Below are 104,390 nucleotides of genomic sequence, written 5' to 3'. Positions count from 1 at the left end.
TCCGCCGAGCGGGCCGGCTCGGAGCGCAAGCTCAGCCGGGCCAGGGCCGCGCTCGCGACGGCCGAGAAGGTGCAGGCCACGGCACGGGAGATGCGGCTGCTGGCGGGCGACCCGGCCAGCGCGGTGCGCAGCAAGGACGGCAAGCCGCTCGCGCTGCGGTTCGTGCTGCCGAGCGGCAAGGGCTCGGCGCAGCTGCGGGCCACCGGCAAGCGCATCGCCCGGATGCTGAACGAGGTCGGCATCCGCACCCAGATCAAGGAAGTGCCCGGCGAGAGCTACTTCAAGGACCACATCGCGGCGGGCGACTACGACCTGGCGCTGTTCTCCTGGCCCGCGACGGCCTTCCCCGCCACCGAGGCGCGGCCGATCTTCGCCAAGCCGCGCGCGGCGTCCGACGGCTCGCTGGTGGTGGAGCAGAACTACGCGCGCGTCGGCACCGACCGGATCGACCAGCTCTTCGAGCAGGCGGCGGGTGAGCTCGACGACGGGCGCCGCAAGGAGCTGATGGAGAAGGCCGACCGGCGGATCTGGGCGGTGGCCGGTTCGCTGCCGCTCTACCAGCGCCCGCAGCTCGTGGCGGTCAAACGGGACCTGGCCAACGTCGGCGCCTCCGGTTTCACCTCTCCCGCGTACCAGGACATGGGCCGCCGGAAGAGCTGAGCGAAGGGCCCCGGAGGCCCGCTACCACGGCCCCGTCCGGCACTCCGCGGACGGGGCCGTACCATGGTTGACGAGGCCGCGGCGAGCCGTGCCCGGCGTCAGGGACCGCGGCCGGCCGCACAGGGCCGGGCACCACCGGCCGGGAGGCCGGGGAAGCGCGGCCCGATCCGTCAACCCGGGAGACACCCCCCAGTGCCCACGCGCCACGACATCCGCAACGTCGCTATCGTCGCCCACGTCGACCACGGCAAGACAACCCTGGTCGACGCCATGCTCAAGCAGGCCGGGGCCTTCGCGGCCCACCAGCTCGAATCCGTCGACGACCGGGTGATGGACTCGAACGACCTGGAGCGCGAGAAGGGGATCACCATTCTCGCCAAGAACACCGCGGTCCGCTACCACCCCAAGGACGGCGGCGACCCGGTCACCATCAACATCATCGACACTCCCGGTCACGCCGACTTCGGTGGCGAGGTCGAGCGCGGGCTGTCGATGGTGGACGCGGTCGTCCTGCTGGTCGACGCCTCCGAGGGCCCGCTGCCGCAGACCCGCTTCGTGCTCCGCAAGGCGCTCCAGGCGCGGCTCCCCGTGATCCTCTGCGTGAACAAGACGGACCGCCCCGACGCCCGGATCTCCGAGATCGTGGACGAGACCTACGACCTCTTCCTGGACCTGGACGCGGACGAGGAGCAGATCGAGTTCCCCATCGTCTACGCCTGCGCCCGCGACGGTGTCGCCTCGCTGACCCAGCCCGCCGACGGTGCGGTGCCCGAGGACAGCAGCAACCTGGAGCCGTTCTTCACCACCCTGCTGGAGACGGTGCCCGCGCCCGTGTACGAGGAGGGCGCGCCGCTGCAGGCCCACGTCACCAACCTGGACGCGGACAACTTCCTGGGCCGGATCGCGCTGCTGCGGGTCAAGGAGGGGTCGCTGAAGAAGGGCCAGACGGTGGCCTGGATGAAGCGGGACGGCACGGTGCACAACGTGCGGATCACCGAGCTGCTGATGACCGAGGCGCTGACCCGCAAGCCCGCCAGCGAGGCGGGGCCGGGGGACATCTGCGCGGTCGCCGGCATCCCGGACATCATGATCGGCGAGACGCTGGCGGACGCCGAGAGCCCGGTGGCGCTGCCGCTGATCACCGTCGACGAGCCCGCCATCTCGATGACGATCGGCACCAACAACTCCCCGCTGGTCGGCAAGGGCGGCAAGGGCCACAAGGTCACGGCCCGGCTGGTCAAGGACCGGCTGGACCGGGAGCTGATCGGCAATGTCTCGCTGCGGGTGCTGCCCACCGAGCGTCCCGACACCTGGGAGGTGCAGGGCCGCGGCGAGCTGGCGCTGGCCATCCTGGTGGAGACGATGCGGCGGGAGGGCTTCGAGCTGACCGTGGGCAAGCCGGAGGTCGTCACCCGCGAGATCGAGGGCAAGCTGCACGAACCGGTCGAGCGGATGACCATCGACGCCCCCGAGGAGCACCTGGGTGCCATCACCCAGCTCATGGCGTCCCGCAAGGGCCGGATGGAGACGATGACCAACCACGGCTCCGGCTGGGTGCGCATGGAGTGGCTGGTCCCCTCGCGCGGGCTGATCGGTTTCCGTACGGAGTTCCTGACCGAGACCCGCGGTACCGGTATCGCGCACTCGATCTTCGAGGGGCACGAGCCGTGGTTCGGCGAGCTGCGCACGCGGCGCAGCGGGTCGCTGGTCGCGGACCGCTCCGGGACGGCGACGCCGTTCGCCATGATGAACCTGCAGGAGCGCGGCACGATCTTCATCGAGCCCGGCACCGAGGTGTACGAGGGCATGCTCGTCGGGGAGAACTCCCGGGCCGACGACATGGACGTCAACATCACCAAGGAGAAGAAGCTCACCAACATGCGGGCGGCCTCCGCGGACACGACGGAGAACCTGGTGCCCCCGCGGCGGCTCTCGCTGGAGCAGGCGCTGGAGTTCTGCCGTGAGGACGAGTGCATCGAGGTGACGCCGGAGACGGTGCGGATCCGGAAGGTGAACCTCGACATGAAGGAGCGCGCGCGGGCTGCGGCCCGCGCCAAGCGCTGACCGCGGGAGCGTTTCCGGTGCGGCGACGGCGCCGCTCGGCTTCGGCGTCCGGTCGCGCTGCGTAGCGGTCCGATCGCACGGACAGGGGCCCCACCTCTCGGGTGGGGCCCCTTCGTGCATCCTGGACTTCGCGCCGCGCTTCACTCGTGTCCGTTGAGCAGAGAATCCCCGCAGGGGATTGTCCGTTTGATCCGCATTGGTGCACCAGCACTCTCCGGATAACGGATAAGAAGTTGCATGTGTAACCAAAATGAGACTCGTTGACTCTGGTTCAACAGGGGGGTGAAGGCGGATAGTGAAGTCATTGAGCTCGGGTTAGAGAGTCACGCACCGTCATGTGGGCGCCGACTCCGCGAGCGTGGGGGCGTGTTGTGTAGATCCGGCAGAACTGTCGGATCCGGGCACCGCCCCTCTTTTCTTGGCGAAAACTCTGAGGAGGACGCCCCATGCGCGGCGCGAAGACGATGCAGTGGTCCGCTCTCGCGGCGGCGGTGGCCCTGGCGGCCACGGCCTGCGGCGGTTCGGACGGCGGCGGCTCGGCCGCCGGGAAGCCCGCCGGGTACGTCTCTATGTTCAACGGCGAGCCCCAGCACCCGCTGATGCCGTCCAACACGAACGAGAAGTTCGGCGGCTACGTCATCGACGCGCTGTTCACCGGGCTGGTCGGGTACGACGCCAAGGGCGGCCTGATCGACATGAACGCCGAGTCGGTCGACACCAAGGACAACAAGACCTGGACCGTCAAGCTCAAGAAGGGCTGGAAGTTCCACGACGGCACGGACGTGACCGCCGAGTCCTACGTCAAGGCGTGGAACTGGATGGCCAACGTCAAGAACAAGCAGGCCAACAGCTACTGGTTCGGCGACATCAAGGGCTACGAGGACGTCCACCCGGAGAAGGGCGACCCGAAGAAGGACGAGATGTCGGGGCTGAAGGTCGTCGACGACCAGACCTTCACCATCGAGCTGTCCGAGCCGGTCCCGTACTTCGAGTACAAGCTGGGCTACAAGACCTTCACCCCGCTGCCCGAGTCGTTCTACAAGGACCCCAAGGGCTTCGGCCAGAAGCCGGTGGGCAACGGCCCCTACGAGTTCCAGAAGTGGACCCACAACAAGCTGATCCAGGTCAAGGCCGCGGACGGCTACAAGGGGTCCAACAAGGCCAAGAACAAGGGCATCCAGTTCAAGAACTACTCCAAGCTGGAGTCCGCCTACCAGGACGCCCTCTCCGGCAACCTGGACCTGGTCGACGGCGTCGGCCCCAAGGACCTGCCCAAGCGCAAGGCCGACTTCGGCGACCGCGCCCTGGACGTGCCCTACGCCGGCACCCAGAGCATCGTCCCGGCCCTCTACTCCAAGCCGTTCAAGGACATCGACCCCAAGGTGCTCCAGGGCCTGTCGATGGCCATCGACCGCAAGACGATCACCAAGACGGTGCTCCAGGGCACCCGCATACCCTCCAAGAGCTTCACCCCGCCCCAGGTCAAGGGCTACCAGAAGCTCGACACCGATGTGCTGTCCTACAACCCGAAGAAGGCCAAGCAGTACGTCGAGGACGGCGGCGGCGTCCCGGGCAACAAGATCTGGATCCAGTACAACGCCGACGGCGGCCACAAGGAATGGGTGACCGCGGTCTGCAACAGCATCACCAAGGCCACCGGGGTCAAGTGCGTCGGTGACTCCAAGCCCGACTTCCAGACCGACCTCGAGGCGCGCCAGGCCAACAAGGTCAAGGGCACCTACCGCGGCGGCTGGCTCGCGGACTACCCGCTGAACATCAACTTCATGCAGGACCTGTACAAGACCGGCGCCTCCACCAACTACGGCCGGTTCTCCGACAAGAAGGTCGACGAGCTCTTCACCAAGGGCGACCACGCCGACTCCCTGGACGCCTCCGTCAAGGACTACCAGGCGGCGGAGAAGGAACTGCTGAAGAAGATGCCGGCCATCCCGCTGTGGGACTACGCGGCCAACATCGTGCACGGCGAGGACATCGACGGCGTCAAGGTCGGCTTCGACGGCAACGTCCTCATCACCGACATCACCGTCAAGTAGCAGCACGTCGCTGACGCCGGGGCTGCCCGCACGGACGCGGGCGGCCCCGGCCGTCGCCTGAATCCTCTTTCCGTTACGGAGGCACTATGGGGCGCTATGTCGCGCGGCGACTGCTCCAGATGATCCCGGTCTTCATCGGGTCGACTCTGCTGATCTTCAGCATGATGTACGCGCTGCCCGGCGACCCCGTGGCGGCGCTCTACGGTGAAAAGAAGCCGGACCCCGCACAGATCGCGGCCATCAAGCATCAGCTCGGGATGGACCTGCCCCTGTGGCACCAGTACTGGAACTACCTCACCGGTCTGTTCCAGGGGGACTTCGGTACCCAGATAGCCACCCAGCGGCCGGTGGCCGAGGTGATCGAGCAGGCGTTCCCGGTGACGATCCGGCTCACGCTCTTCGCGTTCGTCTTCACCGTCGTGGTGGGTGTGCTGCTCGGCATGGTCTCCGGCCTGTTCGCCGACAAGGCTTTCGACCGGATCGTCCTGATCTTCACGCTGCTGCTGATCTCGATCCCCAGCTTCGTGCTCGGATACCTCTTCCAGTACCTCTTCGCCTTCCAGCTCGACTGGCTCACCCCCACTGTGCAGGACTCCCGGGACATCGGGCAGTTGATGCTGCCGGCCATCGTGCTGGCCGCGCTCTCGCTGGCGTATGTCACCCGGCTCACCCGCACCTCGGTGGCGGAGAACCTGCGGGCCGACTACATACGCACCGCCATCGCCAAGGGGCTGCCGCGCCGCCGGGTGGTCGGAGTCCACCTGCTGCGCAACTCGCTCATCCCGGTGGTGACCTTCCTCGGTACCGACATCGGCGCGCTGATGGCCGGTGCGGTCGTCACCGAGGGCATCTTCAACGTGCACGGTGTCGGCAACACCATCTTCGAAGCGCTCAACCGGCGCGAGGGCTCCACGGTCGTCGGCATCGCCACGCTGATCGTCATCGTCTATCTCGTCGCCAGCCTGCTCGTCGACCTGCTTTACGCGGTCCTGGACCCGAGGATCCGTTATGACTGAGACCCTGAACGTGCCCGCATCGGCGTCCACGGATCCGCAGCCCGACCCCTCGGGCGCGGACGCCAAGCCGGCCAAGGGCCGCAGTCTGTGGACAGATGCCTGGCAGGACCTTCGGCGCAACCCGATGTTCGTCATCTCGGCCGTGCTGATCGTGCTGCTGCTCACGATGGTCGCCTTTCCCGGCTGGTTCACCTCCGCCTCTCCGACGGTGGGTGACCTGACGCACCACTACCAGGGCGAGCCCCGCTACACCCACTTCTTCGGCGAGGACTGGTTCGGGTACGACACCCAGGGCCGTTCCGTGTGGGCTCGCATGGTCCACGGCGCCCGGGCCTCCGTGCTCGTCGGTGTACTGGTGACGCTGTCGGTGACGCTGGTCGGTGGCATCGTCGGCCTGGTCGCCGGGTACTTCGGCGGCTGGCTGGACAGCGTGCTCTCCCGGATCACCGACATCTTCCAGGGCATCCCCTTCCTGCTCGGTGCCATGGTCGTGCTCACCACTTTCACCAAGAGCAACCTGTGGGTCGTCATCGCCGCCCTGCTCTTCCTGGGCTGGACGCAGATCGCCAGGGTGGCCCGGGGTTCGGTGATCACGGTCAAGCAGAGCGACTACGTGCATGCGGCGAAGTCACTGGGCGCGAGCACGGTACGGATCATGTTCCGGCACATCGTGCCCAACGCGTTGGCGCCGGTCGTGGTGGTCGCCACCACGGCCCTCGGCGGCTACATCGCGGCCGAAGCGACACTCTCCTACCTGGGCATCGGCCTGGCCGCACCCGCGGTCTCCTGGGGTGTGGACGTCTCCAACGGCAAGGACGCGCTGCGTACCGCGCCGCACATTCTGATTTCCCCCGCCGTCATGGTGTCCCTCACCGTGCTGGCGTTCATCATGCTCGGCGATGCGGTCCGCAACGCCCTCGATCCGAAGAGCCGTTGAGGGAGGCGGGAGAAGACATGACCCTCCTCGAAGTGCGCGACCTGCACGTCGATTTCCAGACCCGGGACGGTGTCGTCAAGGCCGTCAACGGCGTCAACTACAGCGTCGAGGCCGGTGAGACGCTGGCGGTGCTGGGCGAGTCCGGTTCGGGCAAGTCGGTGACCGCGCAGGCGGTCATGGGCATCCTCGACATGCCGCCGGGGCGCATACCCAAGGGCGAGATCCTCTTCCACGGCGAGAACATGCTCACCATGTCCAAGGAGGAGCGGCGCAAGATCCGCGGCGCCCGGATCGCGATGATCTTCCAGGACGCGCTCTCGTCGCTGAACCCGGTGCTGACCGTGGGGTACCAGCTGGCCGAGATGTTCCGCGTCCACCAGGGGCTGGGCCGCAAGGAGGCCAAGGCCCGGTCGATCGAGCTGATGGAGCGGGTGAAGATCCCCGCGGCCAAGGCCCGGGTGAACGACTATCCGCATCAGTTCAGCGGGGGTATGCGGCAACGGATCATGATCGCGATGGCGCTGGCGCTGGAGCCGGACCTGATCATCGCGGACGAGCCGACGACGGCGCTGGACGTCACGGTGCAGGCCCAGGTGATGGCCCTGCTCGCCGACCTGCAGCGCGAGTACAACATGGGGCTCATCCTGATCACGCACGACCTGGGCGTGGTGGCGGACGTGGCCGACAAGATCGCGGTGATGTACGCGGGCCGGATCGTGGAGACGGCGCCGGTCAAGGAGCTCTACCGGGCCCCGGCGCACCCCTACACCAAGGGCCTGCTCGAATCCATCCCGCGGCTCGACCGCAAGGGCCAGGAGCTGTACGCCATCCAGGGGCTGCCGCCCAACATGGCCAAGGTGCCGGAGGGCTGCGCCTTCCATCCGCGCTGCCCGGCGGCGCGGGACATCTGCCGCACCGAGCTCCCCCCGCTCGCCGAGGTCGACGACGCCCGCGGCAGCGCGTGCCACTTCTGGAAGGAGACGATCGATGCCTGAGCGGCGCGAGAATTCCGAGCCGATCCTGGAGGTGCGGGATCTGGCCAAGCACTTCCCGCTGACGCAGGGCATCCTCTTCAAGCGGCAGATCGGTGCGGTCAAGGCCGTCGACGGTATCTCCTTCGACCTGTACCCGGGCGAGACGCTGGGCATCGTGGGGGAGTCGGGCTGCGGCAAGTCGACGGTGGCCAAGCTGCTGATGAACCTGGAGCGGCCGACCTCCGGGAGCATCCGGTACAAGGGCGAGGACATCTCGAAGCTGTCGGGGCGGGCTTTGAAGGCGGTGCGGCGGAACATTCAGATGGTGTTCCAGGATCCGTACACGTCGTTGAATCCGCGGATGACGGTGGGGGACATCGTCGGGGAGCCGTTCGACATCCATCCCGAGGTGGCGCCGAAGGGGGATCGGCGGCGGCGGGTGCAGGAGCTGTTGGATGTGGTCGGGCTGAATCCCGAGTACATCAACCGGTATCCGCATCAGTTCAGTGGTGGTCAGCGGCAGCGGATCGGGATCGCGCGGGGGCTGGCGCTGCGTCCGGAGATCATCGTGGCGGACGAGCCGGTCTCGGCGCTGGATGTGTCGGTGCAGGCGCAGGTGGTGAATCTGATGGAGCAGCTCCAGGACGAGTTCGGGCTCTCCTACATGTTCATCGCGCACGACCTGTCCATCGTCCGGCACATCTCCGACCGCGTCGGCGTGATGTACCTCGGCAGGATGGCCGAGATCGGGACGGACGAGCAGATCTACGAGCACCCCACCCACCCCTACACCCAGGCGCTGCTGTCGGCCGTGCCGGTGCCCGACCCGGAGGCTGAGGGGAAGCGGGAGCGGATCGTGCTGGAGGGCGATGTGCCCTCACCGGCCAACCCGCCCTCCGGATGCCGGTTCCGCACCCGCTGCTGGAAGGCCACGGACAGGTGCGCGGAGGAGGTGCCGCTGCTGGCGGTGCCCTCGGTGTTCGACGGGACCGGGTCCGGTGCGGAGCACCCCTCGGCCTGCCACTTCGCGAAGGAGGACGCCGCGGTGGTCGCCGCCTGACACCGCGCTCTCCACCCGCTCGGAGGGGATCGGAGGGGCTCGGAGGGGAGAGGACACCGCCGGCACCGGCCGGCGGTGTCCTCCGAACGGGTTCCAGCCCGTTCCGCCGTGGGCAGGGCAGCCAGGCATATGGTGTCAAAAGGTGTTATGTGGATCTGAGGCGTACTCGGACCCCAGCGCACCAGGAGGCACCATGCGTGCAGCCACCCGCACCACCGTGATCCGGCGGGCGCTCGCCGCCGCAGGGGCCGTCGCTCTGACGGCGACAGCGTGTGCCAGCAGCTCGGACGGCGGCGGAGGCGGTTCTGCGGACGGGGTCGTACGCGCGTTCTGGACCGATCCGCAGCACCCCGTGGAGCCCGCCAACACCAACGAGGTGCAGGGCGGCAAGGTCCTGGACATGATTTCCCGGGGTCTGAAGAAGTACAACCCGACCACGGGCGCGGCCGAGAACGCCGTGGCCGAGTCCATCGAGAGCGACGACCAGCAGAACTTCACCGTCAAGCTGAAGAAGGGCTGGAAGTTCTCCGACGGCACCGCCGTGACGGCCAAGTCCTTCGTGGACGCCTGGAACTACGGCGCGCTCGTCACCAACAAGCAGATCAACTCGTACTTCTTCCAGTACATCGAGGGCTATCAGGACGTCCACCCGGAAAAGGGCAAGCCGACGGCGAAGACCCTCTCCGGGCTCGAGGTGAAGGACGCCCGCACCTTCACCGTGAAGCTCAACCAGAAGTTCTCGCTCTGGCCGCAGACCCTCGGGTACAGCGCCTATGCGCCGCTGCCGAAGTCCTTCTTCAGCGACCACGGCGGCTGGCTGGAGAAGCCCGTCGGAAACGGCCCGTACAAGGTGGACTCCTACACCAAGGGCCAGTCGATGAAGCTGTCCCGGAACACCCACTACGCCGGGGACGACAAACCCCGCAACAAGGGCGTCGAGCTGAAGGTCTACACCGACCAGAACACCGGCTACACCGACCTCCAGGCGGGAAACCTGGACGTCGTCGACGAACTTCCGGCCGGGCAGCTCAAGAACGCGAAGCGGGATCTGGACGGGCGCTACATCAACCAGCCCGCGGGCATCATCCAGACCATCTCGTTCCCCATGTACGACAAGGCGTGGCAGAGCGCGAAGGCCGTCAAGGTGCGCCGCGGACTCTCCATGGCGATCAACCGCAAGCAGGTGACCGAGAAGATCTACCACGGCACCCGGGAGCCGGCGACCGACCTCACCTCGCCCGTGCTCAAGGCCGCCGGCGGCTACAAGCCGGGTCTCTGCGGCGACGTGTGCGATTACGACCCGAAGCAGGCCAAGAAGCTCATCGAGGAGGGCGGCGGGCTGCCCGGCGGGAAGATCACCCTGACCTCCAACGTCGACACCGGCTCGCACCGGCAGTGGATGGAGGCCGTCTGCAACAGCATCAACCGCACGCTGGGCCGGAACAGCGCCTGCACCGTCAACCCGGTGCCCACCTTCAGCGAGTTCCGCTCCGACATCACCGACCGGAAGATCACGGGGATGTTCCGGACCGGCTGGCAGATGGACTACCCGCTCATCCAGAACTTCCTCCAGCCCATCTTCTACACGGACGCCTCCTCCAACGACTCGGGCTTCTCCGACCCCCAGGTCGACAAGCTGATGGACAAGGCGAACTCCGCCACCGACGAGAAGGCCGCCATCGGTCTGTTCCAGCAGGCCGAGAAGCGCATCCTGGACACCCTCCCCGCGATCCCGCTGTGGTACCAGAACGGGAACGCCGGCTATTCCAGCCGGGTCAGCGACGTCAAACTCAACCCGTTCTCCGTCCCGGTCTTCACCGACATCAAGGTCAAGTGAGCCGCCGTGGGGCGCTACGTCGTCAGACGACTGCTCCAGATGATCCCGGTGTTCATCGGGACGACCTTTCTCATCTTCGTGATGGTGTACGCCGTCGGGGACCCGGTCAACGCGATGTTCGGGGAACGGGCTCCCGACCCGGCAACCGCCGAGCAACTGCGCGAGGAATTCAACCTCGACAAGCCCATCTGGCAGCAGTACGTGCTCTACATGGGCAACATCTTCACCGGTGACTTCGGAAACGCCTTCAACGGCCAGCCGGTGACCGAACTGATGGGGACGGCCTTCCCCATCACGATCCGGCTCGCGGTGCTCGCGATCGTCTTCGAGATCCTCGTCGGCATCACCCTGGGAGTGCTGACCGGGCTCCGCCGCGGGCGGCCCATCGACAGCGGGGTGCTGATGCTGACCCTCGTCGTCATCTCCGTCCCCACGTTCGTGACCGGCAGCCTCGCGCAGTACCTGCTCGGCGTGAAGTGGGGCTGGATCTCCCCGGCCGTCTCGCCCGCGGCGCCGGCCCGCGAACTGCTGCTGCCCGCGCTGGTCCTCGCTCTCGTCTCACTGGCCTACGTCACCCGGCTCACCCGGACCTCGATCGCGGAGAACGCCCGCGCCGACTATGTGCGCACTGCCGTGGCCAAGGGGCTCTCCCGGCGCCGGGTGACCGTGCGGCATCTGCTGCGCAACTCGTTGATCCCCGTCGTCACCTTCCTCGGGACGGACGTCGGCAACCTGATGGCCGGGGCGCTGGTCACCGAGCGGATCTTCAACATCCACGGAGTCGGCTTCCAGCTGTGGCAGGGCATCGTCCGGCAGAACTCGCCCACCGTCGTCGGCTTCGTGACCGTCCTCGTCATCGTCTTCCTCCTCGCGAACCTGCTCGTCGACCTCCTGTACGCGGTGCTTGACCCGAGGATCCGCTATGCCTGACCCGCCCCGCCTTGGCAGGGCAGACGCCTCCGACACCGCCGGGGACGGCCCGGCCCACGCCGCGGCGCCCGCGGCAGCCAGCGGTGCGGCCGCGGGAAGAGAGGGGAGCGCATGACCGGGACGCCGGCCATCGAGGGGCCCGGCGGGGCCATGGAGGAACTGGCCGAGGAAGGGGGAGGAGGACTCCGGGGCAAGCCCCCGTCCGGGCGCGGACGGCCCGCGCGGGGGCGGAGCATGTGGTCGGACGCCTGGCACGAGCTGCGGCGCAACCCGGTGTTCGTGATCGCCGGACTGATCATCGCCTTTCTCGTGCTGATCTCGCTGTGGCCGGGGCTGATCGCCACCCGGGATCCGCTCTCCTGCCGGCTCGGCCGCTCGCTGGACCCGTCCTCGGCCGGGCACTGGTTCGGGTTCGACACCCAGGGCTGCGACGTCTACACCAGGGTCGTCTACGGCGCCCGCACCTCCGTGACGGTCGGTGTCTGCGCCACCGCCGGAGTGGCGGTGCTGGGCAGCCTGCTGGGCGGACTCGCCGGGTTCTTCGGCGGGGTGTGGGACGCGCTGCTCTCCCGCCTCACCGACATCTTCTTCGGTATCCCCATCGTCCTGGGCGGCCTGGTCTTCCTCTCGATGACCGGCAGCCGGTCCGTGTGGACGGTGGTCACCTTCATCGTGCTGCTCGGCTGGCCGCAGGTCGCCCGGATCGCGCGCGGCTCGGTCATCACCGTCAAGCAGAACGACTACGTACAGGCCGCCCGGGCGCTGGGCGCGGGCAACGCCCGGATGATGGTGCGGCACATCCTGCCCAACGCCGTCGCGCCGGTCATCGTGACCGCGACCATCGCGCTGGGCACCTACATCTCGCTGGAGGCCACGCTCAGCTACCTCGGCGTCGGGCTCCAGCCGCCCACGGTCTCCTGGGGGGCGGACATCTCCGCGGCCTCCCAGGGCATGCAGTTCCGCAACGCGCCGCACATCCTGCTGTACCCGGCCGCCGCGCTCAGCCTCACCGTGCTGGCCTTCATCATGCTCGGCGACGCCGTCCGCGACGCCCTCGACCCGAAGCTGAGGTGAGTGCGGTGAGTCTGCTCGAAGTCCGCGACCTGTTCGTCGAGTTCCGCACCCGGGACGGGGTGGCGCGGGCCGTCAACGGAGTGAGCTACACCGTCGAGGCCGGTGAGACGCTGGCGGTGCTGGGCGAGTCCGGTTCGGGCAAGTCGGTGACCGCGCAGGCGGTCATGGGCATCCTCGACATGCCGCCGGGCCGGATCACCGGGGGCGAGATCCTCTTCCAGGGGCGGGACCTGCTGAGCCTGCCCGAGGAGGAGCGGCGGCGGATCCGCGGCTCGAAGATGGCGATGATCTTCCAGGACGCGCTCTCGTCGCTGAACCCGGTGCTGACCGTGGGTTTCCAACTGGCCGAGATGTTCCGCGTCCACCAGGGCCTGGGCCGCAAGGAGTCCAGAGCGCGGGCCGTCGAGCTGATGGAGCGGGTCCGCATCCCGGCGGCGCGGCAGCGGGTCGGGGACTTCCCGCATCAGTTCAGCGGGGGTATGCGGCAACGGATCATGATCGCGATGGCGCTGGCGCTGGAGCCGGATCTGATCATCGCGGACGAGCCGACGACGGCGCTGGACGTCACGGTGCAGGCCCAGGTGATGGAGCTGCTGGCGGAGCTCCAGCGGGAGTTCACGATGGGGCTCATCCTGATCACCCACGACCTGGGCGTGGTGGCGGACGTGGCCGACAAGATCGCGGTGATGTACGCGGGCCGGATCGTGGAGACGGCGCCGGTCAAGGAGCTCTACCAGGCGCCCGCGCACCCCTACACCAAGGGCCTGCTCGACTCCATCCCGCGCCTGGACCAGAAGGGGCAGCAGCTCAACGTCATCCGCGGGATGCCGCCCAGCCTGCTGGACATCCCGCCGGGCTGCGCCTACAACCCGCGCTGCCCGATGGCACGCGCGGTCTGCCGCACGGACGAGCCGCCGCTGTACGAGGTGTCGGCACAGCGGCACAGCGCCTGCCACTTCTGGAGGGAGATGTTCGATGGACGCTGACCGCTCGGGGCACGGCTCGTCCCGGGAGGCGCGGAATCCGGCGACGGGACCGCACCAGGGCACCGGAGACCCGGCGGGCGAGCCGATCCTGGAGGTGCGGGATCTGGCCAAGCACTTCCCGCTGACGCAGGGCATCCTCTTCAAGCGGCAGATCGGTGCGGTCAAGGCCGTCGACGGCGTCTCCTTCGATCTGCACAAGGGCGAGACGCTGGGCATCGTGGGGGAGTCGGGCTGCGGCAAGTCCACGGTGGCCAAGCTGATCACCCACCTCGAACAGCCCACCTCGGGGACCATCCGGTACCGGGGTGAGGACATCTCGAAGCTGTCGGGGCGGGCTTTGAAGGCGGTGCGGCGGAACATTCAGATGGTGTTCCAGGATCCGTACACGTCGTTGAATCCGCGGATGACGGTGGGGGACATCGTCGGGGAGCCGTTCGACATCCATCCCGAGGTGGCGCCGAAGGGGGACCGGGGGCGGCGGGTGCAGGAGCTGTTGGATGTGGTCGGGTTGAATCCCGAGTACATCAACCGGTATCCGCATCAGTTCAGTGGTGGTCAGCGGCAGCGGATCGGGATCGCGCGGGGGCTGGCGCTGCGTCCGGAGATCATCGTGGCGGACGAGCCGGTCTCGGCGCTGGATGTGTCGGTGCAGGCGCAGGTGGTCAACCTGATGGAGCAGCTCCAGCAGGAGTTCGGGCTCTCCTACATGTTCATCGCGCACGACCTGTCCATCGTCCGGCACATCTCCGACCGCGTCGGCGTGATGTACCTCGGCAAGATCGTGGAGATCGGCACCGAGACCGAGATCTACGAGCACCCCACCCACCCCTACACCCAGGCGCTGCTGTCGGCCGTGCCGGTGCCCGACCCGGAGACGGAGGACGCCCGCGAGCGGATCGTGCTGGAGGGCGATGTGCCCTCACCGGCCAACCCGCCCTCCGGATGCCACTTCCGCACCCGCTGTTGGAAGGCCCAGGAGCGCTGTGCCGTCGAGGAACCGGCGCTGGCACTGCCGGAGAACTTCGCCGGCACCCTGCCCGGCCAGCCCGTGCACCACCCGTCCGCGTGCCACTTCGCGGCCGAGCGCACCGCGGTGATCCCGCCGTCGAACCGCTGAGCGCACGCGCGCTCCGGGCGGCCGCCTCCGGTGCGCGGCCGGCCGGGCGGCGGTGCCGTCGCCGCCGCGCGGAGGGGGCGCCCGGTCGGGTCAGGAGGTGGTCAGGCGCCGGTCCGGGGTGGCGGAGGCAGCGGGGGAGTCGCGGACCGTGCCCTTGGTGAGGGCCAGCAGCACGGCGAGCCCGGCGGCCGCCTCGAACACGTTCGTCAGCACGTGGAGCCGGCTCTCGATACCGAGGTCGTCGAGGTGCCGGAAGAAGTCCAGCTTTAGGCTGAAGGCCGTCCCGAAGACCCCGAGGGCGAGCAGCGGGGCGGCGGAGATCAGGCCGAGCGGGCGGGAGAAGGGCGCACCGCCGAGGGCCGCCGTCGCCGTCACCAGGCTGAGCACGACGACGGCCCACAGCGTCCAGCCGGTCGGTGCGTCCAGCAGCCGGACCATCCCGCGCTCGCCGGTGAGCGTGTGCGCGTAGCGCTCCCAGCCGTACTGCTGCCAGGTGCGTATCTCCCACGCGGCGAGCACCACACCGCAGGTGCCCAGCAGCAGGAAGGCGGCGACGGCTCCGCTCCGGGTGGGCCCCGCCGGGGGGCCGTCGGCGGGATCGGGTTCGTCCCGCCCGCCGAGGCCGTACGTTCCGGGGCCGTACCCGTCGAAGCCGCCGTGGGCGGGGCGGCGGCCCGCTGTCGCCGTGACGACCAGAACGGCCCCGATGACGACCGCGGCGATGGTGCTGAAGAGCACCTTGCTCAGCAGCCGGTCCGGGACGCCCTGCATCCAGTCGGCGTTGAGGTTCCACAGGCCCGGCACCCGCACGGCCACGGTCAGCAGTCCGGTGCAGGTGAGTATCGCCGCGGACGAGGAGGACCGGAACGCGGTCACGGCGGCGACGGAGTACAGCAGCACGAGCGTCGGTTCGAGGAACGAGGTGACCCACACGCCGTCCTCGGCACGGGCGGGGAGCCCGGCCCAGTTCCACCAGACGTCGACGACCTCGTTGGCCTCGGTGAAGTCCCGGGCGATCCATCCGAGACTGATCAGCGCGAGCACGGCCGTCAACAGGGCCCCGAAGGCGCGCGCCCCGCGCGAGAGTGTCCTGTCCTGGCCCATGGCTCGGCCCCCCGTGTGTGCGGTGTCGCGATGTCCCCGGATCCGTCCGTGTCTACCCGTGATCGCCGTCCGGCTACAAGCTCCCCCTGGCGCCGCGCCGCACGGCACTCCGACCGCCTCTCCATCTTCGCACGATGTGCACCGCTCGCGCGCGGGAACTCCAAGTGATCATCCATTCGGAGGAGTTGGATTCCGTACGCACTTCAGGGCGGCTGCTTCGGATATCGGTGAGAAGACGGCCGTGTTGCGGAACCGTTAAGGCGATTCCTGGCGGCCTGGACTGCTTTGCCCGGCGGCGCGATGTGATGTCAAGCACGTTGCCACCTCGATCTGCGCAACGTTCGCTCAAGAAAGCGGTGGACAGCATCGAGCCTGCCCAACACCCCTTGACTGGCACGTAACCGGCTTGCCAAAGTCCGGCTCAACCCACCCGCATCACGCCCAACGATTCGGGTTTCGGCGAGATTTGAGCGCGGGAGCACACACGCGATGACGAGTACTTCCCAGGCTGCGGCGGCCGGGGCCGACACCCCTGGCCCCGAGGACGCCGGTCTGAGTTCTACGCGAGTTGCCAAGAAGGACGAACTCGCGGGCCGGTCCCCCGGCCGGCTCATGTGGACGCGCTTCAAGCGCGACCGCACGGGCGTGATCTCGGCGTGCATCGTGCTCGCCTTCTTCCTGATCGCGGCTCTGGCGCCGGTGATCGCCAAGCTGTACGGCAAGGATCCCTACACCCGCTACGGGCAGTTGCGGCCGGATCTGCTGAACGAGAACTTCTACCCGGTCAAGCCCAACGGCGGCATGGACGGGGAGTTCTGGTTCGGCCTGGAGCCGGGGCTGGGCCGGGACGTCTTCACCCAGCTCCTCTACGGGATCCGCACCTCGCTCTCGCTCGCGGTCATCATCACCCTGCTGTCGGTGGTCACCGCCATCGTGATCGGGGTCGTGGGCGGCTACTTCGGCGGCAAGGTCGACTACTTCCTCGGCCGGTTCACCGACCTGATGATGTCCTTCCCCAACCAGCTCTTCTTCGTGGCCTTCACCCCGGTCGTGGCGGCGCTGCTGGTGGACCCCCGGGACGAGATGCCCACCTGGCTGCGCGCGTGCGTGCTGATCTACGTGATGTGGCTGCTGGGCTGGATGACACTGGCGCGACTGCTGCGCGGTCAGACGCTGTCCCTGCGGGAGCGGGAGTTCATCGAGGCCGCGAGGGTCGCCGGGACCCCGCCGGGCCGCATCGTCCGCAAGGAGCTGCTGCCGAACCTCGTCACGCCGATCCTGGTGCAGGCCACCTACATGCTGCCGAACAGCGTGACCGCCATCGCGGGACTCTCCTTCCTCGGCGTCGGCCTGCAGGAACCCACCCCGGACTGGGGCCGGATGTTCGCGACGGGCGCCGAGATCTACCAGAGCGACATCACCTACATGTTCTTCCCGGGCGGCGCGATGGTGATCTTCATCCTCGCATTCAACCTGCTCGGAGACTCGGTCAGGGACGCGTTCGACCCGAAGTCCGGCCGATGAGGGCCAGGCGCGACCGAGTGGTGGGGGGTGCTGCCACCCCGTACGGCATCAGTCAGGCAGCGACGGACAACCGACAGGCAGGTGCAGACACCACCATGAGCAGAGTGAGCATACGCACGGCGCGTGCCTCCCTCGCGGCGGTCGCCGCCGGGGCGCTGTTCCTCACCGGCTGCAGCAGCGGCGGCGGGGGCGACAGCAAGGACAAGGACGAGAAGGCCAAGCAGCAGGGCTCGGACGTCTCCTACACCTTCGCGGACGCGGCCGGTTCCAAGGGCCCGGCGAAGGAGGTCGACGGCGGCCGCAAGGGCGGCACCATCAAGGTGCTGCAGCGCGACAGCTACGCCCACCTCGACCCCGCGCAGATCTACGTCAGCGACGAGGGCGCCCTCGCCACGCTGATCCACCGCGGTCTGACCACCTACAAGCGGGTCAGCGGCGACGAGTACGCGGTCGTGGGCGACCTGGCCACCGACAGCGGCCAGAAGTCCGACGGCGGCAAGACCTGGACCTACAAGCTCAAGGACGGGGTCAAGTTCGAGGACGGCTCGGCCATCACTTCGAAGGACATCCGGCACACCATCGAGCGGACGTTCGCCCCCTTCATCACCGAGGGGCCGACCTTCATCCAGCAGTGGCTGGCCGACACCGGTGGCGCCAAGTACCGCGACATGCTCAAGGACGGCCCCTACAAGGGCAAGCACCTGCCCGATGACGTCCTGGAGACCCCGGACGACAAGACGATCATCTTCCACTTCAAGAAGCCGCAGGCCGAGCTGCCCTACGCGCTGGCCATGGCGGGCTACGCGGCGGTGTCCGAGGAGAAGGACACCAAGGAGAAGTACGACAAGAAGCCGCTGTGCAGCGGCCCGTACAAGATCGCGTCGTTCAAGTCCGGCAAGAGCATGAAGCTGGTCCGCAACAAGGAGTGGGACCCCAAGACGGACCCCGCGCGGCACCAGTACCCGGACGCGTTCAACATCCAGTTCGGTGTCTCCTTCGAGGACTCCACCAAGCGGCTGATGTCGGACGCCGGTGAGAACCGGACCGCCACCAGCTTCACCAACCAGGTCGACGCCTCCAGCCTGCAGAAGGTGCGCACCGACCCGGAGATCAAGAAGCGCTCGGTCTCCGGCTACCAGTCCTACGTGAGCTACCTGAACATCAACATGGACCGGATCAAGAACAAGAAGGTCCGGCAGGCCATCGCCTACGCGATCCCCAACCAGTCGATCGTCTCGGCCTTCGGCGGCGCCGGCGGCGGCGAGATGGCGGGCAACTACATCAGCCCGACCCTGGTGGGCCACAAGAAGACCGACCCCTTCGACAAGCTCAAGAACCCGCAGGGTGACGTCAAGAAGGCGGCCAAGCTGCTCAAGGAGTCCGGCAAGAAGGGCATGAAGCTCACCTTCGCCTACCAGAACTCCCCCGAGTGGCAGGACTTCGCCGTCGCCGCGACGCAGAACCTGGAGAAGGCCGGCTTCGACGTCCAGAAGAAGGACATCATCCAGGACACGTACTACGACCAGATCGGCAAGGTCAAGAACGGCTACGACATCTACCACAACTCGTGGGGTGCCGACTGGCCGAGCTCCTCGACCGTCATCCCGAACCTGTTCGACGGGCGCCAGGTGCAGGACGGCTCCGCCAACTACTCGCACCACAAGAACCCGAAGTTCGAGAAGGAGATGGACCGCATCCGGTCCCTGTCCGACGCGGACAAGGCGGCCGAGGAGTGGCAGAAGCTCGCGGACAAGATCCTCACCGAGGACGTGCCCGCCGTGCCGATGCACTACTACAAGGCCGTCCAGCTCTCCGGTTCCAACATCGGCGGCATGTACTACGACGAGCAGCTGCACGACATCCAGCCCACGTCGCTGTACGTGAAGAAGTAGCACTCGCCCGGCGCCGGTAGGCGCCGCCTCCGCCGCCCGGCCCGCAGGGCCGGGCGGCGGAGCCCGGAGTCCGCTCCTCCGGACTCCGCTGTCCCGCACGTCTCGATTCCGCTGTCGCACGAGAGCTGCGTTCCGTCATGCTGCGATTCCTCATCCGCCGGTCGCTCGGCGCCGTGGTGATCCTGCTGATCATCAGCGCCGTCACCTTCTTCCTCTTCTATGCCGTCCCACGGGACCCGGCGATGCTGGCCTGCGGCAAGAACTGCACGCCGGACGCGCTGGAGGTCATCCGCAAGAACATGGGCATCGACGAACCGATCCCCATGCAGTACTGGCACTTCATGGTCGGCATCGTCGCCGGCCGTCAGTTCAACGTCGGGGACTGCCCGGCACCGTGCTTCGGCTACTCCTTCGCCAACCAGGACCCGGTCTGGCAGACCATCCTGGACCGCTTCCCCACCACCGTCTCCCTGACCCTCGGCGGGGCCGTGGTCTTCCTGCTGATCGGGCTGGGCGCGGGCATGATCGCCGCCTGGCAGAAGGGCACGCTCATCGACAAGGCGTTCAGCTCGATGTCGCTGCTGCTCTCCTCGATGCAGATCTACTTCATCGGTCCGCTCGTGCTCGCGCTGGTGGTCTACAACCTGGAACTGCTCGACCAGCCCAAGTACGTGCCGCTGACGCAGGATCCGGTCGGCTGGTTCCTGGGACTGCTGCTCCCCTGGCTGGTCATCCAGATCATCTTCACCGCGAACTACACCCGTCTGTCCCGCTCCTCGATGATCGAGCAGCTGCAGGAGGACCACGTCAAAGCCGCGCGGGCCAAGGGCATGTCGGGGAAGTACGTCTTCTTCCGCTACGCCTGGCGCGGCTCGCTCATCCCCATCGTCACCATCTTCGGCGTCGACATGGGCTCGCTGTTCGGCGGCGCGATGATCACGGAGTGGACGTTCTCGCTGCCCGGACTCGGCACCCTCGCGGTGAACTCGGTGCAGAACACCGACCTGCCCATGGTGATGGGCGTGATGCTCTTCGCGGCCACCTTCATCATCCTCTTCAACATCATCGTGGACGCCGCCTACGCGTTCATCGACCCGCGCGTGCGGCTGTCCTAGGAGAACCGGCACATGACCACCCTGACCAAGGAAGCCGACGTACCGGGCCCGCGCGGCGCCGGCGACGGGGACGCCTTCCTCTCGGTGCGCGATCTGTACGTGCACTTCGACACCGAGGACGGCACCGTCAAGGCAGTCGACGGGCTCTCCTTCGCCGTGGAACGCGGTCGCACCCTCGGCATCGTGGGTGAGTCCGGCTCCGGCAAGTCGGTCACCAACCTGTCCATCCTCGGACTGCACAACCCCCGCACCACCGCGGTCTCCGGCGAGATCATGCTGGACGGCCAGGAGCTGACCGGCGCGCGGGAGAAGACCCTGGAGTCGCTGCGCGGCAACAAGATGGCGATGATCTTCCAGGACGCGCTCACCGCGCTCTCGCCCTACTACACGATCGGCCGGCAGATCGCCGAGCCCTACCGCAAGCACACGGGCTGCTCCAAGCGGGAGGCCCAGCTGCGCGCCGTCGAGATGCTCGACAAGGTCGGCATCCCGAACGCGAAGCTGCGGGTCAACGACTACCCGCACCAGTTCTCCGGCGGTATGCGGCAGCGCGCGATGATCGCCATGGCGCTGGTGTGCAATCCGGACCTGCTGATCGCCGACGAGCCCACCACCGCGCTCGACGTCACGGTGCAGGCGCAGATCCTGGACCTGCTCAAGGACCTCCAGCAGGAGTTCGGCTCCGCGATCATCTTCATCACCCACGACCTCGGCGTCATCGCCAACGTCGCGGACGACATCCTGGTGATGTACGGCGGCCGGGCCGTCGAGCGGGGCTCCGTCGCGGAGGTGCTGCGGGCGCCGCAGCACCCCTACACCTGGGGCCTGCTCACCTCGATGCCCCGGCTGACCGGCGACGTGAACGAGGAGCTCTCACCGATCCTCGGCACCCCGCCCAGCCTGCTCGCACCCCCGCCCGGCTGTCCCTTCCACCCCCGCTGCGACTTCGTGGACGAGGTCGCCGGTGCCTCCTGCACCGCCGACCGGCCGCAGCTTCCGGACGGCCGGGGCGCCGCCTGCCACCTGACGGCGGAGCAGAAGCGGACGTTCTTCGTCGAGCAGATCAAGCCCAGGCTGAGCTAGGCCGGGCAGAGGGAGACCCAGACCAATGAGCGATGACGGCACCCTGACCGAGCCGGGCGGGGGCGAACCGCGGGAGCAGCGGCCCGCGCGCACGGGCGAGCCGCTGCTGAAGGCCGAGAACCTGGCCAAGCACTTCCCGATCATGGGCGGCTTCCCCTTCAAGCGGAAAGTGGGCGAGGTCCAGGCCGTCTCCGGGGTCGACCTCGCCGTGCACGCGGGCGAGAGCTTCGGGCTCGTCGGCGAGTCGGGCTGCGGCAAGTCCACGACGGGACGGCTGCTGACCCGGCTGCTGGAGCCCACCGCGGGCTCCCTCAGCTACGCCGGGCAGGACATCACCCACGCGACGCGCAAGCAGCTGGCACCGGTCCGCTCCGAGATCCAGATGATCTTCCAGGACCCGTACTCGTCGCTGAACCCGCGGCACACCGTGGGCGCCATCATCGGTGGGCCCATGGAGGTCAACGGCATCAACCCGCCCGGCGGCCGGGAGAAGCGCATCCGCGAGCTGCTGGAGACCGTCGGTCTCAACCCCGAGCACTACAACCGGTTCCCGCACGAGTTCTCCGGCGGCCAGCGCCAGCGGATCGGCGTCGCCCGCGCCCTGGCCCTGGAGCCGAAGCTGATCGTGGCCGACGAGCCGGTCTCGGCGCTGGACGTCTCCATCCAGGCCCAGGTCGTCAACCTGCTCCAGCAGGTCCAGCGGGACCTGGGGATCGCCTTCGTCTTCATCGCCCACGACCTGGCGATCGTGCGGCACTTCTCGGAGCGGGTCGCGGTGATGTACCTCGGCAAGATCGTCGAGGTGGGCGAGCGCGAGGCCATCTACAACCGGCCCCGCCACCCCTATACGCACGCGCTGCTCTCGGCGGTGCCGGAGGCCGTGCTGCACGACGAGGACGGCGGGGACGACGGGGACACGACAGGAGACGCGGCCAGGGAGCGCATCCGGCTGGTGGGGGACGTGCCGTCGCCGGTCAACCCGCCCTCCGGCTGCCGCTTCCGCACCCGCTGCTGGAAGGCCCAGGACAAGTGCGCCACGGACGAGCCGCCGCTGGTCCAGATCCCCGGGAACACCGGCGGCCACCTGACCGCCTGCCACTTCCCCGAGGAGCCGACGACCGCGGCCCGTGCGCAGGACGCCGCCGTGGAGGCCGGCCGGTAGTCCGGCAGTCCGCCAGCAGGGAGGGTTCCGGGCCGGTCCCGGAACCCTCCGCCGTGGCCTTTCCCACCCGGTCCGCGGCCCTGGCCGCCGGCTGCCGTGGTCGGCCCGAGCCGCCCGCGGCAGCCGGCGGCGGGGGTCAGCCGCCGGTCCCCAGCGACCGCTTCAGGAAGTCCACCTGGAGCAGCAGCAGGTTCTCCGCCACCTCGGCGCCACCGGCCATGTGCGTGACGCCCGACAGCGGCAGCACCTCGTGCGCACGCCCGGCGGCCAGCAGGGCGGAGGAGAGCCGCAGCGCGTGCCCGACCACGACGTTGTCGTCGGCCAGCCCGTGGATGATCATCATCGGCCGGTGCGGGGCGTCCCGGTCCACCCCGGCCAGTCCCGCGTCGGTGATCAGCGACGACTCGGCGTAGACCTCGGGGTCGTCCTGCGGGGTGCCGCAGTACCGCTCCGTGTAGTGGGTGTCGTACAGCCGCCAGTCGGTCACCGGGGCACCGGCGACCGCGGCGTGGAACACGTCGGGCCGTCGCAGCACCGCGAGCGCCGCGAGATATCCGCCGTAGGACCAGCCGCGGATGCCGACCCGGGAGGTGTCCAGCGGGTACTCCTCGGCCAGCGACTCCAGCGCCGCCACCTGGTCGTCCAGCGTGACGGCGGCCAGCCGGCGCGAGACGGCCTTCTCCCAGCCGGGGCTGTGCCCGGGGGTGCCGCGGCCGTCGGCCGTGACCACCGCGAACCCCTGGTCGGCGAACCACTGGGCCGTCAGATGCGCGTTGTGCGCGGCCACCACCCGCTGCCCGTGCGGCCCGCCGTAGGGATCCATCAGCACCGGCAGCGGTCCGTCCGCCGCCCGGTATCCGGTGGGCAGGACGACGGCCGCCGGGATGCGCCGCTGCCCGGTGTGCACCAGGCGCGGTGCGGTGCGGAGCACCGGCTCCTCGGCGAACGACGCGACGGCGGCGGGCTCGCCGCCCACGGGCCCGGTGCCGTCCCCGCGCAGCAGGACGGCACGGGAACCCGGCCGGGACAGGTTCGCGGTCGAGAGCACCAGCGTCCCGCCGCCGCGCACCGCGGACGCCACGTGCGGCTCGTCCCCGTCGGTGATCCGCACCGGCTCGCCCCCGGCCAGCGGCACCCGGTAGACCCCGATGTCGCCGGGGCGGGACCGGGGTGCGCCGTCGCCCTCGGAGGCGGAGAAGAGGACGTCCTCGTCGCCGATGTCGAGCACGGCCCGGACATGCAGGGTGGCAGGGGTCAGCGGCCGTGCGCCCGCCATGAGCACCCGTGCGCCCGACGAGGCGCCGGCCGCCCCGTCCGGTCGACCGGCGTCGTCCGTGATCCGCACCAGGCTGCCGTCCGGCGCCCAGGCCGGGACCCCGCCGAAGAGTTCCAGCCAGATTGGATCATTCTCGGTGAGTGTGACGGACGTCGCACCCGTCTCGGTGTCCACGCTCAGACACGCCGCCTCGCGCTGGTCCCTGCTCTGTACGAGCAGCAGCGGCGGCCCGCCGGACGACCAGTGCACCCGGGCCAGGTAGGGATGGCGTTCGCGGTCCCAGACCACCTCGCACCGGGTCCCGTCCAGATCGAGCAGATACAGCGTGACCTCGGCGTTCTCGGTTCCGGCCGCGGGGTAGGCGATCCGTGTCGGCTCCTCGTGCGGGTTCGCCGGGTCGGCGATGGTCCAGCGGCGCACGGGCGCGTCGTCGGCCCGCGCGACCAGCAGCCGGTCCGAGTCCGGCGACCACCAGTGGCCGCGGGTCCTCGACATCTCCTCGGCGGCGACGAATTCGGCCAGGCCCCAGGTGACGGTCGCGGCCTCGGGCTCGGCCAGCGCCCGGTCGTCCGTGCCCGCCGCCGTCACCACCCGCAGCGCCCCGCCGCTGGCATAGGCCACGTGCCGGCCGTCGGGGGAGGGGCGCGGGTCGACCACCGGCGTCGGCACCGGCAGCTCCCGCGCCTGCCCGGAGAGCAGGTCCACGGTGAAGAGCCGACCCGAAAGAGCGAAAGCGGCGCTGTTCACGGACGTGTCGGTGGCATATCCCACGACACCCGCGGTGCCCTCGCGACTCCGCTCGCGCCGGGCCCGCTCCTCCGCCGACAGTTCTTCGGCCGCGCCGCCGAGCAGCGCTTCGGGGTCGGCCGCGATCCGCTCGGCGCCGCTCGCCACATCCCGCACCCAGAGCAGGTGAGCCAGGTCAGAGCCGCCACGGGAGCGAAGGAAGACGACTCGTGAGCCGTCCGGGGCGACAGTGAAGGACCTCGGAGCCCCGAGTGTGAACCTGTGGGTACGGGCGTGCTGCCGCGGGAAAGTCGTAGCCATGCGGCCGACCGTACTGCGCACGCGCCGGGCCGCGGTCCGCTCCGGAGGTACGGCCCGGAACGATCGTCCGGTGGTGTGCAGTTGGCTGGAACTGAATATGCGCCCCTCGTCTGCACCTGTGCACCGAGCCGTGCGGTCACCCGGATAATTATGATCCGTTGCGCATGGTGAGGGCTGGGTATGAAGCCGGTGGCTCCTCCATGCCGGAGGCGTGCTGCCGTGTCCGTGCGACCCGTACCGAGATCCCCCGAACCGACCGTGCGACTTGGAGGTGAACCGCCGTGGCACTCTCGATTTCGGCGGTGGTGCTGCTGGCGATCATCGTCATCCTGCTCGTCAGGAAATCCGGGCTCAAAGCCGGACACGCGGTGATCTGCGTGCTGTTGGGCTTCTATCTGGCAAGTTCCTCGATGGCGCCCACCATCAACGATCTGACCTCCAACGTCGCCGGCATGATCGGGGAGCTGAAATTCTGACCGGACCCTCCTCGGCACCCCGGCCGCCTGCTCCGCGGGAGCGCCCCGGGCCGTGACGCGCCCTGGGCGGGGCCCCTGCGGTGCCGGTGCTGTGACGTCGCCGGGCCGGGACGGTGCCCGCACCCGCTCCGGGTGCGGTGCCCGTCGTAGGCTCGGGGCATGACCGCTGCGTTTCCCCCGGGGGCGGCCCCCGGCACTCCGGCCGCCTCCGAGCGCCGGCTGCTGCTGGTGCACGCGCACCCCGACGACGAGTCGATCACCACGGGCGCCACCATGGCCAGATACGCGGCGGAGGGCGCCCACGTCACCCTCGTCACCTGCACCCTGGGCGAGGAGGGCGAGGTCGTCCCGGACGGGCTGGCCCACCTCGCGCCGGACCAGGACGACACCCTCGGCCCGCACCGCATCGGGGAACTCGCCGCCGCCATGCGCGCGTTGGGCGTGACCGACCACCGCTTCCTGGGCGGGCCGGGGCGCTACCGGGACTCCGGGATGATGGGAGCGGCCACCAACGACCGCCCCGGCTGCTTCTGGCAGGCCGGCCTGGACGAGGCCGCGCGGCTGCTCGCGGCCGTGCTGCGCGAGGTGCGCCCCCAGGTGCTCGTCACCTACGGGCCCGACGGGGGCTACGGCCACCCCGACCACATCAAGGCCCACCGCGTCGCCATGCGCGCGGTCGAACTCGCCGGGCGGGAAGCCGGGCGCACCGGCGGCGCACCGCACCAGGTGCAGCGCGTCTACTGGAACGTGGTGCCCCGGCCGGTCCTGGAGGAGGGCTTCGCGTCGCTGCACGCGGCCGACGCGGACGGTGAGATCTTCCCCTTCCCCGGCTTCCAGGGCAGAACGGGCTTCGCACAGCCGGACGACGTGCCGGGGGTGGTGGAGAGCGCGGCCGAGGTCGATGTCACCGTGGACGCCGGCGCGTACACCGAGGCGAAGGCGGCGGCGATGGCGGCACACGAGACCCAGGTGTCGGTGCGCCGTACCTCCCGCGGGGCCTTCTTCGCCCTTTCCAACGGACTGGCCCAGCCGCTGACCGGGACCGAGTTCTTCCAGCGCGCCCACCGTGGCGACGCGGCCCCGGCCGGCGCGGACGACCTGTTCGCCGAGGTGCGGGCGTGAGCGCGGGCGTGCCCGGTGAGCGGAGCGCGTACCCGCACGCGTACGGGCCCCGGGTCGCGGTCTATGCGGCACTGGTGCTTCTCGGCCTGCTGACCGGAGTGGCCGGCACCCTCGTCCAGGGCGGCTGGTTCCCGCTGGGACTGCTGCTCGCGCTGGCCGCGGCGGCCGGGCTCTTCTGGGGCGGCGCCACGCTGTGCCGCACGAAGGTGGGAGCCGCGGCTCCGGCGGCAGGGTGGGTGCTCGCGGTGCTGCTGACGACCTCCTCCCGGCCGGAGGGCGACTTCCTGTACGCCGCCGGAATCGGCAGTTATGTCTATCTGTTCGGCGGCATGCTGGTGGCTGTGATGTGTACCACCATCGCGCTGCCCGCGCCACCGGTATCGCTCGACAAGAACCGCTGAGAGGGCCGTCGTCGGGGCGATCAGGTGGTCGCGGGGCCGGTGCCCCGTGCCCCAAGTACAGTGGTGCGCGCCGGCGAGCCGCCTTCGGGCCGACAGGAAGACGGCGAATCCATCCGGGAGTACCTGCTTTGAGTCGTGAAACTGACAGTTCGTCCTCCGGGCCCAAGGGGCGCGGCGGTTCGTCGTACCCCTCGGGGACCGAGCCGTACGGCACCCCGGACTCCGGCGCGGACCGGGACGACCGGGGTGCCGAACCTTCGGCCGGGTCCAAGCCGGACGAGCCCCGGACCGAGACGACGCTCACCACCCGCATCCGCATCAACATCCCCGGTTCGCGGCCCATTCCGCCCGTGGTGATGCGGACCCCGGTGACGGACGAGAACGCGGACGACACGTCCGGGAGAGCGGACCCCGCCGTCGGCGGCCGGGACGCCAAGGGCGCCCCGGACCTCGGGGCGGGCCAGCGTGCCACCGGCGGGGGCTCCGCAGCCGCCGTTCCCCCGCCCGCGCCGCAGGCGTCGCCGCCCGGCAGCCCCGGCAGCCCCGGCAGCCCCGGCAGCCCCGGGGGCCGTGCCGAGGCCGCGCCGGGCGCCGAGGAGCAGTTCACCCAGGAGACCAGCGACTGGTTCGCGCCCCGCAAGTCGCCCAGGAACTCCGCCCCGCCGCCCAGCCCGGCGGCCGGCGGCGGGCCGGGCGGCGGCGTACCCGGCGGTGCCGGTGGCCCGGACCGCGGCGAGTCGCCCTACCCCACCGGCGGCCCGGACCCGGAGCCGACGGGTTCGCACGGAATTCCGGAGCCGACCGGTTCGCACGGGATCCCGGAGCCGACCGGTTCGCACGGGATCCCCGGAACGCCCGGTGCGGGACCGTCGTTCCCCGGCGGAACCGGCCCGGCGGACACGCCTCCCGACGGGGTGCCGCACCTCGGTACGGATCCTCTGGGCTGGCCGGCCGGGCCCACCACCGGGCCCGCCAGCGGTGACATGCCCGTGCCGCCCGCCCGCGGCGTTCCCGGCCCGGGCCCCGGCCCGTTGGCCGCGCCGGGTGCGGGCCAGGGCACGGACGAGGGGCCCGGCTTCGACGCGGGCCGGCCCGCGGGCCCCGGCGTGCCCGGGCAGGGTGGTTCCGGGCCGGACGCGTTCGGCCGCGGCCCCGCGGGCCTCGCCGACGGCCCCGGGGGCACGCCCCCCGCGGGCACGCCACGGTTCCCCGGCGGCCCCGAGGCGGACCGCGCCGGTGCGCCGGGCGCGGGACCCGGCGCGGCGGCTCCCGGGATGCGCGGCGGCGACGCGCGGCTGTCGAGCGACACCATGGTCAGCGGCCCACCGCGGGCAGCCGGCGGTGAGTCCGACGGCGCGGACCCGGCGCCCGGCGCCGGTGTCCCCGGGCCGGATGACGCCCCCGTCCCACCGCCGCCGCAGAGCGCTGGGGGGACCCGTGCACCGGCCAAGAAGCGCGGCCGTTCCAAGCTGGTGCTGGCGGGCGTGGCCGTGGTCGGCGTCGTCGGGGTCGCCTACGGCACCGGACTGCTGCTCGACCACGCGGACGTACCCAGGGGCACCACCGTGCTCGGCGTGGAGATCGGCGGCCTGAGCAAGCACGAGGCGGTCAACAAGCTGGACGCCGAGCTGGGTGACCGGACGAAGGAACCGTTCAAGATCGAGACGAGCGGGGGCCGGACCGAGCTGAAGCCCGGCGTCGCCGGGGTCACCCTGGACACCGAGGCCACCGTGCGCGCCGCGGCCGGGCGCGACTACAACCCGGTCTCCGTCATCGGCTCCCTCATGGGCGGCACCCGCCAGGCGGACCCGGCCATCACGGTGGACGAGGCCAAGGTGCGGGCCGCGCTCAAGCCCGTCATGGCCGAGGCGGAGGCGGAGTCCCCGTCCGAGGGCATGGTCAAGTTCACCGGCGGCAAGGCGGTGGCCGTCAAGGGCAGTCCGCACAAGGTCATCGATGTCGACAAGGCCCCGGCCGCGCTGGAGAAGGCGTTCCGGGAGCGTGCCGTCTCCGGCGAGAACGAGCCGGTGGCGCTCCCCGGCACGGTGCGCAAGCCCAAGGTGACCGAGGCCGAGCTGAACAAGGCGGTCAAGGGCTTCGGCAGCACCGCGATGTCCGGCTGGGTGTGGCTCCGGGCGGGCGACGTCGAGGTGCCGTTCAGCCAGGAGACCATGGGCAAGTTCCTCACTATGCGGGCGGGCGGCAGCGGCAGGCTCCAGCCGACCATCGACCCGGCGAAGCTCAAGAAGACCTACGGGTCGGCGTTCGACGACGTGGTGATCGACGGCGGCGCCGGAACGGTGCGGATGACCCCGAAGCACGCGGCCGTCGCCATGGTGGAGGCCCTGCGCAAGAAGGCGCCGCCGGAGCCGGGGCGGCGCTACGCCACGGTCCCCGGATCCCGCTCGCGCTGAGCCGCGTCCGGCCGGACGGCCCGTTCCGCACGGCACCGTCCGGGCGGCGCACGGACGTTCCCGAGGGGTGCCCCGCAGCTGCGGGGCACCCCTCGGGCCGTGTCCGGGCCGCGCGAGGCCGGTGCCGCTCCCGGGCGCCGTGCTCACCCCCGCGGCCATGACATCTGTCAGCCCCAGGTCACGACCGTCGGCACTGCCACCGGCACCCCGCGCCGGGCGAACCTGGGGGCATGACATCGACGCACGCCACGGCACCGGCCGTGGAGTTCCTCTCCGCAGGCAAGACCTACGGTTCCGTCCGGGCCCTGGACGGGCTGGAGGTGGCCCTGCACCCCGGCGAGACCGTCGCCCTCCTCGGCCCCAACGGAGCGGGCAAGTCCACCACGCTCGATCTGCTCCTGGGGCTGCGCACCCCGGATCCGGGCGGCCGGGTCCGGCTGTTCGGGAGGACACCCCGGCAGGCGGTCACCGACGGCCGGGTGGGCGCCATGCTCCAGTCCGGCGGCCTGATGGACGGCGTACGGGTCAGGGAACTCGTGGCACTCGCCTGCGACCTGCACCCGCGCGGTCACCCGGTCGAGCAGGTGCTGCTGGACGCCGGCCTCACCGAGCTGGCCGACCGGATGGTGGGCAAGCTCTCCGGCGGCCAGGAACAGCGCGTGCGGTTCGCACTGGCGATCGCGGGGGACAGCGATCTGATCGTGCTGGACGAGCCCACCACCGGCATGGACGTCACCGCGCGCCGCTCCTTCTGGTCCGCCATGCGGAACCAGGCCGCCGGGGGCCGCACGGTGCTGTTCGCCACGCACTACCTGGAGGAGGCCGACGAGGTGGCCGACCGGGTGCTGGTGCTGCACCGGGGACGGCTGCTCGCCGACGGCAGCGCGGCCGAGATCAAGGCGATGGCGGGCGTGCGGCGGGTCGGCTTCACGCTGGAGATGGTGCCCGACGGGGTGCTGGAGGCGCAGTTGCGCGCTCTCCCGGGGGTCGCCGAACTGCGGCTGGCCGGGGCCGCCGTCCGGCTGCGCTCGACCGACGCGGACGCCACCGTGCACGCGCTCTACGCGCTGGGGATCCGTCCGCACGGCCTGGAGGTCACCGGCCTCGGGCTGGAGGAGGCGTTCGTCGCCCTCACCTCCCGCGCGGAACAGGTCCGCGCCTCCACCTCCCGGAACCACGCCCGAAAGGCGGCAGCACGGTGAAGACCCTCGTCAGGCTGGAGATCACCCGCTCACTGCGCAACAAGAAGTTCCTGTTCTTCTCGGTGCTCTACCCACCGGTGCTCTACGTGATCATCGCGGGCCGGGACGTCCCGGGGAACATGTCGGGCCTCCGCGTCGACATGAAGCTCTACTACATGGTCGCGATGGCCGCGTTCGCCGCCATGACGGCCGTGCTGATGGGCAACAGCGAACGCATCGCCAGGGAACGCGAGGCCGGCTGGGTGCGGCAGCTGCGGCTGACGGCGCTGCCGGGCCGCGGCTACGTCACCGCCAAGATCGCCTCGGCCGCCACCGTCAGCCTGCCGTCCATCCTGCTGGTCCTGCTCACCGGCGCGCTCGTCATGGGCGTCCGGCTGCAGGCATGGCAGTGGGCCGCTGTCGCGGTGTGCTCGTGGGCGGGCAGCTTCGTCTTCGCGGCGCTGGGCGTGGCCCTCGGCTACCTGGCGACGGGCGACGCGGTGCGGCCGATCACCATGCTCTGCTACTTCGGGCTGGCCTTCATGGGCGGGCTGTGGCTGCCCATGTCGACCCTCCCGGGATGGGTCCAGGACATCGGGGAGTGGCTGCCCACCCACGCCTACACCGGACTGGGCCGGGCGGTGGAGGCCGGCGAGGCCCCGCACCCCGGCGACGCGGCGCTGCTGCTGTGCTACCTCCTGCTCTTCGCCGGGGCGGCCGCCTGGCTCTACCGCAAGGACACCCGCACGGCATGATGCTCCGGTGCACGAGATGACACGCCGCGCCCCCGCCGGGACGGGCGGCACCGCGACCCGGCGGCAGCAGCGGAACCGGGCGCTGATGGTCGCCGTCTGGCTGGTGTTCCTCAGCGGAGCGGTACGCGACCTGTGGGCGGGCGGACACGGCGGCCCCGCCGTCGCCGGAGCGGCCGCCGGGCTGGCCGCCTTCCTCGCCGGCTACGTCGCGCTGGTCTACCGGCACACCCGGACGCCGCTCCCGCCGCGGACCGTGTACGCGCTGCTCGCCGCCCTGTTCGCCCTGGCGCTGGTGCTCGCGCTCACCGCGGGCGAGCCCTGGCTGGTGCTGTTCGTCTACGTCACCGTGGCGGCCGGCGCCGCACTGCCCTGGCGGCGGGCGGTGCCGGCGGTGGCGGCGTGCGTGGCGGCGCTGGCGCTGGTCGGCACCGACTTCGGGGCCCGGCCGCTGTGGGGCGGCTGGACGTCCTTCGTCATCCCCTGTGTGCTGGCCGGACTGGCGCTGATGTCGGCGCGGAAGACCGTTCTCACGCTGCGGGAGCTGCGGGAGGCCCGCGCGGTGGTGGCGGAGCTCGCCGCCAACGAGGAGCGGTTGCGGCTCGCCCGCGATCTGCACGACCTGCTGGGGCACTCGCTCTCCCTCATCACGCTCAAGAGCGAGCTGGCCGGACGGATGCTGCCCGCGCGGCCGGCGGAGGCGGCCGCGCAGGTCGCCGACATCGAACAGGTCAGCAGGCAGGCCCTGGTCGACGTCCGGGAGGCGATCGGCGGATACCGCCGTCCCACCCTGGCCGTCGAGCTGGCCGGTGCCCGCACCGCGCTGGACACCGCCGGTGTCGAGGCCGGGTTGCCGCCCCGGCCGCCGTCCGTACCGCTGGCACCCGAGCAGGAGGGCGCCCTGGCGTGGGCACTGCGGGAGGCGGTCACCAACGTCGTACGGCACAGCGGCGCGGCCCGCTGCACGGTGAGCTTCCAGGTGCCGGAAGCGGCCGGTGAGCCGCTGCGGCTCACCGTCGCCGACGACGGCAAGGGCCCCACCGGCGCCGCCGAGGGCAACGGACTGAGCGGACTGCGGGAGCGGCTGGCCCTGGCCGACGGCTCGCTGTCCACCTCGGCGGGCCTGAGCGGGGGCTTCACGCTGTGCGCCGCGGTGCCGTCAGTACCCTGAGGCGGTGATCAGACTGCTGCTCGCCGAGGACCAGGCGATGGTCCGCGAGGCGCTCGCCGCGCTGCTCGGGCTGGAACCGGACATCGAGATCGCCGTCCAGGTCGGCAGAGGCGACGAGGTACTGGACGCGGTCGCCGCGCACCAGCCGGACGTGGCGCTGCTGGACATCGAGATGCCCGGGCTGACCGGACTCGACGCCCTCGAGGGGCTGCGCGCCCGGCATCCGGCGCTGAAGGTCGTCATCCTCACCACCTTCGGCCGACCCGGCTATCTGCGCCGGGCCATGGAATCGGGCGCCGACGCCTTCCTGGTCAAGGACGCACCGGCGGCCCGGCTCGCGGACGCGGTACGCCGGGTGCGGGCCGGCGAGCGGGTCATCGACCCGGGGCTGGCCGCCGCCGCGCTCGCCGAGGGCGCCAGTCCGCTCACCGACCGGGAGCGCGACGTGCTCGCCGCGGCCCGCGAGGGTGCGGGCAACGCCGAGATCGCCGGGGCGCTGCACCTCTCGCACGGCACGGTCCGCAACTACCTGTCGACCGCCATCCAGAAGACCGGGGCCCGCAACCGCGCCGAGGCCGTCCGGATCGCCCGGGACAAGGGCTGGCTGTAGGCTCCGCGGCTTCCTGGGCCGGACCGGCACCGTGCCGGTCCGGCTCTGGCACCGGGAGCGGCTCCGGCACCGGCCCGGCACCGCAGGGCCCGCCGTCCGGCTCCCGGCCCCGCCGCGGCGCGGCCGGGAGCGGATGCGGGGCTGCTCAGTTCAGCCGGGCCCGGGCGGCCCGGGCGGCTCTGCGTACGTTCTCCGCGGCGTTCGGCTCCATCGCCGCGACGACATCCGCGTACTCCTCCATCTCGCGCGCGCCGCGCAGGAAATGGCCCCGTTCCACCAGCAGTTGCGCCCGCTCGAACCGGAGCCTGCCCGGATGGTGCGGCAGCAGCAGCGACAGCTCGACCGCCCACAGCCGCACTCCGGACCGCTCGGGCCGGGGCGCGGCCCAGGCCCGGATGTTGTTGAGGATCCGCAGCACCGTCTCCAGCGGCCCGGCGGGCCGCAGCGCGGCGGCCGACAGCGGTGAACCCCCGGTGGCACCGGCCACCATGACGGCCAGCTCCTCCTCGCCCAGCTGGGTGCCGCCGCCGAACGGATCGGCCAGCACATGCGCGCCGGCCGGGTCGCCGAAGCCGACGGCGAAGTGCCCCGGCAGCGCCACCCCGTAGACCGGGGCGCCCGCACGCCGGGCCACCTCCGTCCAGACCACCGACAGCAGGATGGGCAGTCCCCGCCGCCGGTGCAGCACCTCGGGCAGCAGCGAGGACTCCAGCCTGCGGTAGTCCGGCGCCGAGCCGCCGAACCCCAGCTCCCGGCCCAAGGTCCGCTCCAGCGCCGCAGCCCACTCCGCGGGCGCGCGTCCGCGCCGGAACGGCAACAGCCCCGCCAGCCGGTCGAGTTCGGCCTGGCCCTCGTCCACCAGCCGGTCCACGGCGGCCTCCTCGTCCACCGGGTCCGGCCCCGCGCCGCGGGCCGCGCCTGCTGCGTTCCCGGTGCCTTCCGTGCCCCTGGTGCCCCCGGTCTCCCTGGTGCCCCCGGTCTCCCCGGTGGTGCCCCCGATGTCCCGTCCGCGCCGCAGGCTGCCGCGGGTCGTCGCCTCGGCGCCGATCAGCAGGCACAGCAGCGCCAGATCGGGCCGGTCCTCGCGGGCCGCCTCGGCGAACCGCCGCCGCGCCGCGCCACTGCGCTCCTCGCCCGTACCGTCTCCGCCGCCCATGTCAGTCCCGCGGGGCGCGCAGGTAGTGGTACGCGTGGTGGTCGGCGAAGCCGAGCCGCTCGTAGAGCGCGCGGGCCGCCGTGTTGCCCCGCTCCACCTGGAGGTAGGCGGCCGAGGCGCCCTCGGCCAGTGCGGCTCCGGCCAGTTCGCCCGTGACCGCCCGGGCCAGCCCCCGCCGGCGCCACTCGGGCGCGACCTCTAGGGCCGCGAACCCGGCCCAGCGGCCGTCCACCGCGCACCGTCCGATCGCCACGGCCGCGCCGTCCGGATCCGCCACCGTCGCGAACCACACCGAAGGCCCGCCCGCCAGCACCTGCCGCGCGGCGTCGGACAGGCCCGCGCCGCCCGCCCTGTTGTAGAGCGAGGCCCACCGGTCGTCCGGTGTGCGGTGCAGCAGCACCCGCGCATCGGGCTCCCGGTCGGCCAGCGGGGCGAGCGCGCCCACCTGTATCAGCCCGTGCCGCTCTGCCGTCCAGCCCAGCTCCCGCAGCCGCGCGTCGAGCACGGCGTCCTGGGCCACGCAGATCTGTATCCGCGCGGGCAGGCCCCGCTCGGCGTACCAGCCGGTGACCCGCGCCAGCGCCTCGGGCAGCGGCGGCCCGGGGTCGCCCTGCGGGAGTACGGAGTTCGCGCGGGAGGTGAAGCCGCCGGCGGCGCGCAGGGTCCAGCCGCCGAGCGCCTGCGACTCGGCCGGGGGCCAGCCCCTGGCGGCCACCGCCACGAGTTCGGCCGCGTCGGCGGACGGCAGCCCCCGGCGGCGCGCGGGCGTGGCCGGCACGGTCTTTCCAGCCACCATCGACGCTTCCTCGATCTCGACCTGCTCACCATCGCGTCGGGTGACTGTGAGCACGCCCTTGGTCCACGATGTGAGAATGCCGAGCGTGTCCGTGAACCGCCCATGCCGCTCCCCGGCAGTCGTCAGCGACCGCACCGAGACACGTCTGCCCACGTCGGAAGGGGTGATGCGGACCTCCAAGCGTCCGCCCGTGGTGAATTCCACAGTCCTAACCGCCCCTCCTGTTCGTGTTGTGTCCGGGAACGGAGATACTAGGTGTGGGCATCGCCGCCGTCCGAAGCGAAAGAGCGCTCCCGCGCGCCCGCGGCGGAGCCGGACACCGGCCCGCCAGCCCTAACGAGGAGGAACGACAGCGTGACTTACGTCATCGCGGAGCCTTGTGTCGACCTGAAGGACAAGGCTTGCATCGAGGAGTGCCCGGTCGACTGCATCTACGAGGGCCAGCGGTCCTTGTACATCCACCCGGACGAGTGCGTCGACTGCGGTGCCTGCGAGCCCGTCTGCCCGGTCGAGGCCATCTTCTACGAGGATGACACCCCCGAGGAGTGGAAGGACTACTACAAGGCCAACGTCGAGTTCTTCGACGACCTCGGGTCGCCCGGTGGCGCCAGCAAGCTCGGTCTGATCGAGAAGGACCACCCGCTCATCTCCGCGCTCCCGCCGCAGGAGCACGACGAGTGACCCAGGGGTGACACCCGAGCGGTGAGCCGCCCCGTGCGGCTTGCGCGACAGTCCCGTACGGCGGTCCCAGCGTCCTGCCGTACGGGACTGCGGTGTTTTCCGCGCCGTACCGCCCGCCCCTTCGCGGCGCGCCCCCCTTCCCGCCCCGCGCCGCCCGCCGGGACAGCCGAAGAAAGTGAGCACCATGCCCTCCGTCTCCGACCGCCTCCCCACCTTCCCCTGGGACCGGCTCGAGCCGTACAAGACCACCGCCGCCGGGCATCCCGACGGCCTCGTCGACCTGTCGGTCGGCACTCCCGTCGACCCGGTCCCCGCGCAGGTGCGGCAGGCGCTCGCCGAGGCGGCCGACAGCCCCGGCTACCCCACGGTGTGGGGGACCCGGGAGCTGCGCGACGCGCTCACCGGATGGTGCGGGCGCCGGCTGGGCGCGCGCGGCATCACGGAGCACCATGTGCTGCCCGTCGTCGGCTCCAAGGAGCTGGTGGCCTGGCTGCCGACCCAGCTCGGACTCGGCCCCGGCGACCGAGTGGCCTTCCCCCGGCTCGCCTATCCCACCTACGAGGTCGGCGCCCGGCTCGCCGGTGCCGACCACGTCGCCTACGACGACCCGCTGGAGCTCGACCCGGCCGGGCTCAAGCTGCTGTGGCTCAACTCGCCCTCCAACCCCACCGGTCAGGTGCTGCCCGCCGAGCGGCTCCGCGCCGTCGTCGACTGGGCGCGCGAGCACGGTGTGCTCGTCCTCAGCGACGAGTGCTACCTGGAGCTCGGCTGGGAGGCCGACCCGGTCTCCGTGCTGCACCCGGACGTGTGCGGCGGCTCCACCGCGGGCCTGGTGGCCGTCCACTCGCTCTCCAAGCGCTCCAACCTCGCCGGATACCGGGCCGCGTTCATCGCGGGGGACAGCGAGGTGCTGGGCGAGCTGCTGCAGATCCGCAAGCACGGCGGGATGATGACGCCCGCGCCGGTGCAGGCGGCGACGGTCGCGGCGCTGGCCGACGACACCCACGTGGCCGAGCAGCGGGAGCGCTACCGGGCGCGGCGCACCGCGCTGCGGGGCGCGCTGGAGGCCGCGGGCTTCCGGATCGAGCACAGCGAGGCGTCGCTGTACCTGTGGGCGACCCGGGACGAGTCCTGCTGGGACACCGTCGCCGAGCTGGCCGCGCGGGGCGTCCTGGTGGCGCCCGGCGAGTTCTACGGACCCGCGGGGGAGCGGTACGTCCGGGTCGCGCTCACGGCCACGGACGAGCGGATCGCCGCCGCGGTGCGCAGGCTGTCCGCGTAGCGGCCCACGGGTGCCGGGCCGCTCGCGCGGACCTGGCCGCCTTCGGTGTGCGCACCCGGGGCGGCCGCGAGCGTGCACCGGGGGGCAGCGGGCCGGGCGCGCACACGGCGAAGGGCCGCCCGGACCGTGCGGTCCGGGCGGCCCGATCGGGTCACCGGCTGCGGGCGCTCAGGAACGGAGTACCCGAGCGCTGTCCGGCCGGGGAGCGTGCCTCCGGGAGGCGGGGCCGGACAGTGGGGGCGCCCCGCAGCGGTGACCGGGGAGCCCTCAACCGAGGGGAAGGCCACCGAGGTTGCCGACGGACGGAAGGCCGGTGTCCGCCGCCGAGGAGGCGGTGTCGCCCAGCAGGCCGCCGGCCTCGCCCGCCGCGTTCCCGGCGAGGTTCTGCGCGGCGGGTGCCGCGGTCCGGCCGGCCGTGCCCACGGCCTTGCCGGTGGTCGGCACGGCCTTCTTGACGGCGCTGCCGCCGGTCTCCCCGGCGACGGCGGTGGTGTCCTGGGCGGTCCTGTCCAGCGTGTTGCCGAGGCCCTCGCCGTCCAGGTTGCTGACCCCGCCCACCGGGCTCGCGGGCAGTTCCACGGCGCTCGCGGCTCCGGCGGCGCCGACGACGGTGGCGGCACCGGCCGCCGTCAGCAGCGCGGTGCGGGCGATCCGGCGCGTGAGGGGGTTGGACATGGTGCTCCTTTGACGGAGAAGGGGTTCTTGGTCTGTCAGCCGGGATCCCCCGGTCGGACGCAGTGCCTATCGCCCCGAACGGCACGGAGGTTGCGGGGAAGCCGGGTAAAGGATTGGCAATCCAGGTTTGCCGCGTGGGCCCTCAAACTGGGCATTCCTCGCAGCGAATTGACCTGTACCCGAGGAGCCGAACCGGCTGCGGCCAGGCACGACCGGCCGAGCCGGTTCACTCCTGGCGGCGACCGTCGAGCGGGGGAAGAAACGTCCACCCCGGTGGACCGGGTTAGCTCCACCGAGTGAGTGGACGGACTAGTGACCGGTGGCCAGCCGGAGCTCCACCGTGCCGCCCGCGGCACCCCCGCCGCCGTCCGCCGCGTCGCCCTCCTCGGCGCCGCCGCGGTCCCTCGCGCCGTCGTCCTTCGCGCCGCGGTCCTTCGTGCCGCTGCCGTCCCGGGGCCGGCCGCCGTCCGCCGCCGCGGCGTCGTCCGTCCGGCGCCAGCCGTCCGCCGAGCGCTCCGCCGACCACCGGAAGCCGCCGTAGGAGATCCGCTCGATGCGCAGCCGCTCCGCGTTCGCGACCGCCCAGTGGGCCAGCTCCCAGCCCTGGCGCCGGCCGTGCGCGGGCACCGGGACGACGGGCGCGGCCTCGGGCCGCGCCGCCGAGCGCGCCTTCGGGTACCCGGCCGTCCGCGGTGCCGGAGCCGCGAGGGTGCCGAGGCCGTCGGCCAGCACATCCCGGCCGAACTCCCGCACCAGGTGCTTGCGCACCTGCGCGGGATCGCCCGGCCCGCCGGGGGCCCGGCCGCCGGTCGTGCAGCTCAGCGTGGCGGGCCGGCGGCCGGTGAGCGCGCCGGTCAGCAGCGTCGCGTCGGTCTCGTGCTTGGCGTACGCCTGCGGATAGCCGCTGCGCTGCACGCGCTGGGCGGCCACGGTCAGCGGGAGCCGGGAGTAGCCGGGCACCTCGGCGAGATGGTCGTAGAACCGGCCCGCCGAGTAGACCGGGTCCTGGATCTGCTCGAACGTCCCCCAGCCCTGCGAGGGGCGCTGCTGGAAGAGGCCGACCGAATCCCGGTCCCCGTGCCCGATGTTGCGCAGCTGGGACTCCTGCATGGCGGTGGCCAGGGCTATCGTCACCGCCCGCTCGGGCAGCCCGCGGCGCGCGGCGACGGCGGCGATGGTCGCCGCGTTCTGGGCCTGCACGGGGGTGAGTTCGTAGTCGTGCGGAGTGCCGGGGCCGTCCGCGGCCGCGGACGCGTTCTTGCCGTCCGCGCCGTCCGCCGCCCGGACGGTGCACATCGGGCCGTCCTGGCCCGACAGTCCGCGCACCGCGACATACGCGGCGACGGCGAGCAGCACGGCGCAGGCCACGGCGATCCTGAAGGGTCTGCCGCGGCCCTCGGTCCGGGACGGACGCTCGGGCCCGTGGGGCGAGCGGGCCGGTCGTGAGAGACGCACGCGCACCAAGGTAGCCGCTGGGGGCGACTGCGCCCGAGCCCCGGGGCGCGCCGGGCCGCGCGGGGCACCCGCCGTAGGCTGTGGCCATGCCTCACAGCGCACTCGACCTGCAGCAGGACGCCGCCCGGCTCACCGCGCAACTGGTGGACCTCCCCTCCGAGAGCGGGGACGAGGCGGCGCTCGCCGACGCCGTCGAGGAGGCGCTGCGCGCGCTGCCCCACCTGGGCGTCGACCGGTACGGCAACAACGTGGTGGCCCGCACCCGCCTGGGCCGGGCCGAGCGGATCGTCCTCGCGGGGCATCTCGACACCGTGCCGATCGCCGGGAACCTGCCCTCCCGGCTCGACGAGGACGGGCTGCTGTGGGGCTGCGGCACCAGCGACATGAAGGCGGGGGTCGCCGTGCAGCTGCGGATCGCCGCCACGGTCCCCGAGCCCAACCGCGACCTGACGTTCGTCTTCTACGACAACGAGGAGGTCGCCGCCCACCTCAACGGCCTCGGCAAGGTCGCCGAGGCCCGTCCCGAGTGGCTGGCCGGCGACTTCGCCGTGCTGCTCGAACCCTCCGAGGGCCAGGTCGAGGGCGGCTGCCAGGGCACCCTGCGGGTGCGGCTGCACCTGCGCGGCACCCGGGCGCACTCGGCGCGCGGCTGGATGGGCGCCAACGCCGTCCACGCGGCCGGGCCGGTGCTCGACCGGCTGGCCGGATACCGGCCGCGGTGGCCGGTGATCGACGGGCTGGAGTACCGGGAGGGCCTGAACGCCGTCGGCGTCGAGGGCGGCGTCGCCGGCAACGTCATCCCGGACCTGTGCATCGTCACGGTCAACTTCCGCTACGCGCCCGACCGCGGCGAGCAGGACGCGCTGGACCATGTGCGCGAGGTGTTCGCCGGATGCGGGGTCGAGGAGTTCGAGGTCGACGACAGCTCCCCCGGCGCGCTGCCCGGCCTCTCGCACCCGGCGGCCCGCGCCTTCCTCGCCGCGGTGGGCGGCGAGCCGCGGCCCAAGTACGGCTGGACGGACGTCTCCCGGTTCAGCGCGCTGGGGGTGCCGGCCGTCAACTACGGTCCCGGCGATCCCAACCTCGCCCACAAGCGGGACGAGCGGGTCGAGACCGCGCTCATCACCCGGTGCGAGGAGCGGCTGCGGCGCTGGCTGACGGCCTGAGCCGGGTCCGCCGGCGCTCCCGGGCCACCTGCCGGTAAGCCGATCGACGGCTGTCGGCCGTCCGGATTCCCGACGGCACCCGCCGGCGTCCGCATACCCTGAAGCGGAAAGATCGCAGGCGGAAGGAGTGCCGTAGATGACCGACGAGACCGGCGGAGGGCCCAAGGAGCAGCGACTGGGGCCTGTCGTGCGCCGCCGCGACCAGGTGCAGTCGGGGACCACCGATCAGCGCCTGCTGGACACCGCGGGCCCCTCCGACTTCATCCACCAGGATCCCTGGCGGGTGATGCGCATCCAGTCCGAGTTCGTCGAGGGCTTCGGAGCCCTGGCCGAACTGGGCCCCGCCATCAGCGTCTTCGGCTCGGCGCGCACCCCCGCGGAGGCACCCGAGTACGAGCAGGGCGTGCGGATCGGCCGGGCGCTGGCCGAGGCCGGGTTCGCCGTCATCACCGGCGGCGGCCCCGGGGCGATGGAGGCGGCCAACAAGGGGGCGCTGGAGGCGGACGGCACCTCGGTCGGGCTCGGTATCGAGCTGCCCTTCGAGCAGGGCATGAACAAGTACGTCGACATCGGCGTGAACTTCCGCTACTTCTTCGTCCGCAAGACGATGTTCGTGAAGTACGCGAGCGGGTTCGTCGTACTCCCCGGCGGGCTCGGCACGCTGGACGAACTGTTCGAGGCGCTGACCCTGGTGCAGACCGGGAAGGTCACCCGCTTCCCGATCGTGCTCTTCGGCACGGACTACTGGCAGGGGCTCGCCGACTGGCTGCGGCACTCCGTCGTCGGCGGCGGCAAGGCCTCCGAGCGGGACCTGGAGCTCTTCCACGTCACCGACGACATCGACGAGGCGGTCGCGCTGGTCACCAAGGAGGTCGGCGGCCAGGTCCCGGCCGCCCAGCACCCCGGACCGCCCGGCCGCCGGTAGCTCGTCCCCGGAGCCCCGGCCGCCCGTCGGGCGGACGCGGCTCCTTCGCAGGGCCTAGGCCAGCCCCCGGCGGGCCACCGCGGGCTGACGGTGGCCCGCGATCGCGGACACCATGTCGAGGACCTGCTTGGTCTCGGCCACCTCGTGCACCCGGTAGACCCGCGCACCCAGCCAGGCGGAGACGGCGGTGGTGGCCAGGGTGCCGGTCAGCCGCTCCTTGACGGGGCGGTCCAGGGTCTCGCCCACGAAGTCCTTGTTGGACAGCGAGACCAGCACCGGCCAGCCCGTCGCGGTCATCCGGCCCAGCTCCCGGGTCGCCTCCAGCGAGTGCCGGGTGGACTTGCCGAAGTCGTGCCCGGGGTCGATGAGGATCCCGTCCCGGCGCACCCCGAGCTCCGCGGCGCGTTCGGCCAGCCCGAGCGTCACCCGCAGGATGTCGTCGACGACCCCGCTGCCGCCCCCGGCGCCGGCCGGGTCGGGCTCGTAGGCGACCCGGTGCGGGCGGGTCCGCGGGCGGGCACCGCCCGCGTGGGTGCACACCAGGCCGGCGCCGTACCGCGCCGCGACCTCCGCCAGCCGGGGGTCGACCCCGCCCCAGGCGTCGTTGAGCAGATCGGCCCCGGCCTCGCACACGGCCTCGCCCACCTCGTGCCGCCAGGTGTCGACGCTGATCACCACGTCCGGCCAGCGCCGCCGCACCTCCGCGACGAAGCCCACCGTGCGCCGGGCCTCCTCCTCGGCCGTGACCTCGTCCCCGGGCCCCGCCTTCACTCCTCCTATGTCGATGACGGCGGCGCCCTCGGCGACGGCCTGCTCGACCCGGTCCAGCGCGGGCTCGTCCCGGAAGGTGGCGCCGCGGTCGTAGAAGGAATCCGGCGTCCGGTTCACGATCGCCATGATCACCGGTTCGTGTTCACCGAACTCGCGCGTGCCCAGGCGCAGCATCAGCCATCCTCTTCCTCTCGACGGTGCCCGCCTGCTGCCCGCACCCGCGTGGCCCGTGCACCGGTCTCCGCCGCCGACCATAGCTGTCACCGGGCCATGGCACGATCAGGGTCTGCCCGCAATCGGCAACCACTCGGGGAGTCCATCCGTGTTCGTGTTCCTGCTGCTCTCGCTGGTCGTGGTGGTCGCCGCGGTGACGCTCGCCGTGGTCGGCAGCGGCGCCCGGCCCGGCGAGGAGCTCCGCGGCGCGGTGGGCGGGCTCGCCGACGCGCCGCCCGATCTGCTGGACGAGCCGCTGCCGCCGGAGCGCCCCGTCACCCACGGGGACGTGGCGGGGCTGCGGCTGGCCGTCGGCGTGCGCGGATACCGGATGGAGCAGGTCGACGACGTCCTCGACCGGCTCGGGGCCGAGCTCGCGGAGCGCGACGCGCGGATCGCCGAGCTGGAGTCCGCGCTGGCCGGTGCCCAGGCCGTCGCGATGGGCCGGGCCGAGGAGAGGCGTCCGGAGCCGGGCCCGGTTCCGGACCCGGCGCACGACCCGAGCCCGGAGGCCCCGGGGGAGCAGGACGGCCCCCGCAGCGCTTCCCTGACACACCCGGAGGAGGAGAGCCGATGACCACCGGACCCGAAGCCGCCGCACCCGGGCCCCCGGCCGGCGCCGCGGTGCCCGGCCCCGACGGCCGCGCCCGCTGCCCCTGGGGCACGACCGCGGAGGACTATGCGGCCTACCACGACACCGAGTGGGGCCGTCCGGTGCACGGCGACGACGCGCTCTACGAGCGGCTGTGCCTGGAGGGCTTCCAGTCCGGCCTCTCGTGGCTGACGATCCTGCGCAAGCGCGAGGCGTTCCGCGCCGCGTTCGCGGACTTCCGCATCGGCGCCGTCGCACGGTTCACCGAGGACGACGAGCGGCGGCTGCTCGCCGACAGCGGCATCGTGCGCAACCGGGCCAAGATCGGTGCGGCCCTCGGCAACGCGCGGGTCGCGGCCGGCTGGGAGCCGGGCGAGCTGGACCGGCTGGTGTGGTCCTACGCCCCCGATCCGGCCGCCCGGCCCGCGCCCCGCACGACGGCGGAGGTGCCCGGCAGCACCCCCGAGTCCACGGCTCTGGCCAAGGAGCTCAAGCGGCGCGGCTTCCGCTTCGTGGGCCCCACCACCGTCTACGCGCTGATGCAGGCGTGCGGGCTGGTCGACGACCATCTGGCGGACTGCTGGTGCCGCGGCTCCGCCGCCGGCTGACGCAGCGCGGGGCGCACCCGGTGCGGCGGCCGGCGGGCGGCTGCAGTGCGGCGGCGGTCAGCGACCGGTGAAGCGGGGCTGCTGCTTGTGCACGAAGGCCTCCACGGCGATCCGGTGGTCGGCGGAGTCGCCGAGCCGCAGTTGGAGCTCGGACTCCTTGCCGAGCGTCTCGGCCAGCGAGTGCGAGGCGCCGTAGGCCAGGGACTCCTTGAGCGCCGCGTAGGCGGCGGTCGGCCCCTGCGCGAGCTGCCGGGCGACCGCCTCGGCCTCCGCGGCGAGCTCGGCTGCGGGTACCACCCGGTTGGCCAGCCCCAGCTCCAGCGCCTCGTCGGCCTTGACGCTGCGCGGGAAGAGCAGCAGGTCGGCGGCCCGGCCCGGGCCCACCAGGCGCGGCAGCGTCCAGGAGACGCCGGAGTCCGCGGTCAGCGCCACTCCCGCGAAGGAGGTGTTGAACGCCGCGGTGTCCGCCAGGATCCGGTAGTCGCAGGCGAGGGCGAAGCCCGCGCCGGCCCCGGCGGCGACCCCGTTGACGCCCGCCACCACCGGCTTCGGCATCCCGGCGAGGGCCAGGGTGATCGGGTTGTAGTGCTCCTCGACGGTGTTCAGGGCGCTTCCGCCGCTCTGTTCGAGCGAGCCGGTGTGCTCCTTGAGGTCCTGGCCCACGCAGAAGGCGCGGCCGCTGCCGGTGAGCAGCACCGCGCGTACCCCGTCGTCGGCGGCGGCCCGCTGCAGGGTGTCGCGCAGGGCGGTCTTGGTCTCGTTGTCGAGGGCGTTCATCGCGTCGGGGCGGTCGAGCACGACCTTCGCGAGTCCCTCGGTCACTTCGTAGCGCACGGTGTCGGACATGCACTCAGCATGACCCGGATCATCGGGCGCTGACAGGGCACCGCGCACGCTCCGCAGCTCCGGCGGATGTGACCTGCGTCAAACCGAGGGACACCGGTGACGGAGGGGAATTCCGGGCCGTACCGCGGGGCGGACGCCGCATTGGGTGGGTTTGCGTGTGGTCCAGGAAGAAGAGATGCCGACCGATGTTGGTCATCGGGTCCTGCCATGCGGGATAATGGCGAAGAAGCAATGTGTTCGATGCCGGTGAAACTGTGCCCGCTTACGGGACCCCCGGCGCGATCGGCTGGTTTCAGGAAGGGGAACGAGCATGGCGGCCATGAAGCCGCGGACGGGTGACGGCCCGCTCGAGGTGACCAAAGAGGGGCGGGGCATCGTCATGCGCGTTCCGCTCGAAGGCGGTGGGCGACTCGTCGTCGAGCTGACACCGGATGAGGCGACAGCGCTCGGCGAGGAGCTGAAGAAGGTCTGCGGCTGAGCGCTCCGCGGACCGCCGCCCCGGGACGCACGCCACGCGTGTGCGCCGGGGCGGTTTCGTCTCTCCGGGCGCGGCTCTGCCGCCTCCGGTGCGGCCGTGCGGACGGCCCCGTGCCGGGGCCGGTTCCCGGGGCCGGGACCGCGCCGTTCCCGGAGGCCCGGCGGCAGTGCGGACGCACCGCGCGACGGCTCCGTCACTCTCCGCGTTTGACCGCGCACAGCAACCCGTCGCCCACCGGCAGCAGCGAGGGCACCAGCAGCGTGCTCTCCCGGACGGTGCGCAACAGCTCGCGCAGCCGCAGTACTTCGTGGGACTGGTCCGCGGCCTCGCCCGTCCGCCCGTCGGCGAAGACCCCGGCGAAGCAGATCAGCCCGCCGTCCCGCAGCAGCCGCAGCGATTCGGCGAGATAGTCCAGGCACTCCGTCCGGTCGCCGTCGCAGAAGACGAGGTCGTAACCGCCGTCCGCCAGCCGCGGCAGCACGTCCAGGGCCCGGCCGGGGATGAACCGCACCCTGTTGCCCCCGCTGCCGACGAACCCGGCGGCACGGAACGCCTCGCGGGCGAACTGCTGCCGCTCCGGTTCGGTGTCGACCGTCGTGAGCACCCCGTCGGATCGCATCCCGTGCAGCAGGTGCAGTCCGGAGACGCCGGTCCCCGTGCCGATCTCCGCGACCGCCTTGGCCTCGGCGGCCGCCGCCAGCAGCCGCAGTGCCGCTCCGGTGGCGGGGGAGACCGTGCGCAGCCCAGCCTCCTGGGCCCGGTCGCGGGCCCAGCGCAGTGCTTCGCTCTCGGCGTTCTCGACGAGCTCTGCGCCGTACGCGTCGGCGAACTCCCAGCTCGTCTGCCGGTTGCCGGTAATGGCCCTCTCCTGTCCCCGTCCTCCACGCAATCGTGACTGTATCCGTTGCCCCGGGAACCCGCAGTTGGGGCCGGGCGTTGAGGAGGCAGGGACCGCCGGGGAGCGGTCGGCAAAGCCGGGCAAAGTTTCTTATCCGGAGCTAACGGGAGATGTGGCTATGGTAGGGGCTCCAGTGGACACCACCAGAGCCGACAGGGGAGGTGCGGCTGCAAGCCGGGACCGCGGCGTCTTCTCCAGATTCCGCAGGTCGACGGGACAGCCGAAATCCGTGACCGACACCGCTGACCAGTCCCGCACCGCCGATTCCGCGACCACGGCGACTTTCACGACCGATGCGGACGCGCAGGCGTGGACCCCTCCGTCCTGGGAGGAGATCGTCAGCAACCACAGTGCCCGGGTCTACCGCCTCGCCTACCGCCTGACCGGTAACCAGCACGACGCCGAGGACCTCACCCAGGAGGTCTTCGTCCGGGTCTTCCGGTCGCTGTCGACCTACACCCCCGGCACCTTCGAGGGCTGGCTGCACCGGATCACCACGAACCTCTTCCTGGACATGGTCCGGCGCAAGCAGCGCATCCGCTTCGACGCGCTCGCCGACGACGCCGCCGAGCGGCTGCCCAGCCGCGAGCCCACCCCGCAGCAGCACTTCAACGACACCCACTTCGACGCGGACGTCCAGCAGGCCCTGGACACCCTCGCCCCCGAGTTCCGTGCCGCCGTGGTGCTCTGCGACATCGAGGGGCTCTCCTACGAGGAGATCGCCGCGACGCTCGGGGTCAAGCTCGGCACCGTCCGCAGCCGTATCCACCGCGGCCGCTCCCACCTGCGCAAGGCGCTCCAGCACCGCTCGCCCGCCGCTCGCACCGAGCAGCGGCGCACCCTGAGCGCGGTGGTGCCGTCGGCCCGGGCGGGCGAGGTGAGCGCCGGGTGACCTCCGCCGAACACCATCTCGGAGACCGCCTCGCCGCACTGGTCGACGGGGAGCTGGGGCACGACGCCCGCGAGCGGGTGCTCGCGCATCTGGCCACCTGCCCGGGGTGCAAGGCCGAGGCCGATGCGCAGCGCCGGCTCAAGAACGTCTTCGCGGACGCCGCGCCACCACCGCCCTCGGACGGACTCCTCGCCAGATTGCAGGGCCTGCCCGCGGACGGCGGCCCGCGCCCCGGGGGCGATGCGGCCCCCGGTCCCGGCGGGCCGGGCGGCGGCGCGTTCGCGGCGCCCGTGCTGCCGGGCGGCTCCGGCCGCTCGTCCTGGGCCTTCGACCACCTTCCCGGCGGCCGGACCGGCGGGCGCAGCCCGCTCACCCCGCCCCGCGGCTTCCGGATACATGAGGTCCCGCCGCCCGACAGCGCCGAGCGGGCCGAGCGCGCCGAGCGGGAGCGCTCGGCCTCCCGCGGACGCCGGTTCGCGTTCGCCGCGGCGGGCGCCTTCTCCCTGGCGGCCCTCGCCTTCGGCGGCACTCTGGCCTCCGGCGCGGCGAGCACATCCGGTGGGACGGGCGGCGAAAACCCCTCCGCCAACGCGGTACGCAGTCCGGCCTCCGGCTCCGGGGCCTCCCGGGACGGCAGGCGGCGCGGCGGCGACCACCAGCGCGGGGGCACGCAGGGCACCCGCGGTTCGGACTCCGGCCCCACCTTCGCGCCGGTGGCCTCCTACGGTGCGGCGGCCCCCACCGCGCAGCCGAACGCGCCCGTGAGCATGCTGCGGCGCTCGGCACCCGCCCGGCTCTCGCCCGCCACCAACGCCTCCGGCTGGTACGGGGAGAGCGGTACGGCCGGCACCCTGAGCGCGCTGCGCGGCTCTGCCTCGCTGCTGTCCGGCGGGCCGAAGCAGGAGCCCGCCACCGAGATGCGGCTCGCCCGCCGTCCGGCCGTCCGGCACGATCCCTCGGTGCTGCGCTCCTTCCCCGGCCGCGCTCCGGCGGTGACGAGTTCGCTCTCGGCCACCGCGCCGGACCCGGCCGGGCGCTGACGCGGCGCCGGGTTGACGCGCGCTGGGCGCCGCGCCGCGTTCCTGGTTGAATCCTTCCGACGCCCTGCCCCCGGCCGAGGTCCGGGGAGGGTGTGAGTCGCGGGTGACCAACTGGAGAGTGCATGGACGAGCCGAACGCCACCAGGCAGCAGCCGAAGTGGTGGAGCCGCCCACGCGGGATCCCGGACAGCCGGCCCCAGCCGGCGGCGACCGAGTCGGCGGCGACCGAGTCGGAGGTTACCGAGCCGATGGCGACCGGGCCCGCGCGGGAGCGGACCGAGCGGACGGCCCAGGCGCCCGCCGGGGAACCGGCCGCCGGAGAACCGGACGCGCCGGGCACCGCCGGTCCTGAGGTGCCGGGGGCGGCCGTGGCCGGGGAGCCGGCTGCGGAGCCCGCCGCGTGCCCCGAGCCGCTGCACGGCGTGGACCCGTACTCCACCCCTCCCTACGGCGGACCCGGCCCCTGGGCTCCCGCACCGCCCGTCCAGCGTCCCCCGGCCACCCCGCCGCACGGCGTCGCCCTGCCGCCCGGCAGCACGACGCCGCCCCACGGGGTGCCGGCCGGGGGCTCCGGCGGTGCCGAGGTGCCCCCGGCGGACCACCGGAGCGCCGGAGCGCAGCAGCCCGGTCGGCCGGCCGGAGAGCCAGTGCCGCAGTCCGCCGTGCCGCAGCCCGCCGTGCCGCAGTCCGCCGTGCCGCCGCTCCCGCCGCGGCCTTCCGCGCGGCCCCCGCGCCGCGGGCGCCGGATCGCGCTCGGCGCCCTGGTGCTGGCGCTGGTGGCCGGTGGCGCGGGCGGGCTCATCGGCGCCTATGTCGAGCGGAACGGCTCCGTGAGCGACGTCGAGCTGCCCCGTACCGCGGCGGCGGAGGGCGGTGCGCGGCCGGAGGGGAGCATCGCGGGGATCGCGCGGCAGACGCTGCCCGGCGTCGTCACGCTGCACGCGCGCGGCGGCGGCGCCGAGGCCACGGGCACCGGCTTCGTGCTGGACCGGCGCGGCCACATCCTCACCAACCAGCATGTCGTCGAGTCCGCCGAGGGCCCCGACGGGGTCCGGGTGACCTTCGACGGCGGCCAGGCCGCGACCGGCGAGGTGGTCGGCGGTGACGCCGGATACGACCTGGCCGTCGTCCGGGTCCCGGATGTCTCCGGGCTGACGCCGTTGCCGCTCGGCGACTCCGACGGCGTCCGGGTCGGCGACCCCGTCATCGCCTTCGGTGCCCCCTTCGACCTGGACGGCACGGTCACCACCGGCATCGTCAGCGCGACCGAGCGGCCCATCACGGCGGGGGGCGGGGAGCCGGGCGGCGAGCTGAGCTATGTGAACGCGCTGCAGACCGATGCGCCCATGAACCCCGGCAACTCCGGCGGCCCGCTGGTGGACGCCGGGGGCCGGGTCGTGGGGGTGAACAGCGCGATCAGGGGTGCGGGCGGCGCTCCGGGTCTGTCCGGCGGCGAGGGCGGCGGCAGCGTCGGCCTGGGCTTCGCCATCCCGGTCAACCAGGCCCGCCGGGTCGCCGAGGAGCTCATCAACGAGGGCCGCGCCACCCATCCGGTCATCGGGGTCTCGCTCGACATGCGGTACGAGGGCGAGGGCGCGCGGATCGGCGGTGCCGGCGGCCGCGGCGCGGTCGTGCCGGGCGGCCCGGCCGACCGGGCCGGGCTGGCGGCGGGTGATGTGATCACCGAGGTCGGCGGGAAGCCCGTGGCCGGGGGCGAGGAGCTGATCGTCCGGATCCGCAGCCACCGTCCGGGCGACGAGCTGGGGCTGACCGTCCTGGACGGGGGCGTGTCGGGGGCGCGGCGGACGGTGCGGGTGACGCTCGGCTCCGCCACCGGCTGACGCCGGGTGCCAGGGCGGGCTCCCGTTCGCGGGCCGTGGGCGGGTACCGTGACATCTGGCTGCAGGAGCCGTGGACGGAGTGAGGGAGCTGCGCGGTGTTCTTCGATATAGGACCACTGGAGCTGGTCGCGCTCATCGTGCTGGCGGTGCTCGTGTTCGGCCCCGAGAAACTCCCCAAGGTGATCCAGGACGTCTCCGCCTTCATCCGCAAGGTGCGCCAGTTCTCCGACAGCGCGAAGGAGGACATCAGGAGCGAGCTGGGACCGGAGTTCAAGGACTTCGAGTTCGAGGACCTGAATCCGAAGAACTTCGCGCGCAAGCACCTGCTGGACAACGACGACCTGGGCATCAAGGAGATCAGCAACAGCTTCGACCTGCGCAAGGATCTGGCCGAAGTCACCGACGCGGTCAACGGCACCGACAGCGGGGGCGCCGGCTCCGCCCGCGGCGGCGATTCCGGCGGGTCCGAGCGGTCCGGCAAGAGCCTCCGGGGCGGCGGACCGCAGGGACCCGATCTGACCAAGCGCACCTCCGACGGGGTGAACGGCCGACCGGTGCAAGGAGACGTGCTCCGCAAGGGCGACCCGCCGCCGTTCGACGCGGACGCCACCTGACCCTCATCTGACGCCTCATCAGGCAACGATCCCGTCACCTCGGCATTCACACCACCGGGACATCTACGGCGTTTGCCGTCCATCTCGCCACCCGCACCGCGTCCTGATCCACCGGGCATGACCGACACGGCGGACCGGTGTGGCTATCCTCCCAGTGTCGGGGGTCGCCGTCCGAGGAGCTCGGCTGCCCAGGCAACAGGGCAATGAGGAGGCGTCGCACAGATGGAGACGACGAGTCGGCCGGCCGGTGAATCCGGGCCCGCCGCACAGGGGGTACCCGGCGCGCGGCGGGCTGTGGACGACTACCTGATGGCTGCCTTTCCGTGGTACGGCCTGGACGCGGCCTTCACCGGACCGCGCTGGCTGATGCAGGTCGGCACGGCGGCCGACGGCACGGTCGAGCACGGTTCGACCGGCCACGGCGAAGAGCCCTCCCTCCGTGTCGAGACCACTCCCGAGGACGAGAGCTTCGCCGTCGTCGTCACCCTCGCCAGCCGCCCCGTGCGGCGCAGCGGGGACGGCACCGGCACACTGGAGGCCACCTCCGTCTCCACCGCCGCCTGGCTGGCGGGCTCGGGGCTGCTCTCGTGCAGCTTCCCGATGGAGATGGACCGCAGTCTGCGGCAGGACTGGCTCGACCAGCAGACCGGCGTCGCCTGGGAACTCGCCGACGACCTGGACGGCTCCGGCTGGAGCAGCCTCTCGCTGCCGGTGGACGGCATTCCCACCGACTTCCACTACCGCGAGTCCGCGTACGGCTGGGTGCTCGCCGGCTCGGCCCAGGAAGGCGTCCACCTGGGCGCCTACGGGCGCGGGATGAGCGCCTACGGACTCGGCTTCGCCGTGGTGAAGGACATCACGGAATACGAGCGGGGCTGAGCGCCCGGCCGGGCGGGCGCGCGCGTAGGCCCCCGCCCGGTGCTCACCGCACGGGGGTCGCGCGGCGCCGTACGGGCGCCAGACGGCCTCAGAACTTGTTGCTCGGGGTGAGGCCCAGGGACATGCCCGACAGGCCGCGCTGGCGCGAGCTGAGCTTGTCGGCGACGGTGCGCAGTGCCTTCCCGGCGGGGGAGTCCGGGTCGCTGAGCACCACCGGCTTGCCCTCGTCGCCGCCTTCGCGCAACCGCAGATCGATCGGGATGCCGCCGAGCACCGGCACCTCGGCGCCGGTGGTGCGGGTCAGCCCCTCGGCCACCTTCCGGCCCCCGCCGGTGCCGAAGACGTCGACCATCTCGTCGCAGTGCGGGCACGGCATGCCCGACATGTTCTCGATCACGCCGACGATCTTCTGGTGGGTCTGCACGGCGATGGACCCGGCGCGCTCGGCCACCTCCGCCGCGGCCTGCTGCGGGGTCGTCACCACCAGGATCTCCGCGTTCGGCACGAGCTGGGCCACCGAGATCGCGATGTCCCCGGTGCCGGGCGGCAGGTCCAGCAGCAGCACGTCCAGGTCGCCCCAGTAGACATCGGCCAGGAACTGCTGGAGCGCGCGGTGCAGCATCGGTCCGCGCCACACCACCGGCGCGTTGCCCGGGGTGAACATCCCGATCGAGATCACCTTCACGCCGTGTGCCGACGGCGGCATGATCATGTCCTCGACCTGGGTCGGACGCCCGTCCGCGCCCAGCATCCGGGGGACGGAGTGGCCGTAGATGTCGGCGTCCACCACGCCGACCTTCATCCCGTCGGCGGCCAGCGCCGCGGCCAGGTTCACCGTCACCGAGGACTTGCCGACCCCGCCCTTGCCGGACGCCACGCAGTACACCCGGGTCAGCGAGCCGGGCTGGGCGAAGGGGACCTCCCGCTCGGCGGTGCCGCCCCGCAGGGAGGCCGCCAGCTCGCGGCGCTGCTCGTCGCTCATCACGTCCAGCTCGACGCTGACGGAGCTGACCCCCGGCACCTGCTGCACGGCCTCGGTCACGTTCGCGGTGATGGTCTCGCGCAGCGGACAGCCGGAGACCGTCAGATAGACCCCGACGTCGACCGCGCCACCGGGCGCGATGCCGATGGATTTGACCATCCCCAGGTCGGTGATCGGCCGGTGGATCTCCGGGTCGTTCACCGTCGCGAGCGCCGCGCGCACCGCGTCTTCGGTGGGGGTGGATTCCTGGGTCTCGGTAGCCATGCATGCATGGTACGGCCGGGTAGGGCGCGTGAGCTAAGCGACCGGTCAGCGGTCTTGGTCACGCTCGCCGGCCCCGGCGGGTGTGCGGCCGGCGGCCGCACCCGGCCGGTCCTGCTGTTCCAGGTCCTTGACCAGCTCCGCCAGTTCCGAGCGGATCCAGTCCCGGGTGGCCACCTCGCCCAGGCCCATCCGCAGCGCGGCGATCTCGCGCGCCAGGAACTCGGTGTCGGCGATGCTGCGCTCGTTGCGCTTGCGGTCCTGCTCCAGGTTGACCCGGTCCCGGTCGTCCTGGCGGTTCTGCGCGAGCAGGATGAGCGGGGCCGCGTAGGACGCCTGGAGGGACAGGGCCAGCGTCAGGAAGATGAACGGGTACTCGTCGAACTTCAGACCGTCCGGGGCGACGATGTTCCAGCCCATCCAGACGATGATCACGACCGTCATCCACACCAGGAAGCGGCCGGTGCCCAGGAACCGCGCGATCCGCTCCGAGGCCCGTCCGAAGGTGTCCGGGTCGTAGGCCGGCAGCAGCGTGCGCCGGGGCGCACGCGGTACGTCCAGCCGTGGTCCCTCCCGCTCAGCCATCCTCCGGCTCCCTCCCGTCGGGTCCGCGCGCCGCGCCGCCCGGTGCGGCGGGCGCCCCGGGCCGCTCGTGGGGTCCCGGCGCGAAGCCGGGCAGCCCGCCCTCGGCCGCCGCCTCGCGCCACCCCTCCGGCAGCAGGTCGTCCAGCACGTCGTCCACCGTGACGGCGCCCAGCAGATGGCCGCCCTCGTCCACGACGGGCGCCGAGACGATGTTGTACGCCGCCAGATAGCTCGTCAGCGCGGGCACCGAGGCGGTCGGCGGCAGGGGCCGCAGGTCGGCATCGACGAGTGCGCCCACCAGGGCGAACGGCGGTTCGCGCAGCAGCCGTTGGAAGTGCACGACGCCCAGGTACTTGCCGGTGGGGGTCTCGTCCGGCGGCCGGCAGACGTAGACCTGGGAGGCCAGCGGCGCCGGAAGATCCTCGATGCGCACCCGGGCCAGCGCCTCGGCGACGCTCGCGTCCGGGCGCAGCACGATCGGCTCGGTCGTCATCAGGCTGCCCGCCGTGCCCTCCTCGTAGGACAGCAGTCGCCGCACCGGTGCCGCCTCCTGAGGCTGCATCAGGCCCAGCAGGCGCTCCTTGTCGTCCTCCGGGAGTTCGCCGAGCAGGTCGGCCGCGTCGTCGGGGTCCATCGCCTCCAGCACGAGTGCCGCCCGCTCGTCGGCGAGCTTGTTGATGATCTCCACCTGGTCGTCGTCCGGCAGTTCCTCCAGCACATCGGCGAGCCGGTCGTCGTGGAGCGCCGCGGCCACCTCGGCCCGGCGCTTCTCGGAGAGGTGGTGCAGGACGTTGGCCAGGTCCGCGGGGCGCAGTTGCTCGAAGGTGGCCAGCAGGTTGGCGGTGCCCTGCTCGGGCTCCTCCAGATTGAAGCCGGACACCGCGTCCCACTCGACGGTCAGCGCCTCACCGCGCCGGGCCCGCAGTCCGCCGCCCTTGCGGCCCTTGCGGACGAAGAGCCGGTCGATCTCCCAGTCGCGGCGTGCGGGCAGCCGCTGGAGGCCGACGTCCAGGACGGTGACCTCCTCGCCGGTCTCCACCAGCGTCACCTGGCGGTCCAGCAGCTCGCCGAGGACCAGCCGCTCGTTGGGCCGCCGCTCGAAGCGCCGGATGTTGAGCACACCCGTGGTGATGACCTGGCCTGACTCCACACCCGTCACCCGGGTCATGGGCAGGAAGACCCGGCGTCTGCTGACGACCTCCACCACCAGCCCGAGGACGCTGGGCAGCCTGCGCCGGCCGCCGAGCAGCGCCACCACGTCGCGGACCCTGCCGACCTGGTCGCCGTTCGGGTCGAAGACCGCGGTACCGGCCAGGTGCGAGACGAAGACCCGGGGGGCGCTCGCCGCCATGAGCCGCCTCCCTCCTCGGTCCCGCGGACCGCTCGCCGACGTAGCAGACCGTATATGCGCTTTGTGCCTTTACCTCACTCATACAGGTATATGACGGATTCAGGCTAGCGTGACGGGCGCCACAGCCGCCGCAGCCGAGTGGTCCGGACGGCTCCCTTCCGGAGAGCCGCCTCCGTCCGGGTAGGGTGCCCTCTTGCCGCCGCCGACCACAGGAGGAACCCCTCGTGACTGGACGCGCCCGCGCACCACGGAGTGCAGCGCTGCTCGCTCTCTTCTGCGTCGGAGCGAGTACGGCACTGAGCGGCTGCGGGAGCGAGGATCCGGACGCGGGCACCAACGGCGTCGGCAAGCTCTCGGCGGCGAAGATCGAGCGGAAGGCGAAGGCGGCGGCCAAGGGCGCCGAGGCCGTACGGGTCTCCGGCAAGGTCGTCAGCAAGGGCCGCACCTACCGCCTCAAGATGCGGCTCAAGGAGAGCGGCGGCGTCGGCGAGGTCTCCGCCGAGGGGGGCACCACCTTTCAGTTGCTGCGCACCGGCCGCGACCTCTACCTCAAGGCGGGCACCGACTTCTGGGCCCGCCAGGAGGGCGGCAAGGAGCCCAGCAAGAGCGATGTCGCGGCCGCGGGCAAGCTCAAGGGCAAGTATGTGAAGGTTCCCGAACAGGACCCGGCCTACGAGCAGTTGAGCGTCTTCACCGACATGGAGACGCTCCTGGAGGGGCTGCTGGCCATGGACGGCAAGCGCGAGACGGGCGAGCGCGGCACGGTGGACGACACCAGGACGATCCGCGTCACGGCGGGCAAGGGCAGCGGCGGCACGGTGGACGTCTCATTGGAGGGCAAGCCCTACCCGCTGCGGCTGCGCCGTGCGGGGGACGCCGGGACGGTGCGGCTGAGCGACTGGAACGACGGCTTCCCGCTGCACGCCCCGGAGAAGGACGAGACCGTCGACTACGGCAAGAAGATCTCCTCCGGGCAGCACGGAAACTGACCTGCTGCCTGCTGCCTGCTGCCTGCTGCCTCGGCGCCGGATCGTCGCCGCCGGGGCTCCGCTCCGGTTCTCCGCTCCGGTTCAGCCGCGGGAGCGGCTCCGGCGGCGGAAGAGCAGTCGCGGCAGCCCGGCGGGCCGGGGGCGGCGTGTGGTGGCGGGGGTGGCCGGCGGCGGCGCCGCCTGGGAACCGCGCGGCATCGCGCCGGGGCGCTCCAGCGACTCCCCGGCCGGCTCCAGCCGCAGCACCCGGCTGTGTCCGGCCCAGCGCTCGGGCATGGTCTCGGCGTCCGGCGCGTTGAGCCGTTTGCCCTTCAGTTCGGCGACCGCCGCCTCCCACTCCGCTCCGTGCGGGGCGAGTTCACGTACCCGGGCCGGCCACACGACCAGCCGTGCGCCCTTGTCCTTGCCGCGTACCGTGACGGTGGCGCTGCCGCCGTCCGTCAGCCCCAGGTCGTCGAGCGGTTGTTCGAGCGGGCCGTCTCCGACCAGGCAGACGGCTCCCTCGTGCCACACATGCCACAGCCCGCGCGCCGGGCCCTCGGGGCCGCGGACCCAGACCAGCCCCGACTTCTTGGCCGTCTCCTCGATCAGCGCCCGGTCCGCACGGCTCTCCGGGCGGCTGTCGGGCTGCTGCGGCGTCACGCTCATAGCCCGCAGGCTACAGCCACCCGTTGCGCTTGAAGCCCCGGTGGATGCCGTAGCAGATGGCGACGATCAGCAGCAGCACCGCCGGATAGCCGTACGTCCACTCCGTCTCGGGCATGTAGTCGAAGTTCATGCCGTAGATCCCGGCGATCATGGTCGGCACCGCGAAGATGGCGGCCCAGGCGGTGATCTTCCGCATGTCCTCGTTCTGCGCGACCGTCGCCTGGGCGAGGTTCGCCTGGAGGATCGAGTTGAGCAGGTCGTCGAAGCCCAGCACCTGCTCGTTGACCCGGGTCAGGTGGTCGGCCACGTCGCGGAAGTACTTCTGGATGTCCGGGTCGACCAGCCGCACCGGACGCTCGCTGAGCGTCTGCAGCGGCCGCATCAGCGGTGAGACGGCGCGCTTGAACTCCAGCACCTCGCGCTTGAGCTGGTAGATCCGGCCCGCGTCGCCGCCCCGCTTGCCGTTGCCGGAGCGGTCGGAGAAGACGTCGATCTCCACCTCGTCGATGTCGTCCTGCACCGCGTCCGCGACCGCCAGGTAGCCGTCCACGGTCTGGTCGGCGATGGCGTGCAGCACCGCGGAGGGGCCCTTGCCCAGCAGCTCCGGGTCGTCCTCCAGCCGGTGCCGCAGGGCGCGCAGCGAGCCCTGGCCGCCGTGCCGGACGGTGATGATGTAGTCCCGGCCGGTGAAGCACATCACCTCGCCGGTCTCCACCACCTCGCTGCTGGCGGTCAGTTCGGCGTGCTCCACGTAGTGCACCGTCTTGAAGACCGTGAACAGGCTCTCGTCGTACCGCTCCAGCTTCGGCCGCTGGTGCGCGTGCACCGCGTCCTCGACGGCCAGCGGGTGCAGGCCGTACTCCTGGGCGATACCGGAGAACTCCTCCTCGGTCGGCTCGTGCAGCCCGATCCACACGAAGCCGCGGCGGCCCTGCCCCTCGGGGGACCGCACCTTGCGCAGCGCCTGGGCCGGGGTGAGCTGCTCGGTGTCGCGGCGGCCGTCCAGGTAGACGCCGCAGTCCACGACGGCGCTGCTGGTGGCCGCGCCGACGCGCTCGTACCCGAAGCCGTATCCCGGCCGGTTGTCCTTGCGCAGCGCCGGGCGCACGACGGCGCGCAGCTCTCGGATCATCGACATGTGGGCCCTCCACGGTGCCGTGCCATGCCGTCGCGAACCGGGCCGAGGCGTCGTGCTGCCCGGAACGGGGGCCTACGGGCCACCACCCGGAGGTCCGCAAAGCGGGCACCACACGCAGGCCGTGGGAAGACGGCGATCGCTGACTGACGGAACAATGCGAAACTGCGAGACGCGGACGCTCTTCCGCCGTGCGCACCCCGGGAGGAACCCCATCGGTCCTCGGGGAAAGGTGTGCGCGCCGTGGCCGCGGGGGACTAGATCCCTGGTGACGCGGACACTGCCGGACAGGAAGAACGGCCGGTACTGCACGGTCGACTCGGATCCATGTCAGTCCCACCTCCTCCGGCCGGTCCCCTGTGGGGGACGATCTGTACACACCTTGACCGGCGGCCAACGGTAGCACTGCGCGGACCCTCCGCGTGCCCGGCGTGACCGCTCCCGGCGGCCTTTGCCCGTTCCTTACCCGCCGAGGGCCGGGCTCCGCGCCGGCCCTCGGGCTGCCCCGCCCCGCACCCGCGCGCCCACCCCCGGTGCCGCTCCGCGGGACGCTCGCCGCCCGCTCTATGCTCGCCGGATGGACGACGTGCTGACTCTGGTCGACGCCCGGCTGCGCGAGGCCTTCGGCGAGCCCGACGCCCGCGCCTCGGTCACCTTCCTGGGGGCCGAGCGCATCGAGGTGCTGCGGTTCCTGGACGCCGCGGCGGGCACCGTGCGATACGCCACCCTCGGCATGTCGGCCGGCCCCATGACCGACCCGGCGCAGGCGCTGGCCGACCCCGAAGTGGGGCCGCGCGCCGAGCTGCTGCTGACCGTGGGGCCCGGGAGCGGGGAGAAGGGCGCCGAGACCGACAAGGTCCTGCGCCCGTTGGCCGTGCTGGCGGCCTCGCCCCAGGTGGAGGGCGTCGTCGTGGCCCCCGGCGCCTCCTTGGACACCGGCGGGCCGCTGTGGCCCGGGGCGCCCTTCACCTCCGTGCTGGTGGCCGAACCCGGCGGACTGGTCGAGGACGTGGCCCTCGAACCGCCGCGCGAGCCGGTCCGGTTCCTGCCGCTGCTGCCCATGACCCCGGCGGAGGCCGCCTGGAAGCGGGTGCACGGCGCCGAGGCGCTCCAGGAGCGCTGGCTGCGGCACGGTACCGACCTGCGCGATCCGTTCCGCGCGGCCGTCCCGCTGGGGGAGTGACCGCGCGGCGGCCGGCCCGCGGCGCGCGGTCGCGCGCCGCGGATGTCAGGCGCCGGCCGGTTCGGGATCGGCGGTGGCCGGGAGCAGTTCCTCGGCCTCGGTGGTGAGGGCCTCGCGCCGGACGGCCACCACGCCGGCGCCGACGAGCGCGGCGAGTGCCGCCACCACGAACGGCAGGTGGATGTCCGCCCACTCCTCGAGCTTCGGCGCCAGGAAGGGCGCCGCGGCGGCCGCGAACCAGCGGACGAAGTTGTATCCGGCGCTGGCCACCGGCCGGGGCGCGTCCGAGACCCCGAGCGCGAGTTCGGTGTAGACGGTGTTGTTGAGGCCGATGAAGGCGCCGGAGACCACGGTGCCGGCGATGGCCGCGGTGTGGTTGCCGTAGCCCAGCACCACCAGGTCGGCGGCCATCAGCACCAGTGAGGTGCCCAGCACCCGCAGCGAGCCGAAGCGCTCCTGGAGGCGGGGTGCGACCAGCACCGAGAAGACCGCCAGCAGCACGCCCCAGGCGAAGAACACCGCGCCCGAGCGGTAGGGGGACATGTCCAGGACGAACGGGGTGAACGCCAGCACGGTGAAGAAGGCGTAGTTGTAGAAGAAGGCCGAGGCGGCCGCGGAGGCGAGTCCGCCGTGGCCGAGTGCCTTGACCGGGTCGAGCAGGGACGTCTTGCGCGCGGGCCTGGGCTGCTCCTTGAGGAACGCGGTGATGGCGAGGAAGCCGATCGCCATCAGCACGGCCGTGCCGAAGAACGGGAAGCGCCAGCTCGCGTCGCCCAGCACGGCACCCAGCAGCGGGCCGCAGGCCATGCCCAGGCCCAGGGCCGACTCGTACAGCAGGATGGCCGCGGCGCTGCCGCCCGCCGCGGCGCCGACGATCACCGCGAGTGCCGTCGAGACGAAGAGGGCGTTGCCCAGGCCCCAGCCGGCGCGGAAGCCGACGAGCTCACCGACGGAGTGCGAGGTGCCGGAGAGGCCCGCGAAGACCACCACCAGTGCCAGTCCCAGCAGCAGGGTCCGGCGGCCGCCGATCCGGCTGGAGACGAAGCCGGTGACCAGCATCGCCACGGCGGTGATCAGGAAGTAGGAGGTGAACAGCAGGGAGACCTGGCTCGGGGTGGCCTCCAGCCCCTTCGCGATCGAGGGCAGGATCGGGTCGACCAGTCCGATGCCCATGAAGGCCACGACGGACGCGCCCGCCGTGGCCCATACGGCCTTCGGCTGGCGGAGGAGGTTCCCTCCGCCCTTGTCGAACGGATCACCACTCATGCTTGCCGCTCCTCCTCGGGTTCCGCCGCCGCGGGTGCTCCCGCGGGCCGGTGGTCGCGGATCTCCCGCGCGCCGATGTGCTTGGTGTGTACACACATTAAATTAGCAAGCCTAATTAATGCAAATGACACCTATATGAACAGCAGGTCATCGGCTGTCTCGGCAGAGGTGATTACACGCCGTGCTGTTCAGGGGAGAAGTCCGGGTGGGTGATCGTCCTTGACGGGACGGCGGCCCGGTAGGAGCGTAAGGGCCCATGAGGGGCGAACCCAGTTGCCCGAAGTGCGGTGGCCGCATCAGGGCGCCCGGACTCTTCGCCGACACCTGGCAGTGCGGCGTGCACGGTGCCGTGCATCCGCTCCAGCCGGTCCTTCCGCCCAGCGTCGACGCGCTCGCCGTCGTGGTGGGCCGCACCCGGGTGCCCGTCTGGATGCCCTGGCCGCTCCCCGTGGGCTGGCTGTTCACCGGCGTCGCCTGCGCGGGCGACGACCGGAGCGGGGGCCGGGCCACCGCCGTCGCCTGCTCGGGGCCCGCGCCGCTCGGCGGCCCCGGCGAACTGCTGCTGATCGCCGAGGAACTCGGCGTCGGCCTCGGCGCCCGCTACGCCGGGATCGACGGGCCCGACCCCGGCCCGGCCATCTGCGCGGGCAAGCCGCCCCAGGCCAAGGTGCACGCCGCGGGACACCCCGCCCCGCTGTGGCAGGTCGGCGGAGCGCCGGCGGACCGCGCCGTCTTCGCCGGAGAAGCGTGCGGGCTCTGGCTGTGGGCCATCGTCTGGCCGCAGGAGTCCGGACTGCTGCTCTACGACGAACTGGTGCTGACCGACCTGCGGGACGCGGGCGCCGAGGTGGAACTGGTGCCCTGCGGAGCGCTCTCCCCCCGGCTGATCTCCCGCCCCGCCGCGCAGCGCTGACGGCCCCGGTCCGGCGTGCCTCCGCGGCCGCCGGGGACGGCCCGCGGACCACGGCGCCGCCGGGTCCCGGTGGTCCCGCGGACCCGCCCGGGCGGCCCCGCACAGGAGCCGGCAGCGGAGCCGGCCGGTACGGCTATCCTGGGTGCTGCTCGCCATGAGCCCGTCACACCCCACCGTCCAGCCATCGGAGCCCGTCGAAGTGCGCATCGACCTGCACGCCCACTCCACCGCTTCGGACGGCACCGACACCCCCGCCGAGCTGGTGCGCAACGCCGCGGCCGCCGGGCTGGACGTGGTGGCGCTCACCGACCACGACACGGTCGCCGGGCACGACGCGGCCGCCGCCGCGCTGCCCCCCGGCCTCACCCTCGTGACCGGCGCCGAATTCTCCTGCCGGCTCGACGGCGTCGGCATCCACATGCTCGGTTACCTCTTCGATCCGGCCGAGCCCGCACTCGCCCGCGAGCGCGAACTCGTCCGCGACGACCGGGTGCCGCGGGCCCGGGCCATGGTCGCCAAGCTGCGCGAGCTGGGCGTGCCCGTCACCTGGGAGCAGGTGAGCCGGATCGCGGGGGACGGCTCGGTCGGCCGCCCGCACATCGCCGCCGCCATGGTGGAGCAGGGCGTCGTCGAGACCGTCTCCGACGCCTTCACCGCGGACTGGCTCGCCGACGACGGGCGGGCCTACGCGAGCAAGCACGAGCTGGACCCGTTCGACGCGCTGCGGCTGATCAAGGGCGCCGGAGGGGTCGCCGTGCTCGCCCACCCGCTGGCCGGGAAGCGGGGCCACTGCGTCCCGGAGAGCGCGCTCGCCGACCTGGCGGAGGCCGGGCTCGACGGGATCGAGGCCGACCACGCGGACCACGACCCCGACACCCGCAAGCGGGTGCACGCCCTCGCCGCCGAGCTCGGGCTGCTGGCCACCGGCTCCAGCGACTACCACGGCACCCGCAAGCCCCTCCGGCTCGGAGAGTTCACCACCGAGCCCGACGTCTACGCCGAGATCGCCGCCCGCGGCTCAGGCGCGACGCCCGTCACGGGCTGAGGAGCACCGGAACGCCCTGCCGGCCCGCCCTCGTGAGAGGGCTCCGGGCCGCTGCGCGCGCCCACCGCGCCCAGCGCGGCTCCTCCGGAGTGCGCCGCACCGCCGCGCGCCCCCTCCTCCGCCCTGCACTCGCCTTCTTCCCTCCTCACCCGCTCTCCTCAGCAAGGCACAGGCACCACCGTGTTCGACTTCGCTCTCTTCGGCTCCGTCTTCCTCACCCTCTTCGTCATCATGGACCCGCCCGGCATCACCCCCATCTTCCTCGGGCTGACCTCCGGCCGGCCCGCGAAGGTCCAGCGCCGGATGGCGTGGCAGGCGGCCTCCGTCGCCTTCGGAGTGATCACCCTGTTCGGGATCTGCGGCAAGCAGATCCTCGACTACGTGCACGTCTCCATCCCGGCGCTGATGGTCGCGGGCGGGCTGTTGCTGCTGCTCGTCGCCCTCGACCTGCTGACCGGCAAGTCCGACGAGCCCACCCAGACCAAGGACGTCAACGTGGCGCTCGTCCCGCTCGGCATGCCGCTGCTGGCGGGGCCGGGCGCGATCGTCTCCGTCATCCTGGCGGTGCAGCACGCGGACGGCTGGGGCGGACAGCTCTCCGTCTGGGCGGCGATCGTGGCCATGCACCTGGTGCTGGGACTCGCGATGCGCTACTCGCTGCTGATCATCCGGGTCATCAAGGACGGCGGAGTCGTCCTCGTCACCCGGCTGTCCGGCATGCTGCTCTCGGCCATCGCCGTCCAGCAGATCGCCGGCGGCATCACCCAGTTCATCGAGGGGAAGGGCTGAGCCAGAAGTCGGCGAGAGCCCGCGCGGTCTCCGCCGGCCGCTCCGCGTTGGGGGAGTGGCCGGTACCCGCGATCACCGAGCGGCGGGCACCCAGCCGCTCGGCCATCCCGTCCAGCAGCGGCACCGGCCAGGCGTCGTCCGCCGCGCCGGAGACGACATGGAACGGCAGCCCCAGCGCCGCCAGTTCGCCCACCCGGTCCGGTTCGGTGAGCAACTGCTCCCCGGTGGCGGCGAGCTGCGCGGGCACCTGGGCCAGCCAGCGGCGCCGCAGGAACTCCTCCAGCGCCACCGAGGTCTCGACCGCCTCCCGCTGCGAGTACGGCGCCTCACCGGCGGAGCCGACCGACTGGTCGAGCTCTCGCATGACCTCCCAGATCGCCGCCATGCTCATCGTCCCCAGCGCGCCCAGCAGCATCCGCACCCGCTCCTGCTGCGCGGCCGCGACGGCGGCCGGACCGCTGCTCAGCAGCGTCAGCGAGGCGAAGGGAGCCGCATCCCGCAGCACCGCGGCGCGCGCGATCAGACCGCCCAGGGAGTGCCCGAGCAGATGCACGGCCCCGGGCTCTCCGCGGCCGAGCACCGCCGCGACCGCGTGCACGTCCCGGGCCAGCTCGGGCTGCGCGTAGGCGGCCGCCTCCCGGGGACCGTCCGTCTCGTACTGCCCCCGGCCGTCCACCGCGACGGCCCGGAACCCCGCCCGGGCCAGCGGCTCCAGCAGCCCGATGAAGTCCTCCTTGCTGCCCGTGAACCCCGGCAGCAGCAGCACGGCGGGCCCCGGACGGCTCGCATCCGCGGTGTCGTGCACCGCGAACTCCCCGCGTGCGGTGGCCATCCGGTACGCCCGCACACCGGACGGGAGCGCGAGGAAGGGGGGCTTGCTCATGCCAGGACGCTACCCGCAGAAGTGCCCGGGACAGCAAGCGGCCCGGTGCCCCGCAGCGGGACACCGGGCCGTGCACGCGTCGCCCGTGAGGGCGTCAGCCCTCCGTGGACCGGACCGGGGCGTCAGCCCTCCGCGGACTGCTGCGCCGCGGAGCCGGTGCGGTTCGCGCCGCCGGAGCGGGTCCGGCGACGGCGCGGCTTGCGGGGCGCCTCCTCCGTGCCGACCGCGGCCCCGGCCGCCTCGCCGCCCTCCTTGGCGGCGGGAGCCTGCGCCCCCGCCTCCCCGGCGGCCGGGCGGGTACGCCGACGGCGGCGCGGCTTACGCGCCGCCCCGCCCTCGGCGGAGGCCGCGGCGCCGTCCGCCGCGGGCTCCGACCCGGCGGGAGCGGCGTCCTGGCCGGAACCGGGCTCACCGGTACGCAGCGCGCCGCGGGTGCGCCTGCGCTGGCGCGGCTTGCGCTCCGGACGCGTGCGCTCGGTGCCGCCGCCGGACCGGCCGGAGCGGCCCGGTGCGCGCCCGCCGGGCTCGCCCAGGTCCTCGATCTCCTCGGCGGCGAGCCCGGCCCGGGTGCGCTCGGTACGGGGCAGGATGCCCTTGGCCCCGGCGGGGATCTTCAGCGCCTCGTACAGGTGCGGCGAGGTGGAGTAGGTCTCCTCCGGGTCGTTGAAGTCCAGGTCCAGCGCCTTGTTGATCAGCTGCCAGCGCGGGATGTCGTCCCAGTCGCACAGCGTGACCGCGGTGCCGTACGCGCCCGCGCGGCCGGTGCGGCCGATGCGGTGCAGATAGGTCTTCTCGTCCTCGGGCGTCTGGTAGTTGATCACGTGGGTGACGTTGTCGACGTCGATACCGCGGGCGGCGACGTCCGTGCACACCAGTACATCGACCTTGCCGTTGCGGAACGCGCGCAGCGCCTGTTCGCGGGCGCCCTGCCCCAGGTCGCCGTGGACCGCGCCGGCCGCGAAGCCGCGCCGCGAGAGCTGCTCGGCGACATCGGCCGCCGTGCGCTTCGTGCGGCAGAAGACCATCGCCAGCTCGCGGCCCTCGGCCTGCAGGATCCGGGCGACCATCTCCTGCTTGTCCATGGAGTGGGCGCGGAAGACGTGCTGTGTGGTGTTCGCCACCGTCTGGCCCTCGTCGTCCGGCGCGGTGGCGCGGATGTGCGTGGGCTGGCTCATGTAGCGCCGGGCGAGCGAGATGACCTGGCCGGGCATGGTCGCCGAGAAGAGCATCGTCTGGCGCCGGGTCGGCAGCATCTCGATGATCTTCTCGACGTCGGGGAGGAAGCCCAGGTCGAGCATCTCGTCGGCCTCGTCCAGGACGAGGGCCCGGATCTCCGAGAGCCGGAGCTTCTTCTGGCCGGCCAGGTCCAGCAGCCGCCCGGGGGTGCCCACGACCACGTCGACACCCTTCTTCAGGGCCTCGACCTGGGGCTCGTAGGCGCGCCCGCCGTAGATCGACAGGACCCGGACGTTGCGCACCTTGCCGGCGGTGAGCAGGTCGTTGGTCACCTGCTGGCACAGTTCGCGGGTGGGCACGACGACGAGTGCCTGCGGGGCCTCGGAGAGTTCCTCGGGCCGGGCGCGGCCCAGCTCGACGTCGGCGGGAACGGTGACCGACTCCAGCAGCGGCAGCCCGAAACCGAGCGTCTTGCCGGTACCGGTCTTGGCCTGGCCGATGACGTCGGCGCCGGCGAGGGCCACCGGGAGCGTCATCTCCTGGATCGGGAAGGGGGATGTGATGCCGACGGCTTCGAGGGCCTCGGCGGTCTCGGGGAGGATCCCGAGATCTCTGAACGTCGTGGACAGGATGCTTGCCTCTTCTGTGTGACGCGCGAGTACGGCTGCGGCGTCCGGCCGACCCAGTCCTCTGGGTGTGCCGACGGAGCGAGGAGAGGATCTACCGCGACCCAGCGGCCGTCGTGCGGCCCGCTGAGCGGTGCGGGACCACTGTCTCCCGCTCAAGCGCCTCACTCGCGCGAGCGGTCCCTCTCAGTGCGGCCCACCGGAGCGGACCGACGGAAGGCTGTCGGATCGGAGCCGATCGGGCCACCGACCGGGCATCCGCATTTCATGCATGCAGCGAGTCCACGCCATCCGGTGGACTCAATATCACTGTACCCCGGATCCGCGCATCTGTACCGGGGCAATCGTTGTGTACGAGTTCACCTGGGCTCTCGTGGGGCCGATGGGGGGCCGGACGGGTCCTTCCCGGCCTGCCGTCGCGGGCTATCGTGCGAGGTATGGAGACGCCTGACAAGACCGCCGCCGAAGCCGGGGCCGCCGAGCCCGAAGCCGCCGGAACCGAGCCCGCCCCCGCCACCACCATCGCCACCCAGAGCTGGGAGCAGGCGTCGGCGGACCCGACCTACCGCGCCGCGGTCGTCGATCTGCTGGGAGCGCTGGCCTACGGGGAGCTGGCGGCCTTCGAGCGGCTCGCCGAGGACGCCAAGCTGGCGCCGTCGCTCGCGGACAAGGCCGAGCTGGCCTCCATGGCGTCGGCCGAGTTCCACCACTTCGGGAAACTGCGCGAGCGGCTGGCCCGCATCGACGAGGACCCCACCGCCGCCATGGAGCCGTTCGCCGCCGCGCTGGACGAGTTCCACCGGCTCACCGCGCCCTCCGACTGGCTGGAGGGGCTGATCAAGGCGTACGTCGGCGACTCCATCGCCTCCGACTTCTACCGCGAGGTCGCCACCCGGCTCGACGCCGACACCCGCGCCCTGGTGCTCAGCGTCCTGGACGACACGGGGCACTCCAGCTTCGCCGTGGAGAAGGTCCGCGCCGCCATCGAGGCCGACCCCCGGGTGGGCGGCCGGCTCGCGCTGTGGGCGCGGCGGCTGATGGGGGAGGCGCTCTCCCAGGCGCAGCGGGTGGTCGCCGACCGGGACGCGCTCTCCACCATGCTGGTCGGCGGCCTCGCCGACGGCTTCGACCTCGCCGAGGTCGGCAAGATGTTCTCCCGGATCACCGAGGCCCATACGAAGCGGATGGCAGCGCTGGGGCTTGCTGCCTGAAGTCGGCCGGCTGCCCGAACCCGGCGCTCGCACCCGCGGGTGCCGGGGCGGTGCGCAGCGCGTCCTGGCGCCACTGCCGGCGCCCGGGCGACTCGTCCCGCAGCAGCAGGGACAGCAGGGCCGCGCTGAAGGCCAGTGCGAGGCACCACACCACCACCAGATGGCCGGAGCCGAGCACGGTGCGGCTGATGAGGCCGCCGGCCAGCGCGGCGACGGGGCCCGTCGCGAGCACCAGCCGCCGGTCGGGAAGCCGCTGGGGAAACCGCCTGCTCGCGGCGAGCGCGAGGGCGCCTCCCAGGGCTGCGGAGCCGAGAGCCTCCCAGATCATGAGGACCTCCTCGGGTGGGGCCGGTCAGGGGACCGCGCCGTGGCCGGCCGCGGTCGCTCCGGTCCTCCCCCCGGGCACGGACGCTGAAACGGCGGTCGCGGGAGGAATCCCGCGACCGCCGTCGGCTGTGTGCATCCGGGCGTCTCTGCCGCGTGCGCGTCCTGCCGTGCGCCCGGGGGCGCCGCCCGGTCAGATCGCGCCGAAGCCCACCTTGCGGCCCGACGCCTCACCGATCTCGACGTAGGCGATGCGCTCCGCCGGGACGAGGATCTTCCGGCCGTGCTCGTCCTCCAGGCCGAGCAGCCCGGAGCCCTTCTCCAGTGCCGCCGCCACCGCGCTCTCGACCTCGTCAGGAGTCTGCTTGCTCTCCATGACGATCTCGCGAGGCGCGTACTGCACGCCGATCTTGACCTCCACGGCTATGTCCCTCCGACGGTCCTGGTATCCCGTGGCCTCGCCCGGGATGCGATGCGCGGCGAACCGCGCCGTACGGAGCAACCCTAGCTCTCAGCAGGGAAGCGGAGGGCGCGCGGTCGCACGCCCGCAGCGAACAACCGCCCTCCGCCGCGCCCCCTCACTGCATCGGGAAGCCCGCGATGCCCCGCCAGGAGAGCGAGGAGATCAGCTTCGCCGCGGCGTCGCGCGGGATCTGCTGCCCCGCGCCCAGCCAGTAGCGCGCGGTGATCTGGGCCATTCCGCACAGTCCCACGGCCAGCAGCATCGCCTCCTCCGAGGGCAGCTTGGTGTCCTCGGAGATGACCTCGCTGACCGCCTCGGCGCAGTCCAGGCTCACCTTGTCCACGCGCTCGCGCACCGCGGGCTCGTTGGTCAGGTCGGACTCGAAGACCAGCCGGAAGGCACCGCCCTCGTTCTCCACGAAGGCGAAGTAGGCGTCCATCGTCGCCGCGACCCGCTGCTTGTTGTCCGTGGTGGACTCCAGTGCTGCGCGCACCGCCTGGAGCAGCGCCTCGCAGTGCTGGTCCAGGAGCGCGAGGTACAGGTCGAGCTTCCCCGGGAAATGCTGGTAGAGCACCGGTTTGCTGACCCCGGCACGGTCGGCGATGTCATCCATCGCTGCCGCGTGGTAGCCCTGCGCGACGAAGACCTCCTGAGCTGCGCCCAGTAGCTGGTTACGTCGCGCCCGGCGCGGCAGACGCGTACCGCGCGGGCGCGCCTCGGTCTGCTCGATGGCTGTCACGCCGCCTCCCTGAAGTTCCTGAGCGCGAGCTGCGCTGCGCCGCCATCGTACTTTTCGGTAACGGGGGTGAAAGGTTCCCGGCCCACGAATTTTCGCTCCGGTGCCGCGGGTCTTCCCTCCGGCGCCACCCGCCGACGGCGTCTTCGGCGGCTCTCGTCGGCTCTCGTCGGTGTTCGTCTGCTTGTCAGTCTGCGCCTCCGGCGGCCGGGACCGGTACTCGTGCGTCGCAACCGGTGCTCCGCTATCGGTACTCGTCCTCGTTCAGCTCCACCACGCGGGCCTGTTCCGCCGCGTCCGCCGCGTTCACCTCGTCCGAGCCGCGGCCGGTCAGCGGGTCGTCGCGGTCCGTCACCAGGTCGGTGCGCTGCTCCGCGGTGTCCGCCTCGGGGGCCTCCGGGCTTCCCGCCTCCTCCGGCTCCTCCTCGTAGTCGTCGCGGTCCTCGTACGCGCCGAAGGTCTCCGGGTCGGTCGGATCGACTGCCATGCGGGCCTTCCTTTCCAGACGGGGCCCGACGGGGCGGGCCCTTCTCACGAGACTAGGACCGGGTCACCGGGGGCGCACGATGCATGCCTCCCGCACTCCCGCGAGTGCTCCCGGATCCGTTCCGGACGCTGCGCGGTCGGCGGAAGCCCGTGCTCCCCCGTACAACCAGTGTGCTTCTTCTTGTGACGGTGAACACGTGAGGGGGAGTGTGATCGTCTCGTAACATTGCTCCATGTCCTCCACCGAGCAGCCGGGAGCCCCCGCCTCCACGGCCCGCAGTGCTGCCCCGAACCCCTCGCGGTCCCGCGTCGGGGAGCGGGAGACGCTGCGGACCCTCTCCCTGCCCGGGCTGACGCTGGCCGTACGGGGACGGCACGAGACCGCGGCGGACGCTGCGGACGCGGCCGAGGACACCCGGCCGACCGCGCTGTACGTGCACGGACTGGGCGGCTCCTCGCTCAACTGGTCCGCGCTGATGGCCGAACTCGCGTCCGACGTGCGCGGCGAGGCCCTCGACCTGCCCGGCTTCGGCGACTCCCCGCCGCCGGACAGCGGCGACTACTCGGTCTCCGGGCACGCGCGTGCCGTCATCCGGTACCTGGACGCCGGCGGGCGCGCACCCGTGCACCTGCTAGGCAACTCGCTCGGCGGCGCGGTGGCCACCCGGGTGGCCGCCGTCCGCCCCGACCTGGTGCGGACGCTGACGCTCGTCTCGCCCGCGCTGCCGGAGATCCCTCCGCAGCGCACCGCCTGGCCGACGGCGCTGCTGGCCGTGCCCGGGATCGCCGCCCTGTTCGACCGGCTGACCAGGGACTGGTCTCCCGAGCGGCGCACCGGCGGTGTGCTCGGGCTCTGCTACGGCGATCCGGCACGGGTCTCGGCCGAGGACTTCGCCGCGGCCTCCCAGGAGTACGCGCGCAGAGTGCAACTGCCCTACTTCTGGGACGCCATGGTCCGCTCGACCAGGGGCATCGTCGACGCGTACACGCTGGGCGGGCAGCATGCCCTGTGGCGGCAGGCCGAGCGGGTGCTGGCACCCACGCTTCTGGTCTACGGTGGGCGCGACCAACTGGTCGCCTTCCGGGTGGCGCGGCGTGCCTCGGCCGCTTTCCGCGATTCCCGGCTGCTCGCCCTGCCGGAAGCGGGCCACGTCGCCATGATGGAGTACCCCGAGATCGTCGCGGGCGCGGTCCGCGACCTGCTCCAGGAGGCGGGCGGGGCGACACAGAGGCTGAACAACTCCTCCGCCGGTGCCCTCACCCAGGACCCGGCAACCCCGGAAGGTGACTAGTGGGACGCCATAGCCGCAAGGGCAAGGCCGGTTTCGGGCGCAGAGAGGAGCGCGCCCGGATATCCGAGCACCCCGGCCCGGGCCCCGACGCCGCAGCCCGGCCCCGCCCCGGTGACGCTCCGGGCGGGACCGGCGGCTCCGGCGTGCCCGAACCCGGCGTCCCCGCCCCCGGCGCACCTGGCAGGCCGTCACCTTCCGTACCGCCGGGGGCCGGTGGCCGCCCGACGGGCCCCGGCCCGCAGGGCACCCCCGCGCACGGCGTGCCCGCTCACGCGGTGGGGCAGGCCGCCCGCGGTGGCCATCCCCAGCACCCGGAGGGCGCACCGGCGCCGCCCCGCAGCCGCGGCCGGGGCACCGACCCCGGCGGGAGCGCGGGCCGTGCGGCGGCCGGCGGCCGGCGTTCCGGCGGGCCGCGGCAGGAGTATCTGGACGCTTTCGACAAGGGCGCCTTCGCCGCGGACGCGCCCGGCGCGGCCCGGCCCGGCGGATCCCGGCCGGACGCCACCGCCGCGCCCGGCGGGGCGCAGTCGCCCGACGCCGCGGCCGGTGGTGCCGGGAGCGGTGCGCGGCAGGCGCCTCCGGAGCCGGAGCCGGAGTCGGAGCCCACGCCGCTGACCAGGAAGCCGGCCAGCCGCGCCCGTACGGCCACCGGGATCGTCGCCGCGGCCGTCACGACGGTGCTGGCCTTCATCGTGGCCGCGCAGGTGGCCGGTGGGGAGCACAGCAGCGGGGACTCCGGGCGGGGGCTGAAGACGGGGGAGCGGGCGCCCGACGATCCGGACGGCGCTTCCGGTACCGAGCGTGCCGACCGCGGCGCGCGTCCCGCCCCCGGCAGCTCACCCGCCTCCTACGGCGAGAAGATGGCCCGGCAGTACCCGCTGGCCGACGACCTGGAGGGCTCGGGCAGGTTCAGCGCCGTGCCCGGTCACCAGAAGGGCCCGGGCAAGGGCGAGGTGGTGCGCTACCGCGTCGAGGTGGAGGGCGGGGTGCCGCTGGACGGCGAGCTGTTCGCGCGGGCGGTGCACAAGACGCTCAACGACGAGCGGAGCTGGGCGCACGACGGCAAGCGCAGCTTCGAGCGGGTCTCCTCCGGCAAGGCGCGGTTCGTGATCACGCTGGCCAGTCCGCGCACCACCGATGTGTGGTGCGCCAAGTCCGGGCTGGACACCAGTCAGGAGAAGGTCTCCTGCGACTCGGCAGCCACCGACCGCGTCATGATCAACGCGTGGCGGTGGGCGCGCGGCGCCGAGACGTTCGGTCCCGACCACATGCGCGCCTACCGGGAGATGCTCATCAACCACGAGGTGGGCCACCGGCTGGGCCACGGCCATGTGGGCTGTCCCGGCGACGGCAAGCCGGCGCCGGTGATGATGCAGCAGACCAAGTACCTCACCACGCAGGGCAAGACCTGCCGCATCAACGCCTGGCCGCACCCGCGCGGTTGAGCGGGGTGCGGTGACCCGCCCCGGCCGCCGGTCGGCTGCCGCTGAGCGCTGGTTAACGCACGAGTCTCCCGAAAGTCACGGGTCTTCACCCCTTCTGGTGGCGTCGCGGACAACCGTCCGCCGCGTGCCGGGGACGCCCGCATAGCGTCTGCTGCGTCTTCGACATTCCGCCGCCGCGCCCGTGCCGAGCCGCCCGGGCGCGCGGCACGCCACGAGAGGGATCGGGGGTGCGCACGTGCGCATCGCGCTGCTTACGGAGGGTGGTTACCCCTATGTGCGGGGTGAGTCCGCGCTGTGGTGCGACCGCCTGGTGCGCGGCTTGGACGGCCACGAGTTCGCGGTGTACGCCCTCAGCCGCAGCGCCCGGCAGGAGTGGACCGGCTGCCGCGAGGTGCCGCCCAACGTCGCGCGGGTGCGCACCGCACCGCTGTGGGGCCCCGAGCCCGCCGCGGCGTACGCGGGCGTGCGCCGGCTGACGTGGGGTTCCTACGGACGGCGTGAGAAGCAGCGCTTCCGCGAGTGCTTCGAGGTGCTCGCCGAGGCCGTCTGCGGCGCGGATCCCGACCGGCCCGGCTCCGACGGACCCGGCCGCGGCAGGCCCGGCGCCGACCGGTCCGCTGCCGAACGGTCCGCTGCCGACCGGCCCGCGGCGGCCGGTGCCCCCGAGGGCGGGATCAGCTCCGCACGGCCCCCGGCCCCCGCTCAGGCGGACCGTTTCGCCGCCGGTCTCTACGGGCTCGCCGAACTGGCGGCCGAGCGTGGCGGGCTGGCCGCCGCGCTGCGCTCCGAGAGCGCCGTGCGCATTCTGGAATCCGCCTGCCGCGCGCCCGGCGCGATGCCCGCCGCGCATGCCGCCCAGGTCTGTGACCTGCTTGCCGTCACCGACAAGCTGGAGCGCGCGCTGCGTCCGCTCTCCCTGGACTGGTACGGGCAGCGGGGCGGGGAGGCGGGGCTGTCGGAGGCCGACCTGTGCCACGCGGTCGGCGCCGGGCCCGCGGCCCTCCCCGGCCTGTGGGCCAAGCGGACGTTCGGGGTGCCGCTGCTGATCACCGAGTACGGCGTGCGGCTGCGTGAGCACTACCTGGCGAGCGCCGCCGGTGCCGTCGCCCGCGGAGTCGTGGGCGCCCCCGTACGGGCCCTGCTCGCCTCCTTCCAGCGGCGCCTGGCGCGCGAGGCGTACGCGCAGGCCCATCTGATCACCCCCGGGAACACGCACGCACGCCGCTGGCAGGAGCGCTGCGGCGCCGACGGCGCGCGGCTGCGCACCGTCTACCCCGGCATGGACCCGACACCTTTCGACGCCGTCGGGGAACAGGCCGCGCATCTGCCGCCGCCCGGCGGCCCCCGCACCACCGGCGCACCCACGCTGGTGTGGGTGGGCACCCCCGGCCCGGCCAAGGACCTGGACACCCTGCTGTACGCCTTCGCCCGGGTGCGCGAGACGGTGCCGACCGCCCGGTTGCGCATCGTCGAGCGGGCCGATCCACGCGGTACCCGGCCGGCGGACCGCACCCCCGGCGCTTCGGCGGACGCCGACAGCGTCCCGGCGGCGGGCGGTGCGGACCGGCCCGGCGGGCCCCGGGAGGGCGCCGGGGAGTTGGGCGCCGGGGGGATACCGGGCGCACTGCCGGGCGCTCGCAGCGCGGCTCTTCCCCGTGGCACCCCCGGGCGTCGAGAGCGCGGTCGCCTTCGAGGAGCTGGGCGGTGCCGCCGCACCCACCCTGGCGGACGCCTACGCGCTGGGCGGCGTCGCCGTGCTCTCCAGCGCCGTCGAGGGTTTCCCGGTTCCGCTGGTGGAGGCGATGTTCTGCGGCCGGGCCGCCGTCTCCACCGACGTGGGGGCCGCCCCGGAGGTGATCGGCGGCACCGGCTGCCTCGTCCCCGCGCGCGACCCGCGGGCGCTGGCGGACGCCTGCGTCGCGCTGCTGCGCGACCCGGCGCGCGCGGCACGGCTGGGCGCCGCCGCGCGGGCGCGGGCGCTGGAACTGTTCACGGTGCGGCAGAACGTCGAGGCGTTCCGGGGTATCTACCGTGAACTCGCGCAGCGGCCCGCGGAGGCCCTCCGGCAGCCCGCGGCCGGGGACGCCGGGGACGCCGGGAACGCCGGAGACGCCGAGGACGCCGAGGACGCGGTCCCGCTCGCCCGCGCTCCCGAGAGCCACCTGATGAGGGGCCGCGCGGCGACCGGTGCCCGGCTGCCCGGCGACCCGGCCGCCGACACCGCGGCCGGCGGCCCGGCAGTCCCCGGTGCCGACGGGCGCCGTCCGGCCGGCCGCTCCGGCCGGCGGGCGGCCGGGGCGCGGCCCGCCGCCGGCAACTCCCCGCACGTGCCCAGCTGGGCCCGGCCGGACCGCGGCCCGCGGGAGAGCGCGGGCGGGCCGCACCCCGTCGAGCGGGCCGCGGTCGGTGCCGAGCCGGGGGAGGGGAGGACCCCGTGACGACCCGTTCCGCACCCGGCGACCCGGTGCGCGTCCTGCTGTACCAGCACCGCACCCTGTGCGAGCGCGCCGTCGACCCGCTGGAGATCGCCGCCGGGCTGGAAGCCGACGGGATCACCGACCGGACCGTCGCCCGATGCCGCCACCGCGACATCTTCTCGCTGGCCGAGGAGCTGTACGCGCGCACTCCGTACCCCGGCACGCGCTCCCCGCACACGGGGGAGGCCGCCCGCGGAGCGCGCACGCGCCGTGCGCCCTCGGCCGGCACCCGGCCCCCGCGTCCGCCGGGCGCCGCGCGCCGGCGGCTGCTCGGACGGTGCGCGCTGCTGGCGCTGCCGCTGCTCCCCGGCCTGCTGTGTGCGGGCACCCTCGCCTGGTGGGTGCTGCTGCGCGACGGGCCCGCCGCGCCACGGGCCGCCCTGTGCGTCCTGGGCGCCCTCGCCGTGCCGGGCAGCGCGGTCGCGGCGCTGCGGACCGTCCCCCGCGTCCCGCGTGCGGCGGGCGCCGCCGGGTTCCCGGCGTCTTCGGCGTTCGCCGCGCTGTGCATCTGCTGGCTGGTGGGCTACGCGCTGTACGGCGACTGGCTGCTGGCCCAACTGCTGGGCGGCGGTCCCGACGCCTCCGGCGGCGCACCCCGGATGCCGTCGCCCGCTCTCCCGCCGGCCCTCGCGCTGGCTGTCGCGCCCGCCGTGTGGGGCGTGCGCGGATTCGCCTCGGCCGCCCGGCGCAGGCTGGCGGGCAGCCGCAGGCTGGAGGACTTCACCACCGCGGTGCGCCCGCTGCTGATGGCGGCCGTCTGCGCCGTCGCGGTGGGACTGCCGCTGCTCCACCTCGCGGCCCGCGCGCTCACCGACGGCCCCCTGGCCGCCGTGGCACCCGGCCCCGCTCCCGGCCCTCGGGCCTCCTGGCCGGCCACCGCCGCGGCCACCGGAGCCCTCGGACTGCTGTTCTTCGCCGCGCTGCTGCTGGCCGCGCACGGCTTCCGGCGGGCGGCCTCGGCCGGACTCGCCGCCGCCTGCGCCGTGGAGGCCGCGGTGCTGCTCGCCGTCCCCGTGGCCCGGCTGCCCGGTCTCGGGGCACTGAGCCGTCCTCCGGAGGCGCTGGTCGCGCACCTGGGGACGGCGGCCGTGCCGGTCGCCGCCTGCGGCTGCGCGGCACTCGTCCTGCTGGCGTACGCGGCGGGGGCGCTGGCCAACGCCTCGGCGCACCACCGGGGGGCGGCGCCCGTATGACCGCCGGGCCGCCCCCGATCCCTCCCTCCGGCACGGGCTTACGGACCCGCCCGTGCGACACCGACAAGGAGCAAGACCCGATGATCCACGCGCAGTTGGCACACCCCGGCACCCCTGGGAGGCGACCGCACCCGGGCGTGCGGCCGTGCCGGGCCCCGCACTCGTGCGAGGGGGCCGCACAATGAGGGTGCTGCTGCTGGGCGCCAGCGGATACCTGGGCCGCTTCGTCGCCGACCGCCTGCTGGCCGACCCCGCGGTGCAACTGACCGCGCTCGGCAGGAGCGACGAGGCCGACGTCCGCTTCGACCTGTCCACCGGAAGCCCCGGTGCCCTCACCCGCTTCCTGGACGCCGTCCACCCCGGTGTCGTCGTCAACTGCGCGGGCACCACCCGGGGCAGCGGGCGCGAACTGATCCGGCACAACGTGGTCGCCACGGCCGCCGTCTGCGAGTCGCTGCGCCGCAGCGGCTGCGGCGCCCGGCTGGTGCACGTGGGGTGCGCCGCCGAGTACGGGTCGGCGCAGGCCGGGTCCTCCACCGGTGAGGACGCCGTACCGCGTCCCGGGGGGCCGTACGGGGTGAGCAAGCTGGCGGGCACCGAACTGGTGCTGGCCTCCGGGCTGGACGCCGTCGTGCTCCGGGTCTTCTCACCCATCGGCCCCGGCACCCCGGCCGGTTCGCCGCTCGGGCGGATCGCGGAGGCGATGCGGCGCGCGATGCAGCAGGGCGACAGCGAACTGAAGCTGGGCGGGCTGAGCGTGCAGCGCGACTTCGTGGACGTCCGCGACATCGCGCGGGCCGTGCACGCCGCGTCCCTGTCCGCGGCGCAGGGCATCGTCAACATCGGGACCGGCAGGGCGGTGCGGCTGCGGGACGCCACCTCGCTGCTGGCCCGCGTCGCCGGGTACGCCGGGTCGGTGCACGACCAGGGCGGCGGCCCGGCCGGGCAGGGGCCGGCCGAGGGGCAGCCGGCCGGGGCCGGGCCCGGAGCGCCGGGCGGGCAGGTGGTCGGCGGCGCCCCCGCCATTCCCGCGCAGCAGCACGGTGCGCAGCCGGCGCCCGCCTCCTACCCGTACCCGGACGGCTGCGGCGGCTGGCAGCAGGCCGACGTCCGCACGGCCCGCGACCGGCTCGGCTGGCGGCCCCGGATCGGGCTGGAGGAGTCGCTGGCCGACATCTGGATGGAGGCGGCGTGCCGTATCTGACGACACCCCCGGGCCGGCTCCGGGCGACCGGCGGCGGCAGCGGCTCGGCCAGCAGGCGGCCGGGGCTCGGTGTACCGGGGTGCGCGCACCCGATGCTGGCGCCCATGGAGTGGGCGGAGCTCGCCCGGCCCGGGCTCGGCGCCTGCCCGGGCCCGGACCGGGCCGCGGGTCCGCTGCACTGGGCGGTGCTGGACGTCGCCGACGGCCCGGGCGCGCGGCCCGACCCGTTCTGCGCTCCCGCGGCGGCCGCGCTGGGCTCGGCGGGCGTCGCCGTGCTCGGCCGTCTCGACATGCGGGAGGGTACGCGGACATTCGGCGAACTGGTCTCCGAAGCCCACCGGTTCCTGGACTGGTACCGGGTCGACGGCTTCTATCTCGCGCACTGTCCGGACGCTCCGGCCCTGCTGGGGCACGTCCAGCGGCTCAGCGCCACGCTGCGCGCCCTGTGCGGCGCAGCCGGCGCGTGCGCCGGGGAAGCCACCGGGCCCGGCGGCTTCCTGGTGCTGGAGACGGGCGGCCACCCGCACCCCGACCACCTGGGATGCGCCGACCAGCTGGTCACCTATGCCGGAAGCTGGGGAGACTACCGCTGGTCGCAGGCGGCGGAGTGGACGGCGACCTATCCGGCCGAACGGTTCTGCCACCTGGTGCACGCGCTGCCGCGCACGCACCTGGAGGAGGCGCTGCGGATCGCCCGCTGGCAGGGCGCGGGCACCGTCTGCTTCACGGACCGCACTCGCGACCGGGGGCAGGACCCGTGGGCGGGGCTGCCCGGCTACTGGGACGAGATCGTCTCGTGTCTTGGACCAGGTGTCTCGGAATGAGATAGGGCGTGGCAGTGTTACGGAAGGAAAAGCTCGCCCCTCGGGCGGGTGTCTTCCCGCACGTTCCACCGACCATCGGAGTCTCCGTGTCACTGCCACCCCTGGTCGAGCCAGCCGACGAGCTCACCGTCGACGAGGTCCGCAGGTACTCACGTCACCTGATCATCCCGGATGTCGGGATGGAAGGTCAGAAGCGGCTCAAGAACGCGAAGGTCCTCTGTGTGGGCGCGGGCGGCCTCGGTTCGCCGGCCCTGATGTATCTCGCCGCCGCCGGTGTCGGCACCCTCGGCATCGTCGAGTTCGACGAGGTCGACGAGTCCAACCTGCAGCGGCAGATCATCCACAGCCAGGCGGACATCGGCCGGCCGAAGGCGGAGTCGGCCAAGGACACGGTGCTCGGGATCAACCCGCACGCGCAGGTCAACCTGCACGTGGAGCGGCTCGACTCGTCGAACGTGATGGAGCTGTTCGCGCAGTACGACCTGATCGTGGACGGCACGGACAACTTCGCCACCCGCTACCTGGTCAACGACGCCTGCGTGCTGCTGAACAAGCCGTACGTGTGGGGCTCGATCTACCGCTTCGACGGCCAGGCCAGCGTGTTCTGGAGCGAGCACGGGCCCTGCTACCGCTGCCTGTACCCGGAGCCCCCGCCGCCCGGCATGGTGCCGAGCTGCGCCGAGGGCGGCGTGCTGGGCGTGCTGTGCGCCTCCGTCGGGTCGATCCAGGTGACCGAGGCCATCAAGGTGCTGGCGGGCATCGGCGACCCGCTGGTCGGCCGCCTGATGATCTACGACGCACTGGAGATGAGCTACCGGCAGGTCAAGGTCCGCAAGGACCCCGACTGCGCGGTCTGCGGACCGAACGCCACGGTCACCGAGCTGATCGACTACGAGGCGTTCTGCGGTGTCGTCTCCGACGAGGCGCAGGAGGCCGCCGCGGGCTCCACCATCACCCCCAAGCAGCTCAAGGAATGGCTGGACGAGGGCGAGAGCGTCGACGTCATCGACGTGCGGGAGCCGAACGAGTACGAGATCGTCTCGATCCCCGGTGCCCGGCTGATCCCCAAGAACGAGTTCCTGATGGGCACCGCACTGCAGGACCTGCCGCAGGACAAGAAGATCGTCCTGCATTGCAAGACAGGTGTCCGCTCCGCGGAAGTCCTGGCGGTGCTCAAGAACGCGGGATTCTCCGATGCGGTGCACGTCGGCGGCGGCGTCATCGGCTGGGTCAACCAGATCGAACCGGACAAGCCCGTCTACTAGAACCCTCGGACACCTCAGGGGCGCACGGCCGGACATCCGCCGTGCGCCCCTGGCCGAGCCCGCGTCAGGTGCAGTCGGTGCCGTTCCGCGGCACCCGGCCGCGCAGCAGATAGCCGTCGACCGCCTTGCGCACGCAGGAGTTCCGGCTGTCGTACGCGCCGTGCCCCTCACCGCGGTAGGTGACCTCGACCCCGACGCCGTCGCCCAGCTCCCGCTGCATCGCCCGCGTCCCCCCGTACGGGGTGGCGGGGTCCCCGGTCGTGCCGACCAGCAGGATCGGGTCCGACCCGGCAGCGCTCACCGGAGGCGTCCGCCACCTGCCGTGCACCGGCCAGTCGTGACAGGAGGCCAGCCCCCAGGCGGACATCGGCCCGAAGACCGGGGACGCCTCGGCGAAGTCCGGCAGCCTGTTCCTGATCGCCCCCGTCCCGTACCGCTGCTCGTTGTCCGCGCAGCTGATCGCCGTCAGCGACGACTGCAGCGTGCTGTAGGTGCCGTCCTGGTTGCGTCCGTTGAGCGCGTCCGCCAGCAGCAGCAGCGTGGAGCCGTTGCTGTCCACCACCGCCTCCTCCAGCCCCTGGGTGAGCAGATCCCAGGTCTCCTCGGAGTACAGCGCCTGCGCGATCCCGCCCTCGGCCAGCGACTCGGTCAGCTTGCGGCCGCTGTCGGTGGGCATCGGCTCGGCGTCCAGGTCGGCCAGCAGCTCGGTGATCCGCTCCTTCCCCTCCGCGGGGTCGTCGCCGACCGGGCACTTCTCCTCGCCCGAGGTGCAGCGGTCCAGATAGTTGCCGAGCGCCTTCTGGAATCCTCCCGCCTGGCTCAGCGAACCCTGCGCCGGGTTCGATGCGGGATCGACCACCGCGTCGAAGACGGCGCGGCCCACCCGCTCCGGATACAGGTGCGCGTAGACCCCGCCCAGTTCGGTGCCGTAGGAGATGCCGAAGTAGTGCAGCTTCCGGTCGCCGAGTACCTGCCGCAGCAGATCCATGTCGCGGGCCGTGTTCTCGGTCGTCAGATGCGGCAGCAGGTCCCCGGCCCGCTTCTCGCAGCCGTCGGCGAAGGACTTCTGGCGGGCGAAGAGGCTGCGCTCCTCGGCGTCGGTGTCGGGCGTCCAGTCGGCGGCGAAGTAGGCGTCCAGCCGCTCGTCGCTCAGACAGCGCACCCCCTCGCTGCGGCCCACCCCGCGCGGGTCGAAGCTGACCAGGTCGTAGCGGCCGCGCAGGGTCTCGTACTCGTCCGCGAAGGCGGGCAGCGCGGCGACCCCGGAGCCGCCCGGTCCGCCGAAGTTGAACACCAGCGAGCCGATCCGCTTGCCGCCGCCCGGGCGCTCCGCGGCGCGGATCATCTCGATGCCCAGCGTCCGGCCCGCGGGCTCGCTGTAGTCCAGGGGCACCTTCAGCTTCGCGCACTCCCACCGGTCGCCTCCCGGCAGCGGCGCCGGCGAGCCGGTGTCGGTGCCCTGCGCGGCGTCCGGTGCCGGACACGGCGACCAGCGCGGCTGCTGGCGGGTGAGCGAGTCCGGGAGCGGCTGCCCCGCCGAGGTGCTCCCGGAGGGCGCGGGGGAGCGGGAGGCCGCGTCGGCGGCGGCCGGACTCCGGCCGCTCGGCCTGGCCTCGGTCCGCCGGCTGCGGTCCGGTTCCTCGCTGCCGCAGCCGCTGGTCACGGCCGCGGTCACCATCAGCGCTGCCGCGAGCGCGGCGACAGGCCGCCGCGGGGAGCGGGAATGGCGCATGGGGACGTCCTCCCGACAGGGGGTGGGACGTTCATCGTGCGGACGGAGCGGGTGCGACGGCGCGCTGTGTGAGGCGGACGGGTGGTCTTCCTCAGAGTGCGCCCCTGCGGGTCAGATGGGTGAAGGACAGCCAGCCGGGCAGCACCGGCATCCACAGGGTCAGCAGCCGGAACAGCAGCACCGCCGGGGTCGCCACCTCCTTCGGCACCCCGAAGGCGATGAGCGCGGCGATCAGGGCCGCCTCGACGGCACCCAGCCCGCCCGGGGTGGGCGCGGCCGAACCGAGCGCGTTCGCGGTCAGGAAGACGACGGCGAGGTTCGCGTAGCTCGTCTCGTGTCCGAACGCGCGCACGCACGCGTCCAGGCACATCACGAACGCCAGCGTCAGCAGCAGCATCCCCAGCACACCGGTGAGCAGCTTCTGCGGCCGCTGCACCACGTCCAGCATCCGCGGCACCACGCCCGCGAACAGCGAGCGCACCCGGTTCGAGACGAACCGGCGCAGCGCGGGCACCGCCGTGACGATCAGCACCAGCACGGCCGCCGTCAGCAGCCCGGCGATGACCGCGCGGGACGGCGAGAGGGTGGGCGTGTGCTCGGTCCCGGTGATGTAGCCGAACAGCATCAGCAGCGTGATGTGGCTGCCGAGCCCGAAGAGCTGGGAGGCGCCCACGCTGGCCACCGCGTGCCCCGGGCGCACCCCGGAGCGCTGGAGGAACCGCGCGTTCAGCGCCACCCCGCCGACCGCCGCGGGGGCCACCAGCTTCACGAAGGAGCCGGCCACCTGCGCCTGCACCGTCCGCCACCAGGAGACCTTCTCCGGGACGAAGCCCAGCAGCGACATGGCGGCGAACAGATAGGTCACCGCGGAGAAGAGCACCGCGCCGCCGACCCACGCCCAGTTCGCGCTGAGCACCTTGTCCAGCGGGACCTGGGAGAGCTGGGTCAGCAGGAAGTAGGCGGCCAGGGTGCCCGCGATGAAGCTGAGCAGGGTGCGCGGCCGGATCCGCTCCAGCCGCGCGGGCTCTATGGGCGCCTGCGGCCTGATGCGCAGCACCTGCTGCCGGATCTGCGCCAGCAGGTCCTCCTCCCGGGCCTCCTCCAGCGCCTCGTCTATGGCCTTCTTCTCGGCGTTCTTCTCCGCGCGCAGCGACTTGCGGTGCGCGCGGCTCCCCGCCGCCTGCGGTTCGGCCCCGTCCCGGGCCCTGGCCGCCCTGCCGCTGCGGGACGCCTCGATGACGGCCTCGCGCTCGCGCTCGGCGCGCTCCTTGGCCAGCCGCCGCAGCGTCGTGCGGGTGCTGCGGCTGAGCGCGATGGGCTGCAGCAGCGGCAGACTGTCCGCGACGGCGTCCGGCCCCAGCACGTCCACCGCGGTCGAGGCGGCGCGCTCGGCGCCCACCCGCAGCCCCAGCGTGGTCAGCAGCTGGGCGACGTCCATCCGCAGGATCAGGTCCCCGGCCGCGATCTCCCCGCCGCGCAGGTCCGTCAGGTAGACGGCACCGGAGCGGTCCACCAGCAGCGCGTCGCCCACCAGCCTGCGGTGGGCGATCCGCCGCGACTGCAGCGCCTCGACCTGGCGCCAGGTCGTGCGCATCAGCTCGTCGGTGATCTCCTCGTCCGGCAGCGCGTCCAGGCTGCGGCCCCCGATGTGCTCGTAGACCAGCATCACCGCGTCCGGGCCGAGTTCCGAGGTGGCGATCAGCCGGGGCGCGTTGGCGCCCGCCGAGATGGCCGCGTAGGCGAGCAGCGCCTCCTGCTCCAGGGCCTGCCGCAGCGACTGGAGACTGCGGCGCTGGGTGATGCCGCGCAGTGCCAGCCGCCGCCAGACGCGGTAGAAGAAGCCCTGGGCCTGCTGCTCGCGGTCGACGACGGTGACGTCGAGCGGCGGCCCGTCCTCCAGCGTCACCCGGTAGCGGCGCCCCCGGTCGTTGTGGTCGCGCCGGTCGGCCTCCCCGGCGTCCTCCACCCGCACCGCGCTGACCGGGGTGAAGCCCACCCGGCGCAGTCCCGCCAGCAGGGTCTGGCCGGTGGGCCGGACGTTCGGGGTGCCGACGGCGTACAGCGTGCCGTAGGCGGTGGTCCAGCCGATCAGCACCGTCACCACGATGGAGAAGGCTGTCGTGTACCCGGGCACCAGCACCGCGGTCGCGTTCAGCAGCAGTACGCCCCACAGCACCACGCGCCAGCGCGGCCGGCGCGCCATCCCGACCGCGGTCATGTACGCGATGACCGGCGCGAGGTAGCTGTGCACCGGGGTGGTGGCGTCCTGCGGGGTGATCGCCTTGGTCAGCGCGTCCCGGATCGAGTCGGGCGCCGCCTGGGCGACCCACAGGTCCACGGCGAGCGAGGCGCCGTGCGCCAGGACGGCGGCCAGCACGCCGTCCGCGATCCGCAGCCCGTCCCGCTTGATCAGCCGTTCGATCGCGAACGCGACGGGCACCAGCAGCACGGCGATGCTGGAGGCCAGCCCGGTCAGGCTGATGAGCAGGTCGGGAGCTTCCGCGGTGCCCTTGTCGATGTCCTGTTCGAGCCCCGCCGTGGTGCCGTGCGCGAAGTTCGCGATCACCAGCACCAGCGCGATGCCCAGCAGCCCGAGCACCATCCGCAGCAGATCGGAGGGGCGGTGCACCCGAGCCGAGAGCAGCGGCTCGTCGCTCTCGATCGCCACCCGCTCCCCCTCGGCGACGGCCTCCGGCTTCTCCGGCGATTCCGCCGCGGCCGGCGAGCCGTCCGCCCCCGACTCCGGCTCCGGCTCGGGCCGGGGCTGCGGCTCGGTCCCGGGCTCCGACTCGGGTTCGGGCTCGGTCCCGGGCCCGGGATCGGTTCCGGGATCGGGGGGACCCCGCCGGGCGGACTCCCGACCGCTGCCCGCGGCGGGCCGGGCAGCACTTCCGGCGGCGGGTGCGCCCTCCTCGGAGGGTCCGTCACCGTGCCGCTGTCCTGCCGCTGCCGTCTCGTCGTGGTCCCGTATCACTCGTCACCGCCCGGAAGATGGTGGCACGAGGGGCGCGCCGCCGGGAGCACGAGGGTGCATTCCGGTGGCGCGGGGGACGAATCGGCATCCGGGCCGGGCCGCACCCGGCCGGGGCGGCGCCGCTGTCGGTGGCATGCGGCACCATGGCCCGCATGGCTGGAAACCCCCGCGAGGCGGAGCCGGACGACGCCTCTGCCGCGCCCCGGGACACCGACGTGCCCGCGCTGCCCGAGTACGCGGAGCGCGTCCTCGAGGTCGCCGAGCTGATCCCGGCCGGCCGGGTGCTCACGTACGGGGACATCGCCGAGTGGCTGGAGGAGGGCGGCCCCCGCCAGGTGGGCAGAGCCATGGCGCTGTACGGAGGTGCCGTCCCCTGGTGGCGCGTGGTGCGCGCGGACGGGCTCCCGCTGCCGGGCCAGGAGCGGCAGGCCCTGGCGCACTACCACGCGGAGGGCACTCCGCTGCGCGAGCCGGCCGCCGCGTCCCGCCGCCGGGGCGAGGTCCCGCGCCTCGAGATGCGCCGGGCCCGCTGGGACGGGACGGCCGGGTGACCCCGCGCTGCGGCTCCTCACAGTTCCCAGCTTCCGGCATGCCGCCCGGCCCGATGCGCTGGGCAGTCCGTACGGGGTACAGCAGCCGTACGGGGCACCGGAGCGAGGCGCTGCGACACGTGTGTCCGCAGGCGTAGCGTCTGTACCGCTCCGCACAGACTTCCCCCTAGGCGATCCACGTGAGTACCTCCCTTGCTGCCGACACGCGTCAGCGGTCCCGCGAGCCCGGTGCGTACCGACTGGTGCGCACCGGGACGGGACCGGTCGATCTCCCTGCCTCTGACGCGGCCCAGCGTGCTGTGGTTGACCACCGCGGCGGCCCGCTGCTCGTCCTGGCCGGGCCCGGCACCGGCAAGACGACCACCCTGGTCGAGGCGGTCGCGGCCCGGGTGCGGGAGGGCGTCGACCCGGAGCGCGTCCTGGTGCTGACCTTCAGCCGCCGGGCCGCCGTCGACCTGCGCGACCGGATGGCGGACCGGCTCGCCGCGGAGGCGGGACCGGCACCCGCCCGGGCCCCCCGGCAGCCCCCGGCGCCGGGCGCGCCGAGCGGATCGGTACGGCACGGCGGCGGGGACCGCCCGGGGGGCGCCCTGCGCGCTCCCGCCGCGACGACGTTCCACTCGTACTGCTACGCGCTGGTGCGCGCGCATCAGGACGCCGACCTGTTCGCCGAGCCGCTGCGCCTGCTGACCGGTCCGGAGCAGGATCTGCACATCCGCGAACTGCTGGCGGGCCAGCTCGCGCTGGCGGCGCGCGGGCGCGCGACGGTGCGCTGGCCCGACGAACTGCGGGCCTGCCTGACGACCCGGGGCTTCGCCGACGAGGTCCGGGCCGTGCTGGCGCGCGGGCGCGAGCTCGGACTGGGCCCCGCCGCGCTCGACGCCTTCGCGCGCCGCGCCCGGCGCCCCGACTGGAGCGCCGCGGCCGGGTTCTTCGCCGAGTATCTGGACGTACTGGACATGCAGGGCGTGCTCGACTATGCCGAGCTCGTGCACCGTGCCGTCCTGCTCACCGGGCGCCAGGAGGTGGCCGCCCGGCTGCACGACGCGTACGACGCGATCTACGTCGACGAGTTCCAGGACACCGACCCCTCCCAGGTGCGGCTGCTGCAGGCCCTGGCGGGCGGCGGGGCCCGCACCCTGGTGGCGTTCGGCGACCCCGACCAGTCGATCTACGCCTTCCGCGGCGCGGACGTGAACGGCATCCTGCGCTTCCCCGACCTCTTTCCGCAGCGCTCCGGAGCCCCCGCGCCCGTCCGGGTGCTGCGCACCGCCCGGCGCTCCCGGCCCCGGCTGCTGTCCGCCACCCGCGAGCTGACCGCCCGGATGCCCCTCACCCGGTTGCCCGCCGAGGCCGTCCGCGCCCATCGCGCCCTGCGTCCCGGGCCGTCCGGCGGCCCGGCCCCGGGGGGTGCCTCGGCCCGGGCGGGCGCGCCGGCCCCGGCAGGTGCGGACGGCAGCGGCGGTGCGGACGGCAGTGACCGCGCGGACGGCAGTGACCGCGTGGACGGCCCGGGCGGCGCGAGCGCCCCCGGCCGGGTCGAGGTGTACACCTATGCGACCGCGGGTGCCGAGCTGGACAACATCGCCGACCTGCTGCGCCGCGCCCATCTGGAGGACGGTCTCCCCTGGGGCGAGATGGCGGTCCTGGTGCGCGCGGGCGGGCGGTCCCTGCCCGTGGTCCGCCGCGCCCTCGTCTCCGCCGGCGTGCCCGTGGACGTGGACGGCGACGACGTACCGCTGCGCCACGAACCGGCCGTCGCGCCCCTGCTGACGGCGCTGCGCGTCGCGGCCACCGGCGCCCTGGCGGAGTCGGCCGTCCTCGGCACCGAGACCGCGCTGACCCTGCTGACCTCGCCGCTCGGCGGGATGGACGCCGCCGACCTGCGCCGCCTCGGCCGGACACTGCGCGAAGAGGAACGCGCCGCCGGCGCCAAGGTGCCCCGGCCCTCCGACACCCTGCTGGCCGAAGCCCTCGCCGAGCCGGAACGCCTGGTCGCCCACACCCCGCGCTCCGGCGCCGCGGCCCCGGCACCCGGCGGGCGCTCCGTCGAGGGCGCGCACAGCCTCGGCCTGCTGCTGCGCAAGACCCGCGAGCTGCTCGCCGGCGGCGGCACCGCCGAGGAGGCCCTGTGGGCGCTGTGGAGCGGCACCGGCTGGCCGGACCGGCTGGAGCGGACCGCGCGCCGCGGCGGCCCCGCCGGCCGCAACGCCGACCGCGACCTGGACGCCGTCTGCACCCTGTTCGCCGTCGCGGCACGCGCCGAGGAGCGGGGCGGCGGCCGGGGGGCGCTCAACTTCCTGGAGGAGCTGGAGGCACAGGACATAGCGGCCGACACGCTCGTCCAGCGGGCGGTGCGGCCCGAGTCGGTACGGCTGATGACCGCGCACCGCGCCAAGGGCCGCGAGTGGCGGCTGGTGGTCGTGGCCGGGGTGCAGGAGGGCCTCTGGCCCGACCTGCGACGCCGGGGCTCGCTGCTGGAGGCGGACCGCATCGGCAGGGACGGCATCGCCGAGCCGCTGTCCCCGGGAGCCCTGCTGGCCGAGGAGCGCAGGCTGTTCTACGTCGCGACGACCCGCGCCGCGGAGCGCCTCGTGGTGACGGCCGTGGCCGCCGCCGCGGAGGACGGCGACCAGCCCTCGCGGTTCCTGGACGAGCTGGGCGTCCAGCCGCAGCCGGTCGGCAGCCGCCCCCGCCGTCCGCTCTCGGTGCCCGCGCTCGTCGCCGAGCTCCGCGCCACCACCGTCGACCCGGCGGCCTCGCCCGCGTTGCGGGACGCGGCCGCGCGGCGGCTGGCCGGACTGGCGGCCGAACGTGACGAGGAGGGCTATCCGCTCGTTCCGGCAGCGCATCCGCAGCGCTGGTGGGGACTGGTCGAACCCACCCGCTCCGCCGTGCCGCTGCGCGAGCGCGCGGCGCCCGTCGCGCTGTCCGGCAGCGCACTGGAGCAGCTCGGGCGCTCCTGCTCCCTGCAGTGGTTCCTGGCCCGGGAGGTCAAGGCGGACGAACCGGCCACGGCCGCGCAGGGCTTCGGCAACGTGGTGCACGTACTGGCCGACGAGGTGGCCTCCGGCAGCAGCCCCGGCGACCTGTCCGCGCTCATGGAGCGGCTGGACGCCGTCTGGGACGGCCTGTCCTTCGACGCGCCGTGGAAGTCGCGGCAGGAGAAGGAGAACGCGCGCGCCGCCCTGGAACGCTTCCTGCGCTGGCACGTGATGGAACGCGGGGAAGGCCGCGAGCTGGTCGGCAGCGAGCACGACTTCGATGTCACGCTGCGCGCCGGTGAGCACGCCGTCCGCATCCGGGGCAGCATGGACCGGGTCGAACGCGACGCGGCGGGCCGCGCCTACGTGGTCGACTTCAAGACCGGCCGCACCCGTCCCACCGGGCCCGAGGTCGAGCGCCATCCCCAGCTCGCGGTCTACCAGCGCGCCGTGCAGGAGGGCGCGGCCGATGCCCTGTTCGACGGAGTACGGCCGGAGCCGGGCGGGGCCGAACTGGTGCACCTGCGGCTCGGCGCCGCCCGCCGCGACGGCGGGGACGCGCTCCCGGTCGTCCAGCACCAGGAGCCGCCGCCGGAGCCCGGGGCGGCGCCGCAGAACGGAACGGAAGCCGCATCCACTCCGCAAGCCGCAACCGTCCCGGAAGCCGCATCCACTCCGGAAGCCGCAACCGGCCCGGAAGCAGCCGCATCCGGGACAGCGGGCGACGGGGACTGGGTCGGCGAGCTGCTGGCCACCGCCGCGGCGCGGGTCCTGGACGAGCGCTTCACGCCCTCGCCCGGCCAGCAGTGCACGCACTGCGCCTTCCGCGCGGCCTGCTCCGCCCGGCCCGAGGGCCGCCAGGTGGTCGAGTAGCGCGCTCGTCCGGCCCCCGCGCACGCTGTCAGCCGCGAGCGCTAGCGTCTTACGAGTGCCCGCACCCCTCACCGACCCCGCACAGCTCGCCGAGCTGCTGGGGATCCCGTTCACCCCGGAGCAGACGGCCTGCATCGCCGCGCCGCCCGCTCCGCAGGTGATCGTGGCCGGAGCGGGCTCGGGGAAGACCACCGTCATGGCGGCCCGCGTGGTCTGGCTGGTGGGCACCGGGCAGGTGGCACCCGACCGGGTCCTGGGGCTGACGTTCACCAACAAGGCGGCCGGAGAGCTGTCCGAACGGGTGCGCAAGGCGCTGCTGCGCGCCGGGGTGACCGACCCCGACCCGGCGGGTCCCGACGGCGCGGAACCGGGAGAGCCGCAGATCTCCACCTACCACGCCTTCGCCGGACGACTGCTGACCGAGCACGGACTCCGCCTCGGGCTGGAGCCGACCGTACGGCTGCTGGCGGACGCCACCCGCTTCCAGCTCGCCGCCTCGGTGCTGCGCACGGCGCAGGGCCCCTTCGAGGCGCTCACCAAGTCCGTACCGGCGCTCGTGGAGGACCTGCTGGCGCTGGACGCCGAACTGTCCGAACACCTCGTCACGCCCGAGGAGCTCCGCGCGCACGACACCGGGCTCCTCGCGGACCTGGAAGGCGCCCGGCTGACCAACGAGAAGCTGCGCAAGGTGCCGCAGGCCGCGCTCGCCCGGCAGGAACTGCTCGGCCTGGTGGCGGAGTACCGCGCCCGCAAGCACGCGCAGGAGCGGATCGACTTCGGCGACCAGATCGCGCTGGCCGCACAGCTCGCCCGGATGCCCGAGGTCGGCCGTGCCCTGCGGGAACAGTTCTCCGTCGTCCTGCTGGACGAGTACCAGGACACCTCCGTCGCCCAGCGCGTCCTGCTGGCCGGGCTCTTCGGCCAGGGCACCGGCCATCCGGTCACCGCCGTCGGGGACCCCTGCCAGGCGATCTACGGCTGGCGCGGCGCCTCCGTCGCCAACCTGGACGACTTCCCCCGCCACTTCGCACACTCCGACGGCACCCCCGCCCGCCGCCAGTCGCTGAGCGAGAACCGGCGCAGCGGCGGCCGGCTGCTGCAGCTGGCCAACACGATGGCCGCCCCGCTGCGGGAGCGCCACCAGGGCGTCGAGGCGCTGCGCCCCGCACCCGGCGCGGAGCGCGAGGGACGGGTACGCGCGGCGCTGCTGGGCACACACGCCGAGGAGATCGCCTGGCTGGCCGACTCCCTGGCCCACCTGGTGCGCACCGGAACCCCGCCCGGCGAGATCGCCGTGCTGTGCCGCAGCGCCGGCGACTTCGCCGAGATCCAGGGCGCACTGGTCGAGCGCGATCTGCCCGTCGAGGTCGTCGGCCTGTCCGGACTGCTCCACCTGCCGGAGATCGCCGACCTGGTCGCCGTCTGCGAGGTGCTGCAGGACCCCACCGCGAACGCCGCACTGGTGCGGCTGCTGACCGGACCGCGCTGGCGGATCGGCCCCCGCGACCTGGCGCTGCTGGGACGCCGCGCGGCGCTGCTCGTCGCACACCAGCGCGCCCACCCGGACGACGACCCGGACGAGCGGCTGGCGGCGGCCGTCGAGGGCGCCGACCCGGCCGAGCTGCGCTCCCTGGCGGACGCCCTGGACACCTTCCTGGAGTCCGACGGCCACGACGACGACCTGCCGTTCTCCGCCGAGGCGCGGGTGCGCTTCGCACGGCTCGCCGCCGAACTGCGCGACCTGCGGCGTTCGCTGGCCGATCCGCTCATGGACGTGCTCCACCGGGTGCTGGCCGTCACCGGTCTGGAGGTCGAGCTGGCCGCCTCCCCGCACGCGGTGGCGGCGCGGCGGCGCGAGACGCTCGGCCGGTTCCTCGACATCGCCGCGGGCTTCGCCTCGCTGGACGGCGAGGCCACCCTGCTGGCCTTCCTGGCGTTCCTGCGGACGGCCGTGCAGTACGAGAAGGGGCTGGACAGCTCGCTCCCCGGCGGTGAGAACACCGTCAAGGTGCTGACCGCGCACAAGTCCAAGGGGCTGGAGTGGGACGTGGTCGCGGTGCCCGGCCTGGTCGCCAAGCAGTTCCCCGGCGAACAGGCCCGCGAGACCTGGCTCACCCAGCCCAAGGTGCTGCCGTACGCGCTGCGCGGGGACGCGGAGACCCTCCCGCCCCGGCCCGAGTGGACCGCGAAGGGCCTCAAGGACCAGGAGAACGCGCTGCGGGCCCACCAGTCGACGGAGGAGCTGCGGCTCGGCTACGTCACCTTCACCCGCCCGCGGAGCCTGCTGCTGGGCTCCGGACACTGGTGGGGGCCCGCGCAGAAGCGCCCGCGCGGCCCCTCCGCCTTCCTCGACGCCCTGCGCGCCCACTGCGAGGCCGATCCGGCGCACGGCGAGGTCGAGCACTGGGCCGAGCCGCCGGAGCAGGACGCGGCCAACCCGGCGCTGGAGGAGCCCGCCGAGGAACGCGTGTGGCCGCTGCCGCTGGACGCGGAAGCGCTGGAGCTGCGTCGCGCGGCGGCCAACCGGGTGCTGGCCCACCTCGAAGCCGCCGCCGGCGGCAGCGACGCCGCCGCCGGACCGGGGACCGCCGACGACGCTGCCGGACCGGGGACCGCCGACGCCTCCCACGGGGATCCGGCCGCCGCTCCCGGCCCGGAAGCGGACCTGCCGGCTCCGGAGCCGGGCCCCCACCCGGACGCGGGCTCCCACCCGCGCGTGCCGGTCGGGCCCGGCGAGCTCGACCCCGAGGAGGCCCGGCTGGCCGCAGCCTGGGACCGGGACCTGGAGGCGCTCACCGGAGAGCTGCGCCGCTCCCGCGCCGCGGTACGCGACGTCCCGCTGCCCCGCACGCTGAGCGCCTCCCAACTGCTGCGGCTGGCCGCCGACCCGGAAGGCTTCGCCCGGGAACTGGCCCGCCCGATGCCGCGCCCTCCGCAGCCCGCGGCCGCCCGCCGGGGCACCCGCTTCCACGCCTGGGTGGAGTCCCGCTTCGAAGAACTCCCGCTGCCGCTGCTGGGCCCCGAAGAGCTGCCCGGCGCGGACGGCGAGGGCCGCTACGCGGGCGAGCCCCCGCAGATCACCGACGAGCAGGACCTGGCCGCCCTCAAGGAGGCGTTCGAACGCACCCCCTGGGCACACCGGACCCCCCACCGCGTGGAGGCACCCTTCCAGCTCGCGCTGGCCGGACGGATCGTCCGGGGCCGGATCGACGCCGTCTACCGGGACCGCGCACCGGACGGGAGCGTGACCTTCGACATCATCGACTGGAAGACCGGCCGCGGCCGGGAGGCCGACCCGCTCCAGCTCGCCGTCTACCGCCTCGCCTGGGCCGAACAGGAAGGCGTACCGCTGTCCTCCGTCGGCGCGGCGTTCCTCCATGTGCGCAGCGGCGAACTGGTGCGGCCCGCGGAACTCCCGGACCGGGCCGGACTGGAACGGCTGCTGCTGGACGGCGCCCCCGCGCAGCGCGCGCCCGACCCCCGGCAGCCCCCGCGGCACCCCGGGCACGAGCCTCCGGCCGACGGCTGACCCCGCCCGGCCCGATAGGGTCGAGGGCATGAGCACCACCCCCGCTCCCCCGGACAGCGCTGTCCGGACCTTCATCCAGGACCAGCGTCCCGCCTTCCTCGGCGACCTGTGCGACTGGCTGCGCATCCCGTCCGTCTCCGCCGACCCGGAGCGCGCACCGGAGGTGCGGCGCAGCGCCGACTGGCTCGCCGCCGCGCTGCGCGCCACCGGCTTCCCCGTCGCGGAGGTCTGGGAGACCGAGGGTGCGCCCGCCGTCTTCGCCGAGTGGCCCTCCGACGACCCCGCGGCACCCACCGTCCTGGTCTACGGCCACCACGACGTCCAGCCCGCGGCCCGTGCCGACGGCTGGCACAGCGAACCGTTCGAGCCCGAGGAGCGGGACGGCAGGCTGTACGCGCGGGGCGCCGCCGACGACAAGGGGCAGGTCCTCTTCCACACCCTGGGCCTGCGCGCGCACCTGGCCGCCACCGGGCGGAGCACCCCGGCCGTCGGCGTCAAACTGCTCATCGAGGGCGAGGAGGAGTCCGGGTCACCGCACTTCCCCGCACTGCTGCGCGCCCACGCGCCGCGGCTGGACTGCGACGCCGTGGTCGTCTCGGACACCGGAATGTGGGCCGAGGACACCCCCACCGTCTGCACCGGGATGCGCGGGCTCACCGACTGCCAGATCGACCTGTACGGACCGGCCCAGGACGTGCACTCCGGCTCCTTCGGCGGAGCCGTGCCCAACCCGGCCACCGAAGCCGCCCGGCTCGCCGCGGCGCTGCACGACGAGGACCGCAGGGTCACCCTTCCCGGCTTCTACGACGGAGTCGTGGAACTGACCGAGGAGGAACGCACCCTCTTCGCCGAGCTGCCCTTCGACGAGGACGCCTGGCTGCGCACGGCGCACTCCGGCGCCCCCCTCGGCGAACGCGGCTACACCACACTGGAGCGGGTGTGGGCCCGCCCCACAGCCGAGGTGAACGGGATCGGCGGCGGCTACCAGGGCCCCGGCGGCAAGACCATCGTGCCCGCCTCGGCCGAGCTGAAGCTGTCCTTCCGCACCGTCGCCGGCCAGGACGAGGAGAAGATCCAGCAGGCGCTCCGCGACTGGGTCGCCGACCGGCTGCCCGCGGGGATCCGGCACGAGATCACCTTCTGGGGCGCCACCCGCCCCTGCCTCACCCCGCTCGGCCACCCCGCACTGCGCTCCCTCACCCGCGCCATGGGACGCGCCTTCGGCACCCCGGTCCGCTTCACCCGCGAAGGCGGTTCCGGCCCCGCGGCCGACCTGCGGGACGCGCTCGACGTCCCGGTGCTCTTCCTCGGCATCTCGGTCCCCTCGGACGGCTGGCACGCGCCGAACGAGAAGATCGAACTCGATCTGCTGTTCAAGGGCGCGGAGACCGCCGCATACCTCTGGGAGGACCTCGCGGCACACTGGAGCGAGGGCTGACCGGACGACACCCGCCCGGGCGCCGCCCGCCGCGCCCTCCGACCGACTCACGAACGCTCGCCAACCGCCCCCCGACCCGCTGCCGGGCGGGGAGCCCCGACCCAGGGGGAGTAGGAAGCAGAAGTGACCATCCCGACCTCGACAGACCCCAGCGCCGACCGGACCGCCGGGCCCGGCGGCGGAGCCGGCCGGCCCGGACCCTCCGGCGACCCGGCGATCAGCCTCACCAGTACCGGAGGCATCGACCGGGGCTCCCACCACCGGCTGGACGAGGCATGGCTGGCGGCGGCCTGGAGCCACCCCAGCACCCGGGTCTTCGTGGTCTCCGGCGGACAGGCCCTGATCGAGGACCAGGAGGACGGCACGACGGAACTGGTCACCATGCCGTCCTTCGACGCCCCCTTCACCGAGGCACACCGCTACTTCCTGGGCACCGACGAGGACGGAGTGCGGTACTTCGCGCTCCAGAAGGACTCGCTCCCGGGCCGGATGGACGACATCGCCCGCCCGGCCGGACTGCGCGAGGCCGGCGTGCTGCTCTCGGACCGCGACAGCGAACTGCTGGTGCACGCCGTCGGGCTGGAGAACTGGCAGCGCACCCACCGCTTCTGCTCCCGCTGCGGCGAGCGCACCGTCATCGCGGCGGCCGGGCACATCCGCCGCTGCCCGGCCTGCGGGGCCGAACACTATCCGCGCACCGACCCCGCCGTGATCATGCTGGTCACCGACGAGCAGGACCGCGCACTCCTCGGCCGCCAGGTGCACTGGCCGGAGGGCAGGTTCTCGACGCTGGCGGGCTTCGTGGAGCCGGGCGAGTCCCTGGAAGCCGCGGTGCGCCGCGAGGTCGCCGAGGAAGCCGGGGTGGCCGTCGGGCCCGTCAGCTATGTGGCGAGCCAGCCCTGGCCGTTCCCCTCCAGCCTGATGCTGGGCTTCATGGCGCGCGCCACCTCGTCCCGGATCCAGGTGGACGAGGAAGAGATCGAGGAGGCCCGCTGGTTCTCCCGCGAGGACCTGCGGGCGGCGATCGACTCCGGCGAGGTGCTCACCCCCTCGGGCATCTCGATCGCGGCCCGCCTGGTCGAGCTCTGGTACGGGCAGCCGCTGCCGCAGCCCCGGCCCCACGACTGAGGCGGCGGCGGGCCGGGCCGGCCCGCCGGCCCGCCGCTCGCCGCGGTCAGCCCCCGACCCGCTCCTTGACCTGGGCCAGCGAGGGATTGGTCAGCGTCGAACCGTCGGGGAACAGCACGGTGGGTACCGTCTGGTTGCCGCCGTTCGCCTTCTCGACGAAGGTCGCCGACTCGGGGTCCTGCTCGATGTTGATCTCCGTGTACGCGATGCCCGCGCGTTCCATCTGGCCCTTCAGCCGACGGCAGTAGCCGCACCAGGTGGTGCTGTACATCGTCACAGTGCCCGTCATCTTCTCCAGCGCTCCTTCGTCTCGTCCGGGTGTGCTGTCTGAACGCGCGGCGGTCCGGGGACATTCCCCCGGGACATCCTCCCAGGGCCCCGCGCCGGAAGGCCGCGCGATTCGTAGGACCGCAGGGGCTCGGCTGTGGACAGCCGTGCCGCCCCTCCCGGCCGGGCTGGCAGCATGGCGGGGTGACAGCAGCAACGGACTCCACTCTCTTCCCGCGGGTTCCCGACTCCCCCGACGCGGTGCTCGAGGGGCTCGACCCCGAGCAGCGTGCGGTGGCGACGGCGCTGCACGGTCCGGTGTGCGTGCTTGCCGGTGCGGGCACCGGCAAGACGAGAGCGATCACCCACCGCATCGCCTACGGCGTCCGCGCCGGCATCCTGCCCCCGGGCGGGGTGCTCGCCGTCACCTTCACCCAGCGCGCCGCCGGGGAGATGCGCGGCAGGCTGCGCGAGCTCGGCGTCCAGGGCGTCCAGGCGCGCACGTTCCACTCGGCCGCGCTGCGCCAGCTCCAGTACTTCTGGCCGCGCGCCGTCGGCGGTGAGCTGCCGCCGCTGGTCGAGCGCAAGGCGCAGCTCGTCGGGGAGGCCGCGGCCCGGTGCCGGATCCGGCTCGACCGCAGCGAGCTGCGGGACGTCACCGGCGAGATCGAGTGGGCCAAGGTCACCCAGACCGTGCCCGAGGACTATCCGGCCGCCGCCGCGGCAGCGGGCCGCGCGGCCCCCCGCGACAGTGCCGAGACCGGCCGCGTCTACGCCCTCTACGAGCAGCTCAAGCGGGAGCGTTCGCTGATCGACTTCGAGGATGTGCTGCTGCTCACCGTGGGCATCCTGCAGGACCGTCCGGACATCGCCGAGACGGTCCGCGGCCAGTACCAGCACTTCACGGTGGACGAGTACCAGGACGTGAGCCCGCTGCAGCAGCGGCTGCTGGAGCTGTGGGTGGGGGAGCGGGGTGGTCTGTGCGTGGTCGGCGACGCCAGCCAGACGATCTACTCCTTCACCGGCGCCACCCCCGACCACCTTCTCGACTTCCGCTCCCGCCACCCGGAGGCGACGGTCGTCAAGCTGGTCCGCGACTACCGCTCGACCCCGCAGGTGGTGCACTTCGCCAACGGGCTGCTCGCGCAGGCCCGGGGCCGTGCCGCCGAACACCGGCTGGAGCTGGTCTCCCAGCGGGAGCCGGGCCCCGAGCCGGTCTGTGCCGAGTACGCCGACGAACCCGGCGAGGCCGAAGGGGTGGCCCGGCGGATCCGGGATCTCATCGCCTCGGGAGTCCCCGCCAGCCAGATCGCCGTGCTCTACCGGATCAACGCCCAGTCCGAGGTCTACGAGCAGGCGCTGGCGGATCTCGGGGTCCCCTGCCGGTTGCGGGGTGCCGAGCGGTTCTTCGAACGCCCCGAGGTGCGGGAGGCGTTCGTGGCGTTGCGCGGGGCGGCCCGGGCCGGCGGCAACGACGCACTGCTGGACGACGCGGTGGGTCTGCCCTCGCAGGTGCGTGCCGTGCTCGGTACCAAGGGCTGGAGTCCGCACGCACCGTCCGGGTCGGGGGCCGTCCGGGACCGGTGGGAGTCGCTGGCGGCCCTGGTGCGGCTGGCCGAGGATTTCGCCGGGGCCCGGCCCGGTGCCGGGCTCGGCGATCTGATCGCGGAGCTGGACGAGCGGGCCCGGGTCCAGCACGCGCCCACCGTCGAGGGCGTCACGCTGGCCTCGCTGCACGCGGCCAAGGGCCTGGAGTGGGACGCCGTCTTCGTGGTGGGCCTCACCGACGGGATGCTGCCGATCACCCACGCCAGGACGGAGGAGCAGACGGAGGAGGAGCGCAGACTGCTCTATGTCGGGATCACCCGCGCCCGCCGGTCGCTGACCCTCTCCTGGTCGCTCGCCCGCTCACCGGGAGGCCGGCCCAGCAGGCAGCCCAGTCGTTTCCTCGCGGGACTGCGAACCGGCTCCGGCGCGGGCGCTGCCCGGACCGGTGCGGGGACGGGCGGCAGCGTCACCGGCGGTGGGCGCGTTCCCGCACCGTCCGGGAGTCGGGAGCGGGTGCGTCGTGCGCCGGCGCGGTGCCGGGTGTGCGGCCGGTCGCTGACCCAGCCCGGTGAGGTGAAGCTGATGCGTTGCGAGGACTGCCCCTCGCAGCTGGACGAGGCGCTGCACGAGCGGCTGCACCAGTGGCGGGCCCGGCAGGCGGCGCTGCTGCGGCAGCCGGACTACTGCGTCTTCACCGACAAGACGCTCCTCGCCATCGCCGAGGCCGTTCCCGGCGATGCGGCGGAGCTCTCCCGCATCTCCGGAGTCCGGCACCGCAAGCTCCAGCAGTTCGGTGCCGACGTGCTCGCGCTCTGCGCGGGGGAGGAGTTGCCCGCGGACGCCGGTGAGGAGCCTCGACAGGGGTGACGACCGGGCAGCGGCGCGGGTGCGGGACCCATGTCACAGAAGCTGTGACAGAAAGCCGTGAAAAATAGTTTGCGCGGGCCGTACGGAGCCTCATAGCCTTCCGGACATGGAGAGGGCGGGCCTTTTCGCTCTTCCTCTTCCATGCTGTACTACGTCCTGAACATCCACGGACCAGCCCCAGTGGCGGGTCCTCCGAGGCGCCGAGAGGAGGCGAGACCAGTGGCCACGATCATTTCGGAGATCAAAATGACCGATCACTCGGTCATTCGCGCCTGCCTGCTCGGCTCCAACCTCCACGGCACCGGTCTGTCCGGTGTCAACCCCGGCGGCAACGAGCGACCGAGCAAGGCACCCGAGGTAGCAGCACAGGCACAGGCAGCCGCCTTTGCCGGTGGCTCCGCGGCCAACGGTGCCGGCGAAGGACGCCAGAAGACGCAGCGCTACACCCTGTGGGCCTTCCGTGGCCTCCGACCCTGGAGAGATCCAGCCTGATCGGCGAGATCAGGTCGGCACCTTCCAGGGCCGCGGAACCCACATCGGGATCCGCGGCCCTTCTGTTTGCCCCGACCGGCCACCAGCCGGCCCGACACGACAACAGACATCCAACAGACAGGAAGAACCGCAGTGCACACCGAGACGCACCCTGACACGTTGCGCCCCGCGCCTTCTCTGCCGCCTGATCTCACCACGGAGGACTCCTTGACCGCCCCGCAGATCACCCTCACCGAGCTCGACGACGCCATCGAGCGGCTCGGCGTCGATGTTCCCTGCCGCTCCTACGACCCCGAGGTCTTCTTCGCCGAGTCCCCCGCGGACGTCGAGTACGCGAAGTCCCTCTGCCAGACCTGCCCGCTGCGCGAGGCCTGCCTCGCCGGGGCCAAGGACCGCCGCGAGCCCTGGGGCGTCTGGGGCGGCGAGCTGTTCGTACAGGGCGTCGTGGTGCCGCGGAAGCGTCCGCGGGGCCGTCCCCGCAAGAACCCGGTGACGGCATGAACCCCCGTCGCCGCCATGGATCGCCCGCCCGCCGCAAGGCGGTTGCCGGAACGATCGACAGCCCGTCGGCGCTGGATCCCCGTACGCGCCACCTCACGAAGCAGGACCCGACGATGACACCCCTCCACGAGACCACCGCACGCACTCGCTCCGACGCGACAGTCGTCCGTCAGAACAGGACCCGCGACATGCAACTCATGCCAGAAAGCCTGGCCAGAGCACAGATACAGCAACGAATGCACGAGGCCGAATCCGAACGCAGGGCGCTGCGGCTGAGGACCGCGCGGCGCCTTCAGCGGCGCGCGGAGCGCGCGACGCTCCGCGCGCGGCGTGCCCTCGCCATGGCCGTGATGCAGTGATCCGGCCTGGGTGGGCTGAAGATTCGGTCCGGATGACCTGAACACCGGAGAGCCGGGGCGAGCGCCCCGGCTCTCCGGTGTCTCCGGTGTCTCCGGCTCTCCGTCGTCACCGCCGCCGCGGGGTCGTGTGCCGTCCGGCGGCCGGAGTGCGGCCCCTGCTCACAGGGCGATCTCCGGCTCCTCCTCGGGCCCTGCCGTCTCCCCGTCCGGCGGCTCCTCGGACGACCCGGGCTGCGGCATCTCAGCGGTGGCGAACCCCGGTACCCAGGTCTCCATGTCGTGCCGCATCCGCACCGTCGCGCCCAGCTGGCACAGGACGCCGATGGTGCTGAGCGTCACCCGGTGGATCAGCAGATAGGACGGCGGCAGGTTGAGTTGCCGCCCCAGCTGGTGGGCCGCGGAGCGGGGGTCGGCGATCCGGGCCGCCTGTTCGCGCATCCAGTCCCTGCTGAAGGTGAACTCCTCCACGCAGGCGGGCTCGACGATCGGCAGCAGATACTCCCGTACCGCCTCCGGCTCCAGCGCTATCTCCTGCTTGACGAAGCCCTCGTCGCGCAGCAGGGCGTAGGCCGTGTCCGCGTCTCCGTCGAGCATCATCCGCAGCACCTCGCCGATCGTCGGGGGCAGCCCCTCCGGCAGTCGGTCCACGGTGCCGAAGTCCAGCACTCCCAGCCGCCAGTCGGCGGATGTCCCGGTGTCCCCGGGGACCAGCCGGAAGTTCCCCGGGTGCGGGTCCGCGTGCAGCAGTCCGGTGCGTACGGGGCCGGAGAAGAGGAACCGGCTCAGCAGCAGTCCGGCCCGGTCCCGTTCCTCCTGGCTGCCGTCGGCGATCACCCGGGAGAGCGGTACGCCCTCCAGCCACTGGGACACCAGCACCCGGTCGGCCTGGTGGACCACCTGCGGGACGACGACGTCCTCGTCCGCCTCGTACTCCTCCGCGTAGCTGCGCTGGGCCTCCGCCTCCAGGCTGTAGTCCAGCTCCTCCGCGATCCGCTCGTGCAGCTCCGCGATGAGCGGTTTGATGTCCATTCCCGGTATCAGCGGGCCCAGCAGCCGGGCGAATCGGCTCAGTTGGGTGAGGTCGGAGACGAGGGCCTCGCCGGCGCCCGGGTACTGCACCTTGACCGCGACATCCTGCCCGTCGTGCCAGACGGCGCGGTGCACCTGGCCTATGGAGGCCGCCGCGGCGGGCTTGTCGTCGAACTCGGCGAAGTACTCACGCCACTCCTGGCCCAGCTCTTCCTCCAGCACTCTGTGCACGGTGCCGGCGGGCATCGGCGGCGCGGCTTCCTGGAGCCGGGTCAGGGTGGCACGGTAGGGACCCGCCAGTTCGTCGGGGAGAGCGGACTCGAAGACCGAGAGGGCCTGCCCGAACTTCATGGCACCGCCCTTCAACTCGCCGAGGACCTTGAAGAGCTGCTCGGCGGTCCGCTGCTGCAGCTCCTGGCCGACGAGATCGGCGGACAGGCCCCCGAGGCGCTTGCCGAGCCCCCATGCGGAGCGGCCCGCGAAGCCCAGCGGCAGGGCGGCCAGCTTGGCCGTCCGGGTCACCGCCTTGCGCGGAAGATCAGACATGCGTCCCTCCAACTCCCTGACAGCTCAACCGAGACAGCACCGAGGACGTCGGCCACCCGGTCATTGTCGCCTGCCTTCGGCCGTTCGCGGCGGTGCGGGGGGCGCAGTCACCGAAGCGGCACCGCACGGACACTCCGGATGCGCCGCGAACTGCTCGGTGTCCGGCAGCAGGTGGGGCAGTGCGAACCGCAGCCGGTAGCCCACCGCGCAGGCTCCGTCCCCGTCCAGATAGCTCAGCGCGTAGGAGGCGACCGCGCCCGCCACCATGGTGGCCAGTGCCGTGTCGCAGGCGGGGACCCCCGTGCGCCGTCTGCTCGCCGTCCGCCACTGGCCCACCAGCATCGGCCAGCTGGGCTCCCGTTCGGCCCGGGTGCGTGCCAGGCACTCCGCGCACGGCGCGGAACCGGGCAGCACCAGCGGACCGACCACGCCGGTGGCCTCCACCACTCCGCCGAACAGATGCGGTGTTCCCGCCTCCATGAAGCGCTCGGTGGTCTCCGGGTCGGGCGCGTAGGCGTCCAGGCCGTCCCGCGGTGTCACCACCACCAGGCCGGTCTCGGAACGGGCGCCGCTCCGCCAGGAGCGGGAGCGGCGCACCACGCCGCGGGCCGCCACATCGCGGCGCGTGCCCACCTGCTCCGGAGGTACTCCGCACGGCGCGGTGTCCCACTCCTCCACGACACCCCCGTCCGCCACGTCCACCTGGCCCACCCCCGCGGCCGACAGGGCGGCGGCCACCGCGGTGCCCACCCGGCCCAGCCCTCGCACCTGGACGCGCGCGGCCCGCCGGGCGGCAAGCCGGCGCACCCCACCGCCCGGTTCGCGGTGCACCACGGACAGTGACGCCAGGTCCGGCCGCAGCCGGTCGCTGACGTGCGCCGCGGCTTCGCGGTCGGCCGTCGCGTCGTCCAGCACCCCGGCGGCGCTGAGCCGCTCGGTGATCCTCGCCGGGGTCCGGGGTGCCAGGCCGAGCCGGTCCGCTTCCTGCTGGAGCCGCTCCATGCTGCGGGTTCCGTCCATCATCTCGATGAAGGCCGCCGCCGCGTCGCTCAACGGTCCCAGCAGCACCGCGTGCGCGGGCGCCACACCGCACTGCACGGTCTGCCTGTCTCGCCAGCCCCGCCGCAGCGCGGGCTTGATCATCGGGTGCACGTTCCCCCCTGACGTGCCGGGACTCGACCCGGCTCGGCTGTCGATCACTGGGGACAGCATGCCGCCGTGGGCGGATCGCGCGGAGCGAGTTGTCCACAGGAGACGGCATCAGTCATACAAGCGTGAGCCGTTCACTCTCGCCGTGCCCCGGTCCGTTGTCGCCTTTCCCCCTCGAACAAGCCTGGAGGCGGGACTTCCGCCGACCGCAGCGGGTAACGTCGTGGCGTGCCCGCCGACCCGCTGAACAGCACCAGCCGACGCGCGGTCGAGGTGCGCCGCAGCACCCGCCGACGCCGCACCGTCTCCGCCTACCGCGAAGGCGACCGCACCGTCGTGCTGCTGCCGGCGCGCATGACGGCGGACGAGGAAGCGCGCTGGGTCGGCGTGATGCTCGACAAGCTGGCCGCCCAGGAGAGCAGGCGCATGCTCGACGACAGCGACCTCGCCCGGCGCGCGGCAACCCTCTCGGAGCAGTATCTCGGCGGGCATGCCCGGCCCGCCTCGGTGCGCTGGGTGACCAACCAGAACACCCGCTGGGGCTCCTGCACGCCGGCGGAGGGCAGTATCCGGCTCTCCCACCGGTTGCAGGGCATGCCCGAGTACGTCATCGACTACGTGCTGCTGCACGAGCTGTCGCATCTGCTGGTGCCCGGCCACGGCACGCGGTTCTGGCGACTGCTGGAGGCCTATCCGCGCACCGAGCGGGCGCGCGGCTATCTGGAGGGGGTGGCGGCGGCCGAGCGGCTGCCGCACCAGCCCGTCGGGGGAAACGGGCCCGGAGCCGTCCCGCAGGAGGGCTCCGACCCCGTCACGGAAGAGGGCCCCGGCCGGGGCTGACCGCGACGGCCGCGGCCGAGAGCCGGGCGAGCCGCACCACGGACTCGTCCTCGACCCCGGCCACCTCTTCGAAGCCGAACCAGCGCAGGTCCAGGGACTCCTCGCTGATCGCCGCGACGGCGCCCTCGGGGGCGAGAGCCGCGTACTGCACGTCCAGATGCCAGGCGCAGGGCGTGCGGTGCCTGTCGAGCCGGAGCGGGCCGCCGGGCAGCAGGGAGAGGCCCGGAATGCCCGACTCCTCCGTGGCCTCCCGCAGCGCGGCCCCTGCCAGGGTGGTGTCCTCCGGCTCGCAGTGGCCCCCCATCTGCAGCCATCTGCCCAGCTTGCGGTGGAGCGTCAGCAGCACCCGGTTCTTCCGCGGGTCGACGACCATCGCGCTGGCGGTGATGTGCCCCGCGGAGCACGCCTTCCACATGCCGTCCGGCCGGTCGGCGAGGTGGCGCAGATACTCCTCGCGCAGCTCCTCCTGGGCGGGGTCGCCGTCCTGGCTGCGCCACCGGGTGAGGACACGCTCCGCATCCGCGTGGAGGCCGTCCGGTGACGCGCTCACCGCGTGCCTTCGCCCTCGCCGCCGTCGGTGCCGTCCGTGCCGCCGGGTTGCTCCCCGGAGCGCTTCTCCTGCGACCGGTCGTCCCCGGATGCCTCGTCCCCGGCCTTGTCCTGCCGGGTCCTGCCGGTGCCGGTGTCGGTGCTGGAGCCGGTGCCGCCGTCCGCGGCGGCCGCGTCGCCCAGCATCTTGTCCAGCTCGGAGAAGTCCGGCTGCTCGTGATGGACGAAGGCGTCCGGGTCGTCCAGGTCGGCGGCCGTCGGCAGCATGTCCGGGTGCTCCCACACGGCGTCGCGGCCCTCGGCACCCCGGGCGTCGGCGAGCGAGGCCCACAGCCGGGAGGCGTCGCGCAGCCGCCGGGGGCGCAGCTCCAGGCCGATCAGCGTGGAGAAGGTCTGCTCCGCCGGGCCGCCGGAGGCGCGCCGCCTGCGCAGCGTCTCGCGCAGCGCGGAGGCGGAGGGCAGGTGCGGTTCGGCCGCGGCGTGCACCACCGCGTCCACCCAGCCCTCGACCAGCGCCAGCGCCGTCTCCAGCCGGGCGAGCGCCGCCTTCTGCTGCGGGGAGTCCTCCGGCTGGAACATGCCCTGCTGGAGCGCTTCCTGCAGTTCCTCGGGGCGCTGCGGGTCGATCTGCCCGACCACGTCCTCCAGCTTGGCGGTGTCCACCTTGATGCCCCGGGCGTAGCCCTCGACGGCGCCGAAGAGGTGCGAGCGCAGCCAGGGGACGTGCGCGAACAGCCGCTGGTGTGCGGTCTCCCGGAGGGCCAGGTAGAGGCGGACCTCCTCCAGCGGGATGCCCAGTCCGCCGCCGAGCGCCTCGATGTTGACCGGCAGCAGTGCCGCCTTGTTGGCGGGCCCCAGCGGGAGCCCGATGTCCGTGGAACCGACGACCTCGCCCGCCAGCACGCCCAGTGCCTGCCCGATCTGGGTGCCGAACATGGCGCCCCCCATGGAGCGCATCATGCCGAGCAGCGGGCCGGCCATCGCCTGCATCTCCTCGGGCAGCACATCGCCCATGGCGGCACCGACGCGCTCGGCGACGGGGTCGACCAGGTCCTTCCAGACGGGCAGGGTGGCCTCGACCCACTCCGCGCGGCTCCAGGCCACCGCGGCGCCGGAGCCGGAGGGCAGGGAGGTCACTCCGTCCAGCCACAGGTCGGCCAGGCGTACGGCCTCCTCGACGGCGGCGCGGTCGTGCGGGCTGACGGAGGCGTCCTTCGAGCCGTCCTGGGCCCCCGACGCGACCGTCTGCCGTGCGATGTCCTTGGCCATGTCCCAGTTCACCGGGCCGCCCTCGTAGGAGAGCATCTGGCCGAGCTTCTGGAAGGCGGCACCCAGGTCGCTCGGGTCGAGCTGGCCCTGTCCGCCGCCCAGCGAGCCGAACATCGCCGCCAGGGGGTTGTCGGCGCCGCCGGAGCCCGGGGCGCCGCCGAAACCGAACGGGTTCGGCTGGTCGCCGCCCGGCTTCTTCTCGCCGTCGTTCCCGTCCTCGGGCTCCTCAGGAGGTACGCCGAATCCGAATGGGGTGTCACTCACGGGTTTCCTCGGCTCTGTCTCGTAGGACGGTCTGGTGGTTCGTGGACGGTCTGCATGTCCTGGGTGCGGTCGGGTTCTGCGCCGGTACGTCCTGGTGCGATCTGTGGGCTCTGCCTCCAGCCTAGACACGAGTCAGGCAGGATGGAGCCTGCGCACCCCGTACCAGAAACAACCACTGGAGACGCCCGGTGAGTTCCTCCGAGTCCCACGTTCGCGCAGCGCGAACCCCGACCGTCGCCGTCACCGGCGCCGCCGCGGGGGTCGGCGCGCTGCTCACCGAGCGGTTGGCGGCGTCCGAGGAGATCAAGCAGGTCATCGCACTGGACGAGCGCAGAGGCGAGGTGACCGAAGCGCAGTGGCACACCCTGGATGTGCGGGACCCGGCCATCGCCGACCGGCTGCGCGGCGACGGCGACCCGGTGGACGTGGTCGTCCACCTGGCGCTCGACCTGGATCTGGAGACCGACCCGGTGGCCCGCACCGCCTTCAACGTGCGCGGCACCCAGACCGTGCTGACCGCGGCGGCGGCCGCCGGTGTCCGCCGGGTCGTGCTGTGCACCTCGGCGATGGTCTACGGAGCGCTCCAGGACAACGACGTGCCGCTCGCGGAGGACGCCGAGCTGCGGGCCACCGCGGACGCCACGGGGGTGGGCGACCTGCTGGAGCTCGAACGCCTGGCCCAGCGCGCCCCGCGGGCCCACCCGGGCCTCAACGTGACCGTCCTGCGCCCCACCGTGCTGGTCGGCGCCGGTACGGACACCACGCTCACCCGCCACTTCGAGTCGCCGCGGCTCCTGGTGGTCGCCGGATCGCGCCCCTGCTGGCAGTTCTGCCACGTCGAGGACCTGGTCAGCGCACTCGAGTACGCCGCGCTGGAGAAGGTCGAGGGCGAGATGGTGGTGGGCTGCGACGGCTGGCTGGAGCAGGAGGAGGTCGAGCAGCTCACCGGGATGCGGCGGATGGAGCTGCCCTCCAGCGTCGCGCTGGGCGCCGCCTCCCGGCTGCACCGTCTCGGACTGACCCCCTCGCCCGCCGCCGACCTCGCCTACACCATGCACCCCTGGGTCGTCAGCGGCAGCAGGCTGCACGATGCGGGCTGGCGCCCGGCCTGGACGAACGAGGAGGTGCTCGCCGCGCTGCTGGAGGACGTCTCCGGCAGGCACACCGTCGCGGGGCGGCGACTGGGCCGGACGGAGGCGGCCACCGCGGCCGGCGCCGCGGGTGCGACGGTGGCGCTGCTGGGCACCGCCGCGCTGGTGCGCAGGGCCCGCAAGCGGCGCGGGCTGTGAGCAGCGCCCGCGGGCCGGCGGCGGAGTCCGCGGCCGCGGTCCGGCGGCGCGGGTACGACACGGCGGGCGCGACAGGCGAGGTGTTCCGGATCCGGGGCAGGTAGGGCAGCATGACCGGCATGGCACAGACGTACGACGGCGAGCACGGCCCCGGACACCGGCACGTGAACTCCGACCACCCCGGCGAACTGGGAGCCGAGGACCCGATCCGGTTGCTGGAGATCCGCGCGGCCCCGCTGTCCGTGGACGAGGTCTTCGCCGCCGTCGGCGACCACGCCGCGGGCGGCACGGCGCTCTTCGTCGGCACCGTCCGCGATCACGACGGCGGCGCCGATGTCGCCCGTCTGGGCTATTCCTCGCACCCCTCGGCCGAGGCCGAGCTGCGCCGGGTCGCCGAGAAGGTCGTCGCCGACCACCCGGTGCGCGCCCTCGCCGCGGCGCACCGCGTCGGGGACCTGGCGGTGGGGGACCTGGCCGTGGTCGTGGCCGTCTCCTGTCCGCACCGCGCGGAGGCGTTCGACGCCTGCCGCAAGCTCATCGACGACCTCAAGCACGAGGTCCCGATCTGGAAGCACCAGACGTTCGCCGACGGAGCCGAGGAGTGGGTGGGCGT

The 104,390-nt window shown here is 73.1% G+C and carries 89 protein-coding genes and 3 pseudogenes; 64 read left to right on the top strand and 28 right to left on the bottom strand.

The genetic code is table 11. The annotated features are described in order from the left end of the window. The 12 genes and pseudogenes from A949_RS0102660 to A949_RS0102605 form a co-directional block, all read left to right on the top strand. Positions 1-660, top strand: a pseudogene (locus A949_RS0102660) (ABC transporter family substrate-binding protein); the annotation flags it as partial. Positions 661-852: 192 nt separating this feature from the next. After that, positions 853-2,724, top strand: a complete 1,872-nt coding sequence (gene typA, locus A949_RS0102655; protein ID WP_019354462.1) for a translational GTPase TypA — start codon at positions 853-855, stop codon at positions 2,722-2,724. A gap of 446 nt (positions 2,725-3,170) precedes the next feature. Next, complete coding sequence (locus A949_RS0102650) at positions 3,171-4,778, top strand: peptide ABC transporter substrate-binding protein (RefSeq protein WP_019354461.1); 1,608 nt, start codon at positions 3,171-3,173, stop codon at positions 4,776-4,778. An 86-nt stretch (positions 4,779-4,864) separates the two neighbouring features. Continuing rightward, positions 4,865-5,794, top strand: coding sequence for an ABC transporter permease (locus tag A949_RS0102645; protein ID WP_019354460.1), 930 nt, complete (start codon positions 4,865-4,867; stop codon positions 5,792-5,794). Further along, positions 5,787-6,731 (top strand): ABC transporter permease, encoded by a 945-nt coding sequence (locus A949_RS0102640; RefSeq protein ID WP_019354459.1) that lies wholly within the window; start codon positions 5,787-5,789, stop codon positions 6,729-6,731. The genes A949_RS0102645 and A949_RS0102640 overlap by 8 nt, the downstream gene beginning before the upstream one ends. A 17-nt stretch (positions 6,732-6,748) precedes the next feature. Next, positions 6,749-7,726: an ABC transporter ATP-binding protein gene (locus A949_RS0102635; protein ID WP_019354458.1), complete on the top strand. Its 978-nt coding sequence runs from the start codon at positions 6,749-6,751 to the stop codon at positions 7,724-7,726. Further along, complete coding sequence (locus A949_RS0102630; RefSeq protein WP_019354457.1) at positions 7,719-8,765, top strand: ABC transporter ATP-binding protein; 1,047 nt, start codon at positions 7,719-7,721, stop codon at positions 8,763-8,765. The genes A949_RS0102635 and A949_RS0102630 overlap by 8 nt, the downstream gene beginning before the upstream one ends. A 193-nt stretch (positions 8,766-8,958) precedes the next feature. Beyond that, positions 8,959-10,602, top strand: coding sequence for a peptide ABC transporter substrate-binding protein (locus A949_RS0102625; protein ID WP_019354456.1), 1,644 nt, complete (start codon positions 8,959-8,961; stop codon positions 10,600-10,602). A 6-nt stretch (positions 10,603-10,608) separates the two neighbouring features. Then, a complete protein-coding gene (locus A949_RS0102620; RefSeq protein ID WP_019354455.1) occupies positions 10,609-11,532 on the top strand; it encodes an ABC transporter permease in 924 nt (307 codons plus the stop codon). Positions 11,533-11,643: 111 nt separating this feature from the next. Further along, entirely contained in the window at positions 11,644-12,606 is a 963-nt protein-coding gene (locus A949_RS0102615) for an ABC transporter permease (RefSeq protein WP_019354454.1), read from the top strand. A gap of 5 nt (positions 12,607-12,611) precedes the next feature. Then, positions 12,612-13,592: an ABC transporter ATP-binding protein gene (locus A949_RS0102610; protein ID WP_019354453.1), complete on the top strand. Its 981-nt coding sequence runs from the start codon at positions 12,612-12,614 to the stop codon at positions 13,590-13,592. Continuing rightward, the gene (locus tag A949_RS0102605; RefSeq protein ID WP_019354452.1) at positions 13,582-14,709 is read left to right on the top strand and encodes an ABC transporter ATP-binding protein; all 1,128 of its coding nucleotides are present in this window, start codon (positions 13,582-13,584) and stop codon (positions 14,707-14,709) included. The genes A949_RS0102610 and A949_RS0102605 overlap by 11 nt, the downstream gene beginning before the upstream one ends. Before the next feature lie 90 nt (positions 14,710-14,799). Here A949_RS0102605 and A949_RS32225 read toward each other — a convergent pair whose 3' ends face one another. Next, positions 14,800-15,813: a hypothetical protein gene (locus tag A949_RS32225; RefSeq protein WP_051019365.1), complete on the bottom strand. Its 1,014-nt coding sequence runs from the start codon at positions 15,811-15,813 to the stop codon at positions 14,800-14,802. 489 nt (positions 15,814-16,302) lie between these two features. Between A949_RS32225 and A949_RS0102595 the strand changes: the two genes are divergently transcribed. From A949_RS0102595 to A949_RS0102575, 5 genes are all read left to right on the top strand, one after another. Further along, positions 16,303-17,337: an ABC transporter permease gene (locus A949_RS0102595; protein WP_078565313.1), complete on the top strand. Its 1,035-nt coding sequence runs from the start codon at positions 16,303-16,305 to the stop codon at positions 17,335-17,337. Between the two features lie 95 nt (positions 17,338-17,432). Continuing rightward, on the top strand, positions 17,433-19,229 hold the full coding sequence (locus tag A949_RS0102590; protein ID WP_026004277.1) for an ABC transporter substrate-binding protein: 1,797 nt from the start codon (positions 17,433-17,435) through the stop codon (positions 19,227-19,229). A gap of 137 nt (positions 19,230-19,366) precedes the next feature. After that, a complete protein-coding gene (locus tag A949_RS0102585) occupies positions 19,367-20,344 on the top strand; it encodes an ABC transporter permease (protein WP_019354449.1) in 978 nt (325 codons plus the stop codon). A 12-nt stretch (positions 20,345-20,356) separates the two neighbouring features. Beyond that, positions 20,357-21,427, top strand: coding sequence for an ABC transporter ATP-binding protein (locus A949_RS0102580; protein WP_019354448.1), 1,071 nt, complete (start codon positions 20,357-20,359; stop codon positions 21,425-21,427). Positions 21,428-21,452: 25 nt separating this feature from the next. Further along, on the top strand, positions 21,453-22,589 hold the full coding sequence (locus A949_RS0102575; RefSeq protein ID WP_019354447.1) for an ABC transporter ATP-binding protein: 1,137 nt from the start codon (positions 21,453-21,455) through the stop codon (positions 22,587-22,589). A gap of 136 nt (positions 22,590-22,725) precedes the next feature. Here the strand turns inward: A949_RS0102575 and A949_RS0102570 are convergent, their stop codons facing one another. Further along, positions 22,726-24,912, bottom strand: coding sequence for a S9 family peptidase (locus A949_RS0102570; RefSeq protein WP_026004276.1), 2,187 nt, complete (start codon positions 24,910-24,912; stop codon positions 22,726-22,728). Positions 24,913-25,193: 281 nt separating this feature from the next. On the opposite strand from A949_RS0102570, the gene A949_RS0102565 reads away from it, so the two are divergent. From A949_RS0102565 to A949_RS0102530, 8 genes are all read left to right on the top strand, one after another. Next, positions 25,194-25,388, top strand: a complete 195-nt coding sequence (locus A949_RS0102565; protein WP_019354445.1) for a hypothetical protein — start codon at positions 25,194-25,196, stop codon at positions 25,386-25,388. Between the two features lie 159 nt (positions 25,389-25,547). After that, entirely contained in the window at positions 25,548-26,510 is a 963-nt protein-coding gene (gene mshB / locus A949_RS0102560; protein WP_019354444.1) for an N-acetyl-1-D-myo-inositol-2-amino-2-deoxy-alpha-D-glucopyranoside deacetylase, read from the top strand. Then, positions 26,507-26,911, top strand: a complete 405-nt coding sequence (locus A949_RS0102555; RefSeq protein WP_019354443.1) for a DUF6113 family protein — start codon at positions 26,507-26,509, stop codon at positions 26,909-26,911. The genes mshB and A949_RS0102555 overlap by 4 nt, the downstream gene beginning before the upstream one ends. A gap of 128 nt (positions 26,912-27,039) precedes the next feature. After that, positions 27,040-29,325 (top strand): hypothetical protein, encoded by a 2,286-nt coding sequence (locus A949_RS0102550; protein WP_019354442.1) that lies wholly within the window; start codon positions 27,040-27,042, stop codon positions 29,323-29,325. Positions 29,326-29,555: 230 nt separating this feature from the next. After that, positions 29,556-30,527, top strand: coding sequence for an ABC transporter ATP-binding protein (locus A949_RS0102545; RefSeq protein ID WP_019354441.1), 972 nt, complete (start codon positions 29,556-29,558; stop codon positions 30,525-30,527). Further along, a complete protein-coding gene (locus A949_RS0102540) occupies positions 30,524-31,261 on the top strand; it encodes an ABC transporter permease (RefSeq protein ID WP_019354440.1) in 738 nt (245 codons plus the stop codon). The genes A949_RS0102545 and A949_RS0102540 overlap by 4 nt, the downstream gene beginning before the upstream one ends. Before the next feature lie 16 nt (positions 31,262-31,277). After that, positions 31,278-32,429: a sensor histidine kinase gene (locus A949_RS0102535; protein ID WP_051019371.1), complete on the top strand. Its 1,152-nt coding sequence runs from the start codon at positions 31,278-31,280 to the stop codon at positions 32,427-32,429. A 37-nt stretch (positions 32,430-32,466) separates the two neighbouring features. Further along, positions 32,467-33,039, top strand: coding sequence for a response regulator transcription factor (locus tag A949_RS0102530; RefSeq protein WP_237735720.1), 573 nt, complete (start codon positions 32,467-32,469; stop codon positions 33,037-33,039). A gap of 145 nt (positions 33,040-33,184) precedes the next feature. Here A949_RS0102530 and A949_RS0102525 read toward each other — a convergent pair whose 3' ends face one another. After that, on the bottom strand, positions 33,185-34,195 hold the full coding sequence (locus A949_RS0102525) for a transglutaminase-like domain-containing protein (protein WP_019354437.1): 1,011 nt from the start codon (positions 34,193-34,195) through the stop codon (positions 33,185-33,187). 1 nt (position 34,196) lies between these two features. After that, complete coding sequence (locus A949_RS0102520; protein WP_019354436.1) at positions 34,197-35,195, bottom strand: GNAT family N-acetyltransferase; 999 nt, start codon at positions 35,193-35,195, stop codon at positions 34,197-34,199. Between the two features lie 150 nt (positions 35,196-35,345). On the opposite strand from A949_RS0102520, the gene fdxA reads away from it, so the two are divergent. Continuing rightward, positions 35,346-35,672, top strand: coding sequence for a ferredoxin (fdxA, locus tag A949_RS0102515; RefSeq protein WP_019354435.1), 327 nt, complete (start codon positions 35,346-35,348; stop codon positions 35,670-35,672). A 184-nt stretch (positions 35,673-35,856) separates the two neighbouring features. Further along, positions 35,857-36,954 (top strand): succinyldiaminopimelate transaminase, encoded by a 1,098-nt coding sequence (gene dapC, locus A949_RS0102510; RefSeq protein WP_019354434.1) that lies wholly within the window; start codon positions 35,857-35,859, stop codon positions 36,952-36,954. Positions 36,955-37,221: 267 nt separating this feature from the next. Here the strand turns inward: dapC and A949_RS0102505 are convergent, their stop codons facing one another. Beyond that, entirely contained in the window at positions 37,222-37,629 is a 408-nt protein-coding gene (locus tag A949_RS0102505) for a hypothetical protein (protein ID WP_019354433.1), read from the bottom strand. A gap of 309 nt (positions 37,630-37,938) precedes the next feature. Continuing rightward, positions 37,939-38,997: a hypothetical protein gene (locus A949_RS32220; RefSeq protein WP_019354432.1), complete on the bottom strand. Its 1,059-nt coding sequence runs from the start codon at positions 38,995-38,997 to the stop codon at positions 37,939-37,941. Between the two features lie 173 nt (positions 38,998-39,170). Between A949_RS32220 and dapE the strand changes: the two genes are divergently transcribed. After that, on the top strand, positions 39,171-40,250 hold the full coding sequence (dapE, locus tag A949_RS0102495; protein ID WP_019354431.1) for a succinyl-diaminopimelate desuccinylase: 1,080 nt from the start codon (positions 39,171-39,173) through the stop codon (positions 40,248-40,250). A gap of 136 nt (positions 40,251-40,386) precedes the next feature. Beyond that, positions 40,387-41,175 (top strand): TIGR00730 family Rossman fold protein, encoded by a 789-nt coding sequence (locus A949_RS0102490; protein WP_019354430.1) that lies wholly within the window; start codon positions 40,387-40,389, stop codon positions 41,173-41,175. A 54-nt stretch (positions 41,176-41,229) separates the two neighbouring features. Here the strand turns inward: A949_RS0102490 and folP are convergent, their stop codons facing one another. Further along, entirely contained in the window at positions 41,230-42,120 is an 891-nt protein-coding gene (gene folP, locus A949_RS0102485) for a dihydropteroate synthase (RefSeq protein WP_019354429.1), read from the bottom strand. Between the two features lie 148 nt (positions 42,121-42,268). On the opposite strand from folP, the gene A949_RS0102480 reads away from it, so the two are divergent. Together A949_RS0102480 and A949_RS0102475 are read left to right on the top strand one after the other, a co-directional pair. Next, complete coding sequence (locus tag A949_RS0102480) at positions 42,269-42,736, top strand: DivIVA domain-containing protein (protein ID WP_019354428.1); 468 nt, start codon at positions 42,269-42,271, stop codon at positions 42,734-42,736. Continuing rightward, positions 42,733-43,359, top strand: a complete 627-nt coding sequence (locus A949_RS0102475) for a DNA-3-methyladenine glycosylase I (protein ID WP_019354427.1) — start codon at positions 42,733-42,735, stop codon at positions 43,357-43,359. Before A949_RS0102480 ends, A949_RS0102475 begins: the two co-directional genes overlap by 4 nt. Before the next feature lie 57 nt (positions 43,360-43,416). Here the strand turns inward: A949_RS0102475 and A949_RS0102470 are convergent, their stop codons facing one another. Continuing rightward, the gene (locus tag A949_RS0102470) at positions 43,417-44,205 is read right to left on the bottom strand and encodes an enoyl-CoA hydratase-related protein (protein WP_019354426.1); all 789 of its coding nucleotides are present in this window, start codon (positions 44,203-44,205) and stop codon (positions 43,417-43,419) included. Between the two features lie 310 nt (positions 44,206-44,515). Between A949_RS0102470 and A949_RS36045 the strand changes: the two genes are divergently transcribed. Continuing rightward, positions 44,516-44,683: a DUF3117 domain-containing protein gene (locus A949_RS36045; protein ID WP_016469583.1), complete on the top strand. Its 168-nt coding sequence runs from the start codon at positions 44,516-44,518 to the stop codon at positions 44,681-44,683. 193 nt (positions 44,684-44,876) lie between these two features. Here A949_RS36045 and A949_RS0102460 read toward each other — a convergent pair whose 3' ends face one another. After that, entirely contained in the window at positions 44,877-45,572 is a 696-nt protein-coding gene (locus tag A949_RS0102460) for an O-methyltransferase (RefSeq protein ID WP_019354425.1), read from the bottom strand. A 127-nt stretch (positions 45,573-45,699) separates the two neighbouring features. Here A949_RS0102460 and sigE point away from each other — a divergent pair, with 127 nt between their 5' ends. From sigE to A949_RS0102435, 5 genes are all read left to right on the top strand, one after another. Then, complete coding sequence (sigE, locus tag A949_RS0102455; protein WP_175488540.1) at positions 45,700-46,473, top strand: RNA polymerase sigma factor SigE; 774 nt, start codon at positions 45,700-45,702, stop codon at positions 46,471-46,473. Beyond that, positions 46,470-47,513 (top strand): anti-sigma factor family protein, encoded by a 1,044-nt coding sequence (locus A949_RS0102450; RefSeq protein ID WP_019354423.1) that lies wholly within the window; start codon positions 46,470-46,472, stop codon positions 47,511-47,513. The genes sigE and A949_RS0102450 overlap by 4 nt, the downstream gene beginning before the upstream one ends. A gap of 122 nt (positions 47,514-47,635) precedes the next feature. Next, the gene (locus tag A949_RS0102445) at positions 47,636-49,354 is read left to right on the top strand and encodes a S1C family serine protease (RefSeq protein WP_019354422.1); all 1,719 of its coding nucleotides are present in this window, start codon (positions 47,636-47,638) and stop codon (positions 49,352-49,354) included. Positions 49,355-49,449: 95 nt separating this feature from the next. Continuing rightward, a complete protein-coding gene (locus A949_RS0102440; protein ID WP_019354421.1) occupies positions 49,450-49,968 on the top strand; it encodes a sec-independent translocase in 519 nt (172 codons plus the stop codon). Positions 49,969-50,190: 222 nt separating this feature from the next. Further along, entirely contained in the window at positions 50,191-50,847 is a 657-nt protein-coding gene (locus tag A949_RS0102435) for a hypothetical protein (RefSeq protein ID WP_019354420.1), read from the top strand. 88 nt (positions 50,848-50,935) lie between these two features. On the opposite strand, the gene A949_RS0102430 is transcribed toward A949_RS0102435, so the two are convergent. Genes A949_RS0102430 through A949_RS32210 form a run of 3 tightly spaced genes read right to left on the bottom strand, consistent with a single transcriptional unit; the run spans position 50,936 to position 54,026 of the window. Further along, a complete protein-coding gene (locus A949_RS0102430; protein ID WP_078534025.1) occupies positions 50,936-52,093 on the bottom strand; it encodes an Mrp/NBP35 family ATP-binding protein in 1,158 nt (385 codons plus the stop codon). Positions 52,094-52,138: 45 nt separating this feature from the next. Then, positions 52,139-52,675, bottom strand: a complete 537-nt coding sequence (locus tag A949_RS32215; protein ID WP_019354418.1) for a DUF1003 domain-containing protein — start codon at positions 52,673-52,675, stop codon at positions 52,139-52,141. After that, complete coding sequence (locus A949_RS32210) at positions 52,668-54,026, bottom strand: magnesium transporter MgtE N-terminal domain-containing protein (RefSeq protein WP_019354417.1); 1,359 nt, start codon at positions 54,024-54,026, stop codon at positions 52,668-52,670. Before A949_RS32210 ends, A949_RS32215 begins: the two co-directional genes overlap by 8 nt. 224 nt (positions 54,027-54,250) lie before the next feature. Here A949_RS32210 and A949_RS0102415 point away from each other — a divergent pair, with 224 nt between their 5' ends. Then, the gene (locus A949_RS0102415) at positions 54,251-55,015 is read left to right on the top strand and encodes a hypothetical protein (protein ID WP_019354416.1); all 765 of its coding nucleotides are present in this window, start codon (positions 54,251-54,253) and stop codon (positions 55,013-55,015) included. 81 nt (positions 55,016-55,096) lie between these two features. On the opposite strand, the gene A949_RS0102410 is transcribed toward A949_RS0102415, so the two are convergent. Further along, entirely contained in the window at positions 55,097-55,663 is a 567-nt protein-coding gene (locus tag A949_RS0102410; protein ID WP_019354415.1) for a hypothetical protein, read from the bottom strand. Positions 55,664-55,673: 10 nt separating this feature from the next. Next, a complete protein-coding gene (locus A949_RS0102405) occupies positions 55,674-56,801 on the bottom strand; it encodes a magnesium and cobalt transport protein CorA (protein ID WP_019354414.1) in 1,128 nt (375 codons plus the stop codon). Between the two features lie 574 nt (positions 56,802-57,375). On the opposite strand from A949_RS0102405, the gene A949_RS0102400 reads away from it, so the two are divergent. Beyond that, positions 57,376-57,981 (top strand): suppressor of fused domain protein, encoded by a 606-nt coding sequence (locus A949_RS0102400; protein ID WP_019354413.1) that lies wholly within the window; start codon positions 57,376-57,378, stop codon positions 57,979-57,981. 45 nt (positions 57,982-58,026) lie between these two features. Here the strand turns inward: A949_RS0102400 and A949_RS0102395 are convergent, their stop codons facing one another. Next, positions 58,027-59,247: an MFS transporter gene (locus A949_RS0102395; RefSeq protein ID WP_019354412.1), complete on the bottom strand. Its 1,221-nt coding sequence runs from the start codon at positions 59,245-59,247 to the stop codon at positions 58,027-58,029. A gap of 256 nt (positions 59,248-59,503) precedes the next feature. On the opposite strand from A949_RS0102395, the gene A949_RS0102390 reads away from it, so the two are divergent. From A949_RS0102390 to A949_RS0102380, 3 genes are all read left to right on the top strand, one after another. Further along, positions 59,504-60,160, top strand: a complete 657-nt coding sequence (locus tag A949_RS0102390; protein WP_019354411.1) for a DUF6758 family protein — start codon at positions 59,504-59,506, stop codon at positions 60,158-60,160. 199 nt (positions 60,161-60,359) lie between these two features. Beyond that, positions 60,360-61,205 (top strand): PHP domain-containing protein, encoded by an 846-nt coding sequence (locus A949_RS0102385; RefSeq protein ID WP_026004273.1) that lies wholly within the window; start codon positions 60,360-60,362, stop codon positions 61,203-61,205. Positions 61,206-61,385: 180 nt separating this feature from the next. Continuing rightward, positions 61,386-61,994, top strand: coding sequence for a MarC family protein (locus tag A949_RS0102380; protein WP_019354409.1), 609 nt, complete (start codon positions 61,386-61,388; stop codon positions 61,992-61,994). Here A949_RS0102380 and A949_RS0102375 read toward each other — a convergent pair. Beyond that, positions 61,975-62,877, bottom strand: a complete 903-nt coding sequence (locus A949_RS0102375; protein ID WP_019354408.1) for an alpha/beta fold hydrolase — start codon at positions 62,875-62,877, stop codon at positions 61,975-61,977. The genes A949_RS0102380 and A949_RS0102375 overlap by 20 nt on opposite strands. Positions 62,878-62,999: 122 nt before the next feature. Further along, entirely contained in the window at positions 63,000-64,589 is a 1,590-nt protein-coding gene (locus A949_RS0102370) for a DEAD/DEAH box helicase (protein ID WP_019354407.1), read from the bottom strand. Positions 64,590-65,116: 527 nt separating this feature from the next. On the opposite strand from A949_RS0102370, the gene A949_RS0102365 reads away from it, so the two are divergent. Then, positions 65,117-65,890: a ferritin-like fold-containing protein gene (locus A949_RS0102365; RefSeq protein WP_019354406.1), complete on the top strand. Its 774-nt coding sequence runs from the start codon at positions 65,117-65,119 to the stop codon at positions 65,888-65,890. Here A949_RS0102365 and A949_RS32205 read toward each other — a convergent pair. The 4 genes from A949_RS32205 to A949_RS0102345 all read right to left on the bottom strand — a co-directional run bounded on the left by A949_RS32205 (position 65,841) and on the right by A949_RS0102345 (position 67,900). Then, complete coding sequence (locus A949_RS32205; RefSeq protein WP_019354405.1) at positions 65,841-66,218, bottom strand: hypothetical protein; 378 nt, start codon at positions 66,216-66,218, stop codon at positions 65,841-65,843. The two genes, A949_RS0102365 and A949_RS32205, sit on opposite strands and share 50 nt — an antisense overlap. Before the next feature lie 189 nt (positions 66,219-66,407). Beyond that, positions 66,408-66,635: a DUF3107 domain-containing protein gene (locus A949_RS0102355; protein ID WP_019354404.1), complete on the bottom strand. Its 228-nt coding sequence runs from the start codon at positions 66,633-66,635 to the stop codon at positions 66,408-66,410. A gap of 157 nt (positions 66,636-66,792) precedes the next feature. Then, complete coding sequence (locus A949_RS0102350) at positions 66,793-67,416, bottom strand: TetR/AcrR family transcriptional regulator (protein WP_026004271.1); 624 nt, start codon at positions 67,414-67,416, stop codon at positions 66,793-66,795. A 241-nt stretch (positions 67,417-67,657) separates the two neighbouring features. Continuing rightward, entirely contained in the window at positions 67,658-67,900 is a 243-nt protein-coding gene (locus A949_RS0102345) for a hypothetical protein (RefSeq protein WP_019354402.1), read from the bottom strand. Positions 67,901-68,132: 232 nt separating this feature from the next. On the opposite strand from A949_RS0102345, the gene A949_RS0102340 reads away from it, so the two are divergent. The 9 genes and pseudogenes from A949_RS0102340 to moeZ all read left to right on the top strand — a co-directional run bounded on the left by A949_RS0102340 (position 68,133) and on the right by moeZ (position 77,599). Further along, on the top strand, positions 68,133-69,191 hold the full coding sequence (locus A949_RS0102340) for an alpha/beta fold hydrolase (protein ID WP_019354401.1): 1,059 nt from the start codon (positions 68,133-68,135) through the stop codon (positions 69,189-69,191). Next, positions 69,191-70,636, top strand: a complete 1,446-nt coding sequence (locus A949_RS0102335; RefSeq protein WP_026004270.1) for a DUF3152 domain-containing protein — start codon at positions 69,191-69,193, stop codon at positions 70,634-70,636. The genes A949_RS0102340 and A949_RS0102335 overlap by 1 nt, the downstream gene beginning before the upstream one ends. A 181-nt stretch (positions 70,637-70,817) precedes the next feature. Further along, positions 70,818-71,825 (top strand): annotated as a pseudogene (locus A949_RS39700) (DUF3492 domain-containing protein); the annotation flags it as partial. Between the two features lie 367 nt (positions 71,826-72,192). Beyond that, positions 72,193-72,549 (top strand): annotated as a pseudogene (locus A949_RS39695) (glycosyltransferase); the annotation flags it as partial. An 81-nt stretch (positions 72,550-72,630) separates the two neighbouring features. Next, positions 72,631-73,074 carry a hypothetical protein gene (locus A949_RS39690; RefSeq protein ID WP_192817117.1) on the top strand — a complete coding sequence of 148 codons (444 nt, stop codon included), beginning with the start codon at positions 72,631-72,633 and terminating at the stop codon, positions 73,072-73,074. Then, entirely contained in the window at positions 73,071-74,306 is a 1,236-nt protein-coding gene (locus A949_RS32190) for a hypothetical protein (protein ID WP_019354398.1), read from the top strand. Before A949_RS39690 ends, A949_RS32190 begins: the two co-directional genes overlap by 4 nt. Positions 74,307-74,487: 181 nt before the next feature. Then, the gene (locus tag A949_RS0102320) at positions 74,488-75,510 is read left to right on the top strand and encodes an NAD-dependent epimerase/dehydratase family protein (RefSeq protein WP_037705801.1); all 1,023 of its coding nucleotides are present in this window, start codon (positions 74,488-74,490) and stop codon (positions 75,508-75,510) included. Further along, entirely contained in the window at positions 75,498-76,334 is an 837-nt protein-coding gene (locus A949_RS0102315; RefSeq protein WP_019354396.1) for a spherulation-specific family 4 protein, read from the top strand. Before A949_RS0102320 ends, A949_RS0102315 begins: the two co-directional genes overlap by 13 nt. A gap of 86 nt (positions 76,335-76,420) precedes the next feature. Beyond that, positions 76,421-77,599 carry an adenylyltransferase/sulfurtransferase MoeZ gene (gene moeZ, locus A949_RS0102310; protein ID WP_019354395.1) on the top strand — a complete coding sequence of 393 codons (1,179 nt, stop codon included), beginning with the start codon at positions 76,421-76,423 and terminating at the stop codon, positions 77,597-77,599. Between the two features lie 64 nt (positions 77,600-77,663). On the opposite strand, the gene A949_RS0102305 is transcribed toward moeZ, so the two are convergent. Then, complete coding sequence (locus A949_RS0102305; protein ID WP_019354394.1) at positions 77,664-79,331, bottom strand: alpha/beta hydrolase; 1,668 nt, start codon at positions 79,329-79,331, stop codon at positions 77,664-77,666. A gap of 91 nt (positions 79,332-79,422) precedes the next feature. Then, positions 79,423-82,305, bottom strand: a complete 2,883-nt coding sequence (locus tag A949_RS0102300) for a flippase-like domain-containing protein (RefSeq protein ID WP_019354393.1) — start codon at positions 82,303-82,305, stop codon at positions 79,423-79,425. A 143-nt stretch (positions 82,306-82,448) separates the two neighbouring features. Here A949_RS0102300 and A949_RS0102295 point away from each other — a divergent pair, with 143 nt between their 5' ends. The 5 genes from A949_RS0102295 to nudC all read left to right on the top strand — a co-directional run bounded on the left by A949_RS0102295 (position 82,449) and on the right by nudC (position 92,808). Then, positions 82,449-82,856 (top strand): MGMT family protein, encoded by a 408-nt coding sequence (locus A949_RS0102295; protein WP_237735716.1) that lies wholly within the window; start codon positions 82,449-82,451, stop codon positions 82,854-82,856. A gap of 173 nt (positions 82,857-83,029) precedes the next feature. Then, complete coding sequence (locus A949_RS0102290; protein ID WP_078565309.1) at positions 83,030-86,713, top strand: ATP-dependent helicase; 3,684 nt, start codon at positions 83,030-83,032, stop codon at positions 86,711-86,713. A 55-nt stretch (positions 86,714-86,768) separates the two neighbouring features. After that, a complete protein-coding gene (locus A949_RS0102285) occupies positions 86,769-90,242 on the top strand; it encodes an ATP-dependent DNA helicase (RefSeq protein ID WP_019354390.1) in 3,474 nt (1,157 codons plus the stop codon). 28 nt (positions 90,243-90,270) lie between these two features. Continuing rightward, a complete protein-coding gene (locus A949_RS0102280; protein WP_026004268.1) occupies positions 90,271-91,680 on the top strand; it encodes a M20/M25/M40 family metallo-hydrolase in 1,410 nt (469 codons plus the stop codon). A 216-nt stretch (positions 91,681-91,896) separates the two neighbouring features. Continuing rightward, positions 91,897-92,808, top strand: coding sequence for an NAD(+) diphosphatase (nudC, locus tag A949_RS0102275; protein WP_051019368.1), 912 nt, complete (start codon positions 91,897-91,899; stop codon positions 92,806-92,808). 46 nt (positions 92,809-92,854) lie between these two features. Here nudC and A949_RS0102270 read toward each other — a convergent pair whose 3' ends face one another. Beyond that, positions 92,855-93,097 (bottom strand): mycoredoxin, encoded by a 243-nt coding sequence (locus A949_RS0102270; RefSeq protein ID WP_019354387.1) that lies wholly within the window; start codon positions 93,095-93,097, stop codon positions 92,855-92,857. Positions 93,098-93,279: 182 nt separating this feature from the next. On the opposite strand from A949_RS0102270, the gene A949_RS0102265 reads away from it, so the two are divergent. The 4 genes from A949_RS0102265 (at position 93,280) to A949_RS0102255 (ending at position 96,842) form a co-directional block, all read left to right on the top strand. Then, positions 93,280-95,490 carry an ATP-dependent DNA helicase UvrD2 gene (locus A949_RS0102265; RefSeq protein WP_037705800.1) on the top strand — a complete coding sequence of 737 codons (2,211 nt, stop codon included), beginning with the start codon at positions 93,280-93,282 and terminating at the stop codon, positions 95,488-95,490. Between the two features lie 219 nt (positions 95,491-95,709). Continuing rightward, on the top strand, positions 95,710-95,982 hold the full coding sequence (locus tag A949_RS32185; protein ID WP_019354385.1) for a hypothetical protein: 273 nt from the start codon (positions 95,710-95,712) through the stop codon (positions 95,980-95,982). A gap of 159 nt (positions 95,983-96,141) precedes the next feature. Continuing rightward, positions 96,142-96,483, top strand: a complete 342-nt coding sequence (locus A949_RS0102260) for a WhiB family transcriptional regulator (RefSeq protein WP_037705804.1) — start codon at positions 96,142-96,144, stop codon at positions 96,481-96,483. Continuing rightward, a complete protein-coding gene (locus tag A949_RS0102255) occupies positions 96,480-96,842 on the top strand; it encodes a hypothetical protein (protein WP_175488539.1) in 363 nt (120 codons plus the stop codon). The genes A949_RS0102260 and A949_RS0102255 overlap by 4 nt, the downstream gene beginning before the upstream one ends. A gap of 159 nt (positions 96,843-97,001) precedes the next feature. Here the strand turns inward: A949_RS0102255 and A949_RS32180 are convergent, their stop codons facing one another. Both A949_RS32180 and A949_RS32175 read right to left on the bottom strand, forming a co-directional pair. Further along, positions 97,002-98,417 carry an ABC1 kinase family protein gene (locus A949_RS32180; protein WP_019354382.1) on the bottom strand — a complete coding sequence of 472 codons (1,416 nt, stop codon included), beginning with the start codon at positions 98,415-98,417 and terminating at the stop codon, positions 97,002-97,004. A 60-nt stretch (positions 98,418-98,477) separates the two neighbouring features. After that, positions 98,478-99,560, bottom strand: a complete 1,083-nt coding sequence (locus A949_RS32175) for a ThiF family adenylyltransferase (protein WP_019354381.1) — start codon at positions 99,558-99,560, stop codon at positions 98,478-98,480. Between the two features lie 234 nt (positions 99,561-99,794). Here A949_RS32175 and A949_RS0102240 point away from each other — a divergent pair, with 234 nt between their 5' ends. Continuing rightward, positions 99,795-100,406 (top strand): M48 metallopeptidase family protein, encoded by a 612-nt coding sequence (locus A949_RS0102240; RefSeq protein ID WP_019354380.1) that lies wholly within the window; start codon positions 99,795-99,797, stop codon positions 100,404-100,406. On the opposite strand, the gene A949_RS0102235 is transcribed toward A949_RS0102240, so the two are convergent. Continuing rightward, entirely contained in the window at positions 100,378-100,956 is a 579-nt protein-coding gene (locus A949_RS0102235) for an NUDIX hydrolase (RefSeq protein WP_019354379.1), read from the bottom strand. The genes A949_RS0102240 and A949_RS0102235 overlap by 29 nt on opposite strands. Then, positions 100,953-102,488 carry a zinc-dependent metalloprotease gene (locus A949_RS0102230; RefSeq protein ID WP_019354378.1) on the bottom strand — a complete coding sequence of 512 codons (1,536 nt, stop codon included), beginning with the start codon at positions 102,486-102,488 and terminating at the stop codon, positions 100,953-100,955. Before A949_RS0102230 ends, A949_RS0102235 begins: the two co-directional genes overlap by 4 nt. A 188-nt stretch (positions 102,489-102,676) precedes the next feature. On the opposite strand from A949_RS0102230, the gene A949_RS0102225 reads away from it, so the two are divergent. Both A949_RS0102225 and A949_RS0102220 read left to right on the top strand, forming a co-directional pair. Next, a complete protein-coding gene (locus A949_RS0102225; RefSeq protein WP_019354377.1) occupies positions 102,677-103,777 on the top strand; it encodes an SDR family oxidoreductase in 1,101 nt (366 codons plus the stop codon). 119 nt (positions 103,778-103,896) lie between these two features. Beyond that, positions 103,897-104,390 (top strand): molybdenum cofactor biosynthesis protein MoaE (locus A949_RS0102220; RefSeq protein WP_051019366.1); only part of this gene is annotated, 494 nt, incomplete at its 3' end.

Origin of the sequence: Streptomyces sp. AA1529, assembly GCF_000280905.1 — a bacterium.
GTDB lineage: Bacteria > Actinomycetota > Actinomycetes > Streptomycetales > Streptomycetaceae > Streptomyces.
The sequence above is the reverse complement of the archived record's forward strand: the minus strand, read 5'-3'. Positions and strand labels throughout refer to the sequence as shown.

Excerpts from the sequence above, each read along its gene's own strand:
- A949_RS0102650 (WP_019354461.1), top strand. The coding sequence starts at position 3,171 with ATGCGCGGCGCGAAGACGATGCAGTGGTCCGCTCTCGCGGCGGCGGTG.
- A949_RS0102645 (WP_019354460.1), top strand. The coding sequence starts at position 4,865 with ATGGGGCGCTATGTCGCGCGGCGACTGCTCCAGATGATCCCGGTCTTC.
- A949_RS0102640 (WP_019354459.1), top strand. The coding sequence starts at position 5,787 with ATGACTGAGACCCTGAACGTGCCCGCATCGGCGTCCACGGATCCGCAG.
- A949_RS0102635 (WP_019354458.1), top strand. The coding sequence starts at position 6,749 with ATGACCCTCCTCGAAGTGCGCGACCTGCACGTCGATTTCCAGACCCGG.
- A949_RS0102630 (WP_019354457.1), top strand. The coding sequence starts at position 7,719 with ATGCCTGAGCGGCGCGAGAATTCCGAGCCGATCCTGGAGGTGCGGGAT.
- A949_RS0102625 (WP_019354456.1), top strand. The coding sequence starts at position 8,959 with ATGCGTGCAGCCACCCGCACCACCGTGATCCGGCGGGCGCTCGCCGCC.
- A949_RS0102615 (WP_019354454.1), top strand. The coding sequence starts at position 11,644 with ATGACCGGGACGCCGGCCATCGAGGGGCCCGGCGGGGCCATGGAGGAA.
- A949_RS0102605 (WP_019354452.1), top strand. The coding sequence starts at position 13,582 with ATGGACGCTGACCGCTCGGGGCACGGCTCGTCCCGGGAGGCGCGGAAT.
- A949_RS32225 (WP_051019365.1), bottom strand. The coding sequence starts at position 15,813 with ATGGGCCAGGACAGGACACTCTCGCGCGGGGCGCGCGCCTTCGGGGCC.
- A949_RS0102595 (WP_078565313.1), top strand. The coding sequence starts at position 16,303 with ATGACGAGTACTTCCCAGGCTGCGGCGGCCGGGGCCGACACCCCTGGC.
- A949_RS0102590 (WP_026004277.1), top strand. The coding sequence starts at position 17,433 with ATGAGCAGAGTGAGCATACGCACGGCGCGTGCCTCCCTCGCGGCGGTC.
- A949_RS0102585 (WP_019354449.1), top strand. The coding sequence starts at position 19,367 with ATGCTGCGATTCCTCATCCGCCGGTCGCTCGGCGCCGTGGTGATCCTG.
- A949_RS0102580 (WP_019354448.1), top strand. The coding sequence starts at position 20,357 with ATGACCACCCTGACCAAGGAAGCCGACGTACCGGGCCCGCGCGGCGCC.
- A949_RS0102575 (WP_019354447.1), top strand. The coding sequence starts at position 21,453 with ATGAGCGATGACGGCACCCTGACCGAGCCGGGCGGGGGCGAACCGCGG.
- A949_RS0102570 (WP_026004276.1), bottom strand. The coding sequence starts at position 24,912 with ATGGCTACGACTTTCCCGCGGCAGCACGCCCGTACCCACAGGTTCACA.
- mshB (WP_019354444.1), top strand. The coding sequence starts at position 25,548 with ATGACCGCTGCGTTTCCCCCGGGGGCGGCCCCCGGCACTCCGGCCGCC.
- A949_RS0102545 (WP_019354441.1), top strand. The coding sequence starts at position 29,556 with ATGACATCGACGCACGCCACGGCACCGGCCGTGGAGTTCCTCTCCGCA.
- A949_RS0102535 (WP_051019371.1), top strand. The coding sequence starts at position 31,278 with ATGACACGCCGCGCCCCCGCCGGGACGGGCGGCACCGCGACCCGGCGG.
- A949_RS0102530 (WP_237735720.1), top strand. The coding sequence starts at position 32,467 with ATGGTCCGCGAGGCGCTCGCCGCGCTGCTCGGGCTGGAACCGGACATC.
- A949_RS0102525 (WP_019354437.1), bottom strand. The coding sequence starts at position 34,195 with ATGGGCGGCGGAGACGGTACGGGCGAGGAGCGCAGTGGCGCGGCGCGG.
- dapC (WP_019354434.1), top strand. The coding sequence starts at position 35,857 with ATGCCCTCCGTCTCCGACCGCCTCCCCACCTTCCCCTGGGACCGGCTC.
- A949_RS0102505 (WP_019354433.1), bottom strand. The coding sequence starts at position 37,629 with ATGTCCAACCCCCTCACGCGCCGGATCGCCCGCACCGCGCTGCTGACG.
- dapE (WP_019354431.1), top strand. The coding sequence starts at position 39,171 with ATGCCTCACAGCGCACTCGACCTGCAGCAGGACGCCGCCCGGCTCACC.
- A949_RS0102490 (WP_019354430.1), top strand. The coding sequence starts at position 40,387 with ATGACCGACGAGACCGGCGGAGGGCCCAAGGAGCAGCGACTGGGGCCT.
- folP (WP_019354429.1), bottom strand. The coding sequence starts at position 42,120 with ATGCTGCGCCTGGGCACGCGCGAGTTCGGTGAACACGAACCGGTGATC.
- A949_RS0102475 (WP_019354427.1), top strand. The coding sequence starts at position 42,733 with ATGACCACCGGACCCGAAGCCGCCGCACCCGGGCCCCCGGCCGGCGCC.
- A949_RS0102470 (WP_019354426.1), bottom strand. The coding sequence starts at position 44,205 with ATGTCCGACACCGTGCGCTACGAAGTGACCGAGGGACTCGCGAAGGTC.
- A949_RS36045 (WP_016469583.1), top strand. The coding sequence starts at position 44,516 with ATGGCGGCCATGAAGCCGCGGACGGGTGACGGCCCGCTCGAGGTGACC.
- sigE (WP_175488540.1), top strand. The coding sequence starts at position 45,700 with ATGGTAGGGGCTCCAGTGGACACCACCAGAGCCGACAGGGGAGGTGCG.
- A949_RS0102445 (WP_019354422.1), top strand. The coding sequence starts at position 47,636 with ATGGACGAGCCGAACGCCACCAGGCAGCAGCCGAAGTGGTGGAGCCGC.
- A949_RS0102435 (WP_019354420.1), top strand. The coding sequence starts at position 50,191 with ATGGAGACGACGAGTCGGCCGGCCGGTGAATCCGGGCCCGCCGCACAG.
- A949_RS0102430 (WP_078534025.1), bottom strand. The coding sequence starts at position 52,093 with ATGGCTACCGAGACCCAGGAATCCACCCCCACCGAAGACGCGGTGCGC.
- A949_RS32215 (WP_019354418.1), bottom strand. The coding sequence starts at position 52,675 with ATGGCTGAGCGGGAGGGACCACGGCTGGACGTACCGCGTGCGCCCCGG.
- A949_RS32210 (WP_019354417.1), bottom strand. The coding sequence starts at position 54,026 with ATGGCGGCGAGCGCCCCCCGGGTCTTCGTCTCGCACCTGGCCGGTACC.
- A949_RS0102410 (WP_019354415.1), bottom strand. The coding sequence starts at position 55,663 with ATGAGCGTGACGCCGCAGCAGCCCGACAGCCGCCCGGAGAGCCGTGCG.
- A949_RS0102405 (WP_019354414.1), bottom strand. The coding sequence starts at position 56,801 with ATGTCGATGATCCGAGAGCTGCGCGCCGTCGTGCGCCCGGCGCTGCGC.
- A949_RS0102400 (WP_019354413.1), top strand. The coding sequence starts at position 57,376 with ATGGACGACGTGCTGACTCTGGTCGACGCCCGGCTGCGCGAGGCCTTC.
- A949_RS0102395 (WP_019354412.1), bottom strand. The coding sequence starts at position 59,247 with ATGAGTGGTGATCCGTTCGACAAGGGCGGAGGGAACCTCCTCCGCCAG.
- A949_RS0102390 (WP_019354411.1), top strand. The coding sequence starts at position 59,504 with ATGAGGGGCGAACCCAGTTGCCCGAAGTGCGGTGGCCGCATCAGGGCG.
- A949_RS0102375 (WP_019354408.1), bottom strand. The coding sequence starts at position 62,877 with ATGAGCAAGCCCCCCTTCCTCGCGCTCCCGTCCGGTGTGCGGGCGTAC.
- A949_RS0102370 (WP_019354407.1), bottom strand. The coding sequence starts at position 64,589 with ATGACGCTCCCGGTGGCCCTCGCCGGCGCCGACGTCATCGGCCAGGCC.
- A949_RS0102365 (WP_019354406.1), top strand. The coding sequence starts at position 65,117 with ATGGAGACGCCTGACAAGACCGCCGCCGAAGCCGGGGCCGCCGAGCCC.
- A949_RS32205 (WP_019354405.1), bottom strand. The coding sequence starts at position 66,218 with ATGATCTGGGAGGCTCTCGGCTCCGCAGCCCTGGGAGGCGCCCTCGCG.
- A949_RS0102345 (WP_019354402.1), bottom strand. The coding sequence starts at position 67,900 with ATGGCAGTCGATCCGACCGACCCGGAGACCTTCGGCGCGTACGAGGAC.
- A949_RS0102340 (WP_019354401.1), top strand. The coding sequence starts at position 68,133 with ATGTCCTCCACCGAGCAGCCGGGAGCCCCCGCCTCCACGGCCCGCAGT.
- A949_RS0102320 (WP_037705801.1), top strand. The coding sequence starts at position 74,488 with ATGAGGGTGCTGCTGCTGGGCGCCAGCGGATACCTGGGCCGCTTCGTC.
- A949_RS0102305 (WP_019354394.1), bottom strand. The coding sequence starts at position 79,331 with ATGCGCCATTCCCGCTCCCCGCGGCGGCCTGTCGCCGCGCTCGCGGCA.
- A949_RS0102295 (WP_237735716.1), top strand. The coding sequence starts at position 82,449 with ATGGCCCGCATGGCTGGAAACCCCCGCGAGGCGGAGCCGGACGACGCC.
- A949_RS0102280 (WP_026004268.1), top strand. The coding sequence starts at position 90,271 with ATGAGCACCACCCCCGCTCCCCCGGACAGCGCTGTCCGGACCTTCATC.
- A949_RS0102270 (WP_019354387.1), bottom strand. The coding sequence starts at position 93,097 with ATGACGGGCACTGTGACGATGTACAGCACCACCTGGTGCGGCTACTGC.
- A949_RS0102255 (WP_175488539.1), top strand. The coding sequence starts at position 96,480 with ATGAACCCCCGTCGCCGCCATGGATCGCCCGCCCGCCGCAAGGCGGTT.
- A949_RS32180 (WP_019354382.1), bottom strand. The coding sequence starts at position 98,417 with ATGTCTGATCTTCCGCGCAAGGCGGTGACCCGGACGGCCAAGCTGGCC.
- A949_RS32175 (WP_019354381.1), bottom strand. The coding sequence starts at position 99,560 with ATGATCAAGCCCGCGCTGCGGCGGGGCTGGCGAGACAGGCAGACCGTG.